Below are 110,548 nucleotides of genomic sequence, written 5' to 3'. Positions count from 1 at the left end.
CCCTGCTCGAAGCCTTCGGCCGCCGCGAGGACGAGATGCTCGATCACCACGTGCGCGACATCTACGCCCCCGAGGACTATCGCGCGCTGCTGCCTTACATGACCGAGGTGCTGGCCGGGTACCCGGTGCAATTCGAGATCCAGTCGATGCGCACAGGCGTGCCCCGCTACCTGAGCGGTCATTACTTTCCTGACTACGACGATCGCGGCACGCTGCGGGGCTATTTCTCCGTGCTGCAGGATCTGACGGCCCGCACCACTGCCGAGCTGGCTCTGGCGCGCAGTGAACGGGCGCTCAAGCTGGTGCTCGACAACGCGCCGCTGCTGGTCTCGCACATCAACCCGGATGGCGTCTTCACGTTCTGCAACGTCACGCACGCACGTTGGCTGCAGCGCACCCCGGAGGAAGTCTGTGGCCAGACGCCGGAACGGGTCTTCACGCCGAGCACGTACGCGCTGCTCGCGCCGTATCTCGCGCGCGCGCAGCAAGGAGAATCGGTCCAATTCGAGATCACCGCGCCGTGGTACGAAAAACCGTCTGCCAGCGGTCTGCGCAGCCGCACACGCCACTTCCGAGGTCAGCTCGTCCCCGATGCCGGAGAAGCGCAGGACGGCCGCTGCGGCTTCTACGCATTCGTGCAGGACGTGACCGAAGCCAAGCGCAGCGAGATGGAGCTTTCCCGCATGGCGCGCTTTGATGCGCTGACGGGCCTGCCCAACCGTTATGAGCTGTACGAGCGGCTGCGCGCAGCGCTGGAGCGCCGTCAGCGGCTGCCTGCGCCGTTGGGGGTGCTGTACCTGGACGTCGACCACTTCAAGCACATCAACGACACCTACGGCCACGCCGCCGGCGATGCAGTGCTGGTGGAAGTCGCCCACCGCCTTCAACGCGCCGTGCGCCGCACCGACACCGTGGCCCGCCTCGCGGGTGACGAATTCATCATCCTGCTGGACCCCATCGACGCCCCGGATGATGCGCTGCACACGGCACAGAAAATCGTCGGTGCAATCCGCCCGCCCATCACCCTGCGGGGCGACACGATCCTGCACGTCACGACGAGCGTCGGTGTCGCGTGTCCCGCCCCCGAAGTACGTGAACCCGACACCGCTTTGCGGGAAGCGGATCGCGCACTTTACTGGGCCAAGTCGCGCGGTCGAAACACGGCGGCGTAGTCGAGAACCGATGCCGTCAGTGACGGTCTATGAATGAGCGCGCTGCTCATATTGCTGCGGCGCAAACATCACGCTATGAACTAAGCTTGCCGATTTACGGGAACTATCAAACAGGCAAAAATGTCCTATTAGCACTCTTCCGGTCGGAGTGCTAAGATGCCTTTCTAAACCTCCACTGGATTTCGACAGGAGTCCTGAGTGAACGCAGTCATCCCCGTGAATACCGTTTCCGCAATCGCCACCCAGCCGTCCGGCAACGCCGGCAATGGATGGGCGCTGGCGTTCCCCGGCAACCTGGGCAACATCGACGCTTATATCCAGAGCGTCAACCGTGTGCCAATGCTGTCGGCTGAAGAAGAACAACGCCTGGCCCGCGAATACCGCGACAACGACAATCTTGATGCCGCCCGCCGCTTGGTGCTCTCGCACCTTCGTCTGGTCGTATCGATTGCGCGCGGCTACCTGGGCTACGGCCTGCCGCATGCCGACCTGATCCAGGAAGGCAACATCGGCCTGATGAAAGCCGTCAAGCGCTTCGATCCCGATCAGGGCGTGCGTCTGGTTTCGTACGCGATGCACTGGATCAAGGCCGAGATGCACGAGTACATCTTGAAGAACTGGCGCATGGTGAAGGTGGCCACCACCAAGGCCCAACGCAAGCTGTTCTTCAACCTGCGCAGCCACAAGCAGGATGCGCAGGCGACCTTCACGTCGGACGAGATCGATGCGGTAGCGGCCGAACTCAACGTCAAGGGCACGGAAGTGCGCGAGATGGAAACGCGTCTCTCGGGCGGCGACATTGCGCTGGAAGGCCAGATGGACGACGGCGAAGAATCGTACGCCCCCATCGCCTACCTGGCCGATACGCACAACGAGCCGACCCGCGTGATCGAAGCGCGCAGCAACGACCGCATGCAAAGCGAGGGCATTGAAGCCGCCCTCGCCAAGCTGGATGACCGTAGCCGCCGCATCATCGAAGCCCGCTGGCTGAACGTGAACGATGATGGATCGGGTGGCTCGACGCTGCACGAGCTGGCAGACGAGTTTGGCGTCTCGGCCGAGCGCATCCGCCAGATCGAATCGGCCGCGATGAAGAAAATGAAGGGTGCGCTGCAGGCTTTCGCCTAAGTTGCCCGCCTCGCCATAAAAAAGCCCGCCAGGTTGGCGGGCTTTTTCTTTGGGCGGCAGCCGGAGATCAGTCGGCCAGCAGTTGCTTGATATCGTGTGCAATCGGCTCAGGCCCCTGGCCGTGCTTGATGAACAAGCGCAGGTTGCCCTTTGGATCAAACATGTAGCTGCCGGCGGTGTGGTCCATGGTGTAGGTGTCGGGCGAACTGCCCGGCACCTTGCTGTAAAACACCTTGAAGTCCGACGCGACCTTTTTCAGCTCAGCGTCGTTTGCCGGACGCAGGCCGATGAAGCGCGGATCGAATGCGGGCACGTACTTGGCCAGCAGGTCTTGCGTGTCGCGCTCCGGGTCGACGGTGACGAACAGCACCTGGACGCGGTCGGCATCCTTGCCGAGGGTCTCCATCACGGCACGCAACTCAGCCAGCGTGGTTGGGCAGACATCGGGGCAATGCGTGTAACCGAAGAACATGACCACGACCTTGCCGCGGAAATCCTGGAGGGTGCGACGCTTGCCGGTGTGGTCGGTCAGTGAGAAATCGGTCCCGAAGCTCTTGGACCCGGTAATGTCGAGGTTCTTGAAGGCGGGCTTGTCGCTGCACGCCGCGAGCGCCAGCACGGAGACGGCCAGCATGGCGAACAGCGCGGCGCGGAAGTGTCGGAAAGAGAGCATGGTCATCGTGTTGGAAACAGACCGCCTAGCGTAACGCCAACGGCACATGCCTGCTGGCGCCCCTGTGCGTCACAGCGCCGCGCTTTGCGTAAGCGCCGGGCCGAACTTGAAGTAATGGTCCACCAGCAGCGCGGCAAACAGGATCGACAGGTAGATGATGGAGTAGCGGAAAGTCTTCTGTGCCAGCGCGTCGGAGTACTTGCGGTACATGCGCCAGGCGTACGAGAGGAAGCCGAAGCCGAGCACCAGCGCTGTCACCAGATAGATATAACCGCTCATGCCGTAGACGAACGGCAGGATGGTCGCGGCGATCATGACCAGCGTGTACAGCAGGATATGCAGCAGCGTGTATTTCTCGCCGTGCGTGATCGGCAGCATCGGCAGGCCGGACTTTGCGTAGTCAGCGCGGCGGTACAGCGCGAGTGCCCAGAAGTGCGGCGGCGTCCAGGTAAAGATGATGAGCACCAGGATCCACGCCTCGGCCGGCACGCTGTTGGCCACGGCCGCCCAGCCCAGCGCCGGAGGCATCGCGCCCGACAAACCGCCGATCACGATGTTCTGTGGCGTGGCGGGCTTGAGCAGCAGTGTGTAGATGATCGCGTAGCCGATGAAGGTCGCGAACGTCAGCCACATCGTCAGGTCGTTGGCGAATACGTGCAGCGTCCACATGCCCGCACCACCAAGTACCACCGAGAACACCAGGATCTGCCGCGTGCCCAACTCGCCGCTGGCGGAAGGGCGCCAGGCCGTCCGGCGCATCATTGCGTCGATCTTGCGCTCGACCAGGCAGTTGATGGCAAAGGCAGCGCCGGCAAACAGCCAGATGCCGACCGCGCCGCCGATCAGCACCGGCCACGGCACCATGCCCGGCGTGGCCAGGAACATACCGATCACGGCGCAGAACACGGCAAGCTGCGTGACGCGCGGCTTGGTCAGCGCCGCATACTGCGATGCGGTCGTTCGCCAGCCAGGAAGTTGAGTGGAAGTTGTTGGGGTTGCCACGGTATTCATAAAAAACGGTCAGACGGCATTCAGACGACGGCAGCCGCCACAGGCATCGGCGCCCGCGCGTGCGCGAGCCCGATCAGGTAATGCAGACGCACCATCAGCAACAGCAGCACGGCCGCGCCGCCGTTGTGCGCCACGGCGGCCAGCAGCGGCCACCCCAGCACGATGTTCGAAAGCCCGGTCGCCAATTGCACGGCCAGCACAACGAGCAGCACCGTCGCGACACGGCCGATGCCGTGGATGCGACGTGCGCGTACGCCAAGCCATGCCAGGTAGCTCAGCACGACGACCGCAAACACGCGGTGCGTCCAATGGATGGCGACCAGCGCTTCGTGCGAGATGAAATCGCCGCCGGCGGTCTTACCGAGCTGGCGCCAGAATGTGAAGCCGTGTGCAAAGTCCATCGGCGGAACCCACTGGCCGTTGCACAGCGGAAAATCGGTACAGGCCAGCACAGCGTAGTTCGTGCTGACCCAGCCACCCAGGGCAATCTGCACAACGAGCAGCACGAGCCCGATGGCCGCCGCCGTGCGCAACGAGGCGCCGCGCTCATCGACCGCACGCGGCGCGTCGTTCTTGCAGCCGAGCCAGATCAGCGCGGCGAGCAACGACATGCCGAGCAGCAAGTGCGTCACCACGATGGCCGGCTGCAGCTTGAGCGTGACCGTCCACGCGCCAAAGGCGCCTTGCACACACACCAGCGCCAGCACCGCCGTTGCATACCAGGGCGACTGCTTCAGTTCCTTGCGCTTGACCCACGCCAGCACCACCAGCGTGATGATCAGCACGCCCAACGCAAGCGCGAAGTAGCGATGCGTCATCTCGATCCATGCTTTCATCCACGTGACGGGGCCGCTCGGCATGGCGGCCTGTGCGGCATGGATGTCGTCACGGGCGTGGAACGGGTTGGAGGTGCCGTAGCAGCCCGGCCAATCCGGGCACCCGAGGCCTGAATCCGTCAGACGCGTGAAGCTGCCGAACATGATCAAGTCCAGCGTGAGGAAAGCGGTGATCCACACCAGCTTGCGGTACTTGTTGCGATCCCCTTTGACCAGCACGTAGCACAGCGGGATCAGCGCGATCAGGATGCCAATGGAAGCAAGTTGCAGCAGCATGGCTTATCCGATGCGCGAATACTTCAAGAGCCGCGTCATGTCTGCGCGCACCTTCTTCGGATCCGGATCTTTCGGGAACTGCATCATCAGGTTGCCGAGCGGATCGACCAGGAAGAGGTGGTCTGTGGGCGGCGTCTTGCCATCGGCAAGCCAGTTCTTAGGCAGATCGGGCGCGCGCAGGAAGCGCACGGCACCGTAATCGTCGTTGTAAGCCTTGATGAGGCGCGGGTCGATCTCCCCCCGGTCGGTCACCAGCCAGACGGGGACGATGCGGTCGCGGTCCGGGCCCTGGCCGATGCGCAGCTGGCGCATGGTGAACAGCTTGCGCGCGCAGTTGTCGTCGCAGGCGCTGCCATCCACGGACACCATCAGCCATTTGCCCTTGAGGCTGGCAAGCGGCACTTCAGCGCCGTGCTCGTCCTGCACCATCAGCCCGGTCGGAACAGGGCGCTGCGGATCGACCAGCGCGCCATACGCCGCCTTGCCGCCGGCCGGGGTGAATACGTAATACGCAAGGTACGACGCGATCACCGGAGAGGCGCACACCAGCAGCAGGAACAGCATCATCAAGCGGCCGCGGCGCGTGCGCGCGTCGATGCGCGGGTCTTCGGACGCCCCGAGTGTGCCGGGCGCGCCGGGTGCAGATTCCTGATTCACCATGTGATTCCCAATACATTCAGCTGCGGCACTAGGCCGCAACGCAAGTTCGTGTTCAGGCGGGCTCAGAGCGGCCCGCCAAGCGGCGATAACGCCGCACGCTGTAAAAGACCATCAGCCCGAGCACTGCCGCCGACATCGCAAACCATTGGAACGCGTAGCCGTAATTGCGCTCGGCGCCCAGGTCTGGGCGCGGCCAATCGCGCAACAGGCCGTCCTCCACGTCGGACTGCTGCTGCACCACGAACGGTTGCAGCGGCACGCCGATTTCGCGCGAGAAAGCGTCGAGGTCGATATTCTGCCTAAGTCGCTGGCCGACTTCATCCGCGCCGGCCTTGCTGCCCAAACTGAAGACCCGGCTGGCATGCGGCACCGCCATCCCTTCGACCTGCACTTCGCCAGCCGGCGTGGTGTACGGCGCGATGCGCGTGCGGTCTGCCGGATCACGCGGCAGCCAACCTCGATCGACCAGCACGGCACGCCCACCCGCGCCCTCCAGCTTCAGGGGGATAAGCACCTCGAAACCCGGGCGCGATACGTCGTGGGTGACGTGTGGGCGATTCTCCAACAGCACCGTGTGCGCCACGTCAAACGTTCCACGCAGCAACACTGGTCGGTACATCACCGAATCTGCCGCCACGGGCTGCGCGGTGATGCGCTGAGCGGGTGCATTTTCCAGCGCCATGATGCGGGCCTGGCGCTCGATGCGCTCCTGCGCACGTGAAAGCTGCCAACGCCCGAGCGAGCACGTCAGGGCAATCAGCGCCACGCCCGCCAACATCGGCACAGGCGCAAACCACTGCCGCATCGGCACGCGCACGGTCATCGCTGGGCCCCGGTGCGATAATGCTCGGCAGCCATTTTCATCCCGTCATTGCCCAACCGGCAGCCCCCCATGCGCATCGTCGTTGCCATTGCGTTTCTGCTGATCCTCGGCAGCCTTGCCTCCGCGCTGTTCTTCCTGATGCGCGACAAGGGCCACAGCAACCGCACCGTTCGCTCGTTGATGTTCCGCGTCGGTTTCTCGATCGCGCTGTTCATCTTCATCCTCGTCGCGAACCGGCTGGGGTGGATCCACAGTACCGGCATCCGCTTCGGCCAATAGCCCGAGTCAATTCAGTCAGTCCAGAAAAGCGAAAACGCCGCAGCGGTGTCCCGTCTGCGGCATTGTCGTCGCCGGCCGTTGGCCAGGTCGGGGAGCGACGCTTTGCCGCCCCAATCCGGTGCTGTCTTACAGCCAGTACACCACCACGTACAAGCCGAGCCACACCACGTCCACGAAGTGCCAGTACCACGCAGCGCCTTCAAAAGCGAAGTGATGTTCCGGCGTGAAGTGGCCCTTGATCACACGCCCCAGCACCACTGACAGCATGATGGCGCCCATGGTCACGTGGAAGCCGTGGAAGCCCGTCAGCAGGAAGAACGTCGAACCGTAGATGCCCGAGGTCAGCTTCAGGTTCAGTTCGTGATAGGCGTGGATGTACTCGAACGCCTGGAAGCCCATGAACGTGAAGCCCAGGAGAATCGTCAGCAGCAAGCCCTGAATGACCTGCGCGCGCTTGCCCTCACGCAGCGCATGGTGTGCCCACGTGAGCGTCACACCTGACGTCAGCAGCAGCGCCGTGTTGATCGTCGGGATCGGCCATGGCCCCATCGTTGTAAAGGGCGCTACCGTGCCGGCCGGTCCGGCGTTCGGCCACAGCGCGTTGAAGTCGGGCCACAGCAGCTTGTTGTTCAGATCGCCCAGCCACGGCATGGCGATCGTTCGGGCATAGAACAGCGCGCCGAAGAACGCCGCGAAGAACATCACTTCCGAGAAGATGAACCAGCTCATCGACCAGCGGAACGAGGCATCCACGCGGTCGCCGTACTTGCCGGTCTCGGATTCGGAGATGGCGTCCGCAAACCACGCGCGCAGCACAAAGAGGAACCACAGCAGGCCGACCAGGAACGTCCACGGGGCCCACGGCTGGGCATTCACCCATGCAGCGGAGCTCAACAGCACGATCAGCAGGCCGAGGCTTGCCGTAATCGGATGCCGCGAGGGCCCGGGCACGAAGTAGTACGGAGCGTTTGCTCGATTCGCACTCATCTCTTTTTCTCCAGCTCTATTTTTTTAAGAATCCACTCGATATTGCCCGGCCCATGCTGCGGGGCCGTCTCCTCAACCTGCTCGATCCTCAACTTAACCGACCACGGCTCGCACGATCAGCAACAACACAACCACAAAGATGACCGCCGCCAGAATGCCCGCCACGATCACGTGCACTGGATTCAACTGCGCCATGTCACGGTCGTGGTCGCGGCCTTTGCGCACCCCGAAGAAGGACCAGAACACCGCCTTCATGGTCTGTGCGAATGATGCGCGCCGCTTGGTCGCTTCCTTCAGGTCGTCCATGTCCTCACGTTCCCTTGTTCGGCATCGCCGGCGCAATGACCGACGGTGCGTGGATTTCAAAGAAAGTGTAGGACAGAGTGATCGTCTTCACGTCCTTGGGAAGATCCGGATCGATCACAAACACCACCGGCATCTCGCGTGACTCGTTGGCCGTCAGCGTCTGCTGCTTGAAACAGAAGCACTCGATTTTCTTGAAGAACTCGGTTGCCTGCTTGGGCGCGTAGCTCGGGATGGCCTGGGCCTCGACCGTACGCCCCTCCTTGTTCACCACCTCGTAGACGATCTGGCTGATCTCGCCGGGGTGCACATCCATGCTGTTCTTGACCGGGCGGAAGCGGAACGGCCCCTGGCTGTTCGAATCGAATTCCACCGTGACGGTGCGCGTCTTGTCGACCTGCGAGTTGCGCAGCGCACCGCCGTCCTCATCACGCGTGTTCAGCACGTTGATGTTGGTGATCTCGCAGATCTTCTTGTACAGCGGCACCATCGCGTAGCCGAAGCCGAACATGATCACGACCACCACGGCCAGCTTGCCGAGCATCGAGCGGTTCAGACCGCGCTCCAGCGCTTTGTCGTTTTGGGTCGGATCCGGCTGCGCCGGTGTGTGGCTCATAGAGGTCTCGCGAAATCTCGGTTCAGCGACCAGCGCGTCGCTTGCCCGGCTAGCCGCCGAACACCACGCGCTTGAAAATCACACCCAGAAAGAAAACCAGCGCAATCGTGCCGAGGATGAATCCGAGGCGACGGTTGGCAGCGCGTTGCTCGGGCGTTGGGCTTTTTTCTGGATTCGACATCGTTGTCCGGAGGATCGCGGAGCTGGCGTCAGAATCGGCAGCCGGCCCCGCGACACCTGCATTACTTCACGTGCGGCGGTTCTTCAAAGGTGTGGAACGGTGCCGGCGACGGCACGGTCCACTCCAGGCCTTCCGCGCCATCCCACGGCTTGTCGGCGGCCTTCTCGCCCCCGCGGTACGACGGCAGCACCACGAAGAAGAAGAAATACACCTGCATCAAACCGAAACCCAGTGCACCGATCGACGCGACGGCGTTGAAATCGGCGAACTGCTGCGGGTAATCCGCATAGCGGCGCGGCATGCCGGCGAGGCCCAGGAAGTGCATCGGGAAGAACGTGAGGTTGAAGGTGATCATCGAACCCCAGAAGTGGATCTTGCCGCGCGTCTCGCTGTACATGTAGCCCGACCACTTCGGACCCCAGTAGTAGAAGCCGGCGAACAGCGCGAACAGCGAGCCGGCCACCAGTACGTAGTGGAAGTGCGCCACCACGTAATAGGTGTCCTGCAGTTGGATGTCGATCGGGGCTACAGCCAGGATCAGGCCCGTGAAGCCGCCCACCGTGAACACGAAGATGAAGCCAATGGCAAACAGCATCGGCGTCTCGAACGTCATCGAGCCGCGCCACATCGTGGCCACCCAGTTGAAGATCTTCACACCGGTCGGCACCGCGATCAGCATCGTCGCGTACATGAAGAACAGCTGACCCGTGACGGGCATGCCGGTCGTGAACATGTGGTGCGCCCACACGATGAACGACAGGATGGCGATCGACGCCGTGGCGTACACCATCGAGCTGTAGCCGAACAGGGGCTTGCGCGCGAAGGCCGGCACGATCTGGCTGATGATGCCGAACGCCGGCAAGATCATGATGTACACCTCGGGGTGTCCGAAGAACCAGAAGATGTGCTGGTACATCACCGGATCACCGCCGCCTGCGGCGGAGAAGAAGCTCGTGCCGAAGTGGCGGTCGGTTAGCACCATGGTGATCGCCCCTGCCAGCACCGGCATCACGGCGATCAGCAGGTACGCTGTGATCAGCCACGTCCAGCAGAACATCGGCATCTTCATCAGCGTCATGCCGGGCGCGCGCATGTTCAGGATGGTCACGATGATGTTGATCGCACCCATGATCGACGATGCGCCCATGATGTGGACTGCGAAAATCGCCATGTCCATGCCGGGACCCATCTGCACCGACAGCGGCGCGTAGAGCGTCCAGCCGGCCGCCGTGGCGCCGCCCGGTGCGAAGAACGAGCCCACCAGCAGCAGTGCCGCAGGCGGCAGCAGCCAGAAGCTGAAGTTGTTCATCCGCGCGAAGGCCATGTCGGACGCACCCACCTGCAGCGGGATCATCCAGTTCGCGAAGCCCACGAAGGCCGGCATGATGGCGCCGAACACCATGATCAGGCCGTGCAGCGTGGTGAACTGGTTGAACAATTCCGGATGGAAGAACTGCAGGCCGGGCTGGAACAGCTCAAGGCGGATCAGCAGGGCCAGCGTGCCGCCTGAGAGCAGCATCATGAACGAGAACAGCAGGTACAGCGTACCGATGTCCTTGTGGTTGGTCGCGAACAGCCAACGGCGCCAGCCGTGCGGATGGTCGTGCGCGTGGTCGTCTCCATGACCGTGCGCGTGATCTTGCGGGTGCGTAACAGCGGTGCTCATCGAGGAACTCCTAGGTTCGGTTCGTCACGCAGACGATCAATCAGCCAGCGTTGCGGTCTTCGGCCGCATTCGCTTGTTTGGACGCCACCTTACCGGCGGATTCAGTTGCAGCGGTCTTGGCGGCGCCTTCGGGCATCTTGCCGCCGCGCGCATCCTTCACTTGCGTCGGCTGCAGCAGGTCACCGGTATGGTTGCCCCAGTTGTTGCGCTCGTAGGTTACGACGGCAGCGATTTCGACATCGTTCAGCGCCGAAGCCCAGGGCGGCATGGCGCCCTTGCCGTGCAGCACGATGCCAACGTGGTCGGCCAGCGGGCCGTTGGCGATCTTCGAACCATCCAGCGCCGGGAACGGCCCACCGCCCTTGCCGTTCGGCTGGTGGCAGACCGCGCAGTTGGCGGTGTAGACCTTCTCGCCGCGCGACTTCAGCTCTTCCAGCGTGTACGTCTTGTTCGGGTCATCGGCCTTCGCGGCGATTTCCTTTTTCTTGCCGTCGACCCACTTGGAGTAGTCGTCCTGCGAGAGCACGCGCACGACGATCGGCATGAAGGCGTGTTCCTTGCCGCAAAGCTCGGCGCACTGCCCGCGATAGACGCCCACCTTCTCTGCCTTGAACCAGGCGTCGCGCACAAAGCCCGGAATCGCATCCTGCTTCACGCCAAACGCCGGGATCATCCACGAGTGGATCACATCGTTGGCGGTGGTGACGATGCGCACCTTGCGGTTGACCGGTACGACCAGCTCGTTGTCGACTTCGATCAGGTACGTGTTCGACTTGGGCGCCTGGTTGTTGATCTGGTCACGCGGCGTGGTGAGCGTGGAGAGGAACGAGATGCCCTCGCCTTCGCCCTTCAGATAGTCGTAACCCCACTTCCACTGGTAGCCGGTGGCTTTGATGGTGAGGTCGGAATTGGTGGTGTCCTTCATGGCGACCACGGCCTTGGTAGCCGGCAGTGCCATCCCGATCACGATCAGGAACGGCACGATGGTCCAGATGATTTCAACCGTGGTGCTTTCGTGGAACGTCGCCGGTTTGTGGCCGACCGACTTACGGTGCTTGAAAATGGAGTAGAACATCACCCCGAACACACCGATGAAGATCACGATACAGATGATCAGCATCATCCAGTGCAGCCAATGGATCTCGGCAGCGATCTTGGTGACCGGTGGCGCGAGATTGAGTTGCCGCACTGCGGGGCCGCCCGGCATGTCTTCCACTGCCAGAGCCGTTTGACTGAGGGCTAGGAGAGAGCCTGCCGCCAGCAAACTTGCCAATGTCTTATTCAACATTTTCATTTTTTATCTACCCAATTGACAGATTCCACTCTGCCCCGGTGCGCGGCTCATGAGACCTGGGTTGGTTGCCCGTGTCCCAAACACCGGGAAAGCTCGTCCGCAAGCTTGCGCCGCCAGACTGACCTGCCAGATCACGCGCCTGCCATCTCCAGCCTGACTTGCACGTAATCGGAGGCGTGGCGGGCATAGTACAGCAATGCCCATCCGAGAATCGCGACCTCCAGCCCCGCATCAGGCGGCACCAGTCACGCGCGTTGCCACGCAGAAAACCAAGCGATCACGATCGGGGAAATGACGACCAAGGGGATGGACCAGCCCATCTGGCGGGTTGAAAGCGAGCAGTTTCGCTTCATGAGCCAGTTCTTGCGCGGCGCTTCCGAGATGTGGACGCCGCATGCTGGGTGGAGCGCAGTTTCAATGTCGTGCATTGAACCACTCCTGCCTCGGATGCATACCCGAACGGTTCGCCCGTGGCAAAAAAACGGGATAGGCCTTTGGGGGACTGCTGCGACAAACTGGCGCATTATATGGCCGCGATTGACCCCGAACAAGGCAAAGCGCCTTTATGCAAGTCCCGGCTTGACAATGCGGAGCCAATGCCGTTCCCGCACTAAAAGCGCTTCAGGCGCGCGGTTTGCGACCGATCTGATCGATGGGGATCATCGCCCTGCCCTGGTCGGCCAGCGCCTGTCGCTGGGGCGGCGCAAGCTTCCAGGCATGGCCGTAAACGATTTCGAAGGTGAGTGGAATCACGCCGTCGGGATTGCGCTGCGCATCAAGTGCGTCGAATAGCCGCTGGCGCCAGCGGGGCGTGTGCAGACCGGGGCCGGCGAGGCTGCGGCCGGCTTCGTCCGTCAAGCCGGCCATGCCGCCGAGCAAATGCACATCGGCCAGCAACGCCTGGGGCGTTTCGTAGGTGATGGTGATCTGCTCCATGTCCATGACGGGCGTGGACCAGCGGCTGTGCACCAGCATGTCGCCAATGTCATGCATGTCGACAAAGCGCAGCGTATGGACGCCCGCGTCGATCCCGGCTAGGGCGCTTCGCAGCTCGCGCAAGGTATCGGGACCGAACAGGCTGAACATCAGCAGGCCGCCTTCCGTGGTGATGCGGTGCCATTCCGGGAAGATGGCGTGCGGCGCCGGGTCCCAGTGCAGCGCGAGATTCGACCACAGCAGGTCGAACGATGCGCCGGCAAAGGGCAGCGCTCGGAAGTCCGCCTGGGCGAAATCAAAGACCGGTCGCTTCTTGAGCAGTCTGCCGAGCCATCCGGCGTCGGTGCGCTGCGGGTCGAGTTTCTGCGCCTGGGCCACCATGGCGGACGACCAGTCGACGCCGCAGATCTGCGCATCCGGATATTGCGCGCGCAGTACCGCCAAGCCTTGTCCCAGGCCGCAGCCCAAATCCAGCGCGCGCGCAGGGGTGGCCTTGATATAGGAGAGCCGGTCCTGCATGCGACTGCCCACTTCGCGCAGCAAAAAATCCACGTCGGCGAAACGCGCGGCGCGGCGATCGAAGGCGCGCCGCAAGGCGGCAGGGCGAGCAAGGAGGGGATCAGACATCGACAAGGCGGGGCGGAACACTGCGATGGCCAAGTATACCGGCCCACCGTTCGAGGCGCCGTCTGATAGCGCAGAAGCCCCAAATCGGCTTCGATATCGGCTTTTTGCATGCATAAACACGCGTTATCGGCATGGTTTCGAGCCGGACTGCGCCACTTGCTGCCGTGCGCCTGCGCGCTTTGCGGCGCGGTTCAAGGCGACCTGGTGTGCAGCGGCTGCGCGTCCGATTTGGCCCCGCATCTGTACAGGCGGCGTTGCGTCCAATGCGCCATTGCGCTGGAGCCTCCCCACGTCGGCCAGCATTGCCGCGCCTGCCTGGCCGGCGCGCCCGACTTTGAGGCGACCATCGTCATTGCCGACTACGCCTGGCCGCTCGACCACCTTGTCACCGGGTTGAAATTTCGGGCGCAATTGCCATTGGCAGATTGGCTGGCTGCACAATTGGGCAACGCGATCGCCGCAGCTCCGGGGGATTTGCCGGACGTGCTGTTGCCGGTGCCGCTCTCACCCGCCCGGCTGCGCTCACGCGGTTACAACCAGGCGTGGGAGATTGCCCGCCGGCTGGCGCGCCGATTGGACATTCCGGCCCACGCCGGGGCCCTGCATCGTGTGCGCGATAACGTCGCGCAAGCCACACTGGATCGTGCCGAGCGGCAGGCCAACCTGCACGGGGCATTTGTTGTCGCCGAGCCGGCGCGCATCGCGGGGCGTCACGTCGGGGTGGTCGACGATGTGATGACCACAGGTACAACCCTCGCCGAGATTGCCACGCAGCTCAAACGCGCCGGAGCGGACCGCATCACCAACGTTGTCGCCTTGCGCACGCCCTGATCACGTGCTTATGCGACATTGTGTCGCGCCGTTTGTGCCAAGCTGTGGCGGGGTGACAACCCTTCTCAATGTGGATAAGCTCGCCGCCGAAATTCCTCCTGCCGCCCGGTCATGTTCAACGTCGTCCTTGTCGAACCCGAAATCCCGCCCAATACGGGCAATGTGATCCGCCTGTGCGCCAATACGGGCGCGCAACTGCATCTGGTCGAACCGTTGGGTTTTCCGCTTGAAGACGCCCGCATGCGCCGCGCCGGCCTCGATTACCACGAGTACGCGACGATGCGCGTCCACGCCGATTGGGACGCCTTCCTGCGCGATGCCCAGCCCGATCCCGCGCGCATGTTTGCGCTCACCACGCGCGGCTCGACGCCGTTTGCGAGCATGGCGTTCCAGCCGGGCGACTGGTTTGTCTTCGGGTCGGAAACGCGCGGATTGTCGGAGGAGCGGCGCGAGTGGTTTCCTGCTACGCAGCGGATTCGCCTGCCGATGCGGCCGGACAACCGCAGCCTGAATCTATCGAACACCGTGGCGGTGGTCGTGTTCGAAGCTTGGCGGCAGAACGGGTTCGCGGGTGGCGCCTGAGGCGGTGCTACCTTTCATTGGAGCGCGATTAACGCGCCGATTCGGATTTGGCGTCGCGCTGTAGCAGACGTTCCACCGCTTTCGCAGCAGGAAGCCCTTCGAACAGGACTTCGCAGACGGTGAAGGTGATCGGCATGTCCACGCCCTTGGCGCGCGCGAGCGCCGCCACAGCACGCGCGCAACGCACGCCTTCGGCGACGTGACCGAGGCTGTGCAGGATGTCGTCGAGCGTGCGGCCCTGCGCAAGCTGCATCCCGACCGTGCGGTTGCGGGACAGATCACCGGTGGCGGTCAGCAGCAGATCACCCATGCCGGTCAGCCCCATGAAGGTTTCCGGCCGACCGCCCAGCGCCAAGCCGAGGCGCGTCATCTCTGCCAGCCCGCGCGTGACCAGTGCGGCGCGTGCGTTCAACCCGAGGCCCAGCCCGTCTGCCGCGCCTGTCGCAATGGCCAGGACGTTTTTGACGGCACCGCCCACTTCCACACCGACGAGGTCGTCGCTGGCGTACACGCGCATCGCGTGATGGTGAAAACCGCGCTGTGTCAGCTTGCACAGTGCCGCACTGGTCGAAGCGACCGTCATGGCGCACGGCAAACCCTGCGCGACTTCCTTGGCGAAACTCGGCCCCGACAGCACACCGACGGCGAGGTCGGTACGGCCCGACGCCTTCAGCACATCGGCCACGATGGCGTGCGGCAGCGCGCTGGTCTCGGGGTCGAAACCCTTGCATAGCCAGATCAGGTTGCGCACACCGCCGTGCGCGGCAATCGTGCGCGCGAGATCGACCAGCCCCGCGACGGGTGAGGCAATGACGGCAAGCGCGTCGTCGCCCGCCGCATGAGCGAGCGCGCCCTGCAAATCAGCGGAAAAATGCAACGACGCCTGCAACGCGATGCCCGGCAGATACGGCGCGTTGATGTGCGTGGCGGCCATTTGCGAGACCAGGCTCGCGTCACGCCCCCACAGCACGACGTCGTGCGATTGCGCGGCGTGGCTGGCGAGGGCAGTGCCCCAGGCACCGGCACCCAAAACGGAAATTCGCATACGCGTGTTCAACATCGGTCAGGCAAAGGTCGAGCAACAGGTCGGGCAAAAAAAAGCCCGCGCAAGCGTGCGGCTGGCGCGGGCCTTTGGCGCAGTGCGCCTCGTACTTAGTGGGTGGCCTTCGAGCCGTCCGGCATCACCAGACCAGCGCCGCCGGCTTGGCCTTGCTGCTCCATGGCAGCGGCCAGGCGTTGTTCGTACAGCGCCTGGAAGTTGATCTCGGCCAGGTGGATCGGCTGGAAGCCGGCGCGGCCGATGGTGTCGGCAATGTTCGAGCGCAGGTACGGGTACACGATGGTCGGGCAGGCGATGCCCAGCAGCGGGTCCATCTGCTCGGCCGGCACGTTGCGGATATCGAAGATGCCCGCTTGCTTCGCTTCCACCAGGAACGCGACCTTCTCTTGCACCTTGGTCGTCACCGTACCGATGACGGTCACTTCAAACACACCTTCCGCCAGCTGCGAAGCGCCGACGTCCACCTGCACTTCGACAGTCGGCTGTTCCTGCTCGAGGAAGATGTGCGGCGAGTTCGGTTGTTCCAGCGACAGGTCCTTCAGATAGACGCGCTGGATGTTGAAGAACGGCTGGCCATCCTGGCCCGGTTGCTGCTGTTGCTGGTCGCTCATGACTCGCCTTCAAATGGGATGTGGTCAGTGCTTGGCGGAAGCGTCCGCCGCGCAAGACGCGTATGGTACATGACCAGATGGTGCCCGCTATGAGAGCCGGCCTGAAAGTACAACGCCCGGTCTAAGCCGGGCATTTCTGTGTGGTGCGCAGGCCGCCGAATCAAGCAGCCAGCAACGGAACCAAGCCACCTTCGCGGTCGAGCGCAGAGAGATCATCGAAGCCGCCGATGTGGCGCTCGTCGATATAAATCTGCGGAACCGTGCGGCGATTCGTGCGCGTCATCATCTCTTCGCGCTTGCCGGGTTCGCGGTCAATCAGGATCTTCTCGATCTGCTCGACACCGCGTTGCTTCAGGAGTCGTTCCGCTGCCACGCAATAGGGACAGACGGTGGTGCTGTACATGACCACGTGCGCCATAACTTCAACCTCGTTTCTTTATTTCACAACCGGAAGGCCCGCTTGTTGCCAGGCGGCCAATCCGCCTTCGAGCGAATACACCTCACTGTAACCGGCCTGCTTCAGGACTGCTTGGGCCCGCCCGGCGCGCTGGCCGGTCTGGCATACGAGGATGATGGGGGTCTCTTTGTTCTTTGCAAGGCTCGGAGCCTTGCCTTCCAGCTCACCGAGCGGCGCATGCTTCGCTTGCGGCAGATGGCCCGCAGCGTATTCGCCGCTTTCGCGCACATCCACGACCACGGCGTTGCGGCGGTTGATGAGTTGGGTGGCCACTGGGGCACTCACCTTGGCGCCACCGCCGCCCGCGATGCGGCGCTGGATGGGCGCCCAAAGCAACAGCAGACCCGAAACAATGGCGACAGCAAGCAGTGCGAGGTTGTTGTAATCGGCGAAGAACGTCACGGTATCGGTTTCCTGGGATGAGTCGGGCGAGTCTAATGGGCGAACATCAGCCGAACGGTTCGGGGGCCCAAAGCCCGCGGCATTATAAAATAGCGCGCTTCGGCGGCCGCACGATGACGTACGACACGTCGCCAGCAGGCCGCGCGCAGGTTTTCTCACTTCTCATCATGGCAGTCATGCATAAGCTCGTCCTCATCCGCCACGGCGAATCGACGTGGAATCTGGAGAATCGCTTCACCGGCTGGGTCGACGTCGACCTGACCGACACGGGCGTCGCCCAGGCCCGCCAAGGCGGCAAACTGCTGCGCGAAGCCGGCTTCACGTTCGATCTGGCCTACACCTCGGTGCTCAAGCGAGCAATCCGCACGCTCTGGCACGTGCAGGACGAAATGGACCTGATGTGGATCCCGACCCGCAACGAATGGCGTCTGAACGAGCGCCACTACGGAGCGCTGTCGGGCCTGAACAAGGCAGAAACCGCCGCGCAATATGGCGACGAGCAAGTTCTCGTCTGGCGCCGCAGCTACGACACGCCGCCGCCCGCGCTGGAGCCCGGCGCCGACAATGACGCTTTCGGCAACCCGCGTTACGCGGGACTCACGCGCGAGCAGGTACCCCTGACCGAATGCCTGAAGGACACGGTCGCACGCGTCATGCCGCTGTGGGAAGAATCGATTGCACCGGCCATCAAGAGCGGCAAGCGCGTGGTGATTGCCGCGCACGGCAACAGCATCCGCGCGCTGGTGAAATACCTGGACGGCATTTCCGACGCGGACATCGTCGGCCTGAACATTCCCAACGGCACGCCGCTTGTGTATGAGCTGGACGCCAACCTCAAGCCGATCCGCCATTACTACCTGGGCGACCAGGAAGCGATTGCCGCGTCGCTCGCGGCGGTGGCCAGCCAAGGCAAGTCGAAATAAACCGTAACGGGCGCTGCGGCACTCCAACGCCTTTATACTGTCGAAGCCTGTAGCCCGGGATGTGCGCGAGCCGTCCCGGGCCATGTTTATCTACTGTTCCCACGTCCACGCTCGACACATGCGAACTTCGCTCAAGAACATCAGCTTGATCGCCATTGGCCTCGTCACCGGGGTACTGGCGACGCTCCAGCTCTCCGCCACTGCGCAAAACGCGACGGTCGGGCCGCTTCCGCTGGAGAAACTCAGGCTCATGGCGGACATCTTTGGCCAGATCAAGCGCGAATATGTCGAGCCGGTGGACGACGACAAGCTGCTGACCGAAGCCATCAAGGGCATGGTCGCCAGCCTAGACCCGCATTCGGCCTACCTGGACAAGAAGGACTTCCAGGAACTCCAGGAAGGCACCCAGGGCCGCTTCGCCGGTCTGGGCATCGAGATCTCGCAAGAAGAAGGGCTGGTCAAGGTCATCAACCCGATTGAAGACACCCCGGCTTTTCGCGCTGGCGTGCAGCCGGGCGACCTGATCACCCGCATCGACGACAAACCCGTGCGCGGCATGCCGCTGGAGCAAGCCGTCAAGCGCATGCGCGGCGCGCCGGGCACCAAGGTCACGCTCACGATCTACCGCAAGAAGGAAGAGCGCACGTTCCCGCTGACCATCACCCGCGCCGAGATCCAGGTGCAGTCGGTCAAGGCCAAGATGCTGGACAACGGCATCGCCTGGGTCCGCATCACCAGCTTCCAGGAACGCACCGTGCCGGACCTGGCCAAGAAGCTCAACGACCTGGCCAAGCAGGACGCCCACCTCAAGGGCTTGATCCTGGATCTGCGCAACAACGGCGGCGGCGTGCTGCAAGCTGCTGTTGGCGTGTCGGCCGCGTTCCTGCCGCCGGACGTGACGGTGGTGTCGACCAACGGCCAGGTGCCGGATGCCAAGCGCACGTACAAGGCGACCTTCGCCAACTACCGCTTGAGCAATCTCGATTCCGATCCGCTTGCCGGCCTGGACCCCGAATTCAAGACCGTGCCGATCATTGTGCTGACCAACGCCTACACGGCTTCGGCCTCGGAAATCGTGGCGGGTGCGCTGCAGGATCATCACCGCGCCAAGACGATGGGCAAGACCACGTTCGGCAAGGGTTCGGTGCAGACGGTGCGTCCGCTGTCGAACGACACCGGCATCAAGCTGACCATCGCGTACTACTACACGCCGTCGGGCAAGTCGATCCAGGCCAAGGGCATCCGCCCGGATATTCCGGTTGACCAGAACCCGGACGGCGACCCGGACGATGCGCTGATCACGCGCGAGATCGACACCGAACGCCACCTGCACAACAAGCAGGAATCGGAAGAAGCAGAGATGACCGAGCGCGAAAAGCGCCGCGTTGAAGAGCTGCGTCGCCTGGAAGAGGAAAACGCCAAGAAGACGCCCGAGCAGCGCGAGAAAGAACGCAACAAGAAGCCGATCGAGTTCGGTTCGGCCGAAGACTTCATGCTGCAACAGGCCATTGCCGACCTGAAGGGTCAGCCGGTCAAGCGTTCGAAATCGGTGCTGGAAGCCGCGGCTGCCGCGGTGCCGGACAAGGCGGTGAAGTCGCCGGCGGCCAAGGATTCGAGCGCCCCGGCCAAGCTGCCCAAGGGCAAGGCTGCGCCGGCTTCCGAGCCCGCCGCACCGAAGCCCAATGTTCCTGCGAGCGGCGTGCAGCCTGCCCCGGAACCGACCGGGGCCCGTTAAGACACCGGCCGGCAAACACTGGCAAACTTACGAGGCCGTGCACTGCACGGCCTTTTTCATTGCTCCGCCATGAATGACGATCAACTGCTGCGGTACTCGCGCCATATCCTGCTCGACGAAATCGGCATCGAGGGGCAGACGCGCCTGCTGGAGAGCCACGTGCTCGTCATTGGCGCAGGCGGGCTGGGCGCTGCAGCCCTGCCCTATCTGGCGGCTGCGGGGGTCGGTACGCTCACCATCGTCGACGACGACACGGTGGATTTGACGAATCTGCAGCGCCAGATCATCCACACAACGGAATCGGTCGGACAGCCGAAGGTGGCATCGGCCCAGGCGGCCATTGCCCGACTGAATCCCGACGTGTGCGTGAATGCGTTACCGCGCCGGCTCGATGCCGACGCCATTGGCGCACTGCTTCAAGGCGTGAGCGTGGTATTGGACTGCTCCGACAATTTCGGCACTCGCCAGGCCACCAACCTTGCCTGCGTGCGCGCCGGGGTGCCGCTCGTGTCGGGCGCGGCGATCCGCTTTGACGGACAGATCAGCGTATTCGACAGCCGCACCGGCGGCCCCTGCTACGCCTGTCTGTTCCCGCCCGACGAGCCCGCGCCGGAGGTGGCATGCGCAACGATGGGCGTGTTCTCGCCACTGGTAGGCATGGTCGGTACGGTGCAGGCCACCGAGGCACTGAAGCTGATTGTCGGGATCGGCCATTCGCTTGCCGGTCGCCTGCTGATGCTCGACGGACTATCGATGGAATGGACCACGATGCGCATCGCGCGCCAGCCGTCATGCCCGGTCTGCGGCGCAGCGCACTGAGACGCCCGAAACCGGGCGACAAAAAAGGAGGCCGAGGCCTCCTTCTTTTTTCGCCTGACGAGGCTTACTCGCCTTCGGGCTCCATCTGCGATTGCAGGTAGTTCTGAATGCCTACCTTGTCGATCAACTCGAGCTGCGTTTCCAGCCAGTCGATGTGCTCTTCGGTGTCGTCCAGGATGTCGACCAGGATTTCGCGACTGACGTAATCCTTGACCGATTCACAATAGGCGATGCCCTCGACCACGGTGCCGTGTGCGGCGCGCTCGAGCTTCAGATCACACTCAATGATCTCTTTCGTATCTTGGCCGATGAAGATCTTGCCGAGGTCCTGCAGGTTGGGCAGACCGTCGAGCATCAGGATGCGCTCGATCAGCCGATCGGCATGCTTCATCTCGCCGATCGACTCTTTGTATTCGTGGTCGCCGATGCGCTTGAGCCCCCAGTGGCCGTACATGCGCGCGTGGAGGAAATACTGGTTGATGGCGGTCAGCTCGTTCTTGAGCTGGGCGTTCAGATATTGGATGACCTTCTTATCGCCTTTCATGCTTGGGGCTCCAGCAAAGTGCAACTGCGGTGATGGACGCACACACGCGTCCGTTCAAGGCGAGCCCTGTGCCTGACCAGAAAGCAACAAATACCACCGAGGCACAACGCCTGGGCGGCAATTCGCGGCGACAGAAAAAAGGGGGAAATCAGGCAGCCAATGCACCGGGCACAATGGCCTGATCATTGGCAACGGGCTCGTCGCGGCGTTCGATTATGGCATGCGTGCTGGCGCGGCCCAAAATCTGATCGACAGGGATGCAGCTCACCGCTTCGGCAAGCACCTGCTTGGCGCAGTCCCGGCATTGTCCGCAGCAGGTACCCACGCCGAGCGTTTCGGCAAGTTCGTCCATCGACGACACGCCCAGACGGGCTGCGCCATGGATTTCACGGTCGGTGACTTGGTTGCAGATACAGACGTACACGGGCTTCCTCCGCAGCGCTCGAAACGCGCTGTCAACCCAGAATAACAGAGAATCGAAATGAGAACAATTCTTGTTCGACCCCATTCCGCGGGGAGGGTCATGCAAGGGCACGCGAGCTGTCTTTTCTAAGAAAGACGTGCAATTTCAATCACTTAGAGAGGGGCTTCAATCCAGGTGAGCCGATGCGCCGGTGCGACACTGGGTGTGCCCGACGCTGAGAACGAACGCAGGTCAGGCCCGCGCCAGCGCACCGAGCGCCTCTTCGATTTCGGCAGGTTCGCAGGCGTGCAGCAGGCGGTCGGCCTCACGCATCAGACGCGGACGGTCTGAGCGCAAGATCTGCTGCTTGACGCTCAGCAACTGCGACGGATGCATGGAAAACTCGGTGAGGCCCATGCCGAGCAGCAGACGCGTCATGGAAGCATCGCCCGCCATCTCGCCACACACGGAAACCGGCTTGCCGGCCTGATGTGCTTCGCGGATGGTGCGCGCGATCAATTGCAGCACCGCCGGGTGCAGCGGGTCGTACAGATGCGCGACCGCATTGTCGGCACGGTCGATAGCGAGCGTGTATTGGATCAGGTCATTCGTGCCGATCGAGAGGAAATCCATGCGGCGCAGGAACACCGGCAGGATCAGCACGGCGGCCGGAATCTCGATCATGGCGCCCACTTTGATGCCCGGATCGTAGGCCAAGCCGTCGGCGTCGAGCGAAGCCTTGGCGCGTGCCAGCAATTCCAGCGTTTGGTCGATTTCGCGGGCGTGCGCAAGCATCGGCACGAGAATCTTGATGGGCCCGAACGCCGATGCCCGCAACAGCGCGCGCAGCTGCGTCAGGAACATCGCCGGCTCAGAGAGCGACCAGCGGATCGCCCGCAAACCCAGCGCGGGATTGGGCGCGGTCTCGAACACGTCGTCGCGGATGTCCAGCGGCTTGTCGGCACCAATGTCGATGGTGCGGATCGTGACGGGCAGGCCCATCATCGACTCGACGGCGGTGCGGTACGCGCGGAACTGCTCTTCCTCATCGGGCAGCGCGCCACGACGGTTCATGAAGAGGAACTCGGAGCGGAACAGGCCCACGCCCACGGCACCGGCCTTGACCGCGGCAGCCGCATCTTCCGGCATTTCGATGTTGGCCTGCAGGTCGATCTGGGTACCGTCGAGCGTGACGGTGGGCGTATGACGCAGGCGCTCCAGGCGCTTCTTCTGCAGCTCGCCCTCGCTGCGGCGATGCCGGTATTCCTCGAGGATGGACGTACTCGGATCGACGATGACGATGCCGTTGTCGCCGTCGATGACGACGATGTCGTCCTGACGAATCAGCGTGCTCGCGTTGTGTACGCCCACGGCGGCCGGAATGTCGAGGCTGCGCGCCACGATGGCGGTGTGCGAAGTGCGACCGCCCAGGTCGGTCACGAAACCTGCGAAGGTCTGGCCGCGGAACTGCAGCATGTCGGCCGGCGCAATATCATGCGCGACCACGATCATGCCGGCATCCGGATCGCAGCCGACCGCCACCGGGGCAGGTGCCAGCGCAGGCGCGCCGGCCAGCACCTTCAGAATGCGCTCGACCACCTGCTCGATGTCGGCCTTGCGCTCGCGCAGGTATTCATCCTCGATCTCACCAAACTGGCGGATCAGCTCTTCAAGTTGCGTTGTGAGCGCCCACTCTGCGTTGTACCGCCGCTGGCGAATCAAAGTCTCGGGCACCTGCGAGAGCAACGCGTCGTCCAGAATCATCGCGTGCACGTCGAGGAAGGCGCCCATCTCTTCGGGCACGTCGGTGGGCAGGTCACGCTTGAGTGCCGCCAGTTCGGCGCGCACGGTGGCACGCGCGCTGCGCAGCCGCTCGACCTCGGCGTCGAGCTTGTCCTCGTCGACGAGGTAGTGCGACACATCAAGCGCCGCACGCGCCAGCATATGCGCACGGCCAATGCAGATGCCGCGCGAGACCGGAATACCGTGCAGGGTAAAAGGCATAGACGCTGGCCGGAGCGGCGTTGAAGTGGATTGCGGCGGGCGCGTTATTCGCCTTCGCCGAAGCGATCGTTGATGAGCGCGACCAAGCCATCCATGGCGTCGTGCTCGTCAGGGCCTTCGATCTCCAGCGTGACTGTGGAGCCAATGCCTGCCGCCAGCATCATCACGCCCATGATGCTCTTGGCATCGACCTGACGGCCGTTGCGCGACATCTTGATCTGGCTGTCGAACTTGCTGGCGAGCTGGGTAAGTTTGGCGGAAGCGCGAGCGTGCAGCCCCAGCTTATTGATGATGGTGATATCCCTCTGCAGCATATTTGTCCGGATGGTTGGCAACCTGGTTCTGAACGGCTGTCGAGCCGACCTGCAGTACGCCTTGCGCGCCGCCGGCCAGGGCCTTGGCGGCAAGTTGTTCGAGTTTTTCGGAGCGATAGCAGATGGCGCGCACAAGCATCGGCAGGTTCACGCCAGCCAGCACGCGCACGCGGCCAGGGTCAGCCAGACGCGAGGCGATATTGGCAGGGGTAGCCCCGAAGATGTCGGTCAGCACCAGTGCGCCGTTGGCTTCAATGAGTTCGGCGAGCTTATCGCGCGCCTGCGCCAGCACGGTCGCTGGCTCGGCATCGGGCAGGACATCGATTGCGTCCAGCCGCTCGGGCTGACCGCAATAGACGTGTGCAGCACAGTCGCGCAGTGCGCTGGCTAGCGGCGCATGGGCGATGATCAGAATCCCTGCCATGATCGAAAAGCGAATCGGTGTAACGCCGATTGTATCAGGGCCATTTGGCGGGATTGCCGGCCCGCGCACCGAATCTCCCCCTTGTGGAGGACCCTCGGCGGTGGGGCCCGCCGCCATGTCAGGCCGGCTTGCGGCCCAGCCCGGTCGTCTTGCCTGCGGCGCGCTCGAGCGCGTCGATGAACATTCCCGCCACGTTGAAGCCCGTCTGCTGGGTGATTTCCTGGAAACAGGTCGGACTGGTGACGTTGACCTCGGTCAGGTAATCGCCGATGACGTCGAGGCCGACGAGCAGCAGACCACGCTGCCACAGCACGGGCGCAAGTGCATGGGCGATCACCTGATCGCGCTCGGACAGCGGCTGGGCCCTGCCAGTACCGCCCGCCGCCAGATTGCCGCGGACTTCGCCGGCCATCGGCACCCGCGCGAGCGAATGCGGCACCGGCGACCCGCCAATCAGGAGAATGCGTTTGTCGCCCTCGCGAATCGCCGGGATGTACTGTTGCGCCATGATTGTGCGGGCGCCGTTGTCGGTCAGCGACTCGATCACCGCGCCCAGGTTCATGCCATCCGGCCCCACGCGGAAGATGCCCGCACCGCCCATGCCATCAAGCGGCTTGAAGATGACGTCGCCCTGCTCGGCGTGGAATTCGCGCAGGCGCTTGGCATCGCGCGACACGATCGTCGGGACGGTGAACTCGCGGAACTGCGCGATGGCGAGCTTCTCGGAGTGGTCTCGAATCGCCTGCGGCTTGTTGAACACGCGCGCACCCTGACGCTCGGCGATCTCCAGCAGCCACGTGCTGGTGACGTACTCCATGTCGAACGGAGGGTCCTTGCGCATCAGGACCGCGTCAAAGCCTGTCAGCGGCAGCAAGCGCGCATCGCCGGCGCGGTACCAGTCGTGCTCGTCGCCGGTCAGGGCGATTGGCGTGGCAACGGTTTCGACGACGTTGTTCGCCAGCGTCAGCTGTGACTGCAGGCACGTGTAGATGGCATAGCCGCGCGCCGCCGCCTCGCGCATCATCGCGAAGGTGGAATCCTTGTAGGTCTTGAACGTCGACAGCGGATCGACGATGAACAGGATACGCATGGCGGTTCCTTCTACTGCGCTTTATGGCCGATCAGATCAGGGGGTTCGGGTCGGTTTTCTCAAGCTCGAGCGAGGCCGCCAACAACGCCAGACGCGCCACCACACCGTACATATAGAAGCGGTTCGGCTCCCCGGCGCCCGGCTTGGCATGGCTGTCCGGCAGGGAATTCGAGGCAAACGGCAGCGGAACGAAGTGCATGCCGGGCGCATTCAGATTCTCGTCCACGCCGCGGCCCGTGTGAACCCGGTAAAAACCGCCCACCACATAGCGGTCGATCATGTAGACGACCGGCTCGGCAACAGCCTCGTTGATCTTCTCGAAGGTGTGCACGCCCTCCTGCACGATCACTTCCGAGACCTCCAGGCCCTCCTTGACCACGCTCATCTTGTTGCGCTCCTTCCGGTTGAGGCCCTTGACCTCGGAAGGATCGCGCACGGTCATCACGCCCATGCCATAGGTGCCGGCGTCGGCCTTGACCACAACGTAAGGCGTCTCGCTCACGCCGTATTCCTTGTACTTCTTGGCAGTTTTCTTGAGCACCGTCTCCACTGCATGAGCCAGTTCTTCCTCGCCGGCGCGTTCATGGAAATCCAGCCCGCTGCACTTGGTGAAGTACGGGTTGACCATCCAGGGGTCGATGTCGATCAGCTTGGCGAACTTCTTCGCCACTTCGTCATAGGCGGCAAAGTGGTTGGTCTTGCGACGCTGCGACCAGCCGGCATGGAGCGGCGGCAGCAGATACTGCTCGTTGATGTTCTCAAGGATCGGCGGCACGCCGGCTGACAGATCGTTGTTCAACAGGATGGAGCACGGATCGAAATCTTCCATGCCCAGGCGACGGCCCTTGGTGCCGATGCGCTTGATCGGCTCCACGACGAGGCGTTGTCCATCGGGCAAATCGATCGGCGTCGGCTCGGTAATGTCGTCGGAAAGCGATCCTAGGCGCACATTCAGACCGGCCTGGCGCATGATCTGCGACAGCCGCGCGACGTTCTGCAGATAGAACATGTTGCGCGTGTGACGCTCGGGGATCAGGAGCAGGTTCTTGGCGTCCGGGCAGATCTTCTCGATGGCGGCCATTGCGGCTTGCACGGCAAGCGGCAACATTTCAGGCGCAAGATTATTGAAGCCACCCGGGAACAGGTTCGTGTCGACCGGCGCCAGCTTGAAGCCGGCGTTGCGCAAATCGACGGAACAGTAGAACGGCGGCGTGTGTTCCTGCCACTCGAGGCGGAACCAGCGTTCGATGGCGGGCGTGGCGTCAAGAATCTTCTGTTCGAGCTCCAGCAGCGGCCCGTTCAGCGCGGTGATCAAGTGCGGAACCATACCCTTCCTATTGATGTAATTTATCGCCCACTCCGATTGTAGAGGAACAGGCAATAGCTTGCAGACGATAGCGGACTATCGATATGCGGTTAGGAGAGAGGATTCGCAAGAGGCAAAGTGCGGCAGTGCAGCAGGCCACACAAAGATAGCGGACAAAAAAAAGCGCGGGGCTGCCGCGCTTGGGGAATAGCCTGACAGATACGGGGAGCGTTCTGCAGGTGGAGGAAACCACGTCTGCAATGTAAGCGTCCGCATAACGAGAGGCAATTGAACGTTTTTAACATCGGACTTAAGGACGCCGGGCTCAGCCAGGGCGTCACAAAAAACCCGGCGCTCGGCCGGGTCTTTTGCGGGATGAGGCAGACGATCAGTCTTCGTAGGCCGTTTCGCCGTGGGACGTGATGTCCAGACCTTCGCGCTCTTCTTCTTCCGGCACGCGCAGGCCGACGATGGCATCGACGATCTTGTACGAGATGAACGCCACCACCCCGGACCAGATGACCGTGGTCGCCACGCCTTGGAACTGGATCCACAGCTGGCCGCCGATCGAGTAATCATCGGCAACCTTGTTGGCAACGTAGTCGTAGATACCGGTGCCACCGAGGCTCGGCGACGCCAGCACGCCAGTCATCAGCGCGCCGAGGATACCGCCCACACCGTGCACACCGAACACGTCGAGCGTGTCGTCCATGCCCAGCATGCGCTTGAGGCCATTCACTCCCCACAGGCACAGCAGGCCGGCAAGGATACCCAGCACGATCGAACCCATCGGGCCGACAAAGCCTGCAGCCGGAGTAATGGCAACCAGGCCAGCCACGGCACCCGATGCGGCACCCAGCATCGACGGCTTGCTCTTGCCGAACCACTCACCGAAGCTCCACGACAGCACGGCAGCGGCGGTTGCCAGCAGCGTGTTGACGAACGCCAGCGCTGCGCTGCCGTTGGCTTCCAGGGCCGAACCGGCGTTGAAGCCGAACCAGCCGAACCACAGCAGCGATGCACCCACCATCGTCAGCGTCAGGCTGTGCGGCTTGAGCGCCTCGCGGCCAAAACCGATGCGCTTGCCGAACAGGAATGCACCTACCAGACCGGCCACCGCGGCGTTGATGTGCACGACGGTACCGCCGGCAAAGTCCAGCGCGCCCTTCTGGAACAACCAGCCGGACTTGGCCGTCATTGCTTCGGCAGCCTTGGCATCCGTGAAGCCGTCCGGGCCCGGCCAGAACCAGACCATGTGCGCGATCGGCAGGTAGCTGAAGGTGAACCACAGCACCACGAACAGCAGCACGGCCGAGAATTTCGCACGCTCGGCGAAAGCACCGATGATCAGCGCACACGTAATCGCCGCAAACGCGCCCTGGAACGCGAAGTACGCATACTCAGGCACCACCACGCCCTTGCTGAAGGTGGCGGCCACCGAATCCGGCGTCAGGCCCTTCAGGAACAGACGATCAAGCCCGCCGAAGAACGCGTTGCCCTCGGTAAATGCGAAGCTGTAGCCGTAGATCGCCCACAGGATGATGATGAGCGAGAAGATGCCCGTACATTGCATCAGCACCGACAGCATGTTCTTCTTGCGCACCAGGCCGCCGTAGAACAGCGCCAGGCCCGGCAGCGTCATCAGGATGACGAAGGCGGTGGAGACGAGCAGCCACGCCGTGTCGCCCTTGTTGGGGACGGGCGTAGCCGCGGCGGGCGCAGCAGCAGCCGCAGCCGGTGCAGCGGCGGCGGCAGGTGCTGAAGCCGGCGCAGCGGCGGCCGGTGCGGCAGCGGCCGGCTCGGAAGCGGCAGCCGCAGCAGCCGGCGCCGAAGCTTCCGCCGCCGGCTTGTCCTGTGCAACGGCCGGCGCCGACATCACGGCGCCTGCGAGCACGGCAGCGACGGCCCCAGCCGTCAGGAATCGTGTGAACCAGGTTTTCATGTTTTGACCTCTTCCTTGGCGGATTGGGGCTTATAGGGCGTCGCCGCCGGTCTCACCGGTGCGGATGCGGATGACTTGTTCGACGTCGGCCACGAAGATCTTGCCGTCGCCAATCTTGCCGGTGCGGGCAGACTTTTCGATGGCCTCGACAGCGCGCTCGACCACATCGTCGGGCACAGCCACTTCGATCTTCACTTTGGGCAGGAAGTCGACGATGTACTCCGCGCCGCGGTAAAGCTCGGTATGACCTTTCTGGCGTCCGAAGCCTTTGACTTCCGTGACGGTAATGCCCGACACACCCACTTCGGACAGCGCCTCGCGGACCTCGTCGAGCTTGAATGGCTTGATGATGGCCATGATGAGTTTCATGCTGGTTGCTCCTCAGTCGGCGGCGCCGGAGCACCGCCGCGCATCGTTATTGGAAAGTCTTGGTGATCGACAGCAGGGCCGTGGCCTTGCCCATGTAGCTGCCACGCGGGTTTGTATAGAACACGCGCGAAGCATTCGTATCGATGTAGGCCAGCGATGCAGCCCAGCCGTTGCCGAAGTCTTTCGTCACACCGACCTTCCAGTCGGCATACGAGGCACGCACGGTCTGGTGCGGCACTTGCTGGTAGCCCGCGTGCAGGTTCAGCGTCAGGCCCCAGAAGCCGGTGTCGAAGTTGCCCGACAGATCGAAGTATTGGCTGTGATGCGAATCAGCCGTACCGAACAGGTTCGAAAATGCGTGCGAATACTTGAACGTGACCGGGCCGTAGCCGATCTGCGCATAGCCTTCGGTCGTGTGCGGACGCGTGAAGCCGTCGGGGTAGCTGCCCGGGTAGTAGTACTGCAGCACCCCCACGTCGATCGGCACGTCCTTGATGATCTCGGTCTTGTAGCCGCCGTAGAAGTCCATCTCGATCGGCGCGGAGACGTTCGAGTTCGAATCGCTCAGCCAGCTGATAGACGAGTTCCAGTTACCGATATAGAAGCCCTCGGGCAGCACACCGCCCGGAATGGCGTAGTCAAAGCCGCCCTGGATGGCAGGCTTGTTGTTGGTCTGCATGATGCCGCGATAGCGGTATTGGCTGGCCAGCGTGACGTTGGCCGTGAGTGCCGCCGGCGCAGGTGCCGGTGCGGCGGCCGGTGCATCAGCCGCGGGTGCGGACTGCGCGATGGCGGATTGGCTGACGCCGGCAACGGCACCGGTCAAGAGTACAAGGCTGGCTGCGTACGCAAACTTCTTCATAACGGCTCTCCCCCTTTAGAAAGTCGCAACGGCAATGGAAAAAAAATCGCACCAGTTCTGCAACTGTCATGCCATGTCGATGTCGTCGGATTGGAAGGCCGCCTCGGTTATCACGACACGCCGCCACTGTCACGAAAACCGGAGGAAATTGGGGACGGGTCGCCCATCGGCCGGTCTGTAACCCGCCAACGGTTGCCGGAGGCTGGTTCACGCCACACCGGCCGACACCGTCATGGCGCGATAAAAGCCATGTGATAGAGTGATTTCAGTCCGATGCGCGGCGGGGGGTGCCCGGCGCAGAAACCGCAACGGGTGTTTCTGTCCCCGTTTATATGGCGTCGCCAATGCCGCATCGCAGCGAGATTTGATGGAAGGTGTGCCGTTCAGGGCGCTCAGCCGGTACCATCGCGGCCGAGGGCACCGAAAGCACGCGCCGCGCGCAGGCCTTCGCACCACGGCACAGCAATTTCCACGCACAGCTTCGGTGCATGCACCGGCTTGGCGCGGACAGCACGATCCACGGAGCAAACGACATGAAACCGACCGATCTTTTTTCCGACTTCCAAAACCGCGTGACCGAAGCGCTGCGCAACTCGCCGGCGGCTGATATCGAGAAGAACGTCCGCGCAATGATGACCCAGGGCTTCTCCAAGCTCGATCTGGTCACGCGTGAGGAGTTTGATGTGCAATCGCAGGTGCTCGCGCGTACGCGGGCGCGTCTGGAAGAACTGGAAACGCGCGTGGCGGCCCTGGAGGCCCAACTGAAGTCCGCAACCCCCGCAGACCAGTAAACCGCTCGCCCGGTGTTGCGCCGGCAGCGCATCCGCCGGGCTGCTGTGCGGACCGCCGCACCCCTGCTGCGGCGCACAGCGAAAAGATCGATGTGCCGCCTTGTTGCGGCTGGCGAACTGATCTAGAACGTCCTTAAGACGCACGCGCAGCCGCGCTTGAGGAGAAGATCATGCAGCATCGCCTCTATTTCCTGATGCCGGACGTCTCCAGCGCCCGGCGCGTGATGAACGACCTCCTGCTGGCGCGCATCACCGAGCGCCACATCCACTTCGTCTCCAAGCCCGGCATCGATCTCACCGGCCTGCACGAAGCCAACATCCTCCAGACCTCCGACATCGTCCATGCCACCCAGAACGGGCTGGTGATCGGCGGAGGTGCGGGTGTGCTGGCCGGCATCGTGGCCGCTCTCTTCCCGGTCATCGGCGAAGGGCCACAGTGGGGCATGGTCGGCATTACGACCGTGGTGGGGGCGCTGTTTGGCGCGTGGGCTTCAAGCATGATCGGCAGTTCGGTGCCGAACAGCCGCCTGAAGCCGTTCAAGCAAGCAGTGGAGGATGGGCAGATACTGCTGATGGTCGATGTGCCGCGCTCGCGCGTGAGCGAGATTCGCGCGCTGCTGCAGAAGACGCATCCCGAAGGCCGCTTCAGCGGCGAAGATGCGGCCATGCCGGCCTTCCCCTGAGTCGATCCGCCCACAACAAAGCCGGAGCCCAGTGCTCCGGTTTTTTTGTCTGGGCTGATTTTCTCATGTCGGCGCGATCGTCAAATTTGGATGCCGGTGCGCATGGCAGCAGAACGCGGCTGGCACAGTGGAGGGTTCCGCAACCGCCACGCTCCGTCACATCATGCACCGCTGCCACGCTCTCCGCCTTACTCGTAAGTCCACTTGGAGGGCGGCGCGATGAGCCTAGCCGTACTGCGCTCGCGCGCGCTCTCGGGTATCGATGCGCCGGCCGTCTCGGTGGAAGTTCATCTGGCGAATGGCCTGCCATCGTTCACCATCGTCGGCCTGCCGGATACCGAGGTGAAGGAGAGCAAGGATCGCGTGCGGGCAGCGATCCAGAACAGCCGCTTCGAGTTTCCGGCGCGACGCATCACCGTCAACCTCGCCCCGGCCGATCTTCCAAAAGAATCGGGCCGGTTCGACCTGGCGATCGCGCTGGGCATCCTCGCCGCGAGCCGCCAGATTCCGCACACGCATCTGGACGCGCATGAGTTTGCGGGCGAGTTGTCCCTGTCTGGCGATCTGCGGCCGATTCGCGGTGCGCTGGCGATGGCGTACGCGCTGTCGCGCAACCCCGCTTCGGCCGATGGCGACGCACCGCTCGCCCGCGCCTTCGTGCTGCCCGCCGAGAACGCCGCCGAAGCTGCGCTCGTGAGCGGCACCAAAGTCCTGCCCGCGCGCACGCTCATCGAGGTATGCGATCACCTGAGCGCGCCGGACCGCAAGCTCGCACCAGCGCTGCCTGCGCCGGTCGACGCGGACATCCGCTATCCCGACCTGGCTGATGTGCGCGGACAGCCGCAGGCGCGGCGCGCGCTGGAAGTCGCGGCCGCCGGCGGTCATTCCATGTTGATGATCGGACCGCCAGGAACAGGCAAGTCGATGCTCGCGCAGCGGTTTCCCGGCTTGCTGCCGGACATGAGCGATGACGAAGCGCTCTCCGCTGCCGCCGTGATGAGCCTGACCACGCGCGGCTTCGATGCGCGACGCTGGAAGGTACGGCCGTTCCGCTCGCCACACCACACGGCGTCGGCGGTGGCGATGGTGGGCGGGGGCAATACGCCAAGGCCTGGGGAAATCTCCCTGGCACATCAGGGCGTGCTCTTCCTCGATGAACTCCCAGAGTTCGAGCGTCGCGTGCTCGAAGTCCTGCGCGAGCCGCTGGAAACCGGCCACATCACCATCTCACGCGCCGCCCACCAGACAGATTTTCCGGCCAGCTTCCAGCTGATTGCCGCCATGAACCCGTGCCCGTGCGGCTATCGCGGGCATCCGCTGCGGGCGTGCCGTTGCACGCCGGATCAAGTGGAGCGATACCAGGCGCGCATTTCGGGGCCGCTGCTCGATCGCATCGATGTGCAGATCGAAGTGCCGACGCCCTCACAGGAAGAACTGCTCGACGGGCCGCCGGGTGAACCAACGGTCAACGTGGCCGAGCGCGTCGCTGCCGCGCACGCGCGGCAGCTCGCACGGCAAGGTAAACGCAACGCCCTGCTGGGCGGCCATGAGATCGATCAGCATTGCAGCCGCACCGATGCGGCCGATGGCTTGCTGCGCCACGCGATGACGCGCTTTTCGTGGTCTGCCCGCGCCTATGCGCGCGTGCTCAAGCTCGCCCGCACGATTGCCGACTTGGCAGGCGACGAGCAGATCGATGCCGCGCATGTGGGCGAGGCCATTCAGTATCGGCGCGGGGTGAAGGCGGATTAGCGTGCATCCTCACGCTGCGCCCTCAACGACTTGGCGGGCTGCCCTGCGGCAGTGCAAAGGTCACGCAGTCTGCCGCTTCACGAAGAACAGCGCGGCGCCAATGCTCATCAGCATGCCGCCGAAGAAGCGGCTCTGCCAGCGCAGCGCGCGCGGATTGCGGAACAGGCGCTGCGCCCGCGAGGCCAGCAGCGCATAACCGTGCATGACGATCAGATCGACGAACACCATCGTCGCCGCCAGGATGCCGAGTTGCGAAAGCAGCGGCTTGGCCGGATCGATGAACTGCGGCAGCACCGCGACCATGAACAGGATGCCCTTCGGGTTCGTCAGATTGGTCAGCAACCCGACGAGGAACCGGCGACGCGCGCCACTGCCAGCCACTTTCACGGGCTCGCCCTCAGCCGGCTTGGCGATCTGAATGGGGGTGCGCCATTGCACGATGCCCAGATAAATCAGATACATGGCCCCGATGATCTTGATGGCCATGAAGGCGTGCTCCGACGCGATCAGCAACGCGCCCAGACCCGCACCCGCAATGAACAGGATCACGACAATGCCCAGTTCGAGCCCCGCGATCGTGACCGACGTGCGGCGCACGCCATGCGTCAGGCCGTGGCTCATGCACAGGATGGCGCCCGACCCCGGCGAGATGGCGATCACCCAGGCCGCCAGAAAAAAGGCCAGCCAGACTTGCAACGTCATGATGGTTCCTCGTGAAATGTTATGCGGTAAAGCGAAGGCGCCGATTGTGCACCGGCTGCGGCCAGTCCGCTCGGGCGCGCTCAGGGTCTAGTACGGATGGAAGCTGGAAAGAAACTGTTCGACCTGCTCCTGCTGGCGCGCATCGCGAGCGGCGTCGCCCGATTCCAGCACGACCGCCTGGTAGGCATGCTTGCCCACGGCGACCACGCGGGCGGTCAGCCGGCGCGGGGCGGGATCGTCGCCGCCCGCTCCCTGGGCGATCAATTCCACTGCCGGCAATGACAAAGGCGGCTGGGCGGCGGTTTGCACAGCGATGTCGCGCTCGGTCACACGACCCTTCAGATTGGCGGATAAGCCACTGCGCAGCGCTTCAACGGCGCGCTGCCGCGATACCGGATCATCCGCGGGCAGCTCCACCACGCCGACCGCGAACAACGTGCCGTCGACGCTGGCGGCCTGCATCGTCATCGGCACGCGCTGGCCGTTGATGACGATGGGGCGGGCTTCCGCGGTGGGCTTGGCGGGGTAATCCACGGCGTAGGCACCTTCGTTGGAGTGGACCGTACGCCAGTCGTACTTGGGCGAACAGGCCATCAACAGCGCGCACACCACCGCGCCAAACACCATCCGCCTGTTTCCCGTTGCCGTGACTGCCACGTCGCCTCCTGTAGGTCTTCTGTCCGTTTTCGCGCCGCCTATTATCGAACAGAGATGCTCAACCTTCGCTCGCCAAGGACAGCGCCATGCCAATCCCGTCCGTCACCTTGCTTGCCCTGCGCGCCGACATCACCACGCTGGACTGCGATGCCATCGTCAACGCAGCGAACAGCTCGTTGCTGGGCGGGGGCGGCGTCGATGGCGCGATCCATCGTGCCGCCGGGCCGCAACTGCTGGAGGCGTGCCGCGCCCTCCATGGCTGCCGAACCGGTGAGGCCAAACTCACACCGGGCTTCCAGCTGCCCGCGCGCTACGTGATCCACACAGTTGGGCCGATCTGGCGCGGCGGCCGCCAAGACGAGGTGGCGCTGCTGGCCGCGTGTTACCGCAACAGCCTGGAACTGGCGCGCAAGCACGAGGTGCGCAGCATCGCGTTCCCATGCATCAGTACCGGCGTATATGGCTTCCCTCCACAATTGGCCGCGCCGATTGCCGTACGCACCGCGCGAGAACACGGCGCCGGCCTGGTCGCGATCACCTTTTGCTGCTTTTCCTCCGCGGACCTGACGTTGTACGAAGCCGCCCTCGTCAGTGCAAAGTGATGCGGGATTCGCTCCATGGACGGAATGTCGCAGCCGGCATGCGGCGCTGACACGGCGGGCCTACAATAGCGATTTGATTCCTCCCGAACCACGTTGCCGACATGGCCTCGACCCTGACTACCTCCGCAGCTTCTGCATCTGCCACCGCCACGTCGCGCGGCCGCCGCTGGTTGTTGCCCGTGATCGTGCTGGTGCTGGCGGCCGCCGGCTGGTTCGGCTGGCGTGCGTTTTCTCCGTCGCAGCAGGTCCCGGCCGCGACTTTCACGCTGCTGGATGGGCAAAAGCTGTCGACGCAAGACCTGAAAGGCAAGGTCTATCTCGTCAATTTCTGGGCAACGAGCTGTGCCACGTGCGTCAAAGAGATGCCCAACATGGTCCAGACGTACAACAAGTACAAAGGCGAAGGCCTGGAGTACGTGGCCGTGGCGATGAGCTACGACGCACCGATGTACGTGATGAACTTCAGCCAGACGCGCCAGTTGCCCTTCAAGGTCGCCATGGACGCTGACGGCTCCGCCGCCAAGGCCTTCGGCGACGTGCAGCTCACGCCCACCACGTTCCTGGTCGACCGCGACGGCCGTATCCTCAAGCGCTACGTGGGCGAACCGGAATGGTCGTCGTTCGACGCGCTGCTCAAGCAGACGCTGGGCAAGCAGGCCTGAGCGTCCACCCCTCAATGCAAACGAAACGCCCGGTGAATGCCGGGCGTTTTTGTTTTCGGGCAACGCACGTTCCACACTAGGTTCACGCGGGCCTGCTGCAATGACGGTCCGTCAATCCCAGGTTCGATGGAGCGCGCATGGCCAATCACTACTGCATGTTCAAGGGCAAGCTGAAATTCGGTGTGCCTTATCTGGAAGGCTATAACGGCAATCCGCATTACGCGATCGTGGTGGAAGCGCCGGATGGCTCGGAATTCGTGGTGCTGGCCAACGTGAAATCCGACTCGAGCATGCCGGGCGCCGGCGCAGCCGGTTACCACGTGCTGTATCAGTGGACGACCGACCTGCAGTTGCCGATCACCGCCGATCTGGCTGCGCTGCCTCCCGGGCTGCACATGAGTGGCTTCCCGCCTCTGGACTACGTGCGCGATGCCGGGCTGGTCGACTTTCCGAACATGCGGCCGATCGCGCTGGATACCGAAACCGAGCACAACGACATCAACGCGCTTGTTGACGACATGCTCTCCCTCGACCGCAGCGCCACGCCGGTCGACTATGTCTATCACGGCAGTTCCGGCGACGATGACCGCAAAGGCTGGCCGCCCCGCACGGATGTCACGGTCTACGGCTTCGGTTTCTTGTTCGAGCCGCAGCACAACGGCCTGCACGAAACGCACATGAACCAGGGCAACCCCGTTGTCCACACGCCGGGTGTGAAGGACCATTCGCGCGAAAACGGCACACGGCAGGACGGGGCTGTCATCGTGGAAATCGACGGCAAGTTCCAGGCATTGCTGATCGCATTCCAAACCCAGCGGATTCCGACAGACGACCGTGGATACCCGGTGGCGGATGCCCATCCGATTCTGGGTTGAGCACGAAAAGAGAACGAAAAGAAAACGCCCGGTCGAAGCCGGGCGTTGTTGGGTGCGAGCGTGCCAGGTCAAAGACCGTATCGCTTGATCTTGTCATACAGCGTGGCGCGGCCGACCTGCAGAATGTCCGCCGCCTGATGCACCGAGCCGCCGGTGCGCGCCAGCGTTTCGGCAATCACCGTGCGCTCGTAACGCTCGACGCGCTCCTTGAGCGGCATGCCGTCTTCGGAAGCATCCGGCACGACCGGCGTGCGGCCGACGCCTAGCACCAAACGATCGGCCGCGTTGCGCAGTTCGCGCACGTTTCCGGGCCAGCTCGATTGCATCAGCTCGTGGCGCTGACGCTCGGCCAACATCGGTAGCGGACGTTGATAGCGCACGGCGGCTTCGAGCAGGAAGTGTTCGAACAGCGGGATGATGTCTTCGCGGCGCTCACGCAGCGGCGGCAGGTCGATGGCGACGACGTTCAGGCGGTAGTACAGATCGCGCCGGAAACCGCCCGCCTCGATCAGCGCTTCCATATCGCCCTTGGCGGCCGCCACGATGCGCACGTCGATGCGCACCGACGCATTCGAGCCCAGCCGCTCCAGCGCGCCCTCCTGCAACACGCGCAGCAGCTTGACCTGCAGCGCGATCGGCATGCTTTCGATCTCGTCGAGGAACAGCGTGCCGCCCGAGGCGTGCTCGAGCTTGCCGATGCGCCGCTTGCCCGCACCGGTAAAGGCTCCGGCCTCGTGGCCGAACATCTCGCTTTCAAAGATCTGTTCGGGCACGGCGCCGCAGTTCAGCGCGATGAACGGCTTGTCGTGACGCGGAGAAAGGGTGTGCAGACTGCGCGCGACCAGTTCCTTGCCCGTGCCGGTCTCGCCGTTGATCAGCACCGGCGCATCGGTGGTCGCAACGTTCTCGATCAGCGCACGCACCGCGCCCATCGCCGGCGAGCGCCCGATGATCCGCGTGCCAGCCGCCGGGCCGGCCAGTTCACGGCGCAGTGCGCGGTTTTCCAGCTCAAGCGCGCGGCGCTCCACTGCGCGGCGCACGGTCTCGGTCAGGCGCTCGGCGGGAAACGGCTTCTCGATGAAATCGAACGCGCCCTCGCGCATCGCCTGCACGGCCATCGTGATGTCGCCGTGGCCGGTGACGAGCACCACGGGAATCCCCGTGCCGAACGACTGGCAGTGAGCCAGCACATCGAGGCCGCTTGCGCCCGGCAAGCGCAGGTCGCTCACGACGACGCCGGGGAAATTGGCGTCGATCTTGCCGACGGCTTCTTCGGCGCTGCCGAACGCCTGCACGTTGAAGCCGGCCAGCTCGAGGCTCTGCGCGGTGGCCTGGCGCACAGGCGGGTCGTCTTCGATGAAGAGAACGTTCAAGCCTTCGGACATGGTTCCTGCCTGTGTAGAAAACGGATCAGATGGACGCCGCGGAGGCGACCTGGGCGCGCACCAGGGTCAGCGTAAACTGTGCGCCGCCGCCCGGCATGTTGGCAGCCGAGAGCGAGCCGCCAAAGTCGCGCGCGATGCTGGTGGAAATCGCCAGCCCAAGGCCGAGCCCTTGGCCGATCTCCTTGGTGGTGAAGAACGGCTCGAACAAATGCGGCATGGCGTCGGGCGGAATGCCAGGGCCGTTGTCGCGCACAGCGATGGTCAGTTGATTCGATGGCGACGGCGCCCCTTCGGCGGGCCCGATGCTGATGTCGATGCGTCCTGCGCGCGCGGGCTCATTGGCGCTGATCGCATCGAGCGCGTTGCCGATCAGATTGATCAGCACTTGCTCGAGCTTCAGTTCATCCGCGCGCACCACGGCCTCTGTCTCGGGGATGCGCCAGTGCAGTTCGAGCGCCACGTCGCCCAGGCGCGGACGCAGCAGCGCAAGCGTGTGGTCCAGCGCCACGCGCACCTGCACATCCACCACCTTGCGCCGCGAGCGGCCCGCAAACAGCTTGAGCTGCGCGGTGATCTTGCCCATGCGCTCGGTCAGGTCGGCGATCGCCTGCAGGTTATCCGTGGCGGCGCCGTGCTGGCCACGCTCAAGGAGGATGCGCGTGTTGTCGGAGAACGTGCGCAACGCCGCCAGCGGCTGGTTGAGTTCGTGCGTGATGCCGGCGGCCATCTGCCCCAGCGCGGCAAGCTTGCTGGCCTGCACGAGTTCGTCCTGCGTGGCGCGCAGTTCGGCTTCCGCGCGGGTGCGGTCGACGATCTCGTGTTGCAGTTGTTCATTGGTAGCCATCAAATCGGCCGTGCGGTCTTCCACGCGGCGTTCGAGCTGATCGTATGCCGCTTCGAGCAGGCGGCGGCTACGCAGCATCTCCATCATGCGCAGGCGCCGCTGGCGCCAATAGAACAGCAGCAGGCACGCAAACGCAAAGGCAAATGCGGCCGCCACGGTGGCGCTGCGCGCAGCACTCATCACGGGCTCCACCGGCGTGAGATACATCAGCGTCCAGTCCGGCTCGACCAGGTCGCGCGAAACCTGCAGATAGCGCGTGGCGTTCGTGCGCTCGCCAACGCGAATCAGTTCTGCGCCTTCGGGCAATCGCCCGGTCAATCGCAGGAAGGTCGGCGCCTCGGGCTGCAACGGCAGCGGCGTGATCTGCTTGCGGTAATACTGGCGCGTCGCCTCCAACTGCGCCTGCAGTTTGGACGTGAGCGGCTCCACCGTGCGGTACTGCCACGCGGGCACGGACGACAGGAATATCACGCCGTTCTCGTCGGCCACCATCACGGGTTCCGACGCGTCGTGGCTGGCGCGGCCGAACCATTCGAGGTTGAGCTTGACGACCGTCACGCCGATCACGCGCCCGTCTTGCATGACCGGCTGGGAGATGTAATAGCCGGGCTCTTCACGCGTAATGCCAATGCCGTAGAAGCGGCCGACGTGGCCTTCCGCTGCCTGCTGAAAATACGGCCGGAACAGATATTCGGCGCCGACGAAGCTGTCGGGCTGGTTGTAGTTGGATGCTGCCAAAGCCTTGCCGCTGGGGGCGATCACGTAGGTGGCAGTGGCGTGCGCGCGATCGTTGACTTCGCGCAGATAGCGGTTCGCGCGGTCGACGTTGGCGGGTGTCGGATTAGCGAGCAGATCGTGAATGAACGGATGCAGCGCCACCAACGCCGGCAGGTATTCGTAGCGGTCGAGCGTGCTCTTGAGGTTGGCGGCATAACGATCGACCCGCCCGCCGGCGGCCTGCTGTGCCTGCGTGAGCCCCCGGTTCCACGCCACCACAAACGTCGTCGCACACACCACGGCCATCACCACCATGAGCCCGAGCGCCACCAGCCACCAGAAGCCACGTCGCGAGGCGGAGGCGCTGGTCAGGGAGAAATCGGGATCGGACATCGGCTGGAGGTCGGCGGCGGACGGTGATGCCGTGCCTTCCAACGCCGTGCCTGCAGTCGGCATGCCGCCGAGGAGCTTCACGAGTTGCATCCCAAAAAAGAAGCGGGGCCGTCTGGAAGGACAGGCCCCGCAATCATACGCTGTGCGCTCTCAAGCGCCGGCGCCCGCAGGCGCCAGCCAGATTCGATCGATCAAACTGCCGGGGTGGCCGGCACGCCCTCGTCGCTGCGGTCGCCCGACAGCACGCGCGCCAGCTTGGCGCGATCCAGTTCACGCTCCCAGGCCGAGATCACCACGCAGGCCACGCCGTTGCCGGTGATGTTCGTCAAGGCGCGGCATTCGCTCATGAAGCGGTCGATACCGAGAATCAGCACCATGCCCGCCACCGGAATATCCGGCACCACGGCCAGCGTTGCGGCCAGCGTGATGAAGCCCGCACCGGTGATGCCCGATGCGCCCTTCGACGTCAGCATCGCAACGGCCAGGATGGTCAGTTGCTGCGTCCAGGTCAGCTCGATGTTCAGCGCCTGCGAAATGAAGATCACCGCCATCGTCATGTAGATGTTGGTGCCGTCCAGGTTGAACGAATAACCGGTCGGGACCACCAGGCCCACCACCGACTTCGAGCAGCCCAGCTTCTCCATCTTTTCCATCAGGTGCGGCAGCGCCGACTCCGACGAGCTCGTGCCGAGCACGATCAGCAGTTCTTCCTTGATGTACGCAACGAAACGGAAGATGTTGAAGCCGACCAGCCGCGCGATGATGCCCAGCACCACCACGACGAAGATGATGGCCGTGAGGTAGAACGTGCCGACCAGCTTGAGCAGCGGCACCAGCGAGATCACGCCGTACTTGCCGATGGTGAATGCCATGGCACCAAAGGCACCAATGGGAGCCACACGCGTGATGACGTGCACGATGCGGAAGAACACGTGCGAGATCTGGTCGATGAAGTCCGTCACCATCTGCGCGCGCTCGCCCATGGCGGAGAGCGCCCCCCCGAACAGCAGCGCGATCAGCAGGATCTGCAGGATATCGCCCTTGGCGAAGGCGTCCACCACCGTGCTGGGGATGATGTTGAGCAGGAAATCGACCGTGCTGGCCGATTGCGCCTTGGCGGCGTACTGCGCCACGGCCTTGGCGTCGATGGTGTGCACGTCAACGTTGAAACCCGCACCCGGGTTGAAGATGTGGCCCGCAGCGAGACCGATCACCAGCGCGAAGGTCGAGACGACCTCAAAGTAGAGCAACGCCTTGCCGCCCACGCGGCCCACCTTCTTCATGTCGCGCATGCCCGCAATGCCGGAGACGACGGTACAGAAGATGATCGGCCCGATCACCATCTTGATGAGCTGGATGAAACCATCGCCCAGCGGCTTCATCTTCACGGCGAGTTCGGGCGAGTAATGGCCCAGCAGAACGCCAATGACGATCGCCGTGAGCACCTGCACGTACAGGATTTTGTAGAACGGTTTTTTCATGTCTTCCTCGAGTGTCACAGACCGGCCGTGCGCTCAACTGCTCGCCCGGTCCGACCCGCCCTGGTGGTCTCTCTCCTGCCTCGATACGCTGATGTGTCCGGCATTTCCCGCAGCAGGTCGCTCGTTATTGCAAGGCCTATGCCAACACCCGTTTCCTGTGCGGACGGCCCGCCAGCCCTTGCACCAGCTTGGTGTGACTACGATGGCACCCGCCCCAGCCGTCGTCAATCCCGGAATCCGCGCACCCAGGGTGTCCAGACATCCGGAAAACGTGTTGCGACGCAGCATCGCAGGCTGCGTGCGGTCAGCATGTTGGGAGGGCGCGCGACACCGGGGCCGTATAATGCCGGCTCGTTACGCAAATCCACATGGGTGCGCGACGCCGGGAAAGCCTGTCATGTCCTGCCGCGCGTACCGCCACGCAGCCCGCCCAGCCTTCTCGGTCCGCCCATGAGCAGCCACTACAAGCACCACGTTTTCTTTTGCCTGAACGAGCGCGAGGACGGCTCGCGTTGCTGCGCCGACTTTGGCGCCAAGGCCATGCAGGAATACGCCAAGAAGCGCTGCAAGGAACTCGGCATCAACGGCGAAGGCCGCGTGCGCATCAACAAGGCGGGCTGCCTGGACCGCTGCGAACTCGGTCCGGTCATGGTGGTCTACCCCGACGCCGTCTGGTACACGTTCGTCGACAAGGAAGACATCGACGAAATCATCCAGAGCCATCTGGTCGAAGGCAAACCGGTCGAACGACTGATGGTCGACCGCCCCGCCAACGTGTGAGCCCGCGCTTTACCGTATCCGCTTCTCCAGTTTCCATGAACGTTCATACCGAAGAACGCCTGATTCCGGGCCCCGTCGGGCAGATCGACCTCTCGATCGACCAGCCGGACACCGCCCTGCGCGGCCTGGCGCTGATCGGCCATCCGCATCCGCTGTTCGGCGGCACCAAGGACAACAAGGTCGCGCAGACGCTGGCACGCACCTTCGTCGGCCTGGGCTACGCGACGGTGCGCCTGAATTTTCGCGGCGTAGGCAAGACCGAAGGCACGCACGACAACGGCATCGGCGAGCAGGACGACATGCTGGCCGTGCTGGACTGGATGCGCACGCAGACCGAATGGTCTGCCGATATCGCCACGCTGCCCCTGGCACTGGGCGGCTTTTCGTTCGGCAGCTTTGTCGTGTCCCAAGTGGCACGCCGCCTGGCCGAAGCCGGCACACCCGCCGAGCGCCTGGCGCTGGTCGGGACCGCCACCTCGCGCTGGGACGTTGCGCCGGTGCCGGCCGACACCATCATCATTCACGGCGAACAGGATGACACCGTGCCGCTCATCGACGTGCTCAACTGGGCGCGCCCGCAGGAGCTGCCCGTGATCGTCATCCCGGGCGCCGATCATTTCTTCCATCGCAAGCTGCATCTGATCCGGAAGCTCATTGCAGGCGCCTGGGCGCCAAAACCGTAACACCCACCCGTTGATTTTCCGGACGCCGCGCCTCCCCCCCTTATTTGGCAGGCGGCGCCATTGAATTCCAAGCTGACCGCAGGACCCGACATGCAGAACCGCTTCGCCCATTTCACGCCCATCGCCTTCCATTCCGCCGCCGCAACCGCTGTGGCAGCCGCCGTGCTGGTCACCGCGCTGCCCGCCATGGCGCAGCCGGTGCCCGCCCCGCAAGTCGCGGCCCGCTCGTGGATGCTGACCGACGTGACCAGCGGCCAGGTGCTCGGCGGTGCCAACATGGACGAACGCATCGAGCCTGCCTCGCTCACCAAGCTGATGACGGCCTACCTCGTCTTCGAAGCCGTGCGCGACGGCAAGCTCAAGTACGACCAGATGATCACGCCGACCGAGACCGTGCGCACCGTCAAGAACGACGAATCCCGCATGTTCCTGGAAGCCGGCAAGCCCGCCTCGGTGCGCGAGTTGACGCAAGGCCTGATCATCCAGTCCGGCAACGACGCGGCCCTCGTGCTTGCCGAGGCGGTGGGCGGCACGGAGACCAACTTCGTGATGCTGATGAACCGCGAAGCTGAGCGTCTGGGCATGAAGAACACTCACTTCATGAATGCCGCCGGCCTGCCCGACCCGAACCACTACTCGACCGCACGTGATCTATCCATCCTGACTGCCGCGCTCATCAAGAACTTCCCGCAGGACTACAAGTTCTACTCGCAGAAGGATTTCACCTATAACAACATCAAGCAGTCCAACCGCAACCGCCTGCTGTGGCTTGATCCGACCGTCGACGGCGGCAAGACGGGCCACACCAAGTCGGCCGGCTACTGCCTCGTCACATCGGCCAACCGCCCGCTGCCGGACGTGCCGGGGGCGAGCCGCCGCCTGCTGTCGGTCATCGTCGGCACCAAGAGCGATGCCATCCGCACGCAGGAAAGCCTGAAGGTGCTGAACTACGGCTATCAGTTCTTCGATACGGTGCGGCTATACCAGGCCAAGGAAGCGCTGCAGACGCCCGACGTGTACAAGGGCCAGGCCAAGAGCGTGAAACTCGGCGTGGCGGAAGACAAGTGGATCACCGTGCCCAAGGGCGCAGGTGCGCGCCTGAAGCCGGTGCTGGAGCGCAAGGACCCGCTGATCGCCCCGATCGCCCAGGGCCAGCAACTGGGCACGGTCAAGGTGATGGACGGCTCGACCGTGGTGTCAGAATTCCCGGTGGTAGCGCTTGAAGCGGTGCCGGAAGCCGGCTTTATCGGCCGCACCATCGACGCGGTCAAGCTGTGGTTTAAAAAGAAGTAATCGTCCCCATTTACTTCGACATGACCTCCTCTCACACACCCCCGCCGGGCCACATTCCGCCCGAACAGTCGCTCATCGAATACCCGAGCGATTTCCCCATCAAGGTGATGGGGCCGATGCATGACGACTTTGCCCAGACCATCGTCGAAGTCGTCCGCCTGCACGACCCCGAATTCCACGAAGGGCGCCTGGAAAAACGTCCGTCATCCAGCGGCAACTATCTGGGCCTGACCGTAACGGTGCGCGCCACCAGCCGCGAACAGCTCGATGCGCTGTACCAGGCACTGACCAGCCATCCGATGGTCAAGATCGTGCTGTGACGCGCCTCTGCGCAGCCAAGCAAAACGCCCCGGTCATGCCGGGGCGTTTTGTTTTGTGTGCCGGTACCGCGTCAGCCTTTGGCCACGTGCCCCAGGCAGACCGTGTTGTCATCCATCAACCGCGCCAGCTTGAGCTTGAACGCCGCAATCTCCGGCAGCAGCCACGCGCGGAAAGCCTGCATCTTGGGCGTCTGCAGCGCGCTGTGCGGGCAGACGAAGTAGTAGTTCCACGGACACGGCGTCGTCGTCTCGAACAGGCGCACCACACGGCCGGCCAGCAATTCGTTGAACGCCAGTGTCGGGCGGATCAGCGCAATGCCCTGCCCCGCCGCGGCTGCCTGCAACAGCAGCGACGAGTCCTGGAACATCAGCCCGCCACGCGGCTCCACAAACCCAGAGACGCCAGCCGCCTCGAACCATGGCTCCCAATCCTCACCCTCGCTGCGCAGCAGGGTCATGGTCGCCATCTCGGCCACCGTACGTGGCAGGCGCCCGCCGTTGAACGACGGACTGCAGACCGGGAAGAACACATCGTCAAGCAGCTTTTCCACGTACAGGCCCGGATAGTTGCCCGAACCCATGCGCAGCGCCACGTCCATCTCTTCGCGCGCAAAGTCGACCAGCGCGGGGCTGGAGAACAGCTCCACCTCCAGCTCGGGATGGCGCTCGATGAAGGTGCCGATATGCGGCGTCAGCCAGCGCGCCGCGAACGACGGCATCGTGCTGATGGCCAGGCGGTTGTCGCGGTTGCCGGCGCGCAACTGATGCGTGGCCTGGGCGATCTGGTCGAGCGCCTCGCGCACGCGATCGGCATAGGCGCGACCCGCGTGCGTAAGCATGACGCGCTTGCCGCGCCGCTCGAACAACGGAACGCCCAGCTCGTCTTCCAGGGTGCGCATCTGATGGCTGACCGCGCCGTGCGTAACGAACAGCTCCGTCGCTGCACGCGAAAAACTCTCATAGCGGGCTGCCGCCTCAAACACCCTCAGCGCGCCAAGTGACGGCAAGCGCATTGGTTCGCGGATCTCGGTCATCTTTCCCTCCTGATTTTCGTAGCGCAGGGTGATTTTTATGTGAGCTGCACTATCAAGAAACGCAATATATATCGTTTGGTACTAGGCAACCAAGCGCCTAGACTTCCTTCAACGGCAAGGCCCATCCCGATGCCGTGAAGGAGCCGATCATGAAAGCTGTACTAACAAAAATTGTATTCACTCTGCAGCCCGGCGAAGTGGTGGCATTGCGCATGCCGGGCAACCAGAATCTGCGCGTCGAAGAAGCCTGTGGTCGCGACGTATGGGTCACGCACGAGAACAAAGCCGGCGACGAATGGCTGCGCGCGGGCGGCAGCGTTGCCGTGAAGCGCGGCGAAGAAATCGTCGTCTCGGTCGACCCGAAAGCCCTCGGCCCCGTCGCACTGGCCGTGGAAGCCACCGACGGTCACATGCCGCGCAAGCCTTGGCACGTGACCGACGGCTGGCGCCACACGCTCGCCGCGCTCGGCTGGAACGAACACGCCGATACGCCCATCGTGGCCGCCTGAGCCCCAAACCTGTTCTCCGCCTCCTTTGCGGCGCGAGCCGCAAAAGCCGACGCCGGCGCCGATGCCTCCCATCGCGCCGGCATTTTTTCGCCCGACCCCGCGACCAAAGCGGTCAACGGCGCACGTCGACATCGACGGCCCTGCGCTACACTCGCGGGCATGATTCCGATTGACATCGTCGAACGCGGCCTGCAGGACTACGCCGCCTGCTTCGACGAAATGCAGACATTCACCGCGCAACGGGGCCCTGAAACGCCCGACACGATCTGGCTGGTCGAACACCCGCCAGTGTTCACGCTCGGCCTGGCCGGGGATCCTGCGCATCTGTTGGCCCCCGGCAACATCCCGCTGGTGAAAGTCGACCGTGGCGGTCAGATCACTTATCACGGGCCCGGCCAAGTCGTCGCCTACCTCCTGCTGGATTTGCGCCGCCGCGGGCTGTTCGTGAAGGCGCTGGTCGATGCGATCGAGGCGGCCGTCATCCAGACGCTCGCCACGTATAATGTCGCCTCCGAACGCAAGGCTGGCGCCCCCGGCATCTACCTGTCGAGCGGGCCGCATGCTGGCGCCAAGATCGCCGCGCTGGGCCTGAAGATCCGCAACGGCTGCAGCTACCACGGCGTGAGCCTGAACCTGGCGATGGACCTGTCGCCTTTCACGCAGATCAACCCGTGTGGCTATGCCGGTCTGGAAACCGTCGACATGGTGACCGCCGGCGCCCGCGATGCGTCCGGACGCCCCGTTGATGCCAACGACTGGCAAACCGTTTCCCGCGACCTGGCCGATGCGCTGGTCGCCCAATTGCAGCAACGCGCGCAAGCGCACCCCGCCGAGGCCGCTACCGCATAGCGCCCGGAAATGCACGAGCCGCAAGCCCGTGCGGAGAACACGATGACCGATTCCGCCGCCGGCGCCACTGAAGTCGCCACCCCTGCCACCCCGTCGAACAAGCCGTACGACGCGACGGCCAAGCAGAAGTCGCTCGACAAGACCGCACGCATTCCCATCAAGATCGTGCCGGCTGAGAAGCTCAAGAAGCCGGATTGGATTCGCGTGCGTGCCGCCACCGGCAACTCCCGCTTCTACGAGATCAAGGACATCCTGCGTGCCAACAACCTCGTGACGGTGTGCGAAGAGGCAAGCTGCCCGAACATCGGCGAGTGCTTCGGCAAGGGCACGGCCACGTTCATGATCATGGGCGACAAGTGCACGCGCCGCTGCCCGTTCTGCGACGTCGGGCACGGCCGGCCCGATCCGCTCGATGTCAACGAGCCGGAAAACCTGGCGAAGACCATCGCCCAGCTGAAGCTCAACTACGTCGTCATCACCAGCGTCGACCGCGACGACCTGCGTGACGGCGGTGCCCAGCATTACGTCGATTGCATCTCGCGCACGCGTGCCATGTCGCCGGCCACGCGCATTGAAGTGCTGGTGCCGGACTTCCGCGGCCGCCTGGAAAAGGCGCTGGACATCCTGCAGGAATGCCCGCCCGACGTGATGAACCACAACCTCGAAACGGTGCCCCGACTGTACAAGCAGGCCCGTCCGGGTGCGGACTACGCGCACTCGCTCAAGCTGCTGAAAGACTTCAAGGCCCGCAATCCGAACGTGCCGACCAAGTCCGGCCTGATGGTCGGCCTGGGCGAAACGGATGAGGAAATCCTGGAAGTCATGCGCGACATGCGTGAGCACGACATCGACATGCTGACCATCGGCCAATATCTGGCGCCATCGGGCCACCATCTGCCGGTGCTGCGCTATGTGCACCCGGACACCTTCAAGATGTTCGAAGAGAAGGCCTACGAGATGGGTTTCACGCACGCGGCCGTGGGCGCCATGGTGCGCAGTTCGTACCACGCGGATCAGCAGGCACACGAAGCCGGCGTGGTCTGATCACCGCCGGAACGCTGCAGAAACAAAAAGGGCCTTGGGGTAGAACCCAAGGCCCTTTTGCTTTGGTGCGGGCTCGATCAGGCTTGCGAAGCGGCACCCTTCGGATATGACACATCGCCGTTCCACGACAGATAGCCGTAGGTGTCGGCCTGGCGATCGGCACCCTGTGTGTAGACGTCGTACTTGGCAGCAGCGCCGTCTGTGTACGGATCGGCCTTGGCGATGGCGCCATCGGTGTAGGGGTCAGCCTTGCCGACGGCACCTTGGGTGTACGGATCGAAGCGATCGTTCTTCCACGAGAGATAGCCGTAGGTATCAGCTTGACGGTCCGCGCCTTGGGTGTAGACGTCGTACTTGGCGGCTGCACCCTGTGTGTATGGGTCGGCCTGGGCGACAGCGCCTTGCGTGTACGGATCGGCGCGGCCTGGCACGGCAGCAGCGGCGGGCTGGGCCGACAGCAGCGCAGCGGAAGCAGAAACCGTGGCCACCAGGGCCAGCAGAGCGTTACGGGAGAAAGCGGTTGCGAGACGGGTGTTCATGATGGGCTCCTGATCTGTTTGGATGTTCGGTTGCGCTGAGTTCGTTGCGCTTGTGATCAGAATAGATCGTTGCCCTTGATGAATAAATACCCTCGCGAAGAAAATACTGTTCTCCAAATATCAACAATAGGTTGCGGCCTTGCCGGGAAAAAGAGGCTCTTGCGCTGGGATCGTGTTGGAAAGCGCCGAAGGAAGCTGCGCAATGACGCACTATCGGGGCGATCCGTTTGCCGCTGTCCTGGCAATCGCACTCAACATCGGGCAGAGCACGCTGGCCCTGTAGCAGGCTCGCATGTACACGAAGCGACTCTGGCGCTGACCGTCGTAACAAAAACGGCCCGCTGGCAAAACATGCCAGCGGGCCGTTTTGCTTGGGCCCCGGTTATGCGCTCAGCGCCGGATCGGACGCACTGACTCGGCCGGTTTCAACGTGGCCGGCAAGGCGACGCGCGAAACCGGCATCCGTGCTGGCCGTGACGGTCAGGTCGTACCAGGCGTGGTGGCTGCGCAAGTCGAGGTACACCGACGCATCGTCACCGCCGCGCACTTCGCGTTGCACGCTTTCGCCCGTGTAAGCGCTCTTGATGGTGAAGACGGTCGGCGCACGACCGTGATTGATGAGGCGCAGTTGCAGGTTGCCGTTGGCCACGTCGTAGCCTTCCTTCACTTCCAGCGCGTGACCGTGCGGACGCAGCAGGCCCGACAGCGTCAGCTTGCCGACAAAGCGGCGCAGGAAGCCGTTCGGACCGTGCACCGTGAAGTCGTAGGCGCCGCCTGCGTTCACGGCCAGCTTGTCCGACAGCCGCTTGCCTGCCTCGACCGTGTAGGTGCGCGGTGCATCCGTGCTGCCGGCGGTGTAGACGAGGAAGGCTGCCCCCACGTCCCCGGTGTTCACGAATTCCAGCTGGAACTTGCCGGCGGCTTCGTCCTGCCGCCCGCGCACGAAGAGTTCGTACGGCAGCGCACGCGACGGGCGCACGCCCGCTTCCTGCTTCGGCACGGCCTGCACCAGCGGGGGCAGCGGCACGTAGCTGGCGTGGCGCAGCTTGTCCTTCGGCACGTAGGCTGCGGTGCTCGGCAATGCAGGCACCACCTCGTTGGGCGTGGCGAAGTTGAACGCCGACGTCAGATCACCGCACACGGCGCGACGCCACTTCGAGATGTTCGGCGACTTCACGCCGTGCGTGCGCTTGAAGCGCTGCTCGATGAAACGGATGATCGACGTATGGTCGAACGTTTCGGAGCACACGTAGCCGCCCTTTGACCACGGCGATACCACAAGCATCGGCACGCGCTGGCCCAGGCCGTAGCTGCCGGCACTGTACGTGCTGTTGCCCGGGAAGTATTCGCCCGTGGTATCGACCGTCGACAGTCCATTGCTGCCCGACGCGGCGAACGGTGGGACAAGGTGATCGAAGAAGCCGTCGTTCTCGTCGTAGGTGATGAACACCGCGGTCTTGCTCCACACCTCGGGGTTGGAGGTCAGCACCTGCAAGACCTGATCGATGTACCAGGCGCCGTAGTTGGCCGGCCAGTTCGGGTGCTCGGAGAACGCTTCCGGCGCGGCAATCCACGACACCTGCGGCAACGTGCCGTTCTGCACATCACGCTTGAGGATGTCGAAGTAGCCGTCGCCGGCTGCTGCGTTGGTGCCGGTGCGCGCCTTGTCGTACAGCGGGCTGCCGGGCTGTGCATTCTGGTATTGCTTGAAGTACAGCAGCGAGTTGTCGCCGTAGTTGCCGATGTAGGCGTCGCTCGTCCAGCCCCAGGAACCTGCGGCGTCCAGCCCAGTACCGATGTCCTGATAGATCTTCCACGAAATACCGGCGGCCTCCAGCACTTCCGGATACGTCGACCAGCCGTAGCCGGCTTCTGCGTTGTCGATTACCGGGCCGCCGCCGACGTTGTCGTTGCCGACATAGCCTGTCCACATGTAGTAGCGGTTCGGGTCGGTCGACGTGGGCGTCGCGCAGTGATAGGCGTCGCAAATGGTGAAGGCGTCGGCCAGGGCGTAGTGGAACGGAATGTCCTGGCGTGTGAGATACGCCATCGTCGTGGTGCCCTTGTGCGGGACCCAGCCGTCATAGCGGCCGCCGTTGACGGCAAGGTGCGTGTCGTTCCAGCCGTGCGGCAGGTCTTGCAGGAACTGCAGGCCCAGATCGGGCGCGCTCGGGCGGAACGGCAGCACCTCGCCCGCGCCGCCGGCCACCGGCTGATGCCACACGCTCTTGCCGCTCGGCAGCGTGACGGTGCGCGTATCGCCATACCCCCGCACGCCGCGGAGCGTGCCGAAGTAATGGTCGAACGAGCGGTTTTCCTGCATGAGGATCACGATGTGCTGCACGTCCTCGATGTTGCGGTGCGCGTTATGGGCGGGAATCGCCAGCGCCTGGCGAATGCCTTCGGGCACCGCGCCCATGGCTGCCGATGCGGCAGCCAGTTGGGCAGCGGAACGGAGAAAACCACGGCGACTGTTGGAGGTCATGTTCTCGTCCTGATCTGTGTGTTTGAGGATTGGGGGTGGGGGGAACAACACGGGGCAACGCCGGACTGCGCGTGCGCAACGCGGTCAGCCGACGGTATGGATCTTGGGAGGCGCCAAGCCGGATTGCGAGGCGGCGCCGTGCGGCGGCGATGCAGGCGGCAGGGGAGCCGGCGCGCCCACCACGGCGGGCACATGCGGGTCGGCGGCATCGCCACCGCTCAACACGAGCGCAGACAGCGCGGCGGCGCCTGCAGAAACCACGGGCCATCGACCAGTAGCGCTGGCGTCTTGGCTTGCAGACACGGATGACCTCCTGATGACATCAGCGAGCCGGACCGTGCAGCGCGCGCCGTCCGCTCAACACGCGCTAAGGTAGAAAGGATTCATGTCGGTTACGTGAAGACGACGCGCGCCGGCACCGTCCCGTCCCCCATTGGATTGATGGATTTTTGTTGCAGGTGCGAATCATTCTCATCTACACTGCAGCGCACCAATTGATGCCTTCGCGTAGCCGACCCGGCTGCCCGCATCGCGCACCTTCGTAGAAGAACGCGCCTCCCGGCTGCTGGCCCATGGGAGCGCGACATTCCCGCCTGTCTCTGAAGCGGCCCCTACATCTGGACCCCCCTGTGCTGCAGGGCCGAGCCCCGCTCGCCTGCACACGCTCATGTCCCGTAGGAGCCCTCGTGCAACGACGATCTGATACCGCCGCCCACACCGAAACCGCATCCGCTGCCGTTGCGGCCGGCAACCTTCGCCTTGAATCCATTCCTGCGCTGCGCGAAGCCGGCGTGCAGACCGAACATTGGTCGACAGCGCAGCAGTTGGCACGCCGCCGCGTGCTGTCGCGCCTGCTGCAGGCGTTGTTTCGTGAAGCGCTGCTCAGCGCAGATCAACTCATCGCCGATACACGGGCCGATGTGACCTTGCTGCCCATCTGGCAGCAGCGCGTGCTGTTGCGCTTTACCGGGCTGCGGCCCGGCGCGCTAGGAAGCTGGACGCTGACGGGCGATGTTGCCGTGCTGGCGCACGAGCGCCCGCCGACGCCGATTGAACGTCCATCAGCCCTGCTCCACTGGCTCGCGCCCATGCTGGACATGGGCGATGCCGCCGAGGCCCATCGCCTCGCCGCCATCGGCCGGCTCGCGGCAGAACTCGACAACAGCCAGGACAACGACACGCTGTGCCAGGCCTATCGGCTCGCCTGGGGCGCACGTCTCGCTGCCGAGCACCGCACCGCCGCGTGGCAAGACGCGCTGGCCCTGCTCTGCGGCGACGGTACGCCCCCCGCCTTGGCGCGCACCGAGCAGTGGGGCACCGGCGGCCACCCGTGGCATCCGGCCTACAAGACACGGCTGGGACTGGCTCCTGACCAGGTGATTGCTCTGTCGCCGGAGTTCGAGGCACAGGTGCCCCTCGGCGTGGTGGCGGTGGCGGCGCATCGACTGCAGGTCACGTCGATGGACGGTGTGCAGCCGTACGCCAATTGGTTCGCGGCCACGTTCCCGGAGACCATGGTGGCGTTTCGCAAAGCCCTGTTGGCGCGCCAGCTTGCGCCCGAAGCGTGGCTGCCGCTGCCGGTTCACCCATGGCAGCGCGACACGACACTCGGCGAGACTTTCGCCGCAGAATTTGCCGCAGGCGAATTGATCCGTTTGCCGGACATCAACATTGCCGCCCGGCCAACGATGTCATTCCGCACCGTGGCCGCGACCGACGCGCCGGGCGGCCCGATGCTCAAGCTGCCGGTCAGCATGCGGCTGACCAGCGTTGAGCGCACCGTATCGCCCAAATCGGCCGTGATGGGCCCGCGCGTGAGTGCGCTGCTGGAACGCATCCTCGCGAACGACGCAGCATTGGCGAGCGTCTTGTCGATCGTGCCGGAGCGCCATGGCATCCACTTGACCGGCACCGACGACGATCGCGCCCGGCATCTTTCGATGATCGTGCGCGACAACCCGACCGCACGCATTGCCGGCAACGAACGGCTGCTGCCGGTCGGCGCCCTCTTCACGCCCGACTTCACCGCCGACATGACGCACGCAGCAGCACCGCTGCTGCTCGACACCGTGCTGGCGCGCCAGGCCGACGGCACGCGCGCCGAGCGGGCTGCGCGCTTTTTCGATGCGTACCTGCACGTCGCCATTCCGGCCATCGTCGGCCTCTATTTGCGTTACGGCATCGCTTTGGAGGCGCATCAGCAGAACACCTTCGTCGTCATCGACGCGGCCGGGATGCCGGTGCGGCTGGTGGTGCGTGACTTTGGCGACGTGAAGATCGCCCTGCCGACGCTGCGGGGCCAAGGCTTTTCAATCGAGCCGTTCCGTGCCGGCCACACCACGTATCCCGATCGGGACATCCCGCGCAAGAAGCTGATCCACGCCTTCCTGCTGTGCCATATCGGTGAGCTGGCGCTGGCGCTGTTTCCCGAACGCGGTAGCGCCGTCGGGCTACGCCAGTGGCATGACGCCATGCAGGCCGTGTTCGAGGCAAACCGCACGGCGCTGGATGCCGACACCTGGAAGCAGGAGCGTCACGCGCTGCTCGAAGCGCCATGGTCGTTCAAGACGTTCGTCCGCATGCGCCTGCGCGACCAGTCCGACGACATGCACGCCGCGTTGCCTAACCCGCTGGCCGACGCGGTTCGGACATGAGCCCCGCAACGCCCGTGGACGCGTGGCGCGGGGCCATTCGGTGGCTCCTCGTCATCCAGGCCCTTTCAATGGGCGCGATGGAAATGACGGGGCCGTTCTGGCCACTGTTCCTGCGCGAGCTGTTGCCGGTGCCGCATGTGCCGTTCGCGTGGGTGGCGAGCGCAGCGTACTTCGCACCGATGGCCGCCACGCTCACCACCGCGCCCTGGTGGGGCCGCCTGGCTGATCGCGTCGGACCCAAGCCGATGATCCTGCGAGCGCTCATCGCACTGGCAGCGTCGCAGCTGTGGTCGGTCTATGCGGACTCGGCGGCCAGCGTGCTGCTGGCGCGCACCGTGCAAGGCGGGCTGGCCGGCTTTCTGGCAGCCGCACAGATCTACGCGATGCGCGTGGCACCTGCCGACATGCGCCGGCGCGTCTTCGCCGATCTGCAGACCGTCACGGCGTGCGGCAGCTTCATGGCGCCGCCTGTCGGTGCGTGGCTCGTGGGGTGGATGGGCTTCCGCATGGCGAACACGGCGGGCGCTGCGGTGATCCTGGCGTGCATTCCGTTGGCAATGTTCTGTCTGCCCGCCATCAAGCCCGCTCCAACGTCCGAGATCCACCAGGACGCCGACGATCGCCAGGCAGGTCGCGCTCCGCTGGGTGGCCTGGTGATCGGGCTGCTGCTGGGCATGGTGGCAGTGCAGGCGGCGCGCGTCATGCCGCAAGGCTTTCTTGCACCCTACATCACGGAGACGCTGCATGGGTCGGTGATGCTGGCAGGCTTGGCCTACAGTGCCACGGCCGCGACACTGGCGCTGTCTGCGCGCTGGTGGGCAAAGCGTTTTGCGAGCCTGCCCGTGCATGTCACGCTGGGGCGCGTCTGTGCGTTGACCGCTGTCTGCGGCCTCACCGCGCTCTGGCAGGGCATTGCGCAAGGAGAAAACGCATTCATTGCTGCGCGCCTGGCGTGGGGCCTGTGCCTGGGCGGCCTGCTGCCGGTGCTCAATAGTTTGGTCGTGGAAACCAGCCCGGAACACCGCCAAGGCTTTGCGTTGGGGTTGTGCAGCAGCGCAGCCAAGGGCGGCGCGCTCATCGGCCTGGGCGTGGCTGCATTGTCGACGGGCCTGTTCGGGTGGCGCGCGGGTTTTGTCGCCATGGCGGCGATGTACCTTGCGGCGCTGGCAGCGTTGATCGCGGTGCGGCGCGCTGCCTCACCGCATCCCGCATCTGCTGCGGCGGGCACTCAACGCGCGTGACGTCCGGCGCGCCGCTGCAGCTGCGTCTGCTCGGCGCGCCAGGCGAGATAGCCGAGGCCGAGAAACGGCCACAGCCAGCCGATCCATTGCGACAGGCTGTTGAAATGGACGAAACGCCCCAGCCGCCAGCTTTGCGCCGACACCCACGAATACGGGCTCGGCGGCAAGACGTTGGACAGAATGATCAGCGCAATGAGCAACGTCATGGCCAGCGCGCCGCGCAACCAGCGCGGCAGCCGCACCAACAGCACGAGCACCAGCGAGCCGACAATCAACCCGAATCGCGCACCGGAGGAAAGCCAATCCCACGCGCCGCCCAGCGGAAACTGCAGCACCGTCGCCCCCGCCTTGACCAGCAGCGCGCCGGCCAGCAGCGCAGCCAGCAAGCGCAGCATGGGCGCACCACGGCGCATGGCCACGCTGGCCAGCAGCCCCGTGCCGATCCAGCTGCAAGCGGTGATGAGCGCTTCCAGCAGTTCCTGGCGCTGCAGTGCTTCCGGGTGCGCCGTCAGCTTGTCCTGCCAGTCGAACAGCTCCGGAAACCAGCCGTTGAGGAGATTGACCACAAACGCATCCGGCGATGGATCGAGCAGGATGCTGCGGATCACTCCGCCCATGCTGAAGAGGAATTCCTGCGGAAAAATCTGTGCAAACGGCCACACCAGCATCAGCAGGATGGCAAAGGTCGCATGTGGCTCGAACCACCGGCGGCGCAGGCGGCGCAGCCCGCCGCGGTCGATCAGCCGCGCCGCAAAAGGCAGCATGACGAGGCCGCCCAGCAACGCGCCCAGCGTGTTCGTCGCCAGATCGACATTGGAGGACACGCGCGTGGGCAGATAGGTCTGGATCGCCTCCATCGCGCCGGAGAGCAGTAACCCTGCCAGCATCGCCAGCAAGACCGCGCGCCAGCCGGTGATGCGCGGGTGCAGTGCCAGCACCGTCAGCATGCCCAGCGGCATGTAGCCCCACACGTTGGTGAGCATGTCAAAGGTGGTGTTGTAGCGCGGCAGCGGTGCGCTCAGGAAGGCGAACGGCGACACGCCGGTGTCTGTCCAACCGGCAAACGGATACAGGCTTGCGTAGACGACCAGCAGCACGAACCACCCCAGCCCGGCGCGCGCAAGCGGCGAGTGGCGATGCTGGATGGGTGCAGCGGGTTGTGCGTGGAGGTCCGTCACCGGAAGAAGCGAACTAGAAGGAGGAGCGGACGTGGCCGGAAAAAGCCGTCCATCATAGCGTCCGATGCCGCGCATCACGGATGGTTCCTCCATCCGGTTCAGAGGTGGCGGTATTAGCGCCGGCGCGAGCCAAGTGCAGCGCCGGGCGTTGCCGGTGTCGAAGGGGCGGACGCCGCGAGCGGCAGGGCCGCCACCCAGTCGAGCACCTCGCCGATGGCCTTGTCCGATGCCTGCGTGAGGGCGGCCACGCCGCCTGCAGCGTCCGGGCTCGGGGCCGGCGCGTCAGCCTGTACCACGCGCTGGTCGATCACACCGCGCGCCAGTGACACGGTTGCACGCAGGCGCACCACGCCGCGGCTGGCATCGGGCCTGTCGAATACCTGTGAAAAATCGACCAGCTCGACACGCAGGCTCGGCACATCGGGCGTGGGATAGCCGATCACCTGGCCGCGCCCTGCCGCCGCATTGCGCAAACGGGCATCGAACAGACTCACGGGCGATTCCACCCAGCGGCTGTTGGCGTAGGCGTCGGTACGCTGGCCTTGCGCATAGGCGAGGCGGTAAAAGATGGCGTTGCCGTCCATCCAGCCCGGGCCGGCCACGTCGGCCACGCGCAAGGCGGTGGGCAGGCGCGCGCCAGCGCTTGCGGCCGGCGCGAGTCCAAAGTCATAGAGGGCGGCGGGCGCCACCGGCGCGCTGGAGCAAGCTGCCAGCAGCGACAGCGCCATCAGGGCAGGCAGCGCGCACGCGCGGCGGAACACAGCGGACAACATCGGCATGGAATCTCCTCAGGGCTGAGCCGAAGCGCGCGCGGCGGGCGCGGTGAAGCCGGTTTCACCGGGGCCGGGCGCGCCGGGTGCGGGGCCAAACAGCACGCTTTGCGGCCGGGCGTTGAAGTCGGTCACGGCATGGTCGAAACCGCGCACGGCCTGGCGGGCCTCGCGTGCAAAGCCATTGAGCTGCGGCAGCGTTTCGTACGTCAACACGTTGGCTGCGGATTGCATCGACTGCGTTGCGGCCGTCAGATCGCTGCCGGCACCGGAAAGCGTCGTCATCAACGGCCCCTTCGGATCGGACAGCGACTGCGTGAGCTTGCGCGTGGCCACCAGCGTGGAATCGAGGTTGTCAGCAATCTGCGGCAGGCGGCGCATGGTCGGCTCAGCCTGCTGCGCGAGCGTGCTGTAGGCGTCCATCGTCTTCTGGAACGCTTGCAGCGACGCAGTGACCTGCTGGCGGTGCTCGTCGTCGAACATGATCGACAGCGAGCTGAGCGTCTGATCGAGCTTGGACAGCATCTGGTCGCCGCGCTTGTCCAATTCGTCCAGAAAGCCGGCATCCATGCGGATGCGCGCGGGATCCTTCTGGGAAGTGGCCAGACGCACGGGACTGGGCGCGTGCTGGCTGTTGTCGAAACCGCGGTCGTCGAGCTGCACATAGGCGAGGCCCGTCACGCCCTGGTACGCCAGGCGCCCATACGTCGTCGTGGTGATGGGCGCGTCCTTGTCGACCAGCACACGCACGACGATCTGCCCGGGCACCTTGTCGTCAAAGCGGATGCTGTCGACCTTGCCGACGTCCAAGCCGCGGTATTTCACGGAAGCCTGCGGGTTCAGCCCGTTGACAGTGGAGCGGGTGACCACCTCGTAGGGCACGCGCACGGTCTGGTCGCGGTTGAACCACATGACCGCCAGCCCCATGAAGATGGCCAGCCCGATCGTAAACAGCCCGGCCAGGAATGCGTGGGCTTTGTTTTCCATCAATCCTCCTGCGTCGAAAGCGAGGCTGCAGCCACCGCCTCCGTCATCTGCGGGCCCAGCGCCATAAGGGCCCGTTTGCCCCGCTCACCGAGGAAATATTCCTTGATGAAGGGATGATCGATCTGAATGATCTGCTCCAGCGGCTTGGCCGCCAGCACCTTGCGATCCGCCAGCACGGCAATGCGGTCGGATAGCGCCACCAGGGTGTCGAGATCGTGCGTCACCATCACCACGGTCAGGCCCAGTTCCTGGCGCAGTTCGCGAATAAGAGCAACGTAATCGTCCGATGCGCGCGGGTCCAGACCGGCGGTCGGCTCGTCCAGAAACACCAGCTCCGGTTCCAGCGACAGCGCCCGTGCCAGTGCCACGCGCTTGATCATGCCGCCCGACAGGTCCGACGGCATCTTGTCGGCATCGGTGGATTTGAGCCCCACCATCTGCAGCTTGAGCATCGCCACACGCTGGATGAACGCGTCGGGCAGTGTGCGCAATTCGCGCATCGGCAACGCCACGTTGTCGATCACGGACAGCGCCGAGAACAACGCGCCGTGCTGAAACTGCATGCCCCAGCGGTTGCGCATCGACTGCAGTTCGTTGCCCACCTGGCAGGTCAGCTCTTCGCCAAAGATGTGGATCGTGCCCGAGGTGGGCTTCTCCAGGCCCACCACCTGGCGCAACAGCGTCGTCTTGCCGCTGCCCGAACCGCCGACGATGGAAAGCACCTCGCCGCGAAACACGTCCAGGTTGATGTTGTCGAGCACGGTGACCTTGCCGTAGCGCTTGGTGACACTGCGCACCTCGATCACGCGTTCGCGCGCGGGCGTGATGGTTTCCGAAGCCGGCCCGGCGTGTTCGAGATGCGGATGACGGGGCCGGGTCATATCCCGATGTCCTTGAAGAGGATGGCGAACACTGCGTCGGCGAGTATGACGATGGTGATCGATACTACGACGGACGTCGTTGTGCCCTCGCCCAGGCTCTGCGTGTTGGGCTGGATGCGCAGGCCAAAGTGGCAGGCCACCAGCGCGATCAGCATGCCAAACACCACGCCCTTGCCGATGCCGAGCCACAGATTGGCTACCGGCACCACATCAGGCAACGAGGTGATGAAATACGTCGGGCTGATATCGAGCTGGAACCTGGCCGCCAGGATACCGCCCGCCAGCGCGAGCAGATCGGTCCACGCCACCAGCAGCGGCATGGCAATCGCCAGCGCAATCACCTTGGGCAGGATCAGCCGGAAGCCGTGCGAGATGCCCATCACGCGCATCGCATCCAGCTCCTCGGTCACCCGCATCACGCCGATCTGCGCCGTGATGGCCGAGCCCGAACGCCCCGCCACCAGAATCGCCGCCAGCACCGGCCCAAGCTCGCGGATGATGGCCATGCCCAAAATGTTGACGATGAAGATGCTGGCACCGAACACCCGCAACTGGTTGGCCGAGAGGTAGCTCAGCACGATGCCGATCAGGAAACCCACCAGCGCGGTGATGCCCAGCGCCTTGTAGCCCGTGCTGTAGATGTTGGCGGAGATTTCGCGCCACGGCCCGCGATGCGGCGAGCGCAGGAACCGGCCGAAGTCGAACACGAGCTGCCCGACCATGGCGATGCCATCGCGCGCGTGATCGAAAAAATCCAGCATGCCCCCGCCGAGGATCGTGACCGGGTTCATGCGCGGCGCCAGGCGTTTCTTCCAGCCGCCGGGGTCGAGCTTGGCAACGCGGTCAATCATGCGGCGCTGGTCGGGCCGGGCATCCAGATGTTGGGGCCATTGATTGCCCCAGGCGCGCCACAGCAGTTGCGCGCCAAAGTGGTCGATACGACCGACTTCGGTCAGGCACCACGCGTTGGCGTTGTCCAGCCCGGCGCGGATCTGCTGGCGAGCGCTGCGCACGCCGGCGCGTTCGGCCAGGGCGATCGTCGTCCAGTCGCCCGAGAGAAAGGCGACGGAGCGTCCATCGACAACGCGCACTTCAAGCTGCGGTGTACGGCAGGTGATCAAACGGTTCTCCGTAAGCGGTGATGCCGGATATCGGTCGAATTGTAGCCAACGCGCCGCCGAACACTGTCACACTGGCTCCCACACTGTGAGGCCTTTGCGTCGCTTGAAGCAAGCGCCACGCCCATGTTTGCAGCGCCACTCGTACAATGCGCCCATTCTTAGCGCGAACCTGATCGCCCGTTTTTTATGTCTCTTGCAGAACCCTCCGCGCGGTGGCGCCTTGCGCGCGAGCGTATCCAGCCCACCGGCCCGGCCGCCGGCTGGCCTGTCGACGTGGTCGAGGCCACCGGCTCGACCAGCGCCGATCTGATGGCCGCCGTGCGTGATGCCGCCTGGCCTGCCAACCCTGCGATGCCTGCTCCTGCCGGCACGGCGCCGCTGCTGGGCGCCCAGGTGCTGGCCGCCCAGTGGCAGACTGCAGGACGTGGCCGCCAGGGCCGCCCGTGGGATGGTGATCACGGCCTGACGTTTTCCATCGCCTGCGCCTTTGCGGGGGAGCCCGCGCTGCTCGGCGGCCTGAGCCTGGCCGTCGGTGTCGCCGTGGCTGACGCGGTCGCCGGGTACGCGGAAGCGCGGGGCGGCAGCGGACACGCGCTCGCCCTGAAATGGCCCAACGATGTGCAGATCGCCGGGCGCAAGCTGGCCGGCATCCTCGTCGAGACCGTGCGGAAGGAGGCGGGTCAGACCTGGGCCGTCATCGGCATCGGCCTGAATCTGGAACGGCCGCGCGTGCTGGAATCCACGCTGGGCCGCGGGCTCTCGGGCGTGGAAGAACTCGTGGATGCGCCAGAGCCGAATGCCGTGTTCTCGGCGCTGCTCACATCGCTGGGGGAACATCTGCAGCGCTTCGGCACGCAGGGCTTGGCGCCGTTCGTTGCGCCATTTGCCGCCCGCGATGCCTTTGCCGGCGAACGCGTGCGCCTGTGGCAGGACGGCACCGTGGTGCTGGAAGGCGTGGCGCATGGCATCGACGCGCAGGGCCGCCTGGCGATTGAGTCGGGCGGACGTGTGCAGTGGGTGCACAGCGGCGAGGTCTCCTTGCGCAGCGCAGAGGCGGACCAGCCATGACGCGCCTGAAAGCTTCTGCCGCGCACGCTGCGCCCGCCCGTCCGCTGTTGCTGATCGACGCGGGAAACACACGCATCAAGTGGGCGTGGATTGCCGGTGGTGCTGATGCCGAACTCGCCTTGCCGGAGGAGCCAGGCGGCACGCCGTGGCAGCATGCCGGCGCCCGCGCGCATGATCAATTGGCGGAACTGGTGGAAGACTGGCGGGACTGCCACGCCTCCGGCATTGCGCCGCCTGAGGTGTGGATCAGCGCGGTTGCCGGTCCGGCGCTGCGCGATGCGCTCACCGCGCGCATCGCCCGCGTGTTTGATGGGGCACGCGTGCGCATTGCAGCATCGGAAAACGCCACGGCCGGCCTGCGCAACGGGTATCGCGATCCGACGCAACTCGGCACGGACCGATGGGTCGGCGCGGTCGGCGCGCGCCATCTGTGGCCCGACACAGCCCTGCTGCTCGTGACAGCCGGCACCGCCACCACGCTGGACATCGTCACGCCCGACGGCCTGTTTGCCGGCGGCCTGATCCTGCCCGGTCTTACGTTGATGATGCGCGCGCTGTCGCGCAACACCGCGCAGTTGCCCGAAGTGGATGTCAGCTACCTGAGCGCGGGCGACGTCGTCGCGCCGCCCTGGGCCGACAATACGCAGGACGCGATCGCGCTGGGCTGCGTCATCGCCCAGGCAGGCGCAATTGCACAGACCTGGATGGCGCTGCAGAAGCAACATCCCGGGCCGGCCCGCTGCGTGCTGAGCGGCGGCGCGCGCGCTGCGCTGGGACCGCATCTGCGCATGCCGTTCCAGATGCACGATAATCTCGTGCTGCTCGGCCTGCAGGTGCTGGCGCGCGCAAGCCGGGACGGCGCCGCGACGCTGGCCTAGTTTCAGCCCGCCGGGCGACTGTGGTTGCTTGGCGTTTGACCGTTGATGCTGCTGTGTTCCTGCATTCCGAACCCCCTTCCGAATCCACGTCCGTTCGCACCATGACGCTTCGCCTCGCCCTGCTGCTCCTGTTGCTCGTCAACGGCGTTCTGCTCGCGGCCAATACCGGCGTGTTCGGACCAGAAGTCTCCAAGGCGTGGTTCGAGAGCGACCGGGAACCCGAGCGCATGCGGCGCCAGATCCGCACCGAAGAGATCCGTATTCTCGAGCCGGCACCGGTTTCTTCACCGGCTGCCGCCGTACCCAAATCGGCGCCGGGCTCGCCGGAGGCCTCCTCGCCTGCCGCGTCAGGCACGCAAGCCAATCTCGAGCCTACGGCCCTGACCACCGCTGCCGCTGCTGAAAACGGCGGCACCTGCACCGAACTGGGCGGCCTGACCGAAGCACAAGCCACGCGCAGCATTGATCAGCTCAGGCAGGTGGCGGGCGTGCAGGTCGAGCGCTTCACGCGCCAGGAAGACAACCGGTGGTGGGTCCACATGCCGGCACGCGACACGCGCGACGACGCCGAGCGCAAGGTGTCCGAGCTCAAGCGCCGCAACGTGGCGGATTCAGCCATCGTGCAGGAAGGCAATACGTTCGTGGTATCGCTGGGCTTGTTTCGCGACAAGGAGCGCGCGCAGCAGCGCCTCGATGAGCTGCGCGCCAAGGACGTGCGCACCGCCGTGGTCACGCAAACGCGCCGGCTTGGCTCGCAGACGTCGCTGCGCGTGACCGCCACCGCCGACGCGGCTTCGGGCGTCGCAGCCCAACTGGCCGCGCTGAAGAAAACGTTGGGCACCGAAGACCTGCACGCGTGCGCGGCGGTCACGGCATCGCGCTAACGCCTCAGGACGTTGCGCGCACGCGCTTGAGCAGCGCCGTGGTCGATCGGTCGTGCTCGAACGGAATCGCCAGCGCCTTGCCACCCCAGCTACGCACCACACGCGTTTCTTCCAGCGCATCGATGTCGTAGTCGCCACCTTTCACGTAGATGTCGGGACGCACGCGCTGGATGAGTTCGACCGGCGTGCGCTCGGCAAACAACACCACCAGACTCACCGCTTCCAGGGCGGCCAGCACGGCCAGGCGATCGTCCTGAGTGTTGAGCGGGCGGTCGTCGCCCTTGCCCAGCATCCGCACCGAGGCATCGGTATTCACGCCGACCACGAGCGACGCGCCCAACGCACGCGCCTGCGCCAGATACGTGGCGTGCCCGCGATGCAGGATGTCGAACACCCCGTTGGTGAAGACCAGCGGGCGCTGCAAGGCGCGCACGCGGGCCTCCACATCGGCGGCATCGCAGATCTTCTGTTCAAAGGTGGGCGCGGGCTGGCGAGCGGTCATGGCAAAAAGCGAAGTCGGAGTGAAAAGCAAAACGGCCCATCGAATCGATGGGCCGCTCACTGCCAGTGGCAAGGATCAGGCAGCTTGTTCGGCCGAGCCGAGCAGACGCGCGTTCAGTTCCTTGCGGTAGCGGTTCAGGTCTTGCACGGTTTCAAAAGTGCGTTCGAACAGCAGACCCATGTTGTGCAGGATGCGCTCGATGACCTTCTTTTCCCAACCGGCGTCGAACTTGATCTGCTCGTCCAGCCAGTGCTCCAGCCAGTCCGGGTTCGGCAGGCGCGACTGCACCGTGTCTTGCGGGAAGAGCGCCTTGTTCACGTGCAGGTTGGTCGGGTGGAGCGGCTTCTCGGTGCGGCGCGCCGAAGCCATCAGCACGCCGATCTTGGCGAATGCGCTGCGCGCGCTGTCGCCGAACTGGCCGAGGTACTTCTTCATGTAACGCAGGTAGGCGCCGCCATGGCGGGCTTCGTCCTGCGACAGATGCTTGTAGATCGCCTTGATGACCGGCTCGGTGTGCCATTCGGAGGCACGGCGGTACCAATGGTTCAGACGGATTTCGCCGCAGAAGTGCAGCATCAGCGTTTCAAGCGGCGGGGCCGGATCGAACTCGAAGCGCACGTTGTGCAGTTCTTCTTCGGTCGGCACGAGGTCCGGGCGGAAGCGGCGCAGATATTCCATCAGCACCAGCGAGTGCTTCTGCTCTTCAAAGAACCACACGCTCATGAACGCCGAGAAATCGGAGTCGTGACGATTGTCACGCAGGAACATCTCGGTGGCCGGCAGGGCTGACCACTCGGTGATGGCATTCATCTTGATGGTCTGCGCTTGCGCGTCGGTCAGCAGCGACGCATCGAACGTGTCCCACGGAATATCCTTTTCCATATTCCAGCGGACCGCTTCCAACGACTTGAACAATTCGGGATAGAGCATGGTAAGCCTTTGAATTTGCAGGCGGATTCTAGCAGACCTGCTTGACCAGCCCCCGTTTTTCATGGTTGCCGGAGCAAAGTTCCTGGTCTGCCCGTTTCCTCGTCACAACAGGCCTGCCGGTGCCACTGGTGCAACGTGGTCCGGCGACCCCCTCACGCGCGATGCCGCCGCGCGCTGTCTCGCGGTAGGCCGCGATGTGATCGGCAGCACGTGGGCTGTCGTCTTTTGTGTCGGACCGGACTACGCCCGGCGAGGTTTCAGTATAGGAAGCGTTGCAATTCGTGCGGCGAATGACACGCAACGCATACCGCACATTCCACCCGGTGCGACTTCGGGGCGTTATACCCTAGACTGAAGACAAATTCCGGTTCGCCGGCTGAGCGTCCGCTTTTGGAGATTCCCCATGTTGTTTCCCGCCACCGTTTCCGCGCGCCCGCGCCTGCAATTGCGCGCCGCAGGTGCGCTGCGTCGGCACCATGTGCTGATGATCATCATCGCGATTGCCATTGCCGTCATTGCATTGCTGCTGCCCCGCACGGGGCATGCCGCCGCGGCTGGTGTCGCGCCGACCGCGCAAGGGCCGGTCGCCGCGGGCGCCTGTCCTGCGAGCCTGAACTTTCGCGTCAAGCGCCTGCAGGACGATGCGCCGCAGGACCTGTGTCAGTACGCCGGCCGCGTCGTGCTGGTGGTCAATACCGCCAGCTATTGCGGCTACACGCATCAATACGAAGGGCTCGAAGCGCTGTATGCAAAGTACCGTGACAAGGGCCTGACGGTGCTGGGCTTCCCGTCCAACGACTTTCAGCAGGAACCCGGCAACAGCAAGCAGATCGCCGATTTTTGCTACAACACGTACGGCGTGAAATTCCCGATGTTCTCGAAGACGGCCGTGGTGGGCGCGGGTGCGTCGCCGCTGTATGCGTGGCTCGCGACGCAGACAGGCCAGCCGCCCAAATGGAATTTCCACAAGTACCTGCTCGACCGCACCGGCCGCGTGGCCGCGGTATTCCCGAGCAGCGTCGAACCGAGCGACCCGGCGCTCATCAAGCGTATCGATGCGCTGCTGGCTGAACCGTTGACACAGTCCTCACGCTGATCACGCTGATCACGCTGCACGCATCGTGTCCGGAATCGCGCCGTACAGGAACGCCGCCAACTCGTCGCGGCGGGCCTGCACATCGCGCTCACCCAGGTCGATCAGTTCCTGCGTGAACTCCGGCTCAAAAAGCAGATAGCTGGCGAATGCCGCGCCGCGCGCCTCGGTGCCGCCCAGCGGCTTGAGCAGCGCCCGCACCGTGCCAGGCAGGCGTTGCACGTGGCGGGAGGCAATCAGTTCGATGCGCTCGGACGGCGCCATCACCAGCACTTCGATCTTGCGCCAGCCATCGCGCGCGTCGGCGATCTCGGGGTTGCGCGCCACCATGGCGTTGACATGCTGCAGCCGTTCGATGTCAGCCGACAGCCCATCAAGAAAGATGCTCGCCAGCGCCTGCCCAGCAATCTGCGCGAGCGACGGGTAGCCCGACGCGGGCACCGTGTCGTACCAGCCGGGTTGCGTGCGAGATGCCGCGCCCACCACCAGAATGCGATTCGCGCCCAGATGGATGGCGGGGCTTAACGGCGACATCTGCCGCATCGTGCCGTCGCCGAACCATTCGTCGTTCCCTTCGAGCGGCACCGGCTCGGCCGGGAAGACAAACGGGATGCTCGACGACGCCAGCATGTGCGACACGCCGATCTGGTCTGCCACGGCAATCCGCTGCGAACGCCGCCACGGCAGCACGACATGCGGCGATTGATAGAACGTGACGTGGCGACCGGTGGTGTATGACAACGCGGTGATGGCCAACGCGCGCAGCGCCCCGGCGTCGAATGCGGCCTGCACCTGCTGGCCGTCGTGTTGCGACTCCAGCAGTTCGCGCAGCGGGGTGTTGTCGAACAGCGCGCGCGGCGTGTGGCCGGTCATCCAGCCGAACGCCAGCGCAGTCAGCCAGCGCGCGCCGCTGGAGCCGACGCGGCCGACGTCGGTGCGATAGACGCGATCGGCATGCAGGGTGCCCCAGAGCTGGGTAAGCGCCTCGGTGGCGAGCGTGAAGTCCTGCGCGCCGCGTGCAAGGCCCAGACTATTGATCGCGCCCGCCGATGTCCCGCAAATGACGTCGAACGGCGTGCGTGTCACACCCGGCGCATATTCGCGCGCCAAACCTGCGATGCCGCGCAGTACACCCACCTGATAGGCGGCACGCGCGCCGCCGCCCATCATCAAGAGCGCAGTGCAGTCGATCGACATCGATCAGGGCGTGTCGTTGGTGGGCTTGCGCGGCGCAGATTTCGCAGGCGCTTTCTTGGCTGCCGCCTTCTTGGCGGCGGGCTTGGCCGTCTTGCCTGCAGGCGCCTTGGCGGCCGGCTTCGGGGTCGCCTTGGCGGCAGCGCGCTTCGGCCCGGCCGGCGCTGTCGGCGCTTCGATGTCTTCCGGCGCCGCATCGAGCCCTTCCGCGCCCGGTGCCCCGGCAAAGCCCGGAAAGCCGCCCGGGAAACCCGGCATCAGGTTCTGCGGCATTGGCATGGCAGCCGCTGCGGAGCTGGCGATCTGGTTGAACTGCTGCTGGAGCATGTTCCACCACGGGGACGGGTCCAGCGCGGCGGCGGCGGCGCGGGCGGCTGCCTGCGCAGCGGCCTGGGCCTGGGCATTCGCGACGCGGGCTTCAGCCTGAACGTCGTCGGTGGCTTCTTCTGCCTCGTCTTCGTCTTCGGGCGGCGGTTCGTCGTTAGCCGGCTTGGCTGTGGCGGCAGTGTGGGGCCACGCGGGCTTGGATTCCTCATCTGAAGACGACGAGGATGACGAGGATGACGATGCGCCCGGCGCCAGGCCGTCGAACGCAGACTTCATGGCCTCGGGCGACAGCGCGGAGCCAAACGTCTGCAAGGCCACCAGCGTGGCGCGCTGCACCTCCAGGCCCTGGATCGCCGTGCGCAGCAGGCTGGCGTTCAGTTGCAGCCAGCTCTCCACGGCGCGCAGGTCGTGGATACGCTTGTCGATTTCTTCGAGGTCCATCGGTGGCGCGGCGAAGCTCGCCATGCTGGGCATGCCGCCACCGGCCATCCCGGCAAAGCCGCCGCCCCACAGCTTGCGCAGGAAATCAAAACCGCCTTCGGCGAAATTGGGCATCTGGGTGAACATGGTGTCTCCTACAAATCGGTCGGGGGTCGGGCGCGCTTGCGGGTCTTCATCTTCAATCAGGCACCGTCGAATGTGGGCGGACGCTTGTGGCGCAGGCTCGCAATGCCCTCGCGCACGTCAGGGCCCGCGAAGCCCATGAATTCAAGCGCCAGCGACGTATCAAAACTTGGGCCCGCCATGCGCAACCAGTTGTTCAGCGCGTACTTGGTCCACCGGATGGCCGTCTGCGAACCCGCCGCCAGGCGCTCGGCGATCTCGAATGCGCGGTTGACGAGTTCCGATTCGGGTACGGCCAGCGAGACGAGCCCAATGCGCTCGGCCTCGTCGCCCGTCATGGATTCGCACAGCAGCAAGTAGTACTTGGCCTTGGCCATGCCGCACAACATCGGCCAGACGATGGCCGCGTGGTCGCCCGCCGCCACGCCCAGGCGCGTGTGGCCGTCGACGATGCGGGCATCCTTGGCGGCGATGGAAATATCGGCCAGCAATCCGGCTACCAGCCCTGCGCCCACGGCCGGGCCGTGAATGGCGCTGACAATGGGCTTGTCGCAGTTGATGACGTTGTAGACGAGGTCGCGTGCCTCGTGCCAGACACGGGTGCGCACCTCGAAGTCGTCGGCCATCTGCTCGACGAGGTGCAGATCGCCGCCGGCCGAAAAGCCCTTGCCCTCACCGCGGATGAGCGCAACGCGCACCGAGGGCTCGGCGGAAACATCGCGCCAGATTTCCGCCAGCTCACGGTGCAGCCCGGCATCGGCCGTGGACAATTTGCGGTTGGCCGACTGCGCCGCACCCATCACGATTTCGAGGATGGGGCCGTGCTGGACGAGCGTCAGCGCCTGGTAGCGGGCAAAACGGGGAGCGAGCGAGGTCATGGCGTCCGAGGTAATGAATCAAGCATAGCGGATGAGATCGCGCATGCAACGCGGGATGTGCGCCCACGTCACTTCGCGGCATCGGCCAGGTGCCATTGGCCACGGCGGATCTGCGCCATGACGCGGGCACGCTGGTCCAGGCCAACGTGGTCTTGCGGGCTCATGTTCACCACGCCGGTGCTGGTAGGCAGATCGCGCACCTGCTCCAGTGCATCGCGCAGCGCCTCGCGAAAGGCCGGCGTGCCAGGCTTGGCGCGTTTGAGCGCCACCGGCACCGCACGCTGCAACAGCAAGCCGATGTCGCCGGTGTAGGCCGCGAAGATCGACACGCTGCCCTTGCCAAAGGCGGCCTCGTAGCGGCGCGCGAAATCCAATGCCTGCTTCTTGGCTGGGTGGGTATCAGCCAGTTCGGCGGCAACCATCACGGGGCCGGTCGGCACGTAGGCGCCTTCGCAGTCCTTGCCGCATAGCCTGACGAAATCGTTGTTGGATACGCCGTGGTTGAAGTAAATCTTGCCGGTGTAGCCCCGCTCCGCCAGCGCGCGAGCCGGCAGCGCGGCCGGCGTTCCGGAACCGCCAATCACCACCGCGTCGGGCTTGTTGGCGAGCAGACGCAGCACCTGCGCCGTCACGCTGTTGTCCGTGGGCGAGAAACGCTCGGTATCGGTAATACGGATGTGCTTGAGATCGGCAAAGCGCTGCACCTCCGTCAGGAAGGCCTCGCCGAGTGCATTTGCAAAGCCGATGTAAGCAATGGTCTTCACGCCGTGCGCCGCGGCGTGCTCGGCAATCAGCGAGGCCATGTGCGAGTCCGAATGCGGCGTCTTGAAGATCCAGCGCCGCTTGGCATCCATCGGCTCGACCAACCGGGCGGATGAGGCCAGCGAGATCACCGGCGTCTTGCCTTCGGCCGCGGCGTCGATCATCGCCAGCGTATTCGGCGTCGTGGAAGAGCCAACGATGACGTCAACGTTGGACTCGCTCATCAGCTTGCGCGTGTTGGTAACGGCGCGCGTGGTGTCCGACGCATCGTCAAGCGCGATCACGTCGACTTTTTCGCCGCCAATCTCGCTTGGCCACAGCGTCGTGGCGTTCTTCTCGGGCTGCCCCAGCGAGGCCTGTGGCCCGGTGGCCGACACCGTGACCCCGACGCGGATGTCCGCCAGTGCGGCGGAAGACAGCAAAGCCAGCCCAGCCAGTACGCCTGCGTGCCGCCACTTCGGTCGCTGCATTGGGGGTCTCCTCCCGTGGTTTGGCAAAGAGCGTAGCGGTTTTGCGGCGGTTTGGCGATGCGGAGTCGCCCAGGCTGGACAGGTTCAGGCAGCCAGCGCCGTGATGCCGGCGCGAGGCAGCGCATCCTCGACCAGCGCGCGCATCGATTCAAGCACCGCGGATTGCGGCATCAGACCAAAGTTATGCAGCGCCATCACGTGGTCGACGCCCATGTCGGACAGCCGCGCGAGCTTCTCGGCCACCGCATCGGGCGTGCCGAACAATGACAGGCCGCTGAAGAGCACATCGTCGTACGTCTGGCGGCGCGCGTACAGACGCGTGGCAACGTACAGGTCGAACGCGTCGGCGGCCGTTGCACGCACGGCGGCTTCGGTCGGGCCCACATGCGTGTGCAGCGCGACGGCCGCCATGCCACGCGTGTCGGCAATGCCTGCTTCGGCCAGGCCGCGCCGGTAGTCGTCCATCAACGCGCGGATGTCATTGAAGCTGTCGACCGACGCATACGGCACGAACAGCATGCGCCGCCCCTGCCGGCCAATGTGATACGCCGCCTCGCGCCGCAGGATCGCCACGTGGATCGGCACGCGGGCCTGCACCGGCAGCACGTTGAGGCGCACGTCGCGCAGCGTGTGGAACTGACCCGCGTGGTGCACGCGCTCACCGGCCAGCAGCCGCTCGACGAGCATCAGCGCTTCGTCAAAGCGCTCGCGCTTGACGGCGGGGTCGACGTCGTAGCCGTCGAATTCGTGCTTGAGGTAGCCGGAGCCCACGCCCAGCGACAGCCGTCCGCCCGAAAGCGCATCGACCATCGCGTAGTTCTCTGCAACGGTGGCCGGATGATGGAAGGTGAGGATCGAAATGGCCGTGCCCAGCCGCAGGCGTTGCGTCTGCGCGGCCAGATGGGAGAGAAAGACCGCTGGGTTGGGAACGGCGCCGTACTCGTGAAAGTGATGCTCGGCCACCCAGAAGGTGTCGTAGCCGAGCCCTTCGGCGTGGCGCGCCTGGGCGATGACGTCTGCGTAGAGTTGCGGCAGACTGCGGGGCCGGTCGGGGTAGTGGTCCTGGACGGAAAAGATCGACAGCTTCATGGCGTCTCCCGGGGTTTCGAGGTCTTTTCCAGCGCGCAGGGCCGCCGCGCCGGTTGTATCTTTTTACGTAACGCGTATCTTATAAAGCGACACTCGAGACATCAAGATGCCCATCGACGCTCCCCTGCCGCCGGACACATCGCCCGACGAACTGCCCGCAGAAGACGCCGCACCTGAACGCACCAGCGCCGGCATCCAGTCCGCCGAGATCGCGCTGAGCGTGCTTTCGGCGATGGCGCATGCCGGTGGCGCACACGCCGTCTCAGAACTGGGCCGCCAGCTAGGCATGCCGCGCGCGAAGGTGCACCGTTATCTGGTGTCGCTGGAACGCATGGGTTTTGTCGAGCAGGATCCAGCCTCGGCCCGTTATCGGCTCGGCACACAGGCCTTGCAGGTGGGGGTGTCGGCGCTGTCCGACGTGGATTTCGTGCGCGAAGGCAGCAACCTGCTGCCTAAGCTGGCCGAACGGCTGAACGAAAGCGTGTTTCTGTCGATCTGGACCGCGCGCGGCCCCGTCATCGTGCGCTGGGAAGACAGCGGCCGGCCGGTGGCGGTCAATGTGCGGGTGGGCTCGGTCATGCCCCTGCTGAATTCAGCGACGGGCCAGGCGTGCGCGGCGTGGGTGCCTGAAATCCAGATCGTCTCGCTCATCGACCGCGAGCTGCGCGGCCCCGGCGCCGGCAAGGCGGGTCTGACCGACTGGCTGAACTGCCGCGCGCGCTGGCAGGCGGTGCGGCAGGAGGGCGTCGCGCGCATCGGCGGGACATTGGTGCACGGCATCGATTCAGTGGCCGTGCCGGTGCTCGATTCCCAGGGCAAGCTGGCCGGGGCGATCACGGCGCTGGGCTTGTCCAGCGTGTTTGATTCGAGCCTGGAAGGGCCCGCCGCGCGGCTGTTGCGCGAGGCCGGGCGCACGCTGTCGCTGCGCCTGGGGTATCACGGGCAGGCCCTGACGGTCGGTGCCGCTGCGCCAAAACGGGGGCGCCGTCCGCGGACGACGCCCGAATCCGCGTAAGGCAAGGCTTACGCCTGCGTGCCCGGCGCAACGACTTCCTGGTCGATCGCCCCGAAAATCGACACGCCGTTGGCGTCGAACATCTCGATCTTCACGGTGTCGCCGTAGCGCATGTACTCGGTGACGGGCGCCCCGGATTCGAGGGTTTCCAGCATGCGTTTCTCGGCAATGCACGCGTACCCCTTGCTGCGGTCCACGTTGGAAATCGTGCCGGAGCCGACGATGCTGCCCGCGCGCACGTTGCGTGTTTTGCAGATATGCGCGATCAACTGCCCGAAGTCGAACACCATATCGGTGCCGCACTCGGGCTGGCCAACTTTCTTGTTGTTCCAGCGCACCGTCATTGGCAGGTGCACCTTGCGTTCGCGCCAGGCGTCGCCCAATTCATCGGGTGTGACGGCCACGGGCGAGAACGACGTGGCGGGCTTGCTTTGAAAGAAGCCGAAACCCTTGCCCAGCTCCGCGGGAATCAGATTGCGCAGCGACACATCGTTGGCGAGCACGATCAGGCGGATGCCCTCGGCAGCGGCGGCCGGCTCGGTGCCCATCGGCACGTCGCCGGTGATGACAGCGACCTCAGCTTCAAAATCGATGCCGAACGCTTCGCTGCGGCAGACGATGGGGTCGTGCGCGCCGGCCAGGTCGTCCGACCCGCCCTGGTACATCAGCGGGTCGGTCCAGAACTCGGGGGGCATCTCGGCGCCGCGCGCCTTGCGCACCAGTTCAACGTGGTTCACATAGGCCGAGCCGTCGGCCCACTGATACGCGCGCGGCAGCGGCGCCATGCAGTTGGCAGCGTCGAACGCAAACGGGTGGCGTGCGCGGCCCGCGTTGAGCTGGTCATACAGATCCTGCAACTGCGGCGCGTGGAAAGCCCAGTCGTCCAGCGCGCGCTGCAGCGTACCGGCGATGTGCGTGGCGAAGTGAGCGGTCTTCAGGTCGCGCGAGACCACGGCCAGTTGGCCGTCGCGCGAGCCATCCTTGAGGGTGGCGAGTTTCATGTGCGTTGTATGAAAAAAGGCTGCGCGGATGGTACACCTTGCATCGGCTAAACTGGCCCGAACCGATCCATCGCCCCTGACCATGCCACCGCTGCCCGCCGACGCCGATCTTGATCTGGAGCCCGATGCCGATAGTGAATTGGATGCGCCCGCACGCTCGGGTATCCAGTCCATCGAAGTCGGCTTCCGGTTGCTGGAAGTGCTCACGCACACCAACGGCCCGATGATGCTGCGCGACCTCGCGCGTGCCGCGCCCATGAACCCCGCCAAGGCGCACCGTTACCTGGTGAGCTTTGCGCGGCTGGGGCTGGTCACGCAAACGCCTGAAGGCCGTTACGACCTTGGGCCTTTCGCGCTGGAAATGGGGCTCTTGAGCCTGAACCGGCAAGATCCGATGCGCCGCGCCCGGCCCGCTGCCGCCGCGCTGCGCGACGAGATCGATCACACCATCGGCCTGGCCGTTTGGGGCAACCAGGGCCCGGCCATCGTCCATTGGGAAGAAGCCAGCCATCCGGTGACGGTCAGCCTGCGCCTGGGCGACGTGATGCCGATGCTGAACTCGGCAACCGGCCGCGTGTTCGGCGCGTACTTACCGCGCGCGCAGACGCGCTCGTTCATCCAGCGGGAACTTGATCGCATTGCGGCCACGGGTGAGTCCGCCGACTCCGAGAACCCTGAGCTGCCGCGAACACTCGAAGCCTATGACGCCATCTGCGCCGAAGTGCGCCAGCACGGCGCCTCGCGCATCCACGGCGGGGTGTTGCCGGGCATCAACGCGATGTCGCTGCCGATATTCGACGCCAACGGCCAACTGTGTCTGGTGCTGATCGCCCTGGGCGCACAAAGCACCTTCGACACCAGCTGGAGCAGCCCGCTGGAGCGGCGCTTGCGGCTGGCCGCACAACAGCTTTCCGCCGATCTTGGATACGTTGCTTCCACCGCCCCGCAATCCTGATGAACTGAGTAGCGACCCCGTGCAACCCCGCAGGCGTCGCTCTCATCGGCTTGGCCGTCTCGGGGTGGTGCTGTTGGCCGTGCTCGTGCTGCACGTCGTTGCGGTCGTGTGGGTTGCGCGCAGCCGTCAGGTGACGTGGCCGCCCGCGCCGGAACAGATCATCCCCGCCCTGCTGCTTCGCCCTGAGCCGGTACAGCCGCCGCCACCCCCGGCCGCGCCCCCGCCACGGCCCGCTGCACCGCATGCGCCCCATCCGGCCGCACCGGCGCCAGCGCCGACGCCCGACCTCGCAAGCATGGACCCGTCCGAGGTCACCAGCGCTGGCGCCCAAGCCTCCGGCGATACCGGCATGGCCAGAGATCTCAGCGGCGACGGCCCGGGTGGCCCCCCAGCACCGTCCGGCGACGGCTTTTCGCTGCCGCCCTCGGCCACGCTGCGATACGCCACTTACGTCAACGGCGTGCGCAACGAAGACGGTGTGATCCGCTGGGCCACCGACGGCAAAACTTACACGCTCGCCGTGGAAATTCCGTTGCCGTTGTTCTTCGGCACACTGGCCTTTCGCAGCGTGGGCACCGTCGGCGACTATGGCCTGACCCCTACACGCTATGAAGAAGTGCGCGGCCGGAGGCAGCCCGACGTCACCACGTTCCACTACGCGACCGAATCGGCACCCGCGTCGGGCGTGCAGAGCGTATCCACAGTCACTTTTACACGGACGCCGGCCGTGCTTCCGTTGCCGGAGGGCACACAAGACCGCTTCAGCGTCTTTCTGCAATTGACGGGATTGGCCCGCGGCGGCCCCGAGCGCATCGCCAGTCCCGGTCTCACGCTGGAATTTCCGATCGCCGATACCGATAGCGTGGAAGTCGCCCGCGTCCAGCACATCGGCGAGGACACCATCGACACGCCGAACGGCACGATTCGTGCGCAGCACTTCATACGGCTGCCGCGCCGTGCAGACGACAAGCGCCGCGTGGAGATCTGGCTGGCCGCCGATCACGGCTGGCTGCCGGTACGCCTGCGCCAGACCGAGCCCAACGGCATGCAGTTCGATCTGGTCTATCAGTCCCAGGAAGGAGGCTGACTTGGACGCAAACGCCCTCTCCGCCGCCGGCACGGTGCACGCCAACGACATCGAGATCCACTACCGCACCGACGGCACGGACGGCCCCTGGGTGGTACTGGCGCACGCCCTGGGCGTCGATCACCAGTTGTGGGACAGCATCGCGCAACGCTTGGCCGGCCGTCACCGCGTGCTGCGCTACGACGCGCGCGGCCACGGCAAGACCACTGCCCCCCACGGCGCGTACACGCTGTTTCAGATGGCTGACGATGTGGCCGGGTTGCTCGATGCCCTATCGATTGAGCAGGTGCATTTCGTGGGCCTGTCGATGGGCGGCATGGTCGGGCAGGTCCTCGGGGTGCGGCACGCGCACCGGCTGCTATCACTCACCCTGTGCGACACCGTGTGCCACACGCCCATGTCGGCGCACCCAATGTGGGATGAACGCATTGGCCAGGTCGAAGCACACGGCATGAGCGGCATCTTGGAACCCACAATGCAGCGCTGGCTGACTACGCCGTTCCGTGAAGCCCATCCCGACCTGGTTGAACGCATCCGGGCCTTGCTGCGCGCCACGCCGCCCCACGGCTATGTCGGTGCGTGCCTGGCCATCAAGGCGCTCGACACACGCAGCGCGCTCGCGCGCATTGCCTGCCCGACGCTTGTCATGACCGGCGAGCAGGACACCGGCGCGCCTGTAGAAACAGCGCGCGAAATCGCCTCGCACATTCCCGACGCCCGTTTGAAAGTGATTCCGCATGCGGCGCACCTGGCCCCTATCGAACAGGAGGAGGCCTTTCTCGCCGATCTGGATGAGTTCCTCAGGCACGCGGGATGCGAAACCCAGGTTGACACGCCATGAGGCCTGCTTGCCTTGCCGATAGTTGCAAGCGCCCCGCACACCGCCCGTCGTCCACTGGCCGAATGGCGGAAGCCCGTTTGCTCCTTTCGGTGCAGGCCCGGAAAGATATTGTTACTCGATCCCAACGCACGTCACACATTTCGCCTCGCGTTTGCGAACTTTGTGACCGATCATGAAGCCCAAGGAACAGATGGGGCGGAACGATCATGAGGCGGGAGTTGATCGGCCCTTGAAGTCATGATGGTGGGCCCCATCTACCCGGTGCAGCAGTAGAGCAGTCCCCACAACAGCAAGACAATTGACGCCTCGGAGGTGCACCATGCAAATGATCTACAACAGCGACAACTACTGTGTTGTTGAGTTCGGTGTAGATGGCCAACACGCCATGCTGGCAGCAGGCGGCTACGAGATCGTGGACAAGAACCTCAAACGTGAAATCTTCCTCGGTGGCGAGTTGGCCGAGCATTTCCGCGAAGACGTCAAGAAGCTCATCGCCAGCGAACCCACGGTGGAAGAAGTCGACGACTTTCTCGGCAAATTCGACACGGTGATGACGCAGCCGGTCACGATGCACTGAGGCACTTAGCGGGTCAGACTGCCCGCTGGAACAACCATGAGAAAACGCCCGGAGCTTGGTGCCGCCGGGCGTTTTTCATTTGCCGACCGACTATCGGGCCGATAGTTTCTCTCTAGCACTGCTCCCACGGGAGACCGGCATGACGCCAGCCATTGAGGGTGTTGCGATGGCGCGTGCCGTCCAAATCGCCTTCGAAGCCGTGGCGCACGACGTAGACATCGCGGAACCCGGCTTCTTCCAGCGCGTGCGCAGCGGCCGCGGAGCGATTGCCGCTCCGGCAGATCAGCACGATCGGCCGCTCGTTGCCGTGGCCGGTCAATTTGCGTACGGTCGGCACGAACTCCGGGTTCACTTCCCAGTGCGGGCCGTCATTCCAGGAGACGTGGTGCGCGCCGGCCGGATGCCCCACGAAAAGGTGTTCCATCTCGCTGCGGCAGTCGATAAAGAGGGCGGCAGGCGTACGCTGCAGGAACGCGTGGGCGTCTGTGGGGTCGAGCAGTTGCATGGCGGGCGTCAGAGCAGAGCAATTGGCGTGATGTCGATTATAGAAGCGCGATTGCCCACAACGGCGGCAAGTCATTGATGCGACTGGTAAAATTCGTTTTTGGCCGCAAATTCTGGATATTGACCGGCCGCTGCACCCCGGAGTCCCGCCCATGACCGCGCCCCTGCCCTACACCCGTGCTGCCAACCTGCCCGCGCTGCTGCGCGAGCGCATCCTGATCCTGGACGGCGCAATGGGCACCATGATCCAGCGCTACAAGCTGAATGAGGCGCAGTACCGTGGCGAGCGATTTGCCGACCATCCGATCGATGTAAAGGGCAACAACGAGCTGCTGCTGCTCACCCGCCCCGACGTCATCCGTGAAATCCACGAGCAGTACCTCGCGGCCGGCGCCGACCTGATCGAAACCAACACCTTCGGTGCGACGACCATCGCCCAGGAAGACTACAAGATGGCGGAGCTGGCTTACGAGATGAACGTCGTGGCCGCCCGCCTCGCACGGGAAGCCTGCGACAAATACGGCACGCCCGACAAGCCGCGCTTCGTCGCCGGCGCCTTTGGGCCGACGCCAAAGACCGCCAGCATCTCGCCCGACGTGAACGACCCGGGCGCTCGCAACGTCAGCTTCGACCAACTGCGCGATGCCTATTACGAGCAGGGTAAAGCGCTGCTCGAAGGCGGCGCGGACGTGTTCCTGGTCGAGACCATCTTTGACACGCTCAACGCCAAGGCGGCACTGTTCGCCATCGATCAGCTTTTCGAAGACACCGGCGAGCGCGTGCCCGTGATGATCTCCGGCACCGTCACCGACGCCTCGGGCCGCATCCTCTCGGGCCAGACCGTCGAGGCGTTCTGGAACAGCCTGCGCCACGCCAAGCCAATCACCTTCGGTTTGAACTGCGCGCTGGGTGCTGCGTTGATGCGTCCGTACATTGCCGAACTGGCGAAGATCTGCGACGCGGCCGTCTCGTGCTACCCGAATGCCGGCCTGCCCAACCCGATGAGCGACACGGGTTTCGATGAAACGCCAGAGGTCACGTCCAGCCTGGTCGACGAGTTCGCCTCGGCCGGCCTGGTGAATCTGGTGGGCGGCTGCTGCGGCACCACGCCGGAGCACATCAAGGCGATTGCCGAGCGCGTGGCGAATCGCAAACCGCGCGCTTGGCCCGGCCAATACAAAGAAGCCGCCTGAGCACAGGCCCCACGCCCGTACACCGCCGTCCCCATTCGCATCAAACGATCATGACCGACCACCCCATGCGCCTCTCTGGCCTCGAACCATTCAACATCGGCGAGAGCACCCTGTTCGTCAACGTCGGCGAGCGCACCAATGTCACCGGGTCCAAGGCGTTTGCGCGCATGATCCTGAACAGCCAGTTCGACGAGGCGCTGGCCGTGGCGCGCCAACAGGTCGAAAACGGCGCACAGGTCATCGATATCAACATGGACGAGGCGATGCTCGATTCGAAAGCGGCGATGGTGCGCTTCCTGAATCTGATCGCCTCGGAGCCCGACATCGCGCGGGTGCCGATCATGATCGACTCGTCCAAGTGGGAGGTGATCGAGGCAGGCCTGAAGTGCGTGCAGGGCAAGGCGATCGTCAACTCGATCTCGCTCAAGGAGGGCGAAGAACAGTTCGCGCACCACGCGAAGCTCATCAAGCGCTACGGCGCGGCCGCCGTGGTGATGGCGTTTGACGAGCAAGGCCAGGCCGACACGTTTGCCCGCAAGACCGAGATCTGCAAGCGCAGCTACGACTTCCTGGTCAACAAGGTCGGCTTCGCGCCGGAAGACATCATCTTCGACCCGAACATCTTTGCGGTCGCCACCGGGATCGAAGAACACAACAACTATGCCGTGGACTTCATCGAAGCCACGCGCTGGATCAAGCAGAACCTGCCGTACGCGAAGGTGAGCGGTGGCGTGTCGAACGTGTCGTTCTCGTTCCGCGGCAACGACGTGGTGCGCGAGGCGATCCACACCGTGTTCCTGTACTACGCGATTCAGGCCGGCATGGACATGGGCATCGTCAACGCCGGGCAGCTTGGCGTGTACGAGAACCTCGACCCCGAGCTGCGCGAGCGCGTGGAAGACGTGGTGCTCAACCGCCGCCCCGACGCCACCGACCGCCTGCTGGAAATTGCAGACCGCTACAAGGGCGGCGGCACAAAGCGCGAAGAAAACCTCGCCTGGCGCCAGGAGCCCGTGGAAAAGCGGCTGGCCCACGCGCTCGTGCACGGCATCACCGACTACGTGGTCGAAGACACTGAAGAAGTCCGCCAGAAGATCTTTGCCGCCGGCGGCCGTCCGATCCAGGTCATCGAAGGCCCGCTGATGGACGGCATGAATATCGTGGGCGACCTCTTCGGTGCCGGGAAGATGTTCCTGCCGCAGGTGGTGAAATCCGCCCGCGTGATGAAGCAGGCGGTGGCGCACCTGATTCCTTTCATCGAAGAAGAAAAGCGCCAGATTGCAGCGGCCGGCGGCGACGTCCGCTCGCGCGGCAAGATCGTCATCGCCACCGTCAAGGGCGACGTGCATGACATCGGCAAGAACATCGTCACCGTCGTGCTCCAGTGCAACAACTTCGAAGTCGTGAACATGGGTGTGATGGTCCCGTGCAACGACATCCTGGCCAAGGCCAAGGTGGAAGGCGCGGACATCATTGGCCTATCGGGCCTGATCACGCCGTCGCTTGAAGAGATGGCCTACGTGGCGTCGGAGATGCAGCGCGACGAATACTTCCGCGTGAAGAAAATCCCGCTGCTGATCGGCGGCGCGACGACGAGCCGCGTGCATACCGCCGTGAAGATCGCCCCGAATTACGAGGGCCCGGTGGTGTACGTGCCGGACGCCTCGCGTTCGGTAAGCGTGGCGTCAAGCCTGCTGTCGGACGAAGGCGCCGCACGTTACGTGGAAGAACTGCACGCAGACTACGACCGCATCCGCACCCAGCACGCCAACAAGAAGGCCACGCCGATGGTGTCGCTGGCAGCCGCGCGCGCCAACAAGACGAAGATCGACTGGAGCAACTACACGCCGCCCAAGCCGAAGTTCATCGGCCGCCGCGTGTTCAAGAACTACGACTTGAACGAGCTCGCGCAGTACATCGACTGGGGCCCGTTCTTCCAGACGTGGGACTTGGCCGGCAAATTTCCGGACATCCTCAACGACGAGATCGTCGGCGAATCGGCCCGCAAGGTGTTCTCGGACGGCAAGAGCATGCTGGCGCGCCTGATCGCCGGGCGCTGGCTCACGGCCAACGGCGTGATCGCGCTGCTGCCGGCCAACACCGTCAACGACGACGACATCGAGATCTACACCGACGAATCGCGCTCGGAAGTCGCGCTCACCTGGCGCAACATCCGCCAGCAGAGCGAACGCCCGATCATCGACGGCGTGATGCGCCCGAACCGCTGCCTGGCCGATTTCATCGCGCCCAAGAGCACCGGCATTGCCGACTACATCGGCCTGTTTGCCGTGACGGGCGGCATCGGGGTGGAAAAGCGGGAGAAGCAGTTCGAAGCCGACAACGATGACTACAGCGCAATCATGCTCAAGGCCCTGGCCGACCGCTTTGCCGAAGCCTTTGCCGAGTGCCTGCACGCCCGCGTGCGTCGCGACTTGTGGGGCTACGCACCCGATGAAACGCTGGACAACGATGCGCTCATCCGGGAAGAGTACAAGGGCATCCGCCCCGCGCCGGGCTACCCGGCCTGCCCGGAACACACCGTCAAGCGCGATATGTTCCGCGTGCTCGACGCGCAGGAGATCGGTATGGACCTGACCGAAGCGCTGGCGATGACGCCCGCGGCGTCCGTCTCGGGCTTTTTCATGTCACATCCGGACAGCACCTACTTCACGCTCGGCAAGATCGGCCAGGATCAGGTGGACGACATGATCGCTCGCAGCGGCGAAGACCGCGCCTTTGTGGAGCGCGCCCTCGCCCCGAATCTCTGATTCTGTGACAAGACGTTTAAGACATGGCGTGATCCACACCGTGTCTTACGTCCGCAAACCCTTGCCAACATTGGCTTTGCTGGGGTTTCAAGAGGGGCGATCCTTACATTACAAAGGCTTACACCCCCTAACAGTCGTAACCGGAAGGGCTCCATAGACTGAACCCATTCACTCAACACACACAGAGTGATGCCGCGACGAATTCCTCGCGTGGCAGTTCAGAATGAAAGGAGTCTCTCCATGAACAAGCTGCTGATCTCCCTGTCCGCCATCGCTATTGCTGCTGCTTCGGCCTACGCCAACGCACAAACCCCGTCGGCCGGCGCATCGCTGCAAAGCAACGGCACTGCGGCCGTGGCGCCCGCGCAAGGCAATGCCGGCGTGGGCCTGAAGGCCGATGCGAAGTCGGACGGCGGCGCCAAGGTGGACACCGACTCCACCAAGAGCCAGCTGAACACCAAGGCCGAGCACGGCGCCAAGGCCGCACACGAACACAAGGCCAAGACGGAAGCCGGCGTTGACAAGACCGCCGACAAGGCCGGCAAGTCGGTCAGCAAGACCGAAAAATCGGCAGAGAAGTCGGGCAAGGCCGCGAAGGCAGACACTGCGGCCGGCCTGAGTGCCGACGCCGGCGCCAACGCCGCTACCACAACGCAGACGAAGTAATACGCATCGCGCCGGCCGAGCCGGCGCCATGTGGCCACTCCGGGGCGGAATTCATCCGCCCCGTTTTCTTTGGGCGCCAGGCCTCGGGCACGTAGATTGCTCTTCGGGAGGCATCGACATGTTGCTATTCATGCACATTCCCGAGGTCTTTTATGGAAACGCAGACAAAGCCTTCTCAATCCGCCAGCACGAGGGGGCCCGTTTTGGCGCAACAGTCCGATACAATTGCTGTCGTATCGAACCAACAAGCGCAGCGCACGGAGTCGGGCAACCTTCCCAGTGCGCTCATAAGGAGCAGCATGATTCGCGTCCTGATTGCGGATGACCACGAGATCGTCCGCGCCGGCCTTCGACAGTTTCTGTCCGAAGAGCGGGACATCGAAGTCGCGGGGGAAGCGGCCAGTGGGGAAGAGGTGATGGAGCAACTCCGCACCGGGGCCTTTGACGTCGTGGTGCTCGACATTTCCATGCCCGATCGCAACGGCATCGACACCCTCAAGCTGGCTCGCCAGCGCCATCCGGATCTGCCGGTGCTGATCCTGTCGACCTTCCCGGAAGACCAGTACGCCATTAATCTCATCCGCGCAGGTGCCTCGGGCTATCTGACCAAGGAAAGCGCGCCGGACGAGCTGGTCAAGGCCATCCGCACCGTGTCGCAAGGCCGTCGCTACGTCAGCCCGACCGTGGCCGAACTGCTGATCGGCGGCCTGGAAAAACCGACCGACCAGCCGCTGCACCAGACGCTGTCCAAGCGCGAATTCCAGATCTTCTGCAAGCTGGCGCGCGGACAATCGGTATCGGTCATCGCGGAAGAGTTGTTCCTGAGCGTCAAGACGGTCAGCACGTACCGCACGCGGATTCTGGAAAAGATGGGCATGAAGTCCAATGCCGATCTGACTTATTACGCCATCAAGAACGGCTTGGTCGAGTAAGACCCCGTGGGGCGCCCGAACCCCTTGGGCGCGCCGCAAACCCAACGGGTATGTAGGACAACGCCTGATACCACCTCGGCAACCCGCTGGCTAACATCAACCCATGCTGGATCAAGCCGTCACCCTCTCCGCCCGTGGCCTGCGTGTCCTCCTGATCGAGGACTCCCCTGTGCTTCGTGGCATGGTGTTGGAATACCTCAAGGCCTCCGCCTTCGTGGCGACGGTCGAATGGGCAGACACCGAAGATTTGGCGCTGCGCCTCCTCGGGCAAGGCAATTACGACGTCGTCATCGTTGACCTGCAATTGCGGCAGGGCAACGGGTTCAAGGTCCTTCAAACCTTGCGCGATCAGGCGTCACCCAGCGTGCGCATCGTCTATACCAACCACGCGCAAGTGCCGACCTACCGCCAGCGCTGCTTTGAAGCCGGCGCCAACTATTTCTTCGACAAGTCGCTCGAGCTCGACAAGGTGTTCGAGGTCATCGAAGAGCGCGCCGGCGTGGGCCGCCCCCGCCCGCAGCCCGCGCAGCATTTCCACCCCTGAGATTGTTCGCGCGCGCCGCAAATCCCGCCGCGCTGCGCGCCCAACGCCATTTCTCACCCCAAGGAGCGTTCGATGAAGACCTTGTGTGCCGCACTTGCACTGACGTGTATGTTCCTGGCTGGCTGCAACACCATGGCCGGCGCCGGCAAAGACATCCAGACCGGTGGTCAGAAGCTGGAGAACTCGGCCGACAACGTCAAGCAGAAGATGTAACGCCCGCGTCAGCCACTCCGGCATCAAAAACAAAAGCCCCGCGATGGGGCTTTTTGTTTGGGCAGCACCAGGCGAGCGACCTACACCGTTGCGCCGCCGTGGCCCGGCGCGGGCGCAATACCGCCAGTGAGCGCCTGCATGCCCGACGGTTCGTTGGCCGCACTCCGGTCGAAGACGGCATCGCTGGGAGGCAGCTCAACGATGATCGTCACGCCTCCGCCCGGCATTGAATCGATGACGAGCGTGCCGCCCAGCGCAATGGCGCGCTGCTCCATCCCGAGCAGGCCGTGATGGCCAACCATGCGGCGGCGCTCGATATCGGCAGGGAAGCCTTGGCCGTTGTCGCGCACGCGCAAGCGCACGCCCTCTTCACCTACATCGAGCGCAACCGACACCGTGGTCGCATGCGCGTATTTCGATGCGTTGGTCAGCGATTCCTGCACGATCCGATACAGCGCGATGGCCGCATCGTCGGTCAGCTTGGGCATATCGTCGGGCAGGCTCACTTCCGTATGCCAGCCATTGCGCGTGCCGACGTCTTCGGTCAATTGCGAGAGCGCTTCCACCAGCCCCAGGTTCAGCAAGATGGTCGGGCGAAGGTCTTCGATCAGGCGGCGCTTGATCTGGATGCCCTGATCGACGTGGGCCATCACGCGGGTAATCTTTTCACTCACGGCCGGCTCGCTGCTGTGCACGCGTGAGCGCAGCCAGTGGAGATCCATCTTCGTGGCGGTGAGGATAGCGCCCAATTCGTCGTGCAACTCGCGCGCCAGGCGCGTCTTCTCGTCTTCGGTTACGCGCTGCAAGTGCGCGGCGAGGTCGCTCAACTGTCGCGTACGCTCACGCACCATGCGGTCGAGTTTCTGGCTTTCCTCTTCGGCCATGTCGCGCTCGCGCTCCGTCACGGCAAGGCGCTTGGCGTGCTGCATGCCCAATACCACCAGCAGGATGATGTTGACCGCCGTGATGAGCGCAATGCCGTAGCGCGAGAGGGCCAGGTCGCGCTCGGCGTGTTCAAGACTGCGCGCCACGGTGGCGATCTCACGCTGACGCAGTCGATCCAGCCCCTGTCGCACCGCTTCCATCGACGCCTTGCCGAAATCGGTGCGCACAAGATCGAGCGCCACTTCCAGGTCTCGCTTGCCGTAGATGAGCGTGAGTTCCATCTCGGTGAGCTTGCGGCTCACCTGGAGCGCTGTCTCCGAGAACAGCTTGAGCGCGTCAGGATCGTTGGCGTAGTGATCGCGAATTTCCGCCATCAGCGCGTGGATGTGCGGGATGGCCTTGTTGTATGGATCGAGATATTCGTCCTTGCCCGTGAGCAGGAACCCGCGTTGCCCGGCCTCGGCATTCACCAGTTCGGCCAGCAGTTCGTTGATGGCGGTTTCAGCCTGCTGCGACTGAATCACCTGCCGATAGCCCTGGCTCAGGCGGATGTTGCCCGTCTCTGAGGCAATCAGCACCCCGAGCGTCAGCAGAATGCCGCCGGCGAGCAGCAGAGTGGAGCGCAAGGATGACCGCATGGCATGCAGACCCATAGGAAACGTCAAACCGCCCGACGCGGCGTGCGTTGCGTTTGTGTTTTTTTGGCAATTCGGATGATACCGCGTGGGCGCCCCGGGCGACACTTGGGAAGCACCCGGGTCAGGCACGCAATGTGCGTGGGAGTACGCCGCAGGGCAGTGCCCTGCATCCCATCCATCCGAATCGGAGACGACAACATGCTCAAATGGGCACTCATCTTCGCCATCATCTCCCTGGTGGCAGGCGTGCTGGGCTTTACCGGCATTGCCGCAGGTGCGGCAAGTATCGCCAAGGTCCTGTTCTTCATCTTCGTGGTGCTGTTCGTGCTGTTTCTGGTGTTGGGCGTCACGGTCTTCAAGGCCGTCGATTAGCGGCAATCCAGAGCGGAAGCGCGGCCCGTGTCTTGCTAGCTGTTTTGGGACACGTGGCCCGCTTTTGCACAAGCCGAATCGCACTCAAGACAACCACGCCGCAGGTGTGTGCCGCCCTGCGGCGTCACGACGAGGAGCCTCCCCATGTCACTTTTTGCCAACCATCGCGTCCGCAGTCGGATTGATGAAGTCAACGACCGCGCGCGCCGCGTGATGGACAGCGCCAGCGACGCGGTCGACCACGCCCGCAGCGCCTCTCGGCCCGCCGTGGAAGATGTTCAAAGCCTGCTGCGCTCGCTTGAGGACGCCATCCATACGTTGACGGACGAAGGCAGCGCCGAAGCCGATCGCGCCAGCCGTACGCTTCAGGCGCGTGCCGACCAGCTGCGCCGCGCAGCCAACGAGCGTGCCCACCAGGCCCGCGAACGCATGGACTGGGCACTCGGCCGCACGGAAGAAACCATCACAGCGGCACCGTTCAGGGCGGTTGGCGTGGCCGTGGCCATTGGCGCGGCGATCGGCTTGGTCGTGGCACTGGCCGGCAGCGGCCGTCGCGACGGAAGCGAATAACCCTCTACGCCCATCACCGCAGGAGCAACCACATGAGTCTGACCAACGTCGCCGCCCCCTCGGAAAGCGGCTTTCTCACCGACATCAAGACTTTGCGCGAACGTGCCCGCAAGCACATCGAGGAAGGTGCGGTGACCGAAGATTACAAAGCCGATCGGGAGACCGTGCTACGGCTGCTGAACGAGGCGCTGGCGACGGAACTGATCTGCGTGCTGCGCTACCGGCGCCATCATTTCATGGCCAAGGGCATCAACGCAGAGCCCATCGCAGCAGAATTCCTGGTACACGCGAACGAGGAACAGGCCCACGCCGACAGCATCGCCGCCCGCATCGTGCAACTGGGCGGCGAACCCAACTTCAACCCTGAAGGGTTGTCCACGCGAAGCCATTCCGAGTACGTGGAAGCCGACAGCCTGGTCGACATGATCAAGGAAAACCTGGTGGCCGAACGGATCGCGATCGACAGCTACCTGGAGATGATCCGCTACATCGGCGATCGAGACCCCACCACGCGGCGCGTGCTGGAACAGATTCTGGCCGTGGAAGAAGAACATGCGGACGAACTCTCCGACATGCTGCACGACCAATAAGTCGACCAATAAGGCGACCGCAGCAGAACTGGACACCGGCCGACGCGCCAGCCCCCTCCCCCGCTCCCGGCCTATGTGGCCGGATGCCCGGACCGCCCCGTTTGGCGGCCGGGCATTTTTTTCGCCCGCGCGGCGCTCAGACGCCCCAGAGCACGCTGGATTGTTCGACCAGCGATTCTTCCAGCATGTGCAGCAATGGATACGCACGCTGCCCGAGGTGCGGCGGCTCTTCTTCGCCGTTTTCGTCCACTTCGGACGCTGACAGTTCTGCCACCTTGATATGCGCCTGGTGGGTGTCGTCCTTGATGGCACGCTTCAGGCGGTCGATGGCGTGGGGCATTTCTTCGGGCGTGATGACACCGCGCTCGCCCAGCGTCTTGCCGATCACGCCCAGCAACACCATGGCGAGGTCCTTCTGCATCGAGAATTTTTGCGAAGCGTGCGAAGTAAAGGTGATCATCATGTCTTCGTTTCCCTTGGTTGGGTGGAGCCACGGTTTGCCACGACCGGGGCGGATACGTCTGAGACCGCGGCTCACCTGATAAAATTTCGTACTTTTCCCCGAACAACGCAACTGGCGGCGCCAGGACTGGATTTCAATCCATTTCAGCACTGCCGGCGTCATGGTTTCTTTATGCTGCCCTCCCACAAACAGACGATCGCCCAACTGTTGTCCGACGCCGTCGGCTCCCTGCTGCCCGAGGGCCAAGCCCGACCGGAGATCGTCCTGGAGCGCCCCAAGCAGGCCGCGCACGGCGACATCGCCTGCAACGTCGCGCTGCAGCTCGCCAAACCCCTGGGCACCAACCCGCGCGAGCTGGCCGGCAAGATCGCCGACGCCATCCGCGCCGATGCCCGCGGCCAGCGCCTGGTGTCCGCCGTTGAGATCGCCGGCCCCGGCTTCATCAACCTGCGCCTGTCGGCCGCCGCGCGCGCCGACGTGATTGCCGCCGTGTTTGCGGAAGGCGACCGCTATGGCGCCGCGAACACGCATGATGGCGCGCCGGTGCTGGTGGAATTCGTCTCGGCCAACCCGACCGGTCCGCTGCACGTCGGCCACGGCCGCCAGGCCGCGCTGGGCGATGCGCTGGCGAGCCTGCTCGACTGGCAGGGCCACAAGGTCCACCGCGAGTTCTATTACAACGACGCCGGCGTCCAGATCCACAACCTCGCCGTCTCCGTCCAGGCCCGCGCACGCGGCTACAAGCCCGGCGATGCCAACTGGCCTGAAGCCGCGTACAACGGCGACTACATTGCCGACATCGCCGCCGATTACCTCGCAGGCAAGACCGTACGCGCCTCCGATGGCGAACCCGTGACCGGCGAGCGCGATGTGGAAAACCTCGAAGCCATCCGCCGCTTTGCCGTGACGTATCTGCGCAACGAGCAGGACATCGACCTGCAGGCCTTTGGCGTGAAGTTCGACCGTTACTACCTGGAGTCGTCCCTCTACACCGAAGGCAAGGTACAGCAGACGGTGGACGCGCTCGTCGCTGCCGGCAAGACGTACGAGCAGGAAGGCGCGCTGTGGCTGCGGACGACCGACGACGGCGACGACAAGGACCGCGTCATGCGCAAGTCCGACGGCGCGTACACGTACTTCGTGCCCGACGTGGCGTACCACACAACCAAGTGGGGCCGTGGCTTCACGCAGGTCATCAACGTGCAGGGCAGCGACCACCACGGCACGATCGCCCGCGTGCGCGCCGGCCTGCAGGGCCTGAACATCGGCATCCCGAAGGGCTACCCCGATTACGTCCTGCACAAGATGGTCACGGTGATGAAGGACGGCGCCGAGGTGAAGATCTCCAAGCGCGCCGGCTCGTACGTGACGGTGCGCGACCTGATCGAATGGTCCAACGGCGACGCCGAGAGCGAAGCCGGTGTCGACACCATCCGCGCCTGCGTGGAAGCCGGCGAGCCGAACTGGCCAGCGCGCTTCACGCGTGGCCGCGACGCCGTGCGCTTCTTCCTGCTGTCGCGCAAGGCCGATACCGAATTCGTCTTCGACGTGGATCTGGCGCTCAAGCAGAGCGACGAGAACCCCGTGTACTACGTGCAGTACGCCCACGCGCGCATCTGCTCGGTGTTCGAGCGCGCCGGCGTTGACCCCGCCTCGCTCACCAATGCCGATCTCGCTGCGGTGACGGGCCCGGACGTCAGTCCGCAGGCGACCGCCCTGGTGCAACGCCTGGCCGCATTCCCCGACATGCTGGCCGACGCCGCGCGCGAGCTGGCTCCGCACGCCGTGGCCTTCTACCTGCGCGACCTCGCGGGCGATTTCCACGCGTTCTACAACGCCGATCGCGTACTGGTGGACGATGAGGCCGTCAAGCGTGCCCGTCTGGCGCTCCTGGCTGCCACGCGCCAGGTGCTGCGCAACGGGTTGGCGGTGATCGGCGTGTCCGCGCCGCAAAAGATGTAAATGCCCGCGATCGGGCATCACACGGCGCTCTTATAATCGGGCGCTTCTAGAAGGATCGACATGGCACGCAATACGCAATCTTCCCGTGCCCGCTCGCAACGGGGCGGCACGTTTCTGGGTCTGGTGTTGGGCTTGATCGTCGGTTTGGCGATCGCCGTGGTGGTGGCGGTGTACATCACCAAGGCCCCGGTGCCCTTCGTATCGCGTGGCGGCGCGCAGCCCAAGCCGAGCGAAGCGGGCAACGTGGTCAACACGCTGCCGACCCCGGTACAACCCGCGCCGCAGGCCAGCGCGCCGCAGGCCGCTGACCCCAATGCACCGCTGTGGAGCCGCGTGCCGGCCAAGCCGGTCGATCAGCCCGCTGATCAGAATAATCCGCCGCCCGGAATCACCATCCACCCCGCGCAGCCGGGCTCGGCGCCGCAAACGGCGAGCGCACCGATCGCCAAACCGCCCAAGCCGCCGGTCACGGCTTCCAACGAAAAGCCGGTCACGGACCCGATCGCAGAGATCGCTCGCCAGGATGCCGCCAAGACAGGCTATTTCTTGCAAGTGGGCGCTTACAAATCGTCTGAAGACGCCGAGCGCCAAAAGGGCAATCTGGCCATGCAGGGCTTTGAAGCCAAGGTGACGCAGCGCGAGGTGAACGGCACCACCATGTACCGCGTGCGCCTGGGGCCGTTCAATTCGCTGGATGAGATGACCGCCGTACGCAGCCGCCTGCAGTCGACGGGCGTGGAATCGTCGGTCATCCGCTTCGCTCGCCAGTAACGTCAAGTCGTGCAGCCTGCTGTGAACCCGGCAGGCTGTGATCGGTCAGAAACCTGAGTCTCAGTTACGCTGACAGCGGCATCTGTCGGTTCTGCACTGGATTTCGCTGGTTTTTCCGCTGCTTCGTCCAGTTCGTCGTCTAATTCGTCGTCCATTCACCATGAAAAAACTCGCTGCTTTCCTGATTGCCCTCGCCACCGGCGCCGGCTTCCTGATGACCGCGCCGGCCAACGCCGCGCCCACCGCCGGTAAGGAATACAAAGTGCTGCAAACGCCGCAGCCCGTGCCCGCAGGCAAGATCGAAGTGACGGAGTTCTTCTGGTACGGCTGCCCGCACTGCTACGACTTTGAAAACACCTGGACGGCGTGGGTCGCCAAGCAAGGCAAGGACGTGGTGATCAAGCGCGTGCCGGTCGCCTTCAATGCCAAGCTGGAGCCGCATACCCGCATCTATTACACGCTGGAAGCGCTGGGCAAGCTCGACGCCAAGGACGCAAGCGGCAAGACGCTGCATGACCGCGTGTTCGACCAACTGCACAAGAACTACCGTTCGATGTCCGAACTCGATGACATCGCCAAGTTCATGGCTGCAAACGGCGTCGACGAGAAGCAGTTCCGCGACACCTACAACTCGTTCAGTGTGAACGCCAATACCAAACGCGCCGCGCAACTGGCCGATCAGTACAAGATCGAAGGCGTGCCGACCGTCGTTGTGCAGGGTAAATACACCACGTCGCCGGCAGATGCCGGCAGCAACGTGGGCGCTGCCCAGACGCTCGACTACCTCGTCGACCAGGTGCGCAACCGCAAGATGTGACGGATTGACGCGTTTCCGGGCATTCGCCCGGGCGTGACACCGCCATCGACGCCCGCCCCTGTGCGGGCGTTTTTTGTGCGTCGGCCTTCTTCACACCTACCAGGACATCGACATGAGCGAGATCGTCTTCATCACCGGCGCTTCTAGCGGCATCGGCCAAGCCTTGGCTCGCCAGTACGCAGCGCAGGGCGCAACGATCGGGCTGGTCGCACGGCGTGTCGACGCGCTCCAAGCGTTTGTGCAGACCCTGCCAGCCGCCCTCCAGAGCCGCTGCCACTGCTACGCCGCCGACGTGCGCAGCGCCGATTCAATGCGCGACGCGGCCAACGCCTTTATCGCCACGGCCGGGCTGCCCGATGTGGTGATCGCCAACGCCGGCATCTCGGTCGGCACGGACTTGCGCGAACCCGGCGACCTGAAAGCCTTTGCTGTCGTGATGGACACCAACTGGATGGGCGTGCTCAACACGTTCCAGCCGTTTGTCGGGCCGATGCTGGCGCGCGCCAAGCCTGGGCAGCCCGGCGGCACGCTGGTCGGCATTGCCAGCGTGGCGGGCGTGCGCGGGCTGCCGGGTGCGGCGGCGTACAGCGCCTCCAAGTCGGCGGTGATCAAGCTGATGGAAAGCCTGCGCGTGGAATTCGGCCCGCTTGGGCTGCGCGTGGTGACGATCGCCCCCGGCTACATCCGCACGCCGATGACCGAACACAATCCGTATCCGATGCCCTTCCTGATGCCGGTGGACCGCTTCGCGCTGAAAGCCGTGAATGCGATCCATCGCGGCGTGCGATTCACGGTGCTGCCATGGCCGATGGGCATCGTCGCCAAGCTGCTGCACGTGCTGCCGCGCTCGCTGTATGACTTTGCGTTTGCGCGCGCCGGGCGCAAACCCCGCAACCCCGAGATTTCGTCATGACTTACACCGATGCGGCTGGGCTCGCCCACGCCCCTGTCGACACCACACCGCGCATCGCCAGCCTGGTCCCTTCGATAACCGATCTGCTGTTCTCGCTCGACCTGGGCGATCAGCTCGTCGCCCGCACCGGCTTCTGCATCCACCCGCGCGAAGCGGTGCGCAACGTACCGAAGGTCGGTGGCACCAAGACCGTCAAACTCGACAAGTTGCGGGAGCTGGCGCCCACGCACGTCATCGTGAACATTGACGAGAACACGCGCCCGACCGTCGACAAGCTGCGCGAGTTCATCCCGCACATCATCGTCACGCATCCTTGCGCGCCGGAAGACAATCTCGCGCTGTACCAGCTGCTGGGCGGCATCTTCCGCCGCGAGGCGCAGGCGCAGAAGTTATCGGATGCGCTGACGCAAGAGCTGGAAGCGCTACGCGGCCGCCACTTCCTGCCGCACCGCGTGCTGTACGCCATCTGGCAAGACCCGTGGATGACGGTGTCGCGCGACACGTACATCTCGCGCATGCTCAAGCTCGTGAATTGCCATACGTGGCCGGACGACCCTGCGCCCGTGGAATGCGGCACCGACAAGAGCGGCGATTGTGCCCGCCCCAACCGTCCGGACACGCGCTACCCGACGTTCCGCTGGAGCGATGATGTCGTGCGCAACATCGACTGCGTGCTGCTCTCCACCGAGCCTTACAGCTTTACCGAAGAGCACGTCGATGCGCTGGAAAAACAGATCGGCAAGCCGGTCTACCTCGTGGATGGCGAAATGGTGTCGTGGTACGGCAGCCGCGCGATTGATGGCGTGCGGTATCTGGGGCAATTTGCGAAGACGCTGCGTTAGGGCCAAATCTTCAGGCCGAAAAAAACCCGCCGGTTGGCGGGTTTCTTGTTGGCCGCAGCGATACGTTATCGCTCGAACCCATAGTCGTACTCCACCTTGGCAATGCGCAGGTGGTACGACGCATACCACTGCTCACGCCCCAGCTTCTGGGCGGCAAGGTGGTCGCTCTGGTTCTTCCATTCGCGAATGGCCTCCAGCGACGACCAATACGACACGGTGATACCCGGCCGCCCCTGATCGCCGGCCAGCTCATCGCGTACGGATTCGATGCCGAGAAACCCCGGCATACTGCGGCCCAACTCCACCATGCGGTCGGCCATGGCGCCGTAGCCGTTGTCGCCGTCGGTGCGCGTGGAGGAAAAAATCACCGCGTAATACGGCGCAGTCGGCGTTTGCGCGGGAAACGGCAGGACGACGGCACTGTCGTCGAGAACGTCATGCTGGTCAGCCATGGTCGGCTCCGGTGGAAAGCACGGGTTGTGTGGTTATGCAGCGGCCTGGAATCGAACGATACCGTCCGCGCCGGTTTCGCGCACCAGTTCGCCTTGATGCCACAGCGCATGCAGGTGAGCAAGCGCCTCGCCCATCGCGAAGGTCATCTGGTGGACATCGAACTGGCGTTTGAAGATGACGTTGACGATGTCGCGTGCCGATTGCGGCGCGGCCTTGCACGCGGCCAACGTTTCGGCCAGGCGATCCGCATGGTGATCGCGCAGTTGCCGAATGCGCGTATGCAGCCCCCGGAACGGCCGCCCGTGCGACGGCAGAATCAGCACATCCGCCGGCAGCGGCTCGTATTTGCCGAGCGAATCCAGATATAGCGTGAGCGAATCCGCTTCGGGTTCCAGATCGAACACGCTGACGTTGGTGGAAATGCGCGGCAGGACCATGTCGCCGGAAATCAGCACGTTGGCATCTTCGCTGTAGAGCGCGACGTGCTCGGGCGCGTGGCCGAAACCGGTGATGACACGCCACTTGTGCTCGCCGATGGGGACGACATTGCCGTCCATCAGGCGACGGTACTGGCTGGGCACGCCCGGCACGAGCGTGCTGTAGTAATCCTTGCGGTTACGGATGCCTTCGATGGAGGCCGGGTCGGTCAAACCGTGGCGCTCGAAATGGCGCGCAGCAAATTCGCCGCCGGCATTTGACGCGCCCGTGCCGCCCACCAGCATGCGCGCGAAGGCGTAGTCGCCCAGACTCATCCACAGGCGCACGTTCCAGCGTTTCTCGTCGCCGCCTTCGCACAGCCAGCTCGAGAGGCCCACGTGGTCCGGATGGCAGTGCGTGACCAGCACGCGCAGCACAGGCAGGCCGTCGAGGTGGTTCGCGAAGATCGTTTCCCAGTACCCGCGAATCGCTTCGTGGTTGATGCCGCAATCGATGATCGTCCAGCCGTCCTGCCCATCCTGGCGATCGCGCAGCAGCCAGAGGTTGATGTGATCGAGCGCAAACGGCAGCGGCATGCGCAGCCAGTAGACGCCAGGGGCGACTTCAAACCGCGTGCCGCCTTCGGGCAGCGTGTCGCCAAAGGGATAGTCGAGTTGGTGTTCGAGCGCGTTCATGTGGATGGGGTCTCGGTCGCCGCCTTGAGCTGCTTCGGGGCGGTCTCTGCGATTGCGGTTTGGCGGCATTGACGCTAACGTAAACGTCAATTCGCCGCCGGTCATCCATCTTAAGCGAAAACTTAATGTCGCTGCCCGGCGTGCATGTGTCATCACACCTCTGTCGTTACTCCGTTCCCGCCGTATGTCTGCCTCCACTCCGTCTGCCGCCGCCGCGCTTGCCGCCGATCTTGAATCGGGCGATGCCGGTGCGCTTGCCGACGCAAGCTTCACCATCACCGACCTTGCACGCGAGTTCGAGATCACGCCGCGCGCCATCCGCTTCTACGAAGACCAAGGCCTACTGGCGCCGGATCGGCAGGGCCCGGGCGGGCGTCGCCGGGTGTATTCGGCCGGCGAGCGTACACGCCTGAAGCTGACCCTGCGCGGCAAGCGGCTCGGCCTCTCGCTGGGCGAGATCAAGGAGATCCTGGACCTGTATGAGTCGCCGCGCGATACCGTGCCGCAGCTGGAGCGCTTCCTGGCGTCGCTGGCCCAGCATCGCGCAGTACTCACGCAGCAACTGGAGGATCTGAACGCCCAACTGGCCGAGATCGACCAGCACGAACGCCAGTGCCGACGCCTGCTGGAAGACGCGCAGGCCGGCACGATCAAGCCGACCAAGCGCCGCAAGGCCGCCTGATTCCGCAAATCTACGTAATGGACGGTCATTGACGTTTACGTAAACGTCAATACAATACGCAACACCCTGCTGCACCCTCCCGGCCCCGCGGCGCCCGCCATAAGCGACGCGCACCGCACAGCGCCAGACCACTGACTAGAGACACCCGCGGCTCGAACCGCGCCCAAGGAGACCACCATGATTGATCTGCCCGGCCTGAAATTCGACTTGGGCGAAGACATCGAGATGCTGCGTTCGGCCGTGCGCGATTGGGCGCAGGGCGAGCTGGCACCGCGTGCCGGCGAAATCGACCGCACCGACCAGTTCCCGATGGACGCATGGCGCAAGATGGGTGAACTGGGCGTGCTCGGCATCACGGTGGCGGAGGAATACGGCGGCGCCAACATGGGCTACCTGGCGCACATGATCGCCATGGAAGAAATCAGCCGCGCATCGGCGTCGGTCGGCCTGTCGTATGGCGCGCACTCGAACCTGTGCGTGAACCAGATCCACCGCAATGGCACGGCGGCCCAGAAGGCCAAGTACCTGCCCAAGCTGGTGTCGGGCGAATGGGTGGGCGCGCTGGCGATGAGCGAGCCGAATGCCGGGTCGGACGTCGTCAGCATGAAGCTGCGCGCAGAGCTGAAAGGCGACCGCTACGTGCTCAACGGCACGAAGATGTGGATCACCAATGGCCCCGACTGCGACGTGCTGGTCGTCTACGCCAAGACCGAGCCGGAACTGGGCGCGCGCGGCATGACGGCGTTCATCGTCGAGAAAGGCATGAAGGGTTTCTCGGTGGCGCAAAAGCTCGACAAGCTCGGCATGCGCGGCTCGCACACGGGCGAGCTGGTGTTCGAGAACGTGGAAGTGCCGGTGGAGAACATCCTCGGCCAGGAAAACGGCGGCACCAAGGTGCTGATGAGCGGTCTGGATTACGAGCGCGCGGTGCTCTCCGGCGGCCCCATCGGCATCATGCAGGCGTGCATGGACGTGGTCACGCCGTACATCCACGACCGCAAGCAGTTCGGCCAGAGCATCGGCGAATTCCAGCTCATCCAGGGCAAGATGGCCGACATGTACACCACGCTGCAGGCGTGCCGCGCGTACCTCTACACGGTTGGCAAGAACCTCGACTCGCTGGGCCGCGACCATGTGCGCCAGGTGCGCAAGGACTGCGCCGGCGTGATCCTCTACACCGCCGAAAAGGCCACCTGGATGGCCGGCGAAGCCATCCAGATCCTGGGCGGCAACGGCTACATCAACGAATTCCCGGTCGGCCGCCTGTGGCGCGACGCCAAGCTGTATGAAATCGGCGCCGGCACGTCGGAAATCCGCCGCATGCTGATCGGCCGCGAGCTGTACGCAGAAACGATGTAACGGGCGTGAGCAGGCGGGCTGGTGGCATGGGGCCATCAGCCGAACGGATAAGGAGGCGCAACGGTTTCAGGACGCGAACACGGTACCGAAGACCCTACAATCTAGGTCTGCCTGGTTTGCTGGTTTTGCCGCTTCCCTGCCCTCCCCGCGCACACGCCATGTCCCATTTCCCCAAGCTTCTCTCGTCGCAGATCGCCTTTGACGTCGCCCGCACGATGCTCGACGGCTTCGACAAGCACTACCGCCTGTTTCGCGAAGTCAGCGTACAGGCCAAGACTGCGTTCGAGACCGGAGACTGGGCCGGCCTGCAGCAACTGCAGCGCGACCGCATCGCTTACTACGACGAGCGCGTGCGTGAAGCCTCGGTCATCCTGGAAGACGAATACGACGCCGAGAACATCGACGACGAGATCTGGCGCCAGATCAAGCTGCACTACATCGGCCTGCTGACCAACCATCACCAGCCGGAACTGGCCGAGACCTTCTTCAACTCGGTGTGCACGCGCATCCTGCACCGCTCGTACTTCAACAACGATTTCATCTTCGTGCGCCCGGCCATCTCGACGGAATACATCGAGAACGAAGAGTCGCCCACCAAGCCGACGTACCGCGCGTACTACCCCGGCACGCGCGACGGCCTGGGCGCTTGTTTCGAGCGCATCGTCCACAATTTCCAACTCAACGCGCCGTTTGAAGACCTGGAGCGCGATATCGGCTACGTGGTGCGCGCGGTGGGCGAGCACTTCGGCGATTTCCGCATCGCGCCCAATTTCCAGATCCACGTGCTGTCGTCGCTGTTCTTCCGCAACAAGGCGGCGTACATCATCGGGCGCGTGATCAACGGCGACAAGACGTTCCCGCTGGCCGTGCCGATCCTGCGCAATGCCGCAGGCCAGCTCTCGCTCGACACGGTGTTGCTGCGGCAGGAACAGCTGCTGATCCTGTTCTCGTTCACGCACTCGTATTTCATGGTGGACATGGAGATACCGTCTGCCTACGTGACGTTCCTGCGTGACCTCATGCCGCGCAAGCCGCGCGCCGAGATCTACACCTCGCTCGGCCTGCAGAAGCAGGGCAAGAACCTGTTCTATCGCGACTTCCTGCATCACCTGCAGCACTCGTCGGATAAGTTCATCATCGCGCCGGGCATCAAGGGCCTCGTGATGCTGGTGTTCACGCTGCCCTCGTACCCGTACGTGTTCAAGGTCATCAAGGACTACTTTCCGCCGCCCAAGGAGACCACGCGCGAGCTGATCAAGAGCAAGTATCAGCTGGTGAAGCGCCACGACCGCGTCGGGCGCATGGCCGATACGCTCGAGTATTCCGACGTGTCCTTCCCGCTCTCGCGCTTTGACGACGACCTCATCAAGGAGCTGGAGAAGCACGCCCCGTCGATGGTCGAATACCAGCGCAGCGAAGACGGCAGCGAAGAGATCGTCATCCGCCACGTGTACATCGAGCGCCGCATGACGCCGCTGAACATCTGGCTGCAGGAAGGCACCGATGCGCAGGTCGAACACGGCATCATCGAATACGGCAATGCCATCAAGGAACTCATTGCCGCGAACATCTTCCCGGGCGACATGCTGTACAAGAACTTTGGCGTGACGCGCCACGGCCGCGTGGTCTTCTACGACTACGACGAGATCGAATACCTCACCGACTGCAACGTCCGCACCGTACCCGAACCCCGCACGGAAGAAGAAGAGATGTCCGGCGAGGTCTGGTACAACGTCGGCCCGCACGACATTTTTCCCGAGACGTACCGCACGTTCCTGCTGGGTGACCCGCGCGTGCGCGAAGCCTTCCTCAAGCACCACGCAGACTTCTTCGAAGCCTCAATGTGGCAGGGGTACAAGGAGCGTCTGCTCACGGGGCAGATGCACGATTTCTACGCGTATGACGCAGCCGAGCGCTTCGTCAATCGCTACGGCGCGAGCGCGCCCGACAACGCAGCGCGAGACAACACGACGCTGCAGCGCGCCGCTGCTTAACCCTCTCAACACGACGGGAAACCATGCCACATCGCATCAAAGAGCTGTTCGAGAACAACCGAAAGTGGGTCGAGCGCGTCAACGCTGAAGACCCGGCGTTTTTCTCGAATCTGGCCAATCAGCAGAACCCGGAATACCTGTGGATCGGCTGCTCGGATTCGCGCGTGCCGGCCAACCAGATCATCGGTCTGCCGCCGGGCGAGGTGTTCGTCCACCGCAACATCGCCAACGTCGTGGTGCACTCGGACTTGAACTGTCTGTCGGTGCTGCAGTTTGCGGTGGAAGTGCTGAAGATCCGGCATATCACGGTGGTGGGCCACTACGGTTGCTCGGGCGTGAAGGCCGCGCTGACGAAGCAACGGTTTGGTCTTGCAGACAACTGGATTCGTCACGTGCGGGATGTGGCCGAGCAGCATGAAACGTATCTCGGTACGGTGGTTCGTGAGCAGGACCAGCATGACCGGCTGTGCGAGTTGAACGTGATTCATCAGGTCAACAACGTGTGCCTGACGACGATCGTGCAGGACGCGTGGGATCGCGGGCAGCCGCTGACGGTTCATGGCTGGATTTACGACGTGAAGGACGGGATGCTGCGCAATCTGGGGATGGCGGCGAGTTCGAATGAGGAGCTGCATGCGCAGCTTGCTGATGCTTGGTTGAACTATGGGAAGGAAGGGAGTGTGCCTAGTCCGGTGGGGTTCTGAGTTTTCGTGTGTTTGGGGTGGGTCGTTTTGTTTTTGGTGCATCCCTTGTTTCATCCCCTGCCGGGGCTGACTCACTTTCTTTGTCTTGCCAAAGAAAGTAAGCAAAGAAAGGCGCGCCCGAGATGGCGAAAGACTCCTTGAATTTATGTCGCAGGGAGGGGAAGGGAAAAACTCGCTTCGCTCAGACAGTTTCCCTTCCTTTTTCCTCCCTGCAACAGAAATTCAAGGCGCCATCTAGGGCAGGAACGGCCCCACCATCGCAGTGCAAACGCAGTGGTGGGTACGCGGCAAGTCGCGGAGCGAAGCAAAGGGCAACAAGTAACAAGCAGCAAGCAACAGCAACAAAAAAGAGCCTGATGAGGCACGCGCACCAACGGTTTGGCCGTTGACGTTCCTGCCCTTGATGGCGCCTTGAATTTTTGTAAGCGGGCGGAAACAAGACGGGAAACTGTTTGAGCGCAGCGAGTTTTTCCCGTCTCCGCCCGGTTACGAAAATTCAAGGGATGGGTCGCCATCTCGGGCGCGCCTTTCTTTGCTTACTTTCTTTGGCAAGACAAAGAAAGTGAGTCGCCCCCGGCAGGGGACGAAACGGAGATGGACCAACAAGGCCCACCCAACAAGCAAGAGACACATCAACCCTGCACCACAAGTGCAGAACATGTCCCAAGCACAGTTCCAGGAGATTGCAGCAATGTCCGACCGCATCGTCATCGCCTCCGCCGCCCGTACCCCGATGGGCGCCTTCCAGGGCGAACTCGCCAGCCTCACCGCTCCGCAACTCGGCGCCGCTGCCATTCGCGCTGCGGTCGAACGCGCGGGATTGAAACCGGAACAGATCGAAGAAGTCATCATGGGCTGCGTTCTGCCTGCGGGCCAGGGGCAGGCGCCGGCGCGGCAGGCCGCACTGGGCGCGGGTCTGCCGCTGTCGGTGGGCTGCACCACGGTCAACAAGATGTGCGGTTCGGGCATGCGCGCAGCCATGAACGCGTATGACGCGCTGCTCGCGGGCTCGGTCGACGTGGTGGTCGCGGGCGGCATGGAAAGCATGACGAATGCGCCGTACCTGATCCCGAAAGGCCGCGGCGGTTATCGCATCGGGCACGGCATGATCTACGACCACATGATGCTCGACGGCCTGGAAGACGCCTATGAAAAGGGCCGCGCCATGGGCACCTTCGGCGAGGACTGCGCCGAGAAGTACGGCTTCACGCGCGAAGCCCAGGACCACTTCGCGATGACGTCGGTGCGCCGCGCGCAAGAGGCCACCGAATCCGGCGCGTTCCGCTGGGAGATCACGCCGGTTACCGTGCCGGGCAAAGCCGGCAAGGGCGACGATAGCGTCATCGACACCGATGAAGGCCCGCGCCGCATCAAGGTCGACAAGATCCCCTCGCTCAAGCCTGCGTTCAAGAAAGACGGCACGGTGACGGCTGCGTCGTCTTCGTCGATCAACGATGGTGCGGCTGCGCTGGTGATGATGCGCGAGTCGACTGCCAAGCAACTCGGCATCACGCCGCTCGCCGTGATGCTCGGCCACACCACGCACGCACAGGCACCGGGCTGGTTCACCACGGCGCCGGTCACCGCCATCGACAAGCTGTTCAAGAAGCTCGACTGGAACTCGGGCAACGTCGACCTGTTCGAGATCAACGAGGCGTTTGCCGTGGTGCCGATGGCCGCGATGCACGACCTGAAGATCCCGCACGAGAAGGTGAACGTGAACGGCGGCGCGTGCGCGCTGGGTCATCCGATCGGTGCATCGGGCGCGCGCCTGATCGCGACGCTGCTGGGCGCGTTGCAACACCGCGGCGGCAAGCGCGGTGTTGCCAGCCTGTGCATTGGCGGCGGTGAAGCCACGGCCGTCGGCATCGAACTCTACTGAGGCACGCGCATGACGAACGCAACGTCCCGCCGCACGCGTACCGCGCTCATCCTGGGCGCGTCGCGCGGCATTGGTCTGGAGACCGTCAAGCAATACCGAACGGATGGCTGGCGCGTGATCGCCACCGTGCGCTCGCAAGCAGCGGCAGAAGAATTGCAGGCGCTGGGCGCGGAAACGCACGTGCTGGATCTGACTGACGCCAATGCCGTTGCCGGGCTCGCATGGAAGCTCGACGGCGAAGCGCTGGACGTGGCGATCTACGTAGCGGGCATCTACGGCCCGCGCACGCAGGGCGCCACGCCCGTCAGCCAGGCCGATTTCGATGCCGTGATGCACACCAATGTGTGGGGCCCGATGAGCGTGCTGCCCGCCGTGCTGCCCATGGTGGAAGCCGGACGCAATGGTGTGGACGAACCCGGCGGCGTGCTCGCCGTCATTTCCAGCCGCATGGGCAGCATCGGCGACATGGAGAGCAACGGCGGCTGGCTGTATCGCGCGAGCAAGGCAGCGGTGAACGCCGTGCTGCGCGCCGTGTCGATCGATGCCAAGAACGCCACGTGCCTGACCTTCCATCCGGGCTGGGTGCAGACCGACATGGGCGGCGCGGGCGCGGCCATCACGCCGCAGCAGAGCGTGGCCGGCATCCGCCGCGTGATTGCCGGCGCCACGCGCGCCGACAACGGCGGGTTCCGCAACTACGACGGCAGCGTCATTGCATGGTGAGGCCGGAACGATGCTGCTGACCCAAGAGCAAGAGATGATTCGCGACGCCATCCGCACCTTTGTGCGCGAGGCGATCACCCCGCACGCTGCCGCATGGGACCGCGATGCGACGTTCCCGAAAGACGTGCACCGCCAGCTCGGCGAGCTGGGCGCCTATGGCGTGGCTGTGCCGGAAGAACTCGGTGGCGCGGGGCTCGACTACCTGTCGCTGGCGCTGATCCTGGAAGAGATTGCTGCCGGCGACGGTGGCACCTCCACCGTCATTAGCGTGAACAACTGCCCCGTGTGCAGCATGCTGATGGCGTTTGCGAACGATGCACAGAAGCAGCAGTGGCTCGTGCCGCTGGCGCGCGGCGAGATGCTCGGCGCGTTCTGCCTGACCGAGCCGCATGTCGGCTCCGACGCATCGGCGCTGCGCACCACGGCCGTGCGCGATGGCGACCACTGGGTCTTGAACGGCGTGAAGCAGTTCATCACCAGCGGCAAGCATGCCGACGTGGCGATCGTCATGGCAGTCACCGACAAGGCCGCAGGCAAGCGCGGCATCAGCGCATTCCTGGTGCCGACCAAGACGCCGGGCTACATCGTCGCGCGGCTCGAAGACAAACTCGGCCAGCACTCGTCCGACACGGCGCAGATCGTGTTCGAAGACTGCCGCATCCCCGCCGATTGCCTGTTGGGCGAAGAAGGCGCGGGCTACAAGATGGCGCTGTCCGGGCTGGAAGGCGGCCGCATCGGCATTGCCGCACAGAGCGTGGGCATGGCGCGTGCGGCCTTTGAAGCCGCGCTGGCGTATGCCAAGGAGCGCGAGAGCTTCGGCCAGCCGCTGTTTGCGCACCAGGCGGTGCAGTTCCGCCTGGCCGAGATGGCGACGCGCGTCGATGTGGCGCGGCAAATGGTCTGGCATGCCGCCAGCCTGAAGGACGCCGGCCTGCCGTGCCTGAAAGAAGCGGCCATGGCCAAGCTCAACGCCAGCGAGATGGCCGAACGCGTCTGCTCCGACGCCATCCAGGTCTTCGGTGGTTACGGCTACGTCAGCGACTTTCCGGTGGAGCGCATCTACCGCGACGTGCGCGTGTGCCAGATCTACGAGGGCACGAGCGATATCCAGAAAATCTTGATCGCCCGCGCACTGGCGTAGGCGGTCTCAACTCTCAACGCACTAGGCATGACTGCAGTGACTTCCCCTGTTTCGAACCACCCGCGCTTTGACGCGATCCTCTTCGATTGCGACGGCGTGCTGGTCGACAGCGAACCCATCGTCAACCGCCTGATCTGGGAGATGCTGACCGAGCTTGGCATCAGCATCAGCCTCGAAGATTCCATCAAGCGCTTCCTCGGCAAGGCCATCCGCGAAGAGTTGGATGCGATTGCCGAGATGCGCGGCGCACCGCTGCCGCCGAACTGGCTGTCGACGTTCCAGGCGCGACGCAACGCGCTGCTCGAAGCCGAAGTGGAAGCCGTGCCGCATATCGGGCACGCCATCGATGTGCTCTCCAGGCTGGGCCTGCCGATGGCCGTGGCTTCAGGCGCGGATCGCATGAAGGTCGAGCTTCAACTCAACCGCACCGGGCTGATCGAGCACTTCCAGCCCACGGACGTGCGCATCTTTTCGGCCACGGAAGTCGCACGCAGCAAGCCCGCACCCGACGTGTATCTGCTCGCCGCCAGCAGCTTGGGGGTATCGCCCTCGCGCTGCCTGGTGATCGAAGACAGCCCTACGGGCGTCACCGCCGGGCACGCTGCCGGCATGACGGTGCTGGCATACGCGGGCCGCAATGCGCCCGGCCCACTGATCGCCGCTGGCGCCACGCGCGCGTTTACCGACATGCGCGAGCTGCCGGAACTGCCGGAGTTGCTGGCCTGATGCCTGCTGCACAAACCCGGTCCATCGGCCCAGCCGACGCTTGCCCGTGCGGCAACGGCGCCTACGCGCGCTGCTGCGGCCCGTTCCACGCGGGCGAGGCCGTGGCGGCCACCGCTGAGCAACTGATGCGCTCGCGCTACAGCGCCTATGCGCTGGGCGACACGGCCTACCTGCGGCGCACGTGGCATCCGTCCACCTGCCCTGTCGACCTGGAAACCAGCGAAGCAGACGCCGCCGCCACGCGCTGGCTCGGCCTGGACGTCAAGCGGCACACGCCGCAAGACGCCACGCACGCGACGGTGGAATTCGTCGCCCGCTACAAGGTGGGCGGCCGCGCGCATCGCCTGCACGAAACCAGCCGCTTCGTCCGCCTGGACGCCAGCGGCGCTGAATCCGCCGAAGGCCGTTGGCTGTACGTCGACGGCACTTTCCCTGACTGAACCGTACCGACCTTCCCGCACTGCTGCCATGCCGACGCTAGAGACCAAGCTGAACCCCCGCGCAGAAGACTTCAAGGCCAACGCCGATGCCATGCGCGCGCTCGTCGCCGACTTGCGCGACAAGGTTGCGCGCATCGCCCAGGGCGGCGGTGACGACGCCCGCGCCAAGCACCTCGCGCGCGGCAAGCTCCTGCCGCGCGACCGCGTGCAGCAACTGCTCGACCCCGGCACGCCGTTCCTGGAGTTCTCGCAACTGGCGGCGTATGGCATGTACGACGATGCAGCGCCGGGCGCCGGCATCATCACGGGCATCGGCCGCATCTCGGGGCAGGAATGCGTGATCGTCTGCAACGACGCCACGGTCAAGGGCGGCACGTATTACCCGATGACGGTGAAGAAGCATCTGCGCGCGCAGGAGATTGCCGAGCAGAACCACCTGCCCTGCGTCTACCTGGTCGATTCGGGCGGTGCCAACCTGCCGAACCAGGACGACGTGTTTCCCGACCGCGACCACTTCGGCCGCATCTTCTACAACCAGGCCAACCTGTCGGCCAAGGGCATCCCGCAGATTGCGGTGGTGATGGGCTCATGCACTGCCGGTGGCGCCTATGTGCCGGCCATGAGCGATGAATCGATCATCGTCAAGGAACAGGGGACGATCTTCCTGGCAGGCCCGCCGCTTGTGAAGGCCGCGACCGGCGAAGTGGTGAGCGCCGAAGACCTGGGCGGCGCAGATGTGCACACGCGGCTGTCGGGCGTGGCGGATTACCTCGCCAACAACGATTCGCACGCGCTGGCGCAAGCCCGCAGCATCGTCGCGCACCTGAACCGCCGCAAGCCGGAGCAGGTGCAGATTCATGCGCCGGTCGAACCGCGCTACGCAGCCGAAGAACTCTACGGCGTGATCCCGACCGACACGCGCAAGCCGTTCGACGTGCGCGAAGTCATCGCCCGCATCGTCGACGATTCCGCCTTTGACGAATTCAAGGCGCGCTATGGCACGACGCTGGTCTGCGGCTTTGCGCGCATCTGGGGCTACCCGGTCGGCATCATCGCCAACAACGGCATCTTGTTCTCTGAAGCCGCGTTGAAGGGCGCGCACTTCATCGAGCTGTGCTGCCAGCGCAAGATCCCGCTGGTGTTCCTGCAGAACATCACGGGCTTCATGGTCGGCCGCAAATACGAGAACGAAGGCATCGCCAAAAACGGCGCGAAGATGGTGACAGCGGTGGCGACGGCGCAGGTGCCGAAGTTCACGGTCATCATTGGCGGCTCATTCGGCGCGGGCAACTACGGCATGTGCGGCCGCGCCTATTCGCCGCGCTTCCTCTGGATGTGGCCGAACGCGCGCATCTCCGTGATGGGCGGCGAACAGGCCGCAAGCGTGCTCGCCACCGTGCGCCGCGACGGCATCGAAGCCAAGGGCGGCCAGTGGAGCGCCGATGAAGAGGCCACGTTCAAGGCGCCGATCCGCGACCAATATGAGCGCCAGGGCCATCCGTACTACGCCAGCGCCCGCCTGTGGGACGACGGCGTGATCGACCCCGCCGACACGCGCAGCGTGCTGGGCCTGGGGCTGTCGGCCAGCCTGAACGCACCGATCGGCGACATGAACTTCGGCGTGTTCCGCATGTAAGCGGGCCGCCCATCGAACAGGGATCTTCAGTGAACAGCAACATCGCGCGAACGTGGCGCAGCGCCTTGGCAGCCGTTGGCTGCGCGCTGCTGCTTGCCGCCGCGCATGCGAGTGAAACGGCGCCGCCGGGCATCAGCGAGACCATCGTGGAGGTGCCCAAGTCTGCGGGCATCTTCACCGTCAAGCTGGAGACGACCGTCTACAAGCCGGCCGGCGACGGGCCCTTCCCGCTCATCGTGCTCAATCATGGGAAGGCGCGCGGCAAGGCGGCATTCCAATCGCGTGCCCGTTACAGCGAGCAGGCTGCGGCGCTGGTCGCGCGTGGCTATGTGGTCGCCATTCCGATGCGGCAGGGGTTTTCCAAATCCGGCGGCGCGTATATCGGCAGCGGCTGCAATGTGGAAGCCAACGGCATCGTCCAGGCCGAAGACGTGGTGGCCGCACTCGACTACATGACCGCGCAGCCGTACGTGGACCGCAACCGCATCGTCGTCATGGGCCAGTCGCATGGCGGCCTGACCACCCTGGCCTTCGGCACCATCGCCTACCCTGGCGTGCGTGGGCTCGTGAACTTCGCCGGCGGCCTGCGCAACGACACCTGTGTCGACTGGGAAGACAACCTCGTGCGCGCCTTTGAGACGTACGGCCGCCAGGCACGCTACCCTTCGCTCTGGTTCTACGGCGACAACGACAGCTACTGGCCCAAGCCGATGCCCGACAGGATGTTTGCCGCCTACACCGCTGCCGGCGGCAAAGGCCGGCTGGTGGATTTCGGCAACTTCAAGAGCGACTCGCACGGCATGTTCGCAAGCCACGCGGGGTTGCGCATCTGGCTGCCGCAGGTCGACGCCTTCCTGCGCGAACTCGGTCTGCCCGCAGGCCCGGTGCAAGCGGTGGCGCCGGGCGGCAACGCAGAAGCCTCCGGCGCCGACGACCCCAAAGCCGACACCAACAAGGACCCCGAATGAACGCTTTCGAGACCCTCGCCTTCGCGCAGCACGGCGCCGTCACCACGCTCACGCTGAACCGGCCCGACGTGCGCAACGCCTTCAACGAAACGGTCATCGCCGAACTGACCGGCGCGTTCCGCGCGCTGGCGGCCGAGCCAAGCGTGCGCGCCATCGTCCTGTCCGGCAACGGGCCTGCGTTCTGCGCGGGCGCCGACCTGAACTGGATGAAGAAGATGGCCGGCTACTCGGATGACGAAAACCGCGCCGACGCCCTGCGCCTGGCCGAGATGCTGCGCGCCATCTACACCTGCCCCAAGCCTGTGATCGCGCGCGTGCAGGGCGACACGTATGCCGGCGGCGTCGGCCTGGTCGCCGCGTGCGACATCGTCGTCGCTGTCGACACGGCCAACTTCTGCCTGTCGGAAGCGAAGCTCGGCTTGATCCCGGCCACCATCAGCCCGTATGTGATTCGCGCCCTGGGCGAGCAGGCATCGCGCCGCTACTTCATCACCGCAGAACGCTTTTCCGCTGCCGAAGCGCATCGCCTCGGCCTCGTGCATGAGCTGGTGAGCGCAGATGCCCTCGACGCGAAGGTGGCCGACATCACTGCCGCGCTGGTCGCCAACAGCCCGAACGCCGTGCGTGAGAGCAAGCGCCTCGTGCGCGAGGTGTCGGGTGCCGCGATCAACGACGCCCTGCTGGCCGACACCGCTGAACGCATCGCCGCCATTCGCGCTTCGGAAGAAGGCCGCGAAGGCGTGCAAAGTTTCCTGGGCAAGCGCAAGCCGAACTGGCTGCTGCCGGCCTGACCCGCATAACAACGAAACCACGCATCACTCGAAGGAAGTCCTCATGCAATCCACTCCGCTCAACTTCGTGCCGAACGCCGCCAAGGTGCCGCCCACGCCCGGGCAGAATCCCAACGCCCGCTGGAGCCGCGAAGCCATCGAAGCGCTGTTCGCGCTGCCGTTCAACGACCTGCTGTTCCAGGCGCAGCAGGTGCACCGCGCCAACTTTGATGCGAATGCCGTGCAGCTCTCGACGCTGCTGTCCATCAAGACCGGCGGCTGCCCCGAAGACTGCTCGTACTGCCCGCAATCGGCGCGCTACGACACCGGTGTCGAGGCTGAAAAGCTGATGCCGATCGACGAAGTGCTGGAAGCCGCCTCGCGCGCCAAGCAAAACGGCGCGAGCCGCTTCTGCATGGGCGCCGCCTGGCGCAACCCCAAGCCGCATCAGCTCGACGCCGTGGCCGACATGGTGCGCGGCGTGAAGGCGATGGGGCTGGAGACCTGTGTGACGCTGGGCATGCTCAAGCAGGAACAGGCCGCGCAATTGAAGGAAGCGGGCCTGGACTACTACAACCACAACCTCGACACTGCGCCCGAGTTCTACGGCGAAATCATCACCACGCGCACGTACCAGGACCGGCTCGATACGCTCGAGCACGTGCGTGACGCCGGCATCAACGTGTGCTGCGGCGGCATCGTCGGGCTGGGGGAATCGGTGCACGAGCGTGCGGGCCTGATCGCCGAACTGGCGAACATGGAGCCGTATCCGGACTCGGTGCCCATCAACAACCTGGTGAAGGTGGAAGGCACGCCGCTGGCGGGCAACGATGAACTGGACCCGTTCGATTTCGTGCGCACGATTGCCGTGGCGCGCATCACGATGCCCAAGGCGATGGTGCGGCTCTCCGCTGGCCGCGAGGCGATGGACGATGCCTTGCAGGCGCTGTGCTTCATGGCGGGCGCCAACTCGATCTTCTATGGCGAGAAGCTGCTGACGACGGACAACCCAGAGGCGGATGCGGATCGGAAGCTGCTGGCGCGGTTGGGGATGCGGGTGGAGGTGCAGGATCACATGCACCATGAATCGCATGCGGCGGCGCAGTCTTCGCATTGCCATATCGACATTACGCCTGCGGACTGATGCTTTTGACGGGAGGTGGTTTTTGTTTTTGTGTTGGTGGTCTGCCTCCCTTTCGTCCCCTGCCGGGGCCGACTCACTTTCTTTGTCTTGCCAAAGAAAGTAAGCAAAGAAAGGCGCGCCCGAGATGGCGAAGGATTCCTTGAATTTATGTCGCAGAGAGGGAGAGGAGGCAAACTCGCTTCGCTCAGACAGCCTCCTCTCTTTTTCCTCTCTGCAACAGAAATTCAAGGCGCCATCTAGGGCAAGGTACGGCCACACCATCGCAGTGCAAACGCAGTAGTGGGTACGCGGCAAAACGCGGAGCGAAGCAAAGGGCAGCAAGCAAAAGCAACAGCAACAGCAACAGCAACAGCAACAATCAAGAGCCTGATGGGGCACGCACACCAACGGTTCGGCCGTTGACGTTCCTGCCCTAGATGGCGCCTTGAATTTTTGTAAGCGGGCGGAAACAAGACGGGAAACTGTCTGAGCGCAGCGAGTTTTTCCCGTCTCCGCCCGGTTACGAAAATTCAAGGAGGGGGTCGCCATCTCGGGCGCGCCTTTCTTTTGCCTACTTTTCTTTGGCAAGACAAAGAAAAGTAGGTCGTGCCCGGCAGGGTACGAAACAGGGATGGACCAAAACCGCCCGCCCCGGCAGGGGATGAAACAAGGGACGCACCACAAGTGCAAAAGATGCAGAGAACACCGGAGACACACCAAAAATGATCACCAAGCTCCTCATCGCCAACCGAGGCGAAATCGCCTGCCGAGTCGCCGCCACCTGCCGCAAGCTCGGCATCCGCACGGTCGCGGTCTACTCCGATGCCGACGCCAACGCCCGCCACGTCGCGGCCTGCGACGAAGCCATCCACATCGGTGAGCCCGCCGCCCGCGACAGCTACCTGCGCGCCGACCGCATCCTCGAAGCCGCACGCGCAACGGGCGCCCAGGCCATCCACCCCGGCTACGGCTTCCTGTCGGAAAACGAAGCCTTTGCCAAGGCCTGCGCAGACGCCGGCATCGTCTTCGTCGGCCCGCCGGCATCGGCCATCGAAGCGATGGGCAGCAAGAGCGCGGCGAAGGCGCTGATGGAGAAGGCCGGCGTGCCCCTCGTCCCGGGTTACCACGGCGACAACCAGGACGCAGGATTCCTGCGCACACAGGCCGATCGCATCGGCTACCCGGTGCTTATCAAGGCGAGCGCGGGCGGCGGCGGCAAGGGCATGCGCGTGGTCGAATCGGGCGATGCGTTCGAAGCCTCGCTGGCCTCGGTCAAACGTGAGGCATCGTCCAGCTTTGGTGACGACCGCGTGCTCATCGAGAAGTACCTCACGCGCCCGCGCCACATTGAAATCCAGGTGTTTGCCGACAGCTTCGGCGACGCCGTCTATCTGTTCGAGCGCGACTGCTCGGTGCAGCGCCGCCACCAGAAGGTGCTGGAAGAAGCCCCCGCCCCGGGCATGACGCTGGACCGCCGCCGCGCGATGGGCGAAGCCGCCGTGGCGGCCGCACGCGCCGTGGGCTACGTGGGTGCCGGCACGGTCGAGTTCATCGTCGATGAAGACGGCACGTTCTACTTCATGGAGATGAACACGCGCCTGCAGGTCGAGCACCCGGTCACCGAAATGATCACGGGCGAAGACCTCGTCGAATGGCAATTGCGCGTGGCCTCCGGGGAGCCGCTGCCGCGCTCGCAAGACGAGTTGCACATCCACGGTCACGCGCTGGAAGCACGCATCTACGCAGAAAACCCGGAGCGCGATTTCCTGCCCTCCATCGGCACGCTGAAGGTGCTGCGCACACCGGCAGCGGTGGAATTTACCCTGGGCGCACAGGCCAATGGCGAACCTGCCGCCGTGCGCATCGACGCGGGCGTGCGGGAGGGCGATGCCATCAGCCCCTATTACGACCCGATGATCGCCAAGCTCATCGTCTGGGGCCGTGACCGTGAAGAAGCGCTGGCGCGCATGCTGCAGGCGCTGGGCAGCTTCCACCTGGTGGGGCTGTCGTCCAACGTGGCGTTCCTGCGCCGGCTGGTTGCATCGAAGCCGTTTGCGACCGCCGATCTGGATACCGGCCTGATCGCCCGCAATCACGACACGCTGTTCCCTGCCGCAGCGGACGTGCCGCAAGACGCCATCGCCCTGGCCGTGGCTGCGCTGCTCGCCCGCGAGGCACGCAGCCTGCGCACCGATACGCGCGATCCGCATTCGCCGTGGGCGCGCGGCAGCGGCTGGCGTCTGAACGGCGCGGCAGAGCGCACGCTGCGTTTCACGCATGGCGATCAGGCCATCGACGCCACGCTCGTCTACGGCCGCGACGGCTCGCGACTGAAAGTTGGCGACAGCGAAGCGCCCTTCACCTCGCAGCGCCATGCCGAGACCTTCACCGTTGCGCTCGGTTCGCACAAGGCGACCGGCCAGGTGCATGTGGACGGCGACACGTTCCACGTCTTCACGGGCGGCGCGCACTGGACACTCGAGCGCCACGACCCGCTCGCCCATGCCGGCGAGGCCGACGAGGAAGGCGGCAAGCTGACGGCGCCGATGCCCGGCAAGGTCATCGCCGTGCTGGCCGCCCCTGGGCAAACCGTCACCAAGGGCGCACCGCTGGTCGTCATGGAGGCCATGAAGATGGAGCACACGCTCACGGCACCGGCCGACGGCGTCGTCGAATCGGTGTTGTATGGCGTGGGCGATCAGGTGACGGAAGGTGTGCAGTTGCTGGCGTTCAAGCCCGCCGAATGACGCCCGAGGGGGCCGCCACACGCCTTGGCGGCCCCTGCTACACTGCTTGACGTATACGTCAATCACCCGCATTGAAGTCGCCCCACATGCACATCCAGATCTACACGCCCGACGGCAAGCCCCAACCCTGGCTCGATGGTTTTGCGCAGGCACTTCCTGAGGCACGCCTGTCGGTGTGGGAGCAAGGCGCGGCGCAGGATGCCGACTACGCCGTGGTCTGGCAGCCGCCCGCCGACATGCTGCGCGATCGCCGCGATCTGCGCGCGGTGTTC

General features: G+C 64.4%; 116 protein-coding genes (2 of these 116 running past the window's edge). 61 read left to right on the top strand and 55 right to left on the bottom strand.

Annotated elements, in window-relative coordinates; genetic code table 11:
* A protein-coding gene (locus N5B55_RS01310; protein WP_304538899.1) for a diguanylate cyclase domain-containing protein crosses the window boundary here: on the top strand, window positions 1–1,172 show its 3' portion. It extends 1,747 nt beyond the left edge of the window; the window shows 1,172 of its 2,919 coding nt (coding positions 1,748–2,919); the start codon falls outside the window, past its left edge; the stop codon is at window positions 1,170–1,172.
* 234 nt (window positions 1,173–1,406) lie between these two features.
* Window positions 1,407–2,300, top strand: coding sequence for an RNA polymerase sigma factor RpoH (rpoH, locus tag N5B55_RS01305; RefSeq protein ID WP_369812435.1), 894 nt, complete (start codon window positions 1,407–1,409; stop codon window positions 2,298–2,300).
* A 67-nt stretch (window positions 2,301–2,367) separates the two neighbouring features.
* On the opposite strand, the gene N5B55_RS01300 is transcribed toward rpoH, so the two are convergent.
* The 5 genes from N5B55_RS01300 to N5B55_RS01280 all read right to left on the bottom strand — a co-directional run bounded on the left by N5B55_RS01300 (window position 2,368) and on the right by N5B55_RS01280 (window position 6,579).
* Window positions 2,368–2,973, bottom strand: a complete 606-nt coding sequence (locus N5B55_RS01300; RefSeq protein WP_065858786.1) for an SCO family protein — start codon at window positions 2,971–2,973, stop codon at window positions 2,368–2,370.
* A 69-nt stretch (window positions 2,974–3,042) separates the two neighbouring features.
* On the bottom strand, window positions 3,043–3,984 hold the full coding sequence (cyoE, locus tag N5B55_RS01295; protein WP_304538898.1) for a heme o synthase: 942 nt from the start codon (window positions 3,982–3,984) through the stop codon (window positions 3,043–3,045).
* 20 nt (window positions 3,985–4,004) lie between these two features.
* Window positions 4,005–5,096: a COX15/CtaA family protein gene (locus N5B55_RS01290; RefSeq protein ID WP_304538897.1), complete on the bottom strand. Its 1,092-nt coding sequence runs from the start codon at window positions 5,094–5,096 to the stop codon at window positions 4,005–4,007.
* A 3-nt stretch (window positions 5,097–5,099) separates the two neighbouring features.
* Window positions 5,100–5,756, bottom strand: a complete 657-nt coding sequence (locus tag N5B55_RS01285; RefSeq protein ID WP_037027863.1) for an SCO family protein — start codon at window positions 5,754–5,756, stop codon at window positions 5,100–5,102.
* 52 nt (window positions 5,757–5,808) lie between these two features.
* Window positions 5,809–6,579, bottom strand: a complete 771-nt coding sequence (locus N5B55_RS01280) for an SURF1 family protein (protein ID WP_304538896.1) — start codon at window positions 6,577–6,579, stop codon at window positions 5,809–5,811.
* 69 nt (window positions 6,580–6,648) lie between these two features.
* On the opposite strand from N5B55_RS01280, the gene N5B55_RS01275 reads away from it, so the two are divergent.
* Complete coding sequence (locus N5B55_RS01275) at window positions 6,649–6,858, top strand: twin transmembrane helix small protein (RefSeq protein ID WP_024976747.1); 210 nt, start codon at window positions 6,649–6,651, stop codon at window positions 6,856–6,858.
* A 126-nt stretch (window positions 6,859–6,984) separates the two neighbouring features.
* Here N5B55_RS01275 and N5B55_RS01270 read toward each other — a convergent pair whose 3' ends face one another.
* The 8 genes from N5B55_RS01270 to N5B55_RS01235 form a co-directional block, all read right to left on the bottom strand.
* Complete coding sequence (locus tag N5B55_RS01270; protein ID WP_012761058.1) at window positions 6,985–7,845, bottom strand: cytochrome c oxidase subunit 3; 861 nt, start codon at window positions 7,843–7,845, stop codon at window positions 6,985–6,987.
* A gap of 93 nt (window positions 7,846–7,938) precedes the next feature.
* Window positions 7,939–8,151: a DUF2970 domain-containing protein gene (locus tag N5B55_RS01265; RefSeq protein ID WP_004633475.1), complete on the bottom strand. Its 213-nt coding sequence runs from the start codon at window positions 8,149–8,151 to the stop codon at window positions 7,939–7,941.
* A gap of 4 nt (window positions 8,152–8,155) precedes the next feature.
* Window positions 8,156–8,764, bottom strand: coding sequence for a cytochrome c oxidase assembly protein (locus tag N5B55_RS01260; RefSeq protein ID WP_065858724.1), 609 nt, complete (start codon window positions 8,762–8,764; stop codon window positions 8,156–8,158).
* Between the two features lie 49 nt (window positions 8,765–8,813).
* On the bottom strand, window positions 8,814–8,945 hold the full coding sequence (locus N5B55_RS01255) for a cytochrome oxidase small assembly protein (RefSeq protein ID WP_012761055.1): 132 nt from the start codon (window positions 8,943–8,945) through the stop codon (window positions 8,814–8,816).
* Between the two features lie 61 nt (window positions 8,946–9,006).
* Window positions 9,007–10,611: a cytochrome c oxidase subunit I gene (gene ctaD, locus N5B55_RS01250; protein WP_065858722.1), complete on the bottom strand. Its 1,605-nt coding sequence runs from the start codon at window positions 10,609–10,611 to the stop codon at window positions 9,007–9,009.
* A gap of 40 nt (window positions 10,612–10,651) precedes the next feature.
* Entirely contained in the window at window positions 10,652–11,905 is a 1,254-nt protein-coding gene (gene coxB / locus N5B55_RS01245; protein ID WP_304538895.1) for a cytochrome c oxidase subunit II, read from the bottom strand.
* Between the two features lie 245 nt (window positions 11,906–12,150).
* Window positions 12,151–12,333 carry a hypothetical protein gene (locus N5B55_RS01240; RefSeq protein ID WP_304538894.1) on the bottom strand — a complete coding sequence of 61 codons (183 nt, stop codon included), beginning with the start codon at window positions 12,331–12,333 and terminating at the stop codon, window positions 12,151–12,153.
* 193 nt (window positions 12,334–12,526) lie between these two features.
* The gene (locus tag N5B55_RS01235) at window positions 12,527–13,468 is read right to left on the bottom strand and encodes a methyltransferase domain-containing protein (protein WP_304538893.1); all 942 of its coding nucleotides are present in this window, start codon (window positions 13,466–13,468) and stop codon (window positions 12,527–12,529) included.
* Between the two features lie 108 nt (window positions 13,469–13,576).
* Here N5B55_RS01235 and N5B55_RS01230 point away from each other — a divergent pair, with 108 nt between their 5' ends.
* Complete coding sequence (locus tag N5B55_RS01230; protein WP_304538892.1) at window positions 13,577–14,299, top strand: ComF family protein; 723 nt, start codon at window positions 13,577–13,579, stop codon at window positions 14,297–14,299.
* A gap of 111 nt (window positions 14,300–14,410) precedes the next feature.
* Window positions 14,411–14,881, top strand: coding sequence for a tRNA (uridine(34)/cytosine(34)/5-carboxymethylaminomethyluridine(34)-2'-O)-methyltransferase TrmL (gene trmL, locus N5B55_RS01225; RefSeq protein ID WP_304538891.1), 471 nt, complete (start codon window positions 14,411–14,413; stop codon window positions 14,879–14,881).
* Window positions 14,882–14,909: 28 nt separating this feature from the next.
* Here trmL and N5B55_RS01220 read toward each other — a convergent pair whose 3' ends face one another.
* From N5B55_RS01220 to N5B55_RS01205, 4 genes are all read right to left on the bottom strand, one after another.
* Window positions 14,910–15,926, bottom strand: a complete 1,017-nt coding sequence (locus tag N5B55_RS01220; RefSeq protein WP_304538890.1) for an NAD(P)H-dependent glycerol-3-phosphate dehydrogenase — start codon at window positions 15,924–15,926, stop codon at window positions 14,910–14,912.
* Between the two features lie 107 nt (window positions 15,927–16,033).
* Window positions 16,034–16,552 carry a protein-export chaperone SecB gene (gene secB / locus N5B55_RS01215; RefSeq protein WP_012761047.1) on the bottom strand — a complete coding sequence of 173 codons (519 nt, stop codon included), beginning with the start codon at window positions 16,550–16,552 and terminating at the stop codon, window positions 16,034–16,036.
* 160 nt (window positions 16,553–16,712) lie between these two features.
* Entirely contained in the window at window positions 16,713–16,970 is a 258-nt protein-coding gene (gene grxC, locus N5B55_RS01210; RefSeq protein WP_004633497.1) for a glutaredoxin 3, read from the bottom strand.
* 18 nt (window positions 16,971–16,988) lie between these two features.
* Entirely contained in the window at window positions 16,989–17,411 is a 423-nt protein-coding gene (locus N5B55_RS01205) for a rhodanese-like domain-containing protein (RefSeq protein ID WP_304538889.1), read from the bottom strand.
* Between the two features lie 176 nt (window positions 17,412–17,587).
* Here N5B55_RS01205 and gpmA point away from each other — a divergent pair, with 176 nt between their 5' ends.
* The 3 genes from gpmA to N5B55_RS01190 all read left to right on the top strand — a co-directional run bounded on the left by gpmA (window position 17,588) and on the right by N5B55_RS01190 (window position 20,888).
* Complete coding sequence (gpmA, locus tag N5B55_RS01200) at window positions 17,588–18,334, top strand: 2,3-diphosphoglycerate-dependent phosphoglycerate mutase (RefSeq protein ID WP_024542061.1); 747 nt, start codon at window positions 17,588–17,590, stop codon at window positions 18,332–18,334.
* A 118-nt stretch (window positions 18,335–18,452) separates the two neighbouring features.
* Window positions 18,453–20,069 carry a S41 family peptidase gene (locus N5B55_RS01195; protein ID WP_154206261.1) on the top strand — a complete coding sequence of 539 codons (1,617 nt, stop codon included), beginning with the start codon at window positions 18,453–18,455 and terminating at the stop codon, window positions 20,067–20,069.
* 69 nt (window positions 20,070–20,138) lie between these two features.
* A complete protein-coding gene (locus N5B55_RS01190) occupies window positions 20,139–20,888 on the top strand; it encodes a HesA/MoeB/ThiF family protein (RefSeq protein WP_304538888.1) in 750 nt (249 codons plus the stop codon).
* Window positions 20,889–20,952: 64 nt separating this feature from the next.
* Here the strand turns inward: N5B55_RS01190 and bfr are convergent, their stop codons facing one another.
* The 11 genes from bfr to N5B55_RS01135 all read right to left on the bottom strand — a co-directional run bounded on the left by bfr (window position 20,953) and on the right by N5B55_RS01135 (window position 30,667).
* Entirely contained in the window at window positions 20,953–21,432 is a 480-nt protein-coding gene (gene bfr / locus N5B55_RS01185; RefSeq protein WP_004637092.1) for a bacterioferritin, read from the bottom strand.
* A gap of 148 nt (window positions 21,433–21,580) precedes the next feature.
* Window positions 21,581–21,856 (bottom strand): (2Fe-2S)-binding protein, encoded by a 276-nt coding sequence (locus tag N5B55_RS01180; RefSeq protein WP_065858706.1) that lies wholly within the window; start codon window positions 21,854–21,856, stop codon window positions 21,581–21,583.
* A 231-nt stretch (window positions 21,857–22,087) separates the two neighbouring features.
* Complete coding sequence (gene ptsP / locus N5B55_RS01175; protein WP_012761042.1) at window positions 22,088–23,839, bottom strand: phosphoenolpyruvate--protein phosphotransferase; 1,752 nt, start codon at window positions 23,837–23,839, stop codon at window positions 22,088–22,090.
* A 44-nt stretch (window positions 23,840–23,883) separates the two neighbouring features.
* Complete coding sequence (locus N5B55_RS01170) at window positions 23,884–24,153, bottom strand: HPr family phosphocarrier protein (RefSeq protein ID WP_012761041.1); 270 nt, start codon at window positions 24,151–24,153, stop codon at window positions 23,884–23,886.
* Window positions 24,122–24,577 (bottom strand): PTS sugar transporter subunit IIA, encoded by a 456-nt coding sequence (locus N5B55_RS01165; protein ID WP_012761040.1) that lies wholly within the window; start codon window positions 24,575–24,577, stop codon window positions 24,122–24,124. The genes N5B55_RS01170 and N5B55_RS01165 overlap by 32 nt, the downstream gene beginning before the upstream one ends.
* Window positions 24,578–24,695: 118 nt before the next feature.
* Window positions 24,696–25,667 (bottom strand): glutathione synthase, encoded by a 972-nt coding sequence (gene gshB / locus N5B55_RS01160; protein ID WP_154206258.1) that lies wholly within the window; start codon window positions 25,665–25,667, stop codon window positions 24,696–24,698.
* Between the two features lie 31 nt (window positions 25,668–25,698).
* Window positions 25,699–26,994, bottom strand: coding sequence for a glutamate--cysteine ligase (gshA, locus tag N5B55_RS01155; protein ID WP_065858702.1), 1,296 nt, complete (start codon window positions 26,992–26,994; stop codon window positions 25,699–25,701).
* Window positions 26,995–27,361: 367 nt separating this feature from the next.
* Window positions 27,362–28,915, bottom strand: coding sequence for an ammonium transporter (locus tag N5B55_RS01150; RefSeq protein ID WP_304538887.1), 1,554 nt, complete (start codon window positions 28,913–28,915; stop codon window positions 27,362–27,364).
* 30 nt (window positions 28,916–28,945) lie between these two features.
* Entirely contained in the window at window positions 28,946–29,284 is a 339-nt protein-coding gene (locus tag N5B55_RS01145; protein WP_004637070.1) for a P-II family nitrogen regulator, read from the bottom strand.
* A 46-nt stretch (window positions 29,285–29,330) separates the two neighbouring features.
* Window positions 29,331–30,146 (bottom strand): TorF family putative porin, encoded by an 816-nt coding sequence (locus N5B55_RS01140; protein ID WP_012761037.1) that lies wholly within the window; start codon window positions 30,144–30,146, stop codon window positions 29,331–29,333.
* A 392-nt stretch (window positions 30,147–30,538) separates the two neighbouring features.
* Window positions 30,539–30,667 carry a hypothetical protein gene (locus tag N5B55_RS01135; protein ID WP_304538886.1) on the bottom strand — a complete coding sequence of 43 codons (129 nt, stop codon included), beginning with the start codon at window positions 30,665–30,667 and terminating at the stop codon, window positions 30,539–30,541.
* Between the two features lie 12 nt (window positions 30,668–30,679).
* On the opposite strand from N5B55_RS01135, the gene N5B55_RS01130 reads away from it, so the two are divergent.
* The 3 genes from N5B55_RS01130 (at window position 30,680) to N5B55_RS01120 (ending at window position 33,372) form a co-directional block, all read left to right on the top strand.
* On the top strand, window positions 30,680–30,937 hold the full coding sequence (locus N5B55_RS01130; RefSeq protein WP_065860282.1) for an accessory factor UbiK family protein: 258 nt from the start codon (window positions 30,680–30,682) through the stop codon (window positions 30,935–30,937).
* Between the two features lie 170 nt (window positions 30,938–31,107).
* Complete coding sequence (locus N5B55_RS01125) at window positions 31,108–31,620, top strand: hypothetical protein (RefSeq protein ID WP_012761035.1); 513 nt, start codon at window positions 31,108–31,110, stop codon at window positions 31,618–31,620.
* A gap of 219 nt (window positions 31,621–31,839) precedes the next feature.
* Window positions 31,840–33,372 (top strand): YifB family Mg chelatase-like AAA ATPase, encoded by a 1,533-nt coding sequence (locus tag N5B55_RS01120; RefSeq protein ID WP_178959222.1) that lies wholly within the window; start codon window positions 31,840–31,842, stop codon window positions 33,370–33,372.
* Between the two features lie 60 nt (window positions 33,373–33,432).
* Here N5B55_RS01120 and N5B55_RS01115 read toward each other — a convergent pair whose 3' ends face one another.
* Both N5B55_RS01115 and N5B55_RS01110 read right to left on the bottom strand, forming a co-directional pair.
* Window positions 33,433–34,074: a LysE family transporter gene (locus tag N5B55_RS01115; protein ID WP_065860279.1), complete on the bottom strand. Its 642-nt coding sequence runs from the start codon at window positions 34,072–34,074 to the stop codon at window positions 33,433–33,435.
* An 87-nt stretch (window positions 34,075–34,161) separates the two neighbouring features.
* Window positions 34,162–34,701 carry a hypothetical protein gene (locus N5B55_RS01110; protein ID WP_304539823.1) on the bottom strand — a complete coding sequence of 180 codons (540 nt, stop codon included), beginning with the start codon at window positions 34,699–34,701 and terminating at the stop codon, window positions 34,162–34,164.
* A 116-nt stretch (window positions 34,702–34,817) separates the two neighbouring features.
* Here N5B55_RS01110 and N5B55_RS01105 point away from each other — a divergent pair, with 116 nt between their 5' ends.
* From N5B55_RS01105 to N5B55_RS01095, 3 genes are all read left to right on the top strand, one after another.
* Complete coding sequence (locus N5B55_RS01105; protein WP_304538885.1) at window positions 34,818–35,333, top strand: O-acetyl-ADP-ribose deacetylase; 516 nt, start codon at window positions 34,818–34,820, stop codon at window positions 35,331–35,333.
* Window positions 35,334–35,434: 101 nt separating this feature from the next.
* Window positions 35,435–35,995, top strand: a complete 561-nt coding sequence (locus N5B55_RS01100) for a TlpA disulfide reductase family protein (RefSeq protein ID WP_304538884.1) — start codon at window positions 35,435–35,437, stop codon at window positions 35,993–35,995.
* 137 nt (window positions 35,996–36,132) lie between these two features.
* Window positions 36,133–36,870, top strand: a complete 738-nt coding sequence (locus tag N5B55_RS01095) for a DUF2278 family protein (protein WP_304538883.1) — start codon at window positions 36,133–36,135, stop codon at window positions 36,868–36,870.
* A gap of 68 nt (window positions 36,871–36,938) precedes the next feature.
* Here the strand turns inward: N5B55_RS01095 and N5B55_RS01090 are convergent, their stop codons facing one another.
* The 3 genes from N5B55_RS01090 to N5B55_RS01080 all read right to left on the bottom strand — a co-directional run bounded on the left by N5B55_RS01090 (window position 36,939) and on the right by N5B55_RS01080 (window position 41,690).
* On the bottom strand, window positions 36,939–38,255 hold the full coding sequence (locus N5B55_RS01090) for a sigma-54-dependent transcriptional regulator (RefSeq protein ID WP_154206252.1): 1,317 nt from the start codon (window positions 38,253–38,255) through the stop codon (window positions 36,939–36,941).
* 25 nt (window positions 38,256–38,280) lie between these two features.
* Window positions 38,281–40,299 (bottom strand): sensor histidine kinase, encoded by a 2,019-nt coding sequence (locus tag N5B55_RS01085; RefSeq protein ID WP_304538882.1) that lies wholly within the window; start codon window positions 40,297–40,299, stop codon window positions 38,281–38,283.
* 101 nt (window positions 40,300–40,400) lie between these two features.
* The gene (locus tag N5B55_RS01080; RefSeq protein WP_154206250.1) at window positions 40,401–41,690 is read right to left on the bottom strand and encodes a dicarboxylate/amino acid:cation symporter; all 1,290 of its coding nucleotides are present in this window, start codon (window positions 41,688–41,690) and stop codon (window positions 40,401–40,403) included.
* A 450-nt stretch (window positions 41,691–42,140) separates the two neighbouring features.
* Between N5B55_RS01080 and N5B55_RS01075 the strand changes: the two genes are divergently transcribed.
* The 4 genes from N5B55_RS01075 (at window position 42,141) to N5B55_RS01060 (ending at window position 44,766) form a co-directional block, all read left to right on the top strand.
* Window positions 42,141–42,470, top strand: coding sequence for a (2Fe-2S) ferredoxin domain-containing protein (locus tag N5B55_RS01075; RefSeq protein ID WP_065860271.1), 330 nt, complete (start codon window positions 42,141–42,143; stop codon window positions 42,468–42,470).
* A gap of 35 nt (window positions 42,471–42,505) precedes the next feature.
* On the top strand, window positions 42,506–43,153 hold the full coding sequence (locus tag N5B55_RS01070) for an alpha/beta hydrolase (protein ID WP_304538881.1): 648 nt from the start codon (window positions 42,506–42,508) through the stop codon (window positions 43,151–43,153).
* 90 nt (window positions 43,154–43,243) lie between these two features.
* Window positions 43,244–44,446 (top strand): D-alanyl-D-alanine carboxypeptidase family protein, encoded by a 1,203-nt coding sequence (locus tag N5B55_RS01065; RefSeq protein ID WP_065860270.1) that lies wholly within the window; start codon window positions 43,244–43,246, stop codon window positions 44,444–44,446.
* Between the two features lie 20 nt (window positions 44,447–44,466).
* Window positions 44,467–44,766 carry a YbeD family protein gene (locus N5B55_RS01060; protein WP_065860269.1) on the top strand — a complete coding sequence of 100 codons (300 nt, stop codon included), beginning with the start codon at window positions 44,467–44,469 and terminating at the stop codon, window positions 44,764–44,766.
* Window positions 44,767–44,837: 71 nt separating this feature from the next.
* Here N5B55_RS01060 and N5B55_RS01055 read toward each other — a convergent pair whose 3' ends face one another.
* Window positions 44,838–45,800, bottom strand: coding sequence for a transcriptional regulator GcvA (locus N5B55_RS01055; RefSeq protein ID WP_065860268.1), 963 nt, complete (start codon window positions 45,798–45,800; stop codon window positions 44,838–44,840).
* A gap of 149 nt (window positions 45,801–45,949) precedes the next feature.
* Between N5B55_RS01055 and N5B55_RS01050 the strand changes: the two genes are divergently transcribed.
* The 3 genes from N5B55_RS01050 to lipA all read left to right on the top strand — a co-directional run bounded on the left by N5B55_RS01050 (window position 45,950) and on the right by lipA (window position 48,202).
* Window positions 45,950–46,309, top strand: coding sequence for a DUF2917 domain-containing protein (locus N5B55_RS01050; protein ID WP_065860267.1), 360 nt, complete (start codon window positions 45,950–45,952; stop codon window positions 46,307–46,309).
* 159 nt (window positions 46,310–46,468) lie between these two features.
* On the top strand, window positions 46,469–47,158 hold the full coding sequence (lipB, locus tag N5B55_RS01045) for a lipoyl(octanoyl) transferase LipB (protein ID WP_304538880.1): 690 nt from the start codon (window positions 46,469–46,471) through the stop codon (window positions 47,156–47,158).
* 42 nt (window positions 47,159–47,200) lie between these two features.
* On the top strand, window positions 47,201–48,202 hold the full coding sequence (gene lipA / locus N5B55_RS01040; protein WP_304538879.1) for a lipoyl synthase: 1,002 nt from the start codon (window positions 47,201–47,203) through the stop codon (window positions 48,200–48,202).
* A gap of 77 nt (window positions 48,203–48,279) precedes the next feature.
* Here the strand turns inward: lipA and N5B55_RS01035 are convergent, their stop codons facing one another.
* From N5B55_RS01035 to N5B55_RS01025, 3 genes are all read right to left on the bottom strand, one after another.
* Complete coding sequence (locus tag N5B55_RS01035) at window positions 48,280–48,741, bottom strand: hypothetical protein (protein ID WP_304538878.1); 462 nt, start codon at window positions 48,739–48,741, stop codon at window positions 48,280–48,282.
* A gap of 382 nt (window positions 48,742–49,123) precedes the next feature.
* Complete coding sequence (locus N5B55_RS01030) at window positions 49,124–51,226, bottom strand: phosphocholine-specific phospholipase C (protein ID WP_304538877.1); 2,103 nt, start codon at window positions 51,224–51,226, stop codon at window positions 49,124–49,126.
* Between the two features lie 84 nt (window positions 51,227–51,310).
* Window positions 51,311–51,529: a hypothetical protein gene (locus N5B55_RS01025; RefSeq protein WP_304538876.1), complete on the bottom strand. Its 219-nt coding sequence runs from the start codon at window positions 51,527–51,529 to the stop codon at window positions 51,311–51,313.
* Between the two features lie 383 nt (window positions 51,530–51,912).
* Here N5B55_RS01025 and N5B55_RS01020 point away from each other — a divergent pair, with 383 nt between their 5' ends.
* Entirely contained in the window at window positions 51,913–53,880 is a 1,968-nt protein-coding gene (locus N5B55_RS01020; RefSeq protein WP_304538875.1) for an NRPS-independent rhizoferrin synthetase, read from the top strand.
* The gene (locus tag N5B55_RS01015; RefSeq protein ID WP_304538874.1) at window positions 53,877–55,121 is read left to right on the top strand and encodes a rhizoferrin export MFS transporter; all 1,245 of its coding nucleotides are present in this window, start codon (window positions 53,877–53,879) and stop codon (window positions 55,119–55,121) included. Before N5B55_RS01020 ends, N5B55_RS01015 begins: the two co-directional genes overlap by 4 nt.
* On the opposite strand, the gene N5B55_RS01010 is transcribed toward N5B55_RS01015, so the two are convergent.
* From N5B55_RS01010 to N5B55_RS00990, 5 genes are read right to left on the bottom strand one after another with little or no spacing between them, the layout of a single operon-like run.
* Window positions 55,109–56,374, bottom strand: coding sequence for a VanZ family protein (locus N5B55_RS01010; RefSeq protein ID WP_304539822.1), 1,266 nt, complete (start codon window positions 56,372–56,374; stop codon window positions 55,109–55,111). The genes N5B55_RS01015 and N5B55_RS01010 overlap by 13 nt on opposite strands.
* A gap of 38 nt (window positions 56,375–56,412) precedes the next feature.
* On the bottom strand, window positions 56,413–57,078 hold the full coding sequence (locus tag N5B55_RS01005) for an ABC-type transport auxiliary lipoprotein family protein (RefSeq protein ID WP_304538873.1): 666 nt from the start codon (window positions 57,076–57,078) through the stop codon (window positions 56,413–56,415).
* Window positions 57,079–57,087: 9 nt separating this feature from the next.
* Window positions 57,088–58,056: an MlaD family protein gene (locus N5B55_RS01000; RefSeq protein WP_065860260.1), complete on the bottom strand. Its 969-nt coding sequence runs from the start codon at window positions 58,054–58,056 to the stop codon at window positions 57,088–57,090.
* Complete coding sequence (locus N5B55_RS00995) at window positions 58,056–58,937, bottom strand: ABC transporter ATP-binding protein (protein ID WP_065860259.1); 882 nt, start codon at window positions 58,935–58,937, stop codon at window positions 58,056–58,058. The genes N5B55_RS01000 and N5B55_RS00995 overlap by 1 nt, the downstream gene beginning before the upstream one ends.
* Complete coding sequence (locus tag N5B55_RS00990; protein WP_065860258.1) at window positions 58,934–60,058, bottom strand: MlaE family ABC transporter permease; 1,125 nt, start codon at window positions 60,056–60,058, stop codon at window positions 58,934–58,936. The genes N5B55_RS00995 and N5B55_RS00990 overlap by 4 nt, the downstream gene beginning before the upstream one ends.
* Window positions 60,059–60,244: 186 nt before the next feature.
* On the opposite strand from N5B55_RS00990, the gene N5B55_RS00985 reads away from it, so the two are divergent.
* From N5B55_RS00985 to N5B55_RS00975, 3 genes are all read left to right on the top strand, one after another.
* Window positions 60,245–61,126 carry a biotin--[acetyl-CoA-carboxylase] ligase gene (locus N5B55_RS00985; RefSeq protein ID WP_304538872.1) on the top strand — a complete coding sequence of 294 codons (882 nt, stop codon included), beginning with the start codon at window positions 60,245–60,247 and terminating at the stop codon, window positions 61,124–61,126.
* Window positions 61,123–62,004 (top strand): type III pantothenate kinase, encoded by an 882-nt coding sequence (locus tag N5B55_RS00980; RefSeq protein ID WP_304538871.1) that lies wholly within the window; start codon window positions 61,123–61,125, stop codon window positions 62,002–62,004. The genes N5B55_RS00985 and N5B55_RS00980 overlap by 4 nt, the downstream gene beginning before the upstream one ends.
* Before the next feature lie 101 nt (window positions 62,005–62,105).
* Entirely contained in the window at window positions 62,106–62,888 is a 783-nt protein-coding gene (locus tag N5B55_RS00975; RefSeq protein WP_304538870.1) for an SPOR domain-containing protein, read from the top strand.
* A gap of 4 nt (window positions 62,889–62,892) precedes the next feature.
* Here the strand turns inward: N5B55_RS00975 and rfaE2 are convergent, their stop codons facing one another.
* Window positions 62,893–63,390: a D-glycero-beta-D-manno-heptose 1-phosphate adenylyltransferase gene (gene rfaE2, locus N5B55_RS00970; protein WP_154206238.1), complete on the bottom strand. Its 498-nt coding sequence runs from the start codon at window positions 63,388–63,390 to the stop codon at window positions 62,893–62,895.
* A gap of 75 nt (window positions 63,391–63,465) precedes the next feature.
* Window positions 63,466–64,320 (bottom strand): ferritin, encoded by an 855-nt coding sequence (locus tag N5B55_RS00965; RefSeq protein ID WP_004633768.1) that lies wholly within the window; start codon window positions 64,318–64,320, stop codon window positions 63,466–63,468.
* A 403-nt stretch (window positions 64,321–64,723) separates the two neighbouring features.
* Between N5B55_RS00965 and N5B55_RS00960 the strand changes: the two genes are divergently transcribed.
* Window positions 64,724–65,416, top strand: a complete 693-nt coding sequence (locus N5B55_RS00960; protein ID WP_304538869.1) for a glutathione peroxidase — start codon at window positions 64,724–64,726, stop codon at window positions 65,414–65,416.
* A 9-nt stretch (window positions 65,417–65,425) separates the two neighbouring features.
* On the opposite strand, the gene N5B55_RS00955 is transcribed toward N5B55_RS00960, so the two are convergent.
* The 5 genes from N5B55_RS00955 to N5B55_RS00935 all read right to left on the bottom strand — a co-directional run bounded on the left by N5B55_RS00955 (window position 65,426) and on the right by N5B55_RS00935 (window position 70,697).
* Entirely contained in the window at window positions 65,426–66,604 is a 1,179-nt protein-coding gene (locus tag N5B55_RS00955) for a patatin-like phospholipase family protein (protein WP_304539821.1), read from the bottom strand.
* Between the two features lie 9 nt (window positions 66,605–66,613).
* Window positions 66,614–67,501: a PhaM family polyhydroxyalkanoate granule multifunctional regulatory protein gene (locus N5B55_RS00950; RefSeq protein WP_304538868.1), complete on the bottom strand. Its 888-nt coding sequence runs from the start codon at window positions 67,499–67,501 to the stop codon at window positions 66,614–66,616.
* A 56-nt stretch (window positions 67,502–67,557) separates the two neighbouring features.
* The gene (locus tag N5B55_RS00945) at window positions 67,558–68,376 is read right to left on the bottom strand and encodes an enoyl-CoA hydratase/isomerase family protein (RefSeq protein WP_304538867.1); all 819 of its coding nucleotides are present in this window, start codon (window positions 68,374–68,376) and stop codon (window positions 67,558–67,560) included.
* A 68-nt stretch (window positions 68,377–68,444) separates the two neighbouring features.
* Entirely contained in the window at window positions 68,445–69,608 is a 1,164-nt protein-coding gene (locus N5B55_RS00940) for an ABC transporter substrate-binding protein (protein ID WP_304538866.1), read from the bottom strand.
* Window positions 69,609–69,692: 84 nt separating this feature from the next.
* Window positions 69,693–70,697 (bottom strand): LLM class flavin-dependent oxidoreductase, encoded by a 1,005-nt coding sequence (locus tag N5B55_RS00935; RefSeq protein WP_304538865.1) that lies wholly within the window; start codon window positions 70,695–70,697, stop codon window positions 69,693–69,695.
* Window positions 70,698–70,803: 106 nt separating this feature from the next.
* Between N5B55_RS00935 and N5B55_RS00930 the strand changes: the two genes are divergently transcribed.
* Window positions 70,804–71,712, top strand: coding sequence for an IclR family transcriptional regulator (locus tag N5B55_RS00930; protein WP_304538864.1), 909 nt, complete (start codon window positions 70,804–70,806; stop codon window positions 71,710–71,712).
* Window positions 71,713–71,720: 8 nt separating this feature from the next.
* Here the strand turns inward: N5B55_RS00930 and N5B55_RS00925 are convergent, their stop codons facing one another.
* Window positions 71,721–72,713, bottom strand: a complete 993-nt coding sequence (locus N5B55_RS00925; RefSeq protein WP_037027795.1) for a fumarylacetoacetate hydrolase family protein — start codon at window positions 72,711–72,713, stop codon at window positions 71,721–71,723.
* A gap of 82 nt (window positions 72,714–72,795) precedes the next feature.
* On the opposite strand from N5B55_RS00925, the gene N5B55_RS00920 reads away from it, so the two are divergent.
* From N5B55_RS00920 to N5B55_RS00905, 4 genes are all read left to right on the top strand, one after another.
* On the top strand, window positions 72,796–73,668 hold the full coding sequence (locus N5B55_RS00920; RefSeq protein ID WP_178959200.1) for an IclR family transcriptional regulator: 873 nt from the start codon (window positions 72,796–72,798) through the stop codon (window positions 73,666–73,668).
* Window positions 73,634–74,755: a DUF3108 domain-containing protein gene (locus N5B55_RS00915; RefSeq protein ID WP_369812416.1), complete on the top strand. Its 1,122-nt coding sequence runs from the start codon at window positions 73,634–73,636 to the stop codon at window positions 74,753–74,755. Before N5B55_RS00920 ends, N5B55_RS00915 begins: the two co-directional genes overlap by 35 nt.
* Before the next feature lies 1 nt (window position 74,756).
* Window positions 74,757–75,596 (top strand): 3-oxoadipate enol-lactonase, encoded by an 840-nt coding sequence (pcaD, locus tag N5B55_RS00910; RefSeq protein WP_304538862.1) that lies wholly within the window; start codon window positions 74,757–74,759, stop codon window positions 75,594–75,596.
* A gap of 319 nt (window positions 75,597–75,915) precedes the next feature.
* Window positions 75,916–76,173 (top strand): BTH_I0359 family protein, encoded by a 258-nt coding sequence (locus N5B55_RS00905; protein ID WP_012760982.1) that lies wholly within the window; start codon window positions 75,916–75,918, stop codon window positions 76,171–76,173.
* Between the two features lie 112 nt (window positions 76,174–76,285).
* On the opposite strand, the gene N5B55_RS00900 is transcribed toward N5B55_RS00905, so the two are convergent.
* Complete coding sequence (locus N5B55_RS00900; RefSeq protein ID WP_304538861.1) at window positions 76,286–76,678, bottom strand: rhodanese-like domain-containing protein; 393 nt, start codon at window positions 76,676–76,678, stop codon at window positions 76,286–76,288.
* 151 nt (window positions 76,679–76,829) lie between these two features.
* Here N5B55_RS00900 and N5B55_RS00895 point away from each other — a divergent pair, with 151 nt between their 5' ends.
* The 6 genes from N5B55_RS00895 to N5B55_RS00870 all read left to right on the top strand — a co-directional run bounded on the left by N5B55_RS00895 (window position 76,830) and on the right by N5B55_RS00870 (window position 82,993).
* Window positions 76,830–77,870, top strand: coding sequence for a homocysteine S-methyltransferase family protein (locus N5B55_RS00895; protein ID WP_304538860.1), 1,041 nt, complete (start codon window positions 76,830–76,832; stop codon window positions 77,868–77,870).
* Between the two features lie 50 nt (window positions 77,871–77,920).
* On the top strand, window positions 77,921–80,638 hold the full coding sequence (metH, locus tag N5B55_RS00890) for a methionine synthase (RefSeq protein WP_304538859.1): 2,718 nt from the start codon (window positions 77,921–77,923) through the stop codon (window positions 80,636–80,638).
* 240 nt (window positions 80,639–80,878) lie between these two features.
* Window positions 80,879–81,304 carry a hypothetical protein gene (locus tag N5B55_RS00885; RefSeq protein WP_065860244.1) on the top strand — a complete coding sequence of 142 codons (426 nt, stop codon included), beginning with the start codon at window positions 80,879–80,881 and terminating at the stop codon, window positions 81,302–81,304.
* 299 nt (window positions 81,305–81,603) lie between these two features.
* Window positions 81,604–82,236 (top strand): response regulator, encoded by a 633-nt coding sequence (locus tag N5B55_RS00880; RefSeq protein WP_037027780.1) that lies wholly within the window; start codon window positions 81,604–81,606, stop codon window positions 82,234–82,236.
* Window positions 82,237–82,339: 103 nt separating this feature from the next.
* Window positions 82,340–82,780 (top strand): response regulator, encoded by a 441-nt coding sequence (locus tag N5B55_RS00875; protein WP_012760977.1) that lies wholly within the window; start codon window positions 82,340–82,342, stop codon window positions 82,778–82,780.
* Window positions 82,781–82,852: 72 nt separating this feature from the next.
* Complete coding sequence (locus tag N5B55_RS00870; protein WP_012760976.1) at window positions 82,853–82,993, top strand: entericidin A/B family lipoprotein; 141 nt, start codon at window positions 82,853–82,855, stop codon at window positions 82,991–82,993.
* 80 nt (window positions 82,994–83,073) lie between these two features.
* On the opposite strand, the gene N5B55_RS00865 is transcribed toward N5B55_RS00870, so the two are convergent.
* On the bottom strand, window positions 83,074–84,516 hold the full coding sequence (locus tag N5B55_RS00865; RefSeq protein ID WP_065860310.1) for a sensor histidine kinase: 1,443 nt from the start codon (window positions 84,514–84,516) through the stop codon (window positions 83,074–83,076).
* Between the two features lie 198 nt (window positions 84,517–84,714).
* Here N5B55_RS00865 and N5B55_RS00860 point away from each other — a divergent pair, with 198 nt between their 5' ends.
* The 3 genes from N5B55_RS00860 to N5B55_RS00850 all read left to right on the top strand — a co-directional run bounded on the left by N5B55_RS00860 (window position 84,715) and on the right by N5B55_RS00850 (window position 86,048).
* A complete protein-coding gene (locus N5B55_RS00860; RefSeq protein ID WP_004633727.1) occupies window positions 84,715–84,888 on the top strand; it encodes a DUF1328 family protein in 174 nt (57 codons plus the stop codon).
* 144 nt (window positions 84,889–85,032) lie between these two features.
* Window positions 85,033–85,458 carry a DUF883 family protein gene (locus N5B55_RS00855; protein ID WP_154206228.1) on the top strand — a complete coding sequence of 142 codons (426 nt, stop codon included), beginning with the start codon at window positions 85,033–85,035 and terminating at the stop codon, window positions 85,456–85,458.
* A 32-nt stretch (window positions 85,459–85,490) separates the two neighbouring features.
* A complete protein-coding gene (locus N5B55_RS00850) occupies window positions 85,491–86,048 on the top strand; it encodes a ferritin-like domain-containing protein (protein WP_065860242.1) in 558 nt (185 codons plus the stop codon).
* Between the two features lie 136 nt (window positions 86,049–86,184).
* On the opposite strand, the gene N5B55_RS00845 is transcribed toward N5B55_RS00850, so the two are convergent.
* Window positions 86,185–86,508 carry a DUF1840 domain-containing protein gene (locus tag N5B55_RS00845; protein WP_065860309.1) on the bottom strand — a complete coding sequence of 108 codons (324 nt, stop codon included), beginning with the start codon at window positions 86,506–86,508 and terminating at the stop codon, window positions 86,185–86,187.
* A gap of 174 nt (window positions 86,509–86,682) precedes the next feature.
* Between N5B55_RS00845 and argS the strand changes: the two genes are divergently transcribed.
* The 5 genes from argS (at window position 86,683) to N5B55_RS00820 (ending at window position 91,816) form a co-directional block, all read left to right on the top strand.
* Window positions 86,683–88,473, top strand: a complete 1,791-nt coding sequence (gene argS / locus N5B55_RS00840) for an arginine--tRNA ligase (protein ID WP_304538858.1) — start codon at window positions 86,683–86,685, stop codon at window positions 88,471–88,473.
* A gap of 60 nt (window positions 88,474–88,533) precedes the next feature.
* Window positions 88,534–89,244 (top strand): SPOR domain-containing protein, encoded by a 711-nt coding sequence (locus N5B55_RS00835; RefSeq protein WP_304538857.1) that lies wholly within the window; start codon window positions 88,534–88,536, stop codon window positions 89,242–89,244.
* Between the two features lie 160 nt (window positions 89,245–89,404).
* Window positions 89,405–90,061, top strand: coding sequence for a thiol:disulfide interchange protein DsbA/DsbL (locus N5B55_RS00830; protein WP_004633713.1), 657 nt, complete (start codon window positions 89,405–89,407; stop codon window positions 90,059–90,061).
* A gap of 112 nt (window positions 90,062–90,173) precedes the next feature.
* Entirely contained in the window at window positions 90,174–90,974 is an 801-nt protein-coding gene (locus tag N5B55_RS00825; protein ID WP_178959192.1) for an SDR family oxidoreductase, read from the top strand.
* Complete coding sequence (locus N5B55_RS00820) at window positions 90,971–91,816, top strand: helical backbone metal receptor (protein WP_304538856.1); 846 nt, start codon at window positions 90,971–90,973, stop codon at window positions 91,814–91,816. Before N5B55_RS00825 ends, N5B55_RS00820 begins: the two co-directional genes overlap by 4 nt.
* Window positions 91,817–91,881: 65 nt before the next feature.
* Here the strand turns inward: N5B55_RS00820 and N5B55_RS00815 are convergent, their stop codons facing one another.
* Both N5B55_RS00815 and N5B55_RS00810 read right to left on the bottom strand, forming a co-directional pair.
* A complete protein-coding gene (locus tag N5B55_RS00815; RefSeq protein ID WP_009239249.1) occupies window positions 91,882–92,268 on the bottom strand; it encodes an antibiotic biosynthesis monooxygenase family protein in 387 nt (128 codons plus the stop codon).
* A gap of 33 nt (window positions 92,269–92,301) precedes the next feature.
* Entirely contained in the window at window positions 92,302–93,381 is a 1,080-nt protein-coding gene (locus N5B55_RS00810; RefSeq protein ID WP_304538854.1) for an MBL fold metallo-hydrolase, read from the bottom strand.
* A 184-nt stretch (window positions 93,382–93,565) separates the two neighbouring features.
* Here N5B55_RS00810 and N5B55_RS00805 point away from each other — a divergent pair, with 184 nt between their 5' ends.
* From N5B55_RS00805 to N5B55_RS00735, 15 genes are all read left to right on the top strand, one after another.
* Window positions 93,566–94,063 carry a MerR family transcriptional regulator gene (locus N5B55_RS00805; protein ID WP_304538853.1) on the top strand — a complete coding sequence of 166 codons (498 nt, stop codon included), beginning with the start codon at window positions 93,566–93,568 and terminating at the stop codon, window positions 94,061–94,063.
* 177 nt (window positions 94,064–94,240) lie between these two features.
* Window positions 94,241–95,422, top strand: coding sequence for an isovaleryl-CoA dehydrogenase (locus N5B55_RS00800; RefSeq protein ID WP_004633702.1), 1,182 nt, complete (start codon window positions 94,241–94,243; stop codon window positions 95,420–95,422).
* A gap of 158 nt (window positions 95,423–95,580) precedes the next feature.
* On the top strand, window positions 95,581–97,416 hold the full coding sequence (aceK, locus tag N5B55_RS00795) for a bifunctional isocitrate dehydrogenase kinase/phosphatase (RefSeq protein WP_154206222.1): 1,836 nt from the start codon (window positions 95,581–95,583) through the stop codon (window positions 97,414–97,416).
* A gap of 23 nt (window positions 97,417–97,439) precedes the next feature.
* Window positions 97,440–98,120: a carbonate dehydratase gene (can, locus tag N5B55_RS00790; protein ID WP_178959187.1), complete on the top strand. Its 681-nt coding sequence runs from the start codon at window positions 97,440–97,442 to the stop codon at window positions 98,118–98,120.
* A 691-nt stretch (window positions 98,121–98,811) separates the two neighbouring features.
* The gene (locus N5B55_RS00785; protein WP_043418547.1) at window positions 98,812–100,002 is read left to right on the top strand and encodes an acetyl-CoA C-acetyltransferase; all 1,191 of its coding nucleotides are present in this window, start codon (window positions 98,812–98,814) and stop codon (window positions 100,000–100,002) included.
* A gap of 9 nt (window positions 100,003–100,011) precedes the next feature.
* Window positions 100,012–100,725 (top strand): SDR family oxidoreductase, encoded by a 714-nt coding sequence (locus N5B55_RS00780; protein ID WP_304538852.1) that lies wholly within the window; start codon window positions 100,012–100,014, stop codon window positions 100,723–100,725.
* A gap of 10 nt (window positions 100,726–100,735) precedes the next feature.
* A complete protein-coding gene (locus tag N5B55_RS00775) occupies window positions 100,736–101,866 on the top strand; it encodes an acyl-CoA dehydrogenase family protein (RefSeq protein WP_304538851.1) in 1,131 nt (376 codons plus the stop codon).
* Window positions 101,867–101,893: 27 nt separating this feature from the next.
* Complete coding sequence (locus N5B55_RS00770; RefSeq protein WP_304538850.1) at window positions 101,894–102,592, top strand: HAD family hydrolase; 699 nt, start codon at window positions 101,894–101,896, stop codon at window positions 102,590–102,592.
* Complete coding sequence (locus N5B55_RS00765; protein ID WP_304538849.1) at window positions 102,592–103,032, top strand: YchJ family protein; 441 nt, start codon at window positions 102,592–102,594, stop codon at window positions 103,030–103,032. The genes N5B55_RS00770 and N5B55_RS00765 overlap by 1 nt, the downstream gene beginning before the upstream one ends.
* A gap of 28 nt (window positions 103,033–103,060) precedes the next feature.
* Complete coding sequence (locus tag N5B55_RS00760) at window positions 103,061–104,668, top strand: carboxyl transferase domain-containing protein (protein WP_304538848.1); 1,608 nt, start codon at window positions 103,061–103,063, stop codon at window positions 104,666–104,668.
* Window positions 104,669–104,697: 29 nt separating this feature from the next.
* The gene (locus N5B55_RS00755) at window positions 104,698–105,636 is read left to right on the top strand and encodes a dienelactone hydrolase family protein (protein WP_304538847.1); all 939 of its coding nucleotides are present in this window, start codon (window positions 104,698–104,700) and stop codon (window positions 105,634–105,636) included.
* Window positions 105,633–106,427, top strand: a complete 795-nt coding sequence (locus N5B55_RS00750) for an enoyl-CoA hydratase/isomerase family protein (protein WP_065860227.1) — start codon at window positions 105,633–105,635, stop codon at window positions 106,425–106,427. The genes N5B55_RS00755 and N5B55_RS00750 overlap by 4 nt, the downstream gene beginning before the upstream one ends.
* A 43-nt stretch (window positions 106,428–106,470) precedes the next feature.
* Window positions 106,471–107,550 carry a biotin synthase BioB gene (gene bioB, locus N5B55_RS00745; protein ID WP_304538846.1) on the top strand — a complete coding sequence of 360 codons (1,080 nt, stop codon included), beginning with the start codon at window positions 106,471–106,473 and terminating at the stop codon, window positions 107,548–107,550.
* Between the two features lie 701 nt (window positions 107,551–108,251).
* Entirely contained in the window at window positions 108,252–110,276 is a 2,025-nt protein-coding gene (locus N5B55_RS00740) for an acetyl/propionyl/methylcrotonyl-CoA carboxylase subunit alpha (protein WP_304538845.1), read from the top strand.
* A gap of 86 nt (window positions 110,277–110,362) precedes the next feature.
* Window positions 110,363–110,548, top strand: the 5' end (the start) of a protein-coding gene (locus tag N5B55_RS00735; protein WP_304538844.1) for a 2-hydroxyacid dehydrogenase. It continues 756 nt past the right edge of the window; 186 of the gene's 942 nt are visible here — the first part of the coding sequence; it begins with the start codon at window positions 110,363–110,365; its stop codon lies beyond the right edge, outside the window.

Source organism: Ralstonia pickettii, from assembly GCF_030582395.1.
In the GTDB taxonomy this organism is placed as follows: Bacteria; Pseudomonadota; Gammaproteobacteria; order Burkholderiales; family Burkholderiaceae; genus Ralstonia; species Ralstonia pickettii_D.
This window is presented reverse-complemented; position numbering and strand designations above follow the sequence as displayed.

What these genes read in the sequence shown, in the direction of transcription:
- N5B55_RS01300 (WP_065858786.1), bottom strand. Translation starts at nt 2,973, where the DNA reads ATGCTCTCTTTCCGACACTTCCGCGCCGCGCTGTTCGCCATGCTGGCC.
- cyoE (WP_304538898.1), bottom strand. Translation starts at nt 3,984, where the DNA reads ATGAATACCGTGGCAACCCCAACAACTTCCACTCAACTTCCTGGCTGG.
- N5B55_RS01290 (WP_304538897.1), bottom strand. Translation starts at nt 5,096, where the DNA reads ATGCTGCTGCAACTTGCTTCCATTGGCATCCTGATCGCGCTGATCCCG.
- N5B55_RS01285 (WP_037027863.1), bottom strand. Translation starts at nt 5,756, where the DNA reads ATGGTGAATCAGGAATCTGCACCCGGCGCGCCCGGCACACTCGGGGCG.
- N5B55_RS01280 (WP_304538896.1), bottom strand. Translation starts at nt 6,579, where the DNA reads ATGACCGTGCGCGTGCCGATGCGGCAGTGGTTTGCGCCTGTGCCGATG.
- N5B55_RS01275 (WP_024976747.1), top strand. Translation starts at nt 6,649, where the DNA reads ATGCGCATCGTCGTTGCCATTGCGTTTCTGCTGATCCTCGGCAGCCTT.
- N5B55_RS01270 (WP_012761058.1), bottom strand. Translation starts at nt 7,845, where the DNA reads ATGAGTGCGAATCGAGCAAACGCTCCGTACTACTTCGTGCCCGGGCCC.
- N5B55_RS01265 (WP_004633475.1), bottom strand. Translation starts at nt 8,151, where the DNA reads ATGGACGACCTGAAGGAAGCGACCAAGCGGCGCGCATCATTCGCACAG.
- N5B55_RS01260 (WP_065858724.1), bottom strand. Translation starts at nt 8,764, where the DNA reads ATGAGCCACACACCGGCGCAGCCGGATCCGACCCAAAACGACAAAGCG.
- N5B55_RS01255 (WP_012761055.1), bottom strand. Translation starts at nt 8,945, where the DNA reads ATGTCGAATCCAGAAAAAAGCCCAACGCCCGAGCAACGCGCTGCCAAC.
- ctaD (WP_065858722.1), bottom strand. Translation starts at nt 10,611, where the DNA reads ATGAGCACCGCTGTTACGCACCCGCAAGATCACGCGCACGGTCATGGA.
- coxB (WP_304538895.1), bottom strand. Translation starts at nt 11,905, where the DNA reads ATGAAAATGTTGAATAAGACATTGGCAAGTTTGCTGGCGGCAGGCTCT.
- N5B55_RS01240 (WP_304538894.1), bottom strand. Translation starts at nt 12,333, where the DNA reads ATGCACGACATTGAAACTGCGCTCCACCCAGCATGCGGCGTCCACATC.
- N5B55_RS01235 (WP_304538893.1), bottom strand. Translation starts at nt 13,468, where the DNA reads ATGTCTGATCCCCTCCTTGCTCGCCCTGCCGCCTTGCGGCGCGCCTTC.
- N5B55_RS01230 (WP_304538892.1), top strand. Translation starts at nt 13,577, where the DNA reads ATGCATAAACACGCGTTATCGGCATGGTTTCGAGCCGGACTGCGCCAC.
- trmL (WP_304538891.1), top strand. Translation starts at nt 14,411, where the DNA reads ATGTTCAACGTCGTCCTTGTCGAACCCGAAATCCCGCCCAATACGGGC.
- N5B55_RS01220 (WP_304538890.1), bottom strand. Translation starts at nt 15,926, where the DNA reads ATGCGAATTTCCGTTTTGGGTGCCGGTGCCTGGGGCACTGCCCTCGCC.
- secB (WP_012761047.1), bottom strand. Translation starts at nt 16,552, where the DNA reads ATGAGCGACCAGCAACAGCAGCAACCGGGCCAGGATGGCCAGCCGTTC.
- grxC (WP_004633497.1), bottom strand. Translation starts at nt 16,970, where the DNA reads ATGGCGCACGTGGTCATGTACAGCACCACCGTCTGTCCCTATTGCGTG.
- gpmA (WP_024542061.1), top strand. Translation starts at nt 17,588, where the DNA reads ATGCATAAGCTCGTCCTCATCCGCCACGGCGAATCGACGTGGAATCTG.
- N5B55_RS01195 (WP_154206261.1), top strand. Translation starts at nt 18,453, where the DNA reads ATGCGAACTTCGCTCAAGAACATCAGCTTGATCGCCATTGGCCTCGTC.
- N5B55_RS01190 (WP_304538888.1), top strand. Translation starts at nt 20,139, where the DNA reads ATGAATGACGATCAACTGCTGCGGTACTCGCGCCATATCCTGCTCGAC.
- bfr (WP_004637092.1), bottom strand. Translation starts at nt 21,432, where the DNA reads ATGAAAGGCGATAAGAAGGTCATCCAATATCTGAACGCCCAGCTCAAG.
- ptsP (WP_012761042.1), bottom strand. Translation starts at nt 23,839, where the DNA reads ATGCCTTTTACCCTGCACGGTATTCCGGTCTCGCGCGGCATCTGCATT.
- N5B55_RS01170 (WP_012761041.1), bottom strand. Translation starts at nt 24,153, where the DNA reads ATGCTGCAGAGGGATATCACCATCATCAATAAGCTGGGGCTGCACGCT.
- N5B55_RS01165 (WP_012761040.1), bottom strand. Translation starts at nt 24,577, where the DNA reads ATGGCAGGGATTCTGATCATCGCCCATGCGCCGCTAGCCAGCGCACTG.
- gshB (WP_154206258.1), bottom strand. Translation starts at nt 25,667, where the DNA reads ATGCGTATCCTGTTCATCGTCGATCCGCTGTCGACGTTCAAGACCTAC.
- gshA (WP_065858702.1), bottom strand. Translation starts at nt 26,994, where the DNA reads ATGGTTCCGCACTTGATCACCGCGCTGAACGGGCCGCTGCTGGAGCTC.
- N5B55_RS01150 (WP_304538887.1), bottom strand. Translation starts at nt 28,915, where the DNA reads ATGAAAACCTGGTTCACACGATTCCTGACGGCTGGGGCCGTCGCTGCC.
- N5B55_RS01145 (WP_004637070.1), bottom strand. Translation starts at nt 29,284, where the DNA reads ATGAAACTCATCATGGCCATCATCAAGCCATTCAAGCTCGACGAGGTC.
- N5B55_RS01140 (WP_012761037.1), bottom strand. Translation starts at nt 30,146, where the DNA reads ATGAAGAAGTTTGCGTACGCAGCCAGCCTTGTACTCTTGACCGGTGCC.
- N5B55_RS01130 (WP_065860282.1), top strand. Translation starts at nt 30,680, where the DNA reads ATGAAACCGACCGATCTTTTTTCCGACTTCCAAAACCGCGTGACCGAA.
- N5B55_RS01125 (WP_012761035.1), top strand. Translation starts at nt 31,108, where the DNA reads ATGCAGCATCGCCTCTATTTCCTGATGCCGGACGTCTCCAGCGCCCGG.
- N5B55_RS01120 (WP_178959222.1), top strand. Translation starts at nt 31,840, where the DNA reads ATGAGCCTAGCCGTACTGCGCTCGCGCGCGCTCTCGGGTATCGATGCG.
- N5B55_RS01115 (WP_065860279.1), bottom strand. Translation starts at nt 34,074, where the DNA reads ATGACGTTGCAAGTCTGGCTGGCCTTTTTTCTGGCGGCCTGGGTGATC.
- N5B55_RS01110 (WP_304539823.1), bottom strand. Translation starts at nt 34,701, where the DNA reads ATGGTGTTTGGCGCGGTGGTGTGCGCGCTGTTGATGGCCTGTTCGCCC.
- N5B55_RS01105 (WP_304538885.1), top strand. Translation starts at nt 34,818, where the DNA reads ATGCCAATCCCGTCCGTCACCTTGCTTGCCCTGCGCGCCGACATCACC.
- N5B55_RS01100 (WP_304538884.1), top strand. Translation starts at nt 35,435, where the DNA reads ATGGCCTCGACCCTGACTACCTCCGCAGCTTCTGCATCTGCCACCGCC.
- N5B55_RS01095 (WP_304538883.1), top strand. Translation starts at nt 36,133, where the DNA reads ATGGCCAATCACTACTGCATGTTCAAGGGCAAGCTGAAATTCGGTGTG.
- N5B55_RS01090 (WP_154206252.1), bottom strand. Translation starts at nt 38,255, where the DNA reads ATGTCCGAAGGCTTGAACGTTCTCTTCATCGAAGACGACCCGCCTGTG.
- N5B55_RS01085 (WP_304538882.1), bottom strand. Translation starts at nt 40,299, where the DNA reads ATGCAACTCGTGAAGCTCCTCGGCGGCATGCCGACTGCAGGCACGGCG.
- N5B55_RS01080 (WP_154206250.1), bottom strand. Translation starts at nt 41,690, where the DNA reads ATGAAAAAACCGTTCTACAAAATCCTGTACGTGCAGGTGCTCACGGCG.
- N5B55_RS01075 (WP_065860271.1), top strand. Translation starts at nt 42,141, where the DNA reads ATGAGCAGCCACTACAAGCACCACGTTTTCTTTTGCCTGAACGAGCGC.
- N5B55_RS01070 (WP_304538881.1), top strand. Translation starts at nt 42,506, where the DNA reads ATGAACGTTCATACCGAAGAACGCCTGATTCCGGGCCCCGTCGGGCAG.
- N5B55_RS01065 (WP_065860270.1), top strand. Translation starts at nt 43,244, where the DNA reads ATGCAGAACCGCTTCGCCCATTTCACGCCCATCGCCTTCCATTCCGCC.
- N5B55_RS01060 (WP_065860269.1), top strand. Translation starts at nt 44,467, where the DNA reads ATGACCTCCTCTCACACACCCCCGCCGGGCCACATTCCGCCCGAACAG.
- N5B55_RS01055 (WP_065860268.1), bottom strand. Translation starts at nt 45,800, where the DNA reads ATGACCGAGATCCGCGAACCAATGCGCTTGCCGTCACTTGGCGCGCTG.
- N5B55_RS01050 (WP_065860267.1), top strand. Translation starts at nt 45,950, where the DNA reads ATGAAAGCTGTACTAACAAAAATTGTATTCACTCTGCAGCCCGGCGAA.
- lipB (WP_304538880.1), top strand. Translation starts at nt 46,469, where the DNA reads ATGATTCCGATTGACATCGTCGAACGCGGCCTGCAGGACTACGCCGCC.
- lipA (WP_304538879.1), top strand. Translation starts at nt 47,201, where the DNA reads ATGACCGATTCCGCCGCCGGCGCCACTGAAGTCGCCACCCCTGCCACC.
- N5B55_RS01035 (WP_304538878.1), bottom strand. Translation starts at nt 48,741, where the DNA reads ATGAACACCCGTCTCGCAACCGCTTTCTCCCGTAACGCTCTGCTGGCC.
- N5B55_RS01030 (WP_304538877.1), bottom strand. Translation starts at nt 51,226, where the DNA reads ATGACCTCCAACAGTCGCCGTGGTTTTCTCCGTTCCGCTGCCCAACTG.
- N5B55_RS01015 (WP_304538874.1), top strand. Translation starts at nt 53,877, where the DNA reads ATGAGCCCCGCAACGCCCGTGGACGCGTGGCGCGGGGCCATTCGGTGG.
- N5B55_RS01010 (WP_304539822.1), bottom strand. Translation starts at nt 56,374, where the DNA reads ATGCGCGGCATCGGACGCTATGATGGACGGCTTTTTCCGGCCACGTCC.
- N5B55_RS01005 (WP_304538873.1), bottom strand. Translation starts at nt 57,078, where the DNA reads ATGCCGATGTTGTCCGCTGTGTTCCGCCGCGCGTGCGCGCTGCCTGCC.
- N5B55_RS01000 (WP_065860260.1), bottom strand. Translation starts at nt 58,056, where the DNA reads ATGGAAAACAAAGCCCACGCATTCCTGGCCGGGCTGTTTACGATCGGG.
- N5B55_RS00995 (WP_065860259.1), bottom strand. Translation starts at nt 58,937, where the DNA reads ATGACCCGGCCCCGTCATCCGCATCTCGAACACGCCGGGCCGGCTTCG.
- N5B55_RS00985 (WP_304538872.1), top strand. Translation starts at nt 60,245, where the DNA reads ATGTCTCTTGCAGAACCCTCCGCGCGGTGGCGCCTTGCGCGCGAGCGT.
- N5B55_RS00980 (WP_304538871.1), top strand. Translation starts at nt 61,123, where the DNA reads ATGACGCGCCTGAAAGCTTCTGCCGCGCACGCTGCGCCCGCCCGTCCG.
- N5B55_RS00975 (WP_304538870.1), top strand. Translation starts at nt 62,106, where the DNA reads ATGACGCTTCGCCTCGCCCTGCTGCTCCTGTTGCTCGTCAACGGCGTT.
- rfaE2 (WP_154206238.1), bottom strand. Translation starts at nt 63,390, where the DNA reads ATGACCGCTCGCCAGCCCGCGCCCACCTTTGAACAGAAGATCTGCGAT.
- N5B55_RS00965 (WP_004633768.1), bottom strand. Translation starts at nt 64,320, where the DNA reads ATGCTCTATCCCGAATTGTTCAAGTCGTTGGAAGCGGTCCGCTGGAAT.
- N5B55_RS00960 (WP_304538869.1), top strand. Translation starts at nt 64,724, where the DNA reads ATGTTGTTTCCCGCCACCGTTTCCGCGCGCCCGCGCCTGCAATTGCGC.
- N5B55_RS00950 (WP_304538868.1), bottom strand. Translation starts at nt 67,501, where the DNA reads ATGTTCACCCAGATGCCCAATTTCGCCGAAGGCGGTTTTGATTTCCTG.
- N5B55_RS00945 (WP_304538867.1), bottom strand. Translation starts at nt 68,376, where the DNA reads ATGACCTCGCTCGCTCCCCGTTTTGCCCGCTACCAGGCGCTGACGCTC.
- N5B55_RS00940 (WP_304538866.1), bottom strand. Translation starts at nt 69,608, where the DNA reads ATGCAGCGACCGAAGTGGCGGCACGCAGGCGTACTGGCTGGGCTGGCT.
- N5B55_RS00935 (WP_304538865.1), bottom strand. Translation starts at nt 70,697, where the DNA reads ATGAAGCTGTCGATCTTTTCCGTCCAGGACCACTACCCCGACCGGCCC.
- N5B55_RS00930 (WP_304538864.1), top strand. Translation starts at nt 70,804, where the DNA reads ATGCCCATCGACGCTCCCCTGCCGCCGGACACATCGCCCGACGAACTG.
- N5B55_RS00925 (WP_037027795.1), bottom strand. Translation starts at nt 72,713, where the DNA reads ATGAAACTCGCCACCCTCAAGGATGGCTCGCGCGACGGCCAACTGGCC.
- N5B55_RS00920 (WP_178959200.1), top strand. Translation starts at nt 72,796, where the DNA reads ATGCCACCGCTGCCCGCCGACGCCGATCTTGATCTGGAGCCCGATGCC.
- N5B55_RS00905 (WP_012760982.1), top strand. Translation starts at nt 75,916, where the DNA reads ATGCAAATGATCTACAACAGCGACAACTACTGTGTTGTTGAGTTCGGT.
- N5B55_RS00900 (WP_304538861.1), bottom strand. Translation starts at nt 76,678, where the DNA reads ATGCAACTGCTCGACCCCACAGACGCCCACGCGTTCCTGCAGCGTACG.
- N5B55_RS00895 (WP_304538860.1), top strand. Translation starts at nt 76,830, where the DNA reads ATGACCGCGCCCCTGCCCTACACCCGTGCTGCCAACCTGCCCGCGCTG.
- metH (WP_304538859.1), top strand. Translation starts at nt 77,921, where the DNA reads ATGACCGACCACCCCATGCGCCTCTCTGGCCTCGAACCATTCAACATC.
- N5B55_RS00885 (WP_065860244.1), top strand. Translation starts at nt 80,879, where the DNA reads ATGAACAAGCTGCTGATCTCCCTGTCCGCCATCGCTATTGCTGCTGCT.
- N5B55_RS00880 (WP_037027780.1), top strand. Translation starts at nt 81,604, where the DNA reads ATGATTCGCGTCCTGATTGCGGATGACCACGAGATCGTCCGCGCCGGC.
- N5B55_RS00875 (WP_012760977.1), top strand. Translation starts at nt 82,340, where the DNA reads ATGCTGGATCAAGCCGTCACCCTCTCCGCCCGTGGCCTGCGTGTCCTC.
- N5B55_RS00870 (WP_012760976.1), top strand. Translation starts at nt 82,853, where the DNA reads ATGAAGACCTTGTGTGCCGCACTTGCACTGACGTGTATGTTCCTGGCT.
- N5B55_RS00865 (WP_065860310.1), bottom strand. Translation starts at nt 84,516, where the DNA reads ATGCGGTCATCCTTGCGCTCCACTCTGCTGCTCGCCGGCGGCATTCTG.
- N5B55_RS00860 (WP_004633727.1), top strand. Translation starts at nt 84,715, where the DNA reads ATGCTCAAATGGGCACTCATCTTCGCCATCATCTCCCTGGTGGCAGGC.
- N5B55_RS00855 (WP_154206228.1), top strand. Translation starts at nt 85,033, where the DNA reads ATGTCACTTTTTGCCAACCATCGCGTCCGCAGTCGGATTGATGAAGTC.
- N5B55_RS00850 (WP_065860242.1), top strand. Translation starts at nt 85,491, where the DNA reads ATGAGTCTGACCAACGTCGCCGCCCCCTCGGAAAGCGGCTTTCTCACC.
- N5B55_RS00845 (WP_065860309.1), bottom strand. Translation starts at nt 86,508, where the DNA reads ATGATCACCTTTACTTCGCACGCTTCGCAAAAATTCTCGATGCAGAAG.
- argS (WP_304538858.1), top strand. Translation starts at nt 86,683, where the DNA reads ATGCTGCCCTCCCACAAACAGACGATCGCCCAACTGTTGTCCGACGCC.
- N5B55_RS00835 (WP_304538857.1), top strand. Translation starts at nt 88,534, where the DNA reads ATGGCACGCAATACGCAATCTTCCCGTGCCCGCTCGCAACGGGGCGGC.
- N5B55_RS00830 (WP_004633713.1), top strand. Translation starts at nt 89,405, where the DNA reads ATGAAAAAACTCGCTGCTTTCCTGATTGCCCTCGCCACCGGCGCCGGC.
- N5B55_RS00825 (WP_178959192.1), top strand. Translation starts at nt 90,174, where the DNA reads ATGAGCGAGATCGTCTTCATCACCGGCGCTTCTAGCGGCATCGGCCAA.
- N5B55_RS00820 (WP_304538856.1), top strand. Translation starts at nt 90,971, where the DNA reads ATGACTTACACCGATGCGGCTGGGCTCGCCCACGCCCCTGTCGACACC.
- N5B55_RS00815 (WP_009239249.1), bottom strand. Translation starts at nt 92,268, where the DNA reads ATGGCTGACCAGCATGACGTTCTCGACGACAGTGCCGTCGTCCTGCCG.
- N5B55_RS00810 (WP_304538854.1), bottom strand. Translation starts at nt 93,381, where the DNA reads ATGAACGCGCTCGAACACCAACTCGACTATCCCTTTGGCGACACGCTG.
- N5B55_RS00805 (WP_304538853.1), top strand. Translation starts at nt 93,566, where the DNA reads ATGTCTGCCTCCACTCCGTCTGCCGCCGCCGCGCTTGCCGCCGATCTT.
- N5B55_RS00800 (WP_004633702.1), top strand. Translation starts at nt 94,241, where the DNA reads ATGATTGATCTGCCCGGCCTGAAATTCGACTTGGGCGAAGACATCGAG.
- aceK (WP_154206222.1), top strand. Translation starts at nt 95,581, where the DNA reads ATGTCCCATTTCCCCAAGCTTCTCTCGTCGCAGATCGCCTTTGACGTC.
- can (WP_178959187.1), top strand. Translation starts at nt 97,440, where the DNA reads ATGCCACATCGCATCAAAGAGCTGTTCGAGAACAACCGAAAGTGGGTC.
- N5B55_RS00785 (WP_043418547.1), top strand. Translation starts at nt 98,812, where the DNA reads ATGTCCGACCGCATCGTCATCGCCTCCGCCGCCCGTACCCCGATGGGC.
- N5B55_RS00780 (WP_304538852.1), top strand. Translation starts at nt 100,012, where the DNA reads ATGACGAACGCAACGTCCCGCCGCACGCGTACCGCGCTCATCCTGGGC.
- N5B55_RS00775 (WP_304538851.1), top strand. Translation starts at nt 100,736, where the DNA reads ATGCTGCTGACCCAAGAGCAAGAGATGATTCGCGACGCCATCCGCACC.
- N5B55_RS00770 (WP_304538850.1), top strand. Translation starts at nt 101,894, where the DNA reads ATGACTGCAGTGACTTCCCCTGTTTCGAACCACCCGCGCTTTGACGCG.
- N5B55_RS00765 (WP_304538849.1), top strand. Translation starts at nt 102,592, where the DNA reads ATGCCTGCTGCACAAACCCGGTCCATCGGCCCAGCCGACGCTTGCCCG.
- N5B55_RS00760 (WP_304538848.1), top strand. Translation starts at nt 103,061, where the DNA reads ATGCCGACGCTAGAGACCAAGCTGAACCCCCGCGCAGAAGACTTCAAG.
- N5B55_RS00750 (WP_065860227.1), top strand. Translation starts at nt 105,633, where the DNA reads ATGAACGCTTTCGAGACCCTCGCCTTCGCGCAGCACGGCGCCGTCACC.
- bioB (WP_304538846.1), top strand. Translation starts at nt 106,471, where the DNA reads ATGCAATCCACTCCGCTCAACTTCGTGCCGAACGCCGCCAAGGTGCCG.
- N5B55_RS00740 (WP_304538845.1), top strand. Translation starts at nt 108,252, where the DNA reads ATGATCACCAAGCTCCTCATCGCCAACCGAGGCGAAATCGCCTGCCGA.